Annotated in this window: 78 protein-coding genes and 19 pseudogenes (1 of these 97 only partly in view); 50 read left to right on the top strand and 47 right to left on the bottom strand. The window is 59.4% G+C overall.

The genetic code is table 11. The features are described 5' to 3' along the window. The 8 genes from RA167_RS14705 to RA167_RS14670 all read left to right on the top strand — a co-directional run. Window positions 1-995, top strand: partial view of a lysylphosphatidylglycerol synthase domain-containing protein gene (locus tag RA167_RS14705; RefSeq protein WP_076788690.1) — the 3' portion only. 31 nt of this gene lie to the left of the window's left edge; 995 of the gene's 1,026 nt are visible here — the last part of the coding sequence; its start codon lies off the left edge, out of view; it ends in the stop codon at window positions 993-995. Window positions 996-1,080: 85 nt separating this feature from the next. Next, complete coding sequence (locus tag RA167_RS14700) at window positions 1,081-1,857, top strand: NTP transferase domain-containing protein (protein WP_076788345.1); 777 nt, start codon at window positions 1,081-1,083, stop codon at window positions 1,855-1,857. Between the two features lie 20 nt (window positions 1,858-1,877). Then, window positions 1,878-3,572, top strand: a complete 1,695-nt coding sequence (aepX, locus tag RA167_RS14695) for a phosphoenolpyruvate mutase (protein WP_076788344.1) — start codon at window positions 1,878-1,880, stop codon at window positions 3,570-3,572. Further along, window positions 3,565-4,734, top strand: coding sequence for a phosphonopyruvate decarboxylase (gene aepY, locus RA167_RS14690; protein ID WP_076788342.1), 1,170 nt, complete (start codon window positions 3,565-3,567; stop codon window positions 4,732-4,734). Before aepX ends, aepY begins: the two co-directional genes overlap by 8 nt. Continuing rightward, window positions 4,734-5,813, top strand: a complete 1,080-nt coding sequence (locus RA167_RS14685; RefSeq protein WP_076788341.1) for a 2-aminoethylphosphonate aminotransferase — start codon at window positions 4,734-4,736, stop codon at window positions 5,811-5,813. The genes aepY and RA167_RS14685 overlap by 1 nt, the downstream gene beginning before the upstream one ends. 114 nt (window positions 5,814-5,927) lie before the next feature. Next, window positions 5,928-7,823, top strand: a complete 1,896-nt coding sequence (dxs, locus tag RA167_RS14680) for a 1-deoxy-D-xylulose-5-phosphate synthase (protein ID WP_076788339.1) — start codon at window positions 5,928-5,930, stop codon at window positions 7,821-7,823. Between the two features lie 411 nt (window positions 7,824-8,234). Next, window positions 8,235-9,110: a hypothetical protein gene (locus RA167_RS14675; RefSeq protein ID WP_237573938.1), complete on the top strand. Its 876-nt coding sequence runs from the start codon at window positions 8,235-8,237 to the stop codon at window positions 9,108-9,110. A gap of 185 nt (window positions 9,111-9,295) precedes the next feature. Continuing rightward, entirely contained in the window at window positions 9,296-9,751 is a 456-nt protein-coding gene (locus tag RA167_RS14670; protein WP_076788338.1) for a hypothetical protein, read from the top strand. Window positions 9,752-9,770: 19 nt separating this feature from the next. On the opposite strand, the gene RA167_RS14665 is transcribed toward RA167_RS14670, so the two are convergent. Then, window positions 9,771-12,425 carry an MMPL family transporter gene (locus tag RA167_RS14665; protein WP_076788336.1) on the bottom strand — a complete coding sequence of 885 codons (2,655 nt, stop codon included), beginning with the start codon at window positions 12,423-12,425 and terminating at the stop codon, window positions 9,771-9,773. Between the two features lie 222 nt (window positions 12,426-12,647). On the opposite strand from RA167_RS14665, the gene RA167_RS14660 reads away from it, so the two are divergent. The 5 genes from RA167_RS14660 to RA167_RS14640 all read left to right on the top strand — a co-directional run bounded on the left by RA167_RS14660 (window position 12,648) and on the right by RA167_RS14640 (window position 17,613). Then, complete coding sequence (locus tag RA167_RS14660; protein ID WP_076788687.1) at window positions 12,648-13,280, top strand: MlaC/ttg2D family ABC transporter substrate-binding protein; 633 nt, start codon at window positions 12,648-12,650, stop codon at window positions 13,278-13,280. 118 nt (window positions 13,281-13,398) lie between these two features. Next, window positions 13,399-14,322, top strand: a complete 924-nt coding sequence (gene ispH / locus RA167_RS14655) for a 4-hydroxy-3-methylbut-2-enyl diphosphate reductase (RefSeq protein ID WP_076788685.1) — start codon at window positions 13,399-13,401, stop codon at window positions 14,320-14,322. Between the two features lie 16 nt (window positions 14,323-14,338). Then, entirely contained in the window at window positions 14,339-15,460 is a 1,122-nt protein-coding gene (gene hpnH, locus RA167_RS14650; RefSeq protein ID WP_076788335.1) for an adenosyl-hopene transferase HpnH, read from the top strand. Further along, on the top strand, window positions 15,460-16,455 hold the full coding sequence (gene hpnA / locus RA167_RS14645; protein ID WP_076788333.1) for a hopanoid-associated sugar epimerase: 996 nt from the start codon (window positions 15,460-15,462) through the stop codon (window positions 16,453-16,455). Before hpnH ends, hpnA begins: the two co-directional genes overlap by 1 nt. A gap of 3 nt (window positions 16,456-16,458) precedes the next feature. Continuing rightward, window positions 16,459-17,613 (top strand): glycosyltransferase, encoded by a 1,155-nt coding sequence (locus RA167_RS14640; RefSeq protein ID WP_076788332.1) that lies wholly within the window; start codon window positions 16,459-16,461, stop codon window positions 17,611-17,613. A gap of 29 nt (window positions 17,614-17,642) precedes the next feature. Here the strand turns inward: RA167_RS14640 and RA167_RS14635 are convergent, their stop codons facing one another. The 3 genes from RA167_RS14635 to hpnD form a co-directional block, all read right to left on the bottom strand. Further along, window positions 17,643-18,437, bottom strand: coding sequence for a 5'-methylthioadenosine nucleosidase/S-adenosylhomocysteine nucleosidase (locus RA167_RS14635; protein WP_076788684.1), 795 nt, complete (start codon window positions 18,435-18,437; stop codon window positions 17,643-17,645). Continuing rightward, entirely contained in the window at window positions 18,413-20,416 is a 2,004-nt protein-coding gene (gene shc, locus RA167_RS14630) for a squalene--hopene cyclase (RefSeq protein ID WP_076788330.1), read from the bottom strand. The genes RA167_RS14635 and shc overlap by 25 nt, the downstream gene beginning before the upstream one ends. A 61-nt stretch (window positions 20,417-20,477) precedes the next feature. Beyond that, the gene (gene hpnD, locus RA167_RS14625; protein ID WP_076788682.1) at window positions 20,478-21,287 is read right to left on the bottom strand and encodes a presqualene diphosphate synthase HpnD; all 810 of its coding nucleotides are present in this window, start codon (window positions 21,285-21,287) and stop codon (window positions 20,478-20,480) included. A 373-nt stretch (window positions 21,288-21,660) separates the two neighbouring features. On the opposite strand from hpnD, the gene RA167_RS14620 reads away from it, so the two are divergent. Together RA167_RS14620 and RA167_RS14615 are read left to right on the top strand one after the other, a co-directional pair. Beyond that, on the top strand, window positions 21,661-21,993 hold the full coding sequence (locus RA167_RS14620) for a DMT family transporter (RefSeq protein ID WP_076788681.1): 333 nt from the start codon (window positions 21,661-21,663) through the stop codon (window positions 21,991-21,993). Window positions 21,994-22,707: 714 nt separating this feature from the next. Then, entirely contained in the window at window positions 22,708-23,019 is a 312-nt protein-coding gene (locus tag RA167_RS14615) for a hypothetical protein (protein ID WP_235091548.1), read from the top strand. 180 nt (window positions 23,020-23,199) lie between these two features. Here the strand turns inward: RA167_RS14615 and RA167_RS14610 are convergent. Further along, window positions 23,200-23,456: pseudogene (locus RA167_RS14610) on the bottom strand (IS3 family transposase); the annotation flags it as partial. Between the two features lie 177 nt (window positions 23,457-23,633). On the opposite strand from RA167_RS14610, the gene RA167_RS14605 reads away from it, so the two are divergent. Then, entirely contained in the window at window positions 23,634-24,992 is a 1,359-nt protein-coding gene (locus tag RA167_RS14605; protein ID WP_076788323.1) for a hypothetical protein, read from the top strand. Between the two features lie 250 nt (window positions 24,993-25,242). Here RA167_RS14605 and RA167_RS15745 read toward each other — a convergent pair. From RA167_RS15745 to RA167_RS14595, 3 genes and pseudogenes are all read right to left on the bottom strand, one after another. After that, window positions 25,243-25,366 (bottom strand): annotated as a pseudogene (locus RA167_RS15745) (IS3 family transposase); the annotation flags it as partial. A 142-nt stretch (window positions 25,367-25,508) separates the two neighbouring features. Beyond that, window positions 25,509-25,934 (bottom strand): type II toxin-antitoxin system VapC family toxin, encoded by a 426-nt coding sequence (locus tag RA167_RS14600; RefSeq protein WP_175972487.1) that lies wholly within the window; start codon window positions 25,932-25,934, stop codon window positions 25,509-25,511. Continuing rightward, the gene (locus RA167_RS14595; RefSeq protein ID WP_076788320.1) at window positions 25,931-26,185 is read right to left on the bottom strand and encodes a type II toxin-antitoxin system prevent-host-death family antitoxin; all 255 of its coding nucleotides are present in this window, start codon (window positions 26,183-26,185) and stop codon (window positions 25,931-25,933) included. Before RA167_RS14595 ends, RA167_RS14600 begins: the two co-directional genes overlap by 4 nt. A gap of 256 nt (window positions 26,186-26,441) precedes the next feature. Here RA167_RS14595 and RA167_RS14590 point away from each other — a divergent pair. From RA167_RS14590 to RA167_RS14580, 3 genes and pseudogenes are all read left to right on the top strand, one after another. After that, window positions 26,442-26,570: pseudogene (locus tag RA167_RS14590) on the top strand (IS3 family transposase); the annotation flags it as partial. A 336-nt stretch (window positions 26,571-26,906) separates the two neighbouring features. Beyond that, entirely contained in the window at window positions 26,907-27,128 is a 222-nt protein-coding gene (locus RA167_RS14585; protein ID WP_076788316.1) for an AbrB/MazE/SpoVT family DNA-binding domain-containing protein, read from the top strand. Beyond that, a complete protein-coding gene (locus RA167_RS14580; protein ID WP_235090472.1) occupies window positions 27,116-27,526 on the top strand; it encodes a PIN domain-containing protein in 411 nt (136 codons plus the stop codon). Before RA167_RS14585 ends, RA167_RS14580 begins: the two co-directional genes overlap by 13 nt. An 11-nt stretch (window positions 27,527-27,537) precedes the next feature. Here the strand turns inward: RA167_RS14580 and RA167_RS14575 are convergent, their stop codons facing one another. The 6 genes and pseudogenes from RA167_RS14575 to RA167_RS14550 all read right to left on the bottom strand — a co-directional run bounded on the left by RA167_RS14575 (window position 27,538) and on the right by RA167_RS14550 (window position 34,094). Continuing rightward, window positions 27,538-27,891 (bottom strand): hypothetical protein, encoded by a 354-nt coding sequence (locus RA167_RS14575; RefSeq protein WP_338877540.1) that lies wholly within the window; start codon window positions 27,889-27,891, stop codon window positions 27,538-27,540. 36 nt (window positions 27,892-27,927) lie between these two features. Next, complete coding sequence (locus tag RA167_RS14570; protein WP_076788313.1) at window positions 27,928-28,989, bottom strand: NAD(P)/FAD-dependent oxidoreductase; 1,062 nt, start codon at window positions 28,987-28,989, stop codon at window positions 27,928-27,930. 154 nt (window positions 28,990-29,143) lie between these two features. Next, window positions 29,144-29,911: a slipin family protein gene (locus tag RA167_RS14565; protein WP_076788312.1), complete on the bottom strand. Its 768-nt coding sequence runs from the start codon at window positions 29,909-29,911 to the stop codon at window positions 29,144-29,146. Then, a complete protein-coding gene (locus tag RA167_RS14560) occupies window positions 29,911-31,407 on the bottom strand; it encodes an NfeD family protein (RefSeq protein WP_076788311.1) in 1,497 nt (498 codons plus the stop codon). The genes RA167_RS14565 and RA167_RS14560 overlap by 1 nt, the downstream gene beginning before the upstream one ends. A 69-nt stretch (window positions 31,408-31,476) precedes the next feature. Continuing rightward, a pseudogene (locus RA167_RS14555) lies at window positions 31,477-32,229 on the bottom strand (transposase); the annotation flags it as partial. A 710-nt stretch (window positions 32,230-32,939) separates the two neighbouring features. Next, window positions 32,940-34,094 (bottom strand): IS110 family transposase, encoded by a 1,155-nt coding sequence (locus RA167_RS14550; protein ID WP_076788308.1) that lies wholly within the window; start codon window positions 34,092-34,094, stop codon window positions 32,940-32,942. A gap of 106 nt (window positions 34,095-34,200) precedes the next feature. Here RA167_RS14550 and RA167_RS14545 point away from each other — a divergent pair, with 106 nt between their 5' ends. Further along, entirely contained in the window at window positions 34,201-34,554 is a 354-nt protein-coding gene (locus RA167_RS14545; protein ID WP_139337207.1) for a hypothetical protein, read from the top strand. A 42-nt stretch (window positions 34,555-34,596) separates the two neighbouring features. Then, window positions 34,597-35,402, top strand: a protein-coding gene (locus RA167_RS14540) for an IS5 family transposase (protein ID WP_139337166.1) whose coding sequence is annotated in 2 segments (ribosomal slippage) — window positions 34,597-34,927 and window positions 34,927-35,402 — 807 coding nt in all. Because the reading frame shifts where the segments join, the coding sequence is not laid out codon by codon here. A 631-nt stretch (window positions 35,403-36,033) separates the two neighbouring features. Here RA167_RS14540 and RA167_RS14535 read toward each other — a convergent pair. The 7 genes and pseudogenes from RA167_RS14535 to RA167_RS14505 form a co-directional block, all read right to left on the bottom strand. Continuing rightward, a pseudogene (locus tag RA167_RS14535) lies at window positions 36,034-36,204 on the bottom strand (transposase); the annotation flags it as partial. Window positions 36,205-36,346: 142 nt separating this feature from the next. Beyond that, window positions 36,347-36,757: pseudogene (locus tag RA167_RS14530) on the bottom strand (transposase); the annotation flags it as partial. Between the two features lie 231 nt (window positions 36,758-36,988). Further along, window positions 36,989-38,509: a flavin-dependent monooxygenase QhpG gene (gene qhpG, locus RA167_RS14525; RefSeq protein ID WP_076788307.1), complete on the bottom strand. Its 1,521-nt coding sequence runs from the start codon at window positions 38,507-38,509 to the stop codon at window positions 36,989-36,991. Next, entirely contained in the window at window positions 38,506-39,870 is a 1,365-nt protein-coding gene (locus RA167_RS14520) for a radical SAM/SPASM domain-containing protein (RefSeq protein ID WP_076788679.1), read from the bottom strand. The genes qhpG and RA167_RS14520 overlap by 4 nt, the downstream gene beginning before the upstream one ends. 82 nt (window positions 39,871-39,952) lie before the next feature. Continuing rightward, entirely contained in the window at window positions 39,953-40,855 is a 903-nt protein-coding gene (locus tag RA167_RS14515; RefSeq protein ID WP_237574122.1) for a hypothetical protein, read from the bottom strand. Then, entirely contained in the window at window positions 40,815-42,251 is a 1,437-nt protein-coding gene (locus RA167_RS14510; protein ID WP_076788303.1) for a hypothetical protein, read from the bottom strand. Before RA167_RS14510 ends, RA167_RS14515 begins: the two co-directional genes overlap by 41 nt. Window positions 42,252-42,260: 9 nt before the next feature. Continuing rightward, on the bottom strand, window positions 42,261-43,730 hold the full coding sequence (locus tag RA167_RS14505; RefSeq protein ID WP_338877406.1) for a ferritin-like protein: 1,470 nt from the start codon (window positions 43,728-43,730) through the stop codon (window positions 42,261-42,263). Between the two features lie 346 nt (window positions 43,731-44,076). On the opposite strand from RA167_RS14505, the pseudogene RA167_RS14500 reads away from it, so the two are divergent. The 3 genes and pseudogenes from RA167_RS14500 to RA167_RS15740 all read left to right on the top strand — a co-directional run. Further along, window positions 44,077-44,322: pseudogene (locus RA167_RS14500) on the top strand (helix-turn-helix domain-containing protein); the annotation flags it as partial. A gap of 47 nt (window positions 44,323-44,369) precedes the next feature. Then, window positions 44,370-44,806: pseudogene (locus RA167_RS14495) on the top strand (transposase); the annotation flags it as partial. Window positions 44,807-44,845: 39 nt separating this feature from the next. Then, window positions 44,846-45,331, top strand: coding sequence for an IS110 family transposase (locus tag RA167_RS15740; protein WP_139337206.1), 486 nt, complete (start codon window positions 44,846-44,848; stop codon window positions 45,329-45,331). Here the strand turns inward: RA167_RS15740 and RA167_RS14490 are convergent. Beyond that, a protein-coding gene (locus tag RA167_RS14490; RefSeq protein WP_139337118.1) for an IS5 family transposase occupies window positions 45,297-46,102 on the bottom strand; the annotation gives its coding sequence in 2 pieces (ribosomal slippage) (window positions 45,297-45,772 and window positions 45,772-46,102; 807 coding nt in all). The genes RA167_RS15740 and RA167_RS14490 overlap by 35 nt on opposite strands. Window positions 46,103-46,358: 256 nt before the next feature. On the opposite strand from RA167_RS14490, the gene RA167_RS14485 reads away from it, so the two are divergent. Together RA167_RS14485 and RA167_RS14480 are read left to right on the top strand one after the other, a co-directional pair. Further along, window positions 46,359-46,730 (top strand): transposase, encoded by a 372-nt coding sequence (locus tag RA167_RS14485; protein ID WP_076785408.1) that lies wholly within the window; start codon window positions 46,359-46,361, stop codon window positions 46,728-46,730. A gap of 246 nt (window positions 46,731-46,976) precedes the next feature. Continuing rightward, window positions 46,977-47,627 (top strand): annotated as a pseudogene (locus tag RA167_RS14480) (IS3 family transposase); the annotation flags it as partial. Between the two features lie 98 nt (window positions 47,628-47,725). Here RA167_RS14480 and RA167_RS14475 read toward each other — a convergent pair. Then, window positions 47,726-48,259: a hypothetical protein gene (locus RA167_RS14475; RefSeq protein WP_237574235.1), complete on the bottom strand. Its 534-nt coding sequence runs from the start codon at window positions 48,257-48,259 to the stop codon at window positions 47,726-47,728. 717 nt (window positions 48,260-48,976) lie between these two features. Between RA167_RS14475 and RA167_RS14470 the strand changes: the two are divergent. Continuing rightward, window positions 48,977-49,128, top strand: a pseudogene (locus RA167_RS14470) (methylmalonate-semialdehyde dehydrogenase (CoA acylating)); the annotation flags it as partial. Window positions 49,129-49,164: 36 nt separating this feature from the next. Here the strand turns inward: RA167_RS14470 and RA167_RS14465 are convergent. Beyond that, window positions 49,165-50,007, bottom strand: a complete 843-nt coding sequence (locus RA167_RS14465; protein WP_076788292.1) for a siderophore-interacting protein — start codon at window positions 50,005-50,007, stop codon at window positions 49,165-49,167. After that, window positions 50,004-50,695: pseudogene (locus RA167_RS14460) on the bottom strand (PadR family transcriptional regulator). Before RA167_RS14460 ends, RA167_RS14465 begins: the two are co-directional and overlap by 4 nt. A gap of 272 nt (window positions 50,696-50,967) precedes the next feature. On the opposite strand from RA167_RS14460, the gene RA167_RS14455 reads away from it, so the two are divergent. The 6 genes and pseudogenes from RA167_RS14455 to RA167_RS14430 all read left to right on the top strand — a co-directional run bounded on the left by RA167_RS14455 (window position 50,968) and on the right by RA167_RS14430 (window position 54,126). Beyond that, the gene (locus tag RA167_RS14455; protein WP_076788289.1) at window positions 50,968-51,207 is read left to right on the top strand and encodes a hypothetical protein; all 240 of its coding nucleotides are present in this window, start codon (window positions 50,968-50,970) and stop codon (window positions 51,205-51,207) included. A gap of 70 nt (window positions 51,208-51,277) precedes the next feature. Beyond that, entirely contained in the window at window positions 51,278-52,066 is a 789-nt protein-coding gene (locus RA167_RS14450; RefSeq protein ID WP_083706135.1) for an OBAP family protein, read from the top strand. A 221-nt stretch (window positions 52,067-52,287) separates the two neighbouring features. Beyond that, window positions 52,288-52,708, top strand: a pseudogene (locus RA167_RS14445) (transketolase); the annotation flags it as partial. 28 nt (window positions 52,709-52,736) lie between these two features. Further along, window positions 52,737-53,180, top strand: a complete 444-nt coding sequence (locus RA167_RS14440) for a hypothetical protein (protein WP_175972468.1) — start codon at window positions 52,737-52,739, stop codon at window positions 53,178-53,180. A gap of 227 nt (window positions 53,181-53,407) precedes the next feature. After that, window positions 53,408-53,695, top strand: a complete 288-nt coding sequence (locus RA167_RS14435) for a type II toxin-antitoxin system HigB family toxin (protein ID WP_076788678.1) — start codon at window positions 53,408-53,410, stop codon at window positions 53,693-53,695. Between the two features lie 2 nt (window positions 53,696-53,697). Beyond that, the gene (locus tag RA167_RS14430) at window positions 53,698-54,126 is read left to right on the top strand and encodes a helix-turn-helix domain-containing protein (RefSeq protein WP_083703608.1); all 429 of its coding nucleotides are present in this window, start codon (window positions 53,698-53,700) and stop codon (window positions 54,124-54,126) included. Between the two features lie 48 nt (window positions 54,127-54,174). On the opposite strand, the pseudogene RA167_RS14425 reads toward RA167_RS14430, so the two are convergent. Continuing rightward, window positions 54,175-54,956, bottom strand: a pseudogene (locus tag RA167_RS14425) (IS3 family transposase); the annotation flags it as partial. A 238-nt stretch (window positions 54,957-55,194) separates the two neighbouring features. Between RA167_RS14425 and RA167_RS14420 the strand changes: the two are divergent. The 5 genes and pseudogenes from RA167_RS14420 to RA167_RS14400 form a co-directional block, all read left to right on the top strand. After that, window positions 55,195-56,499, top strand: coding sequence for a CitMHS family transporter (locus RA167_RS14420; protein ID WP_076788675.1), 1,305 nt, complete (start codon window positions 55,195-55,197; stop codon window positions 56,497-56,499). Window positions 56,500-56,520: 21 nt separating this feature from the next. Continuing rightward, window positions 56,521-57,879, top strand: coding sequence for an acyclic terpene utilization AtuA family protein (locus RA167_RS14415; protein ID WP_076788284.1), 1,359 nt, complete (start codon window positions 56,521-56,523; stop codon window positions 57,877-57,879). A 1-nt stretch (window position 57,880) separates the two neighbouring features. Continuing rightward, on the top strand, window positions 57,881-58,198 hold the full coding sequence (locus RA167_RS14410; protein ID WP_076788282.1) for an AtuA-related protein: 318 nt from the start codon (window positions 57,881-57,883) through the stop codon (window positions 58,196-58,198). A 321-nt stretch (window positions 58,199-58,519) separates the two neighbouring features. Beyond that, window positions 58,520-58,753, top strand: coding sequence for a FitA-like ribbon-helix-helix domain-containing protein (locus RA167_RS14405; RefSeq protein ID WP_076788281.1), 234 nt, complete (start codon window positions 58,520-58,522; stop codon window positions 58,751-58,753). Beyond that, a pseudogene (locus RA167_RS14400) lies at window positions 58,740-58,928 on the top strand (VapC toxin family PIN domain ribonuclease); the annotation flags it as partial. The gene RA167_RS14405 and the pseudogene RA167_RS14400, both read left to right, overlap by 14 nt. A 5-nt stretch (window positions 58,929-58,933) precedes the next feature. Here the strand turns inward: RA167_RS14400 and RA167_RS14395 are convergent. The 4 genes from RA167_RS14395 to RA167_RS14380 form a co-directional block, all read right to left on the bottom strand. Continuing rightward, a complete protein-coding gene (locus RA167_RS14395) occupies window positions 58,934-60,346 on the bottom strand; it encodes an MFS transporter (RefSeq protein WP_083706134.1) in 1,413 nt (470 codons plus the stop codon). A 179-nt stretch (window positions 60,347-60,525) separates the two neighbouring features. Continuing rightward, complete coding sequence (gndA, locus tag RA167_RS14390) at window positions 60,526-61,935, bottom strand: NADP-dependent phosphogluconate dehydrogenase (RefSeq protein ID WP_076788278.1); 1,410 nt, start codon at window positions 61,933-61,935, stop codon at window positions 60,526-60,528. Window positions 61,936-62,010: 75 nt separating this feature from the next. Continuing rightward, window positions 62,011-62,814: an EAL domain-containing protein gene (locus tag RA167_RS14385; RefSeq protein ID WP_076788276.1), complete on the bottom strand. Its 804-nt coding sequence runs from the start codon at window positions 62,812-62,814 to the stop codon at window positions 62,011-62,013. Window positions 62,815-63,097: 283 nt separating this feature from the next. Then, on the bottom strand, window positions 63,098-65,227 hold the full coding sequence (locus RA167_RS14380) for a 3-hydroxyacyl-CoA dehydrogenase NAD-binding domain-containing protein (protein ID WP_076788275.1): 2,130 nt from the start codon (window positions 65,225-65,227) through the stop codon (window positions 63,098-63,100). A gap of 178 nt (window positions 65,228-65,405) precedes the next feature. On the opposite strand from RA167_RS14380, the pseudogene RA167_RS14375 reads away from it, so the two are divergent. Next, window positions 65,406-65,524 (top strand): annotated as a pseudogene (locus RA167_RS14375) (LysR family transcriptional regulator); the annotation flags it as partial. 19 nt (window positions 65,525-65,543) lie between these two features. On the opposite strand, the gene RA167_RS14370 reads toward RA167_RS14375, so the two are convergent. Next, entirely contained in the window at window positions 65,544-66,644 is a 1,101-nt protein-coding gene (locus tag RA167_RS14370) for a DNA topoisomerase IB (protein WP_076788273.1), read from the bottom strand. Window positions 66,645-68,511: 1,867 nt separating this feature from the next. Here RA167_RS14370 and RA167_RS14365 point away from each other — a divergent pair. Next, window positions 68,512-88,353: a non-ribosomal peptide synthase/polyketide synthase gene (locus RA167_RS14365; protein WP_076788272.1), complete on the top strand. Its 19,842-nt coding sequence runs from the start codon at window positions 68,512-68,514 to the stop codon at window positions 88,351-88,353. A gap of 296 nt (window positions 88,354-88,649) precedes the next feature. Here RA167_RS14365 and RA167_RS14360 read toward each other — a convergent pair. Next, window positions 88,650-89,387 (bottom strand): annotated as a pseudogene (locus RA167_RS14360) (transposase); the annotation flags it as partial. A 2-nt stretch (window positions 89,388-89,389) separates the two neighbouring features. Here RA167_RS14360 and RA167_RS14355 point away from each other — a divergent pair. The 5 genes and pseudogenes from RA167_RS14355 (at window position 89,390) to RA167_RS14335 (ending at window position 92,837) form a co-directional block, all read left to right on the top strand. Continuing rightward, the gene (locus RA167_RS14355; protein ID WP_237574405.1) at window positions 89,390-89,656 is read left to right on the top strand and encodes a hypothetical protein; all 267 of its coding nucleotides are present in this window, start codon (window positions 89,390-89,392) and stop codon (window positions 89,654-89,656) included. A gap of 163 nt (window positions 89,657-89,819) precedes the next feature. Next, window positions 89,820-89,987: pseudogene (locus RA167_RS14350) on the top strand (thioesterase domain-containing protein); the annotation flags it as partial. 71 nt (window positions 89,988-90,058) lie between these two features. Beyond that, the gene (locus RA167_RS14345; RefSeq protein WP_237574403.1) at window positions 90,059-90,259 is read left to right on the top strand and encodes a hypothetical protein; all 201 of its coding nucleotides are present in this window, start codon (window positions 90,059-90,061) and stop codon (window positions 90,257-90,259) included. 349 nt (window positions 90,260-90,608) lie between these two features. After that, the gene (gene glpK, locus RA167_RS14340; RefSeq protein WP_076788673.1) at window positions 90,609-92,105 is read left to right on the top strand and encodes a glycerol kinase GlpK; all 1,497 of its coding nucleotides are present in this window, start codon (window positions 90,609-90,611) and stop codon (window positions 92,103-92,105) included. Window positions 92,106-92,126: 21 nt separating this feature from the next. Further along, a complete protein-coding gene (locus RA167_RS14335) occupies window positions 92,127-92,837 on the top strand; it encodes an MIP/aquaporin family protein (protein ID WP_076788672.1) in 711 nt (236 codons plus the stop codon). Window positions 92,838-93,052: 215 nt separating this feature from the next. Here the strand turns inward: RA167_RS14335 and RA167_RS14330 are convergent, their stop codons facing one another. The 4 genes from RA167_RS14330 to RA167_RS14315 form a co-directional block, all read right to left on the bottom strand. Continuing rightward, complete coding sequence (locus tag RA167_RS14330; protein WP_076788266.1) at window positions 93,053-93,253, bottom strand: hypothetical protein; 201 nt, start codon at window positions 93,251-93,253, stop codon at window positions 93,053-93,055. A 397-nt stretch (window positions 93,254-93,650) separates the two neighbouring features. Continuing rightward, window positions 93,651-94,061: a DUF779 domain-containing protein gene (locus tag RA167_RS14325; RefSeq protein WP_076788264.1), complete on the bottom strand. Its 411-nt coding sequence runs from the start codon at window positions 94,059-94,061 to the stop codon at window positions 93,651-93,653. Window positions 94,062-94,063: 2 nt separating this feature from the next. Beyond that, entirely contained in the window at window positions 94,064-95,584 is a 1,521-nt protein-coding gene (gene adh, locus RA167_RS14320) for an aldehyde dehydrogenase (protein ID WP_076788670.1), read from the bottom strand. Window positions 95,585-95,998: 414 nt separating this feature from the next. Further along, on the bottom strand, window positions 95,999-97,219 hold the full coding sequence (locus tag RA167_RS14315; RefSeq protein ID WP_076788262.1) for a metallophosphoesterase: 1,221 nt from the start codon (window positions 97,217-97,219) through the stop codon (window positions 95,999-96,001). 354 nt (window positions 97,220-97,573) lie between these two features. On the opposite strand from RA167_RS14315, the gene RA167_RS15735 reads away from it, so the two are divergent. The 3 genes from RA167_RS15735 (at window position 97,574) to RA167_RS14300 (ending at window position 101,315) form a co-directional block, all read left to right on the top strand. Continuing rightward, on the top strand, window positions 97,574-97,786 hold the full coding sequence (locus RA167_RS15735; RefSeq protein WP_422393164.1) for a hypothetical protein: 213 nt from the start codon (window positions 97,574-97,576) through the stop codon (window positions 97,784-97,786). A gap of 85 nt (window positions 97,787-97,871) precedes the next feature. Beyond that, window positions 97,872-98,933, top strand: coding sequence for a lipopolysaccharide heptosyltransferase I (gene waaC, locus RA167_RS14305; protein ID WP_076788261.1), 1,062 nt, complete (start codon window positions 97,872-97,874; stop codon window positions 98,931-98,933). Between the two features lie 963 nt (window positions 98,934-99,896). Next, on the top strand, window positions 99,897-101,315 hold the full coding sequence (locus RA167_RS14300; RefSeq protein WP_237574402.1) for an F-box protein: 1,419 nt from the start codon (window positions 99,897-99,899) through the stop codon (window positions 101,313-101,315). A 104-nt stretch (window positions 101,316-101,419) separates the two neighbouring features. Here RA167_RS14300 and RA167_RS14295 read toward each other — a convergent pair. Next, window positions 101,420-101,756 (bottom strand): annotated as a pseudogene (locus tag RA167_RS14295) (integrase core domain-containing protein); the annotation flags it as partial. 385 nt (window positions 101,757-102,141) lie between these two features. Next, window positions 102,142-102,378 (bottom strand): annotated as a pseudogene (locus tag RA167_RS14290) (IS21 family transposase); the annotation flags it as partial. A 501-nt stretch (window positions 102,379-102,879) separates the two neighbouring features. Between RA167_RS14290 and vapB the strand changes: the two are divergent. Beyond that, window positions 102,880-103,116, top strand: coding sequence for a type II toxin-antitoxin system VapB family antitoxin (gene vapB, locus RA167_RS14285; protein ID WP_076788259.1), 237 nt, complete (start codon window positions 102,880-102,882; stop codon window positions 103,114-103,116). Then, entirely contained in the window at window positions 103,116-103,517 is a 402-nt protein-coding gene (locus RA167_RS14280) for a type II toxin-antitoxin system VapC family toxin (protein WP_076788258.1), read from the top strand. The genes vapB and RA167_RS14280 overlap by 1 nt, the downstream gene beginning before the upstream one ends. A gap of 427 nt (window positions 103,518-103,944) precedes the next feature. Here the strand turns inward: RA167_RS14280 and RA167_RS14275 are convergent, their stop codons facing one another. The 9 genes from RA167_RS14275 to RA167_RS14235 form a co-directional block, all read right to left on the bottom strand. Next, window positions 103,945-104,526: a TMEM165/GDT1 family protein gene (locus RA167_RS14275; RefSeq protein ID WP_076788254.1), complete on the bottom strand. Its 582-nt coding sequence runs from the start codon at window positions 104,524-104,526 to the stop codon at window positions 103,945-103,947. Window positions 104,527-104,621: 95 nt separating this feature from the next. Further along, on the bottom strand, window positions 104,622-105,998 hold the full coding sequence (locus RA167_RS14270) for an alkaline phosphatase family protein (RefSeq protein WP_076788253.1): 1,377 nt from the start codon (window positions 105,996-105,998) through the stop codon (window positions 104,622-104,624). Between the two features lie 93 nt (window positions 105,999-106,091). Next, window positions 106,092-106,982: a TatD family hydrolase gene (locus RA167_RS14265; RefSeq protein WP_076788251.1), complete on the bottom strand. Its 891-nt coding sequence runs from the start codon at window positions 106,980-106,982 to the stop codon at window positions 106,092-106,094. Further along, window positions 106,969-107,691, bottom strand: a complete 723-nt coding sequence (locus tag RA167_RS14260) for an EboA domain-containing protein (protein WP_139337202.1) — start codon at window positions 107,689-107,691, stop codon at window positions 106,969-106,971. Before RA167_RS14260 ends, RA167_RS14265 begins: the two co-directional genes overlap by 14 nt. A 57-nt stretch (window positions 107,692-107,748) precedes the next feature. Then, complete coding sequence (locus RA167_RS14255; protein ID WP_175972485.1) at window positions 107,749-108,606, bottom strand: UbiA family prenyltransferase; 858 nt, start codon at window positions 108,604-108,606, stop codon at window positions 107,749-107,751. Beyond that, window positions 108,603-109,781, bottom strand: coding sequence for a metabolite traffic protein EboE (gene eboE / locus RA167_RS14250; protein ID WP_237574401.1), 1,179 nt, complete (start codon window positions 109,779-109,781; stop codon window positions 108,603-108,605). Before eboE ends, RA167_RS14255 begins: the two co-directional genes overlap by 4 nt. A 622-nt stretch (window positions 109,782-110,403) precedes the next feature. Then, entirely contained in the window at window positions 110,404-111,684 is a 1,281-nt protein-coding gene (locus tag RA167_RS14245) for a 3-dehydroquinate synthase (RefSeq protein ID WP_237574400.1), read from the bottom strand. A 199-nt stretch (window positions 111,685-111,883) separates the two neighbouring features. Next, window positions 111,884-112,942 (bottom strand): ferritin-like domain-containing protein, encoded by a 1,059-nt coding sequence (locus tag RA167_RS14240; protein WP_076788248.1) that lies wholly within the window; start codon window positions 112,940-112,942, stop codon window positions 111,884-111,886. Further along, the gene (locus RA167_RS14235; protein ID WP_139337201.1) at window positions 112,939-114,966 is read right to left on the bottom strand and encodes a hypothetical protein; all 2,028 of its coding nucleotides are present in this window, start codon (window positions 114,964-114,966) and stop codon (window positions 112,939-112,941) included. Before RA167_RS14235 ends, RA167_RS14240 begins: the two co-directional genes overlap by 4 nt. Between the last annotated feature and the right edge of the window lie 377 nt (window positions 114,967-115,343).

Raw genomic sequence — 115,343 nt, 5'->3', positions numbered from 1 at the left:
TCGGCGCGTCGCTGTTCGTCGGGCTGCTGGCATGGCAGGGTATCGCACCGTTGATGGCCGCGTTGTCGGCCGCCGGCTCAGGCTTGCTGCTCGTGGCCGCGTTCCATGGTCTGCCGATGGTGGTCGACGCGGCGGCGATCCGTGTGCTGGCGAGTGAGCGCGGCGGTGTGCTGGCGGGTGAACGCGGCGGCGTGACGATCGGTGACGCGCTGTTGACGCGCTGGGCAGGCGAATCGGTCAACAGCCTGCTGCCGGCCGGCCAGATCGGCGGGCCGTTGCTGATGGTGCGGCATCTGGCGCAGCGTCGATTGTCGCTGCCGGAATCGGCGGCGGTGATCACCGTCAGCACGACGTGGCAAACGATCGCGCAAGTCGTGTTCGCGCTGCTGGGTCTGGCGGTGTTCGCGGCTGATGCGGCGCATGGTGCGCTCGGCGGTCTGCGCACGCCGTTGCTGGCCGCGAGCGCGGGCTTTGCGCTGCTGCTGTACGGTTTTTACCTGGCGCAACGGCGGCGCTTGTTCGGGCGGCTCTCACGCGTGATGTCTAAGCTGTCGGCGGGACGCGACTGGTCGGCGCTCTTCGAGCGCGCCGATGCGGTGGATGCGCACGTGGCCACGCTGTATCGGCAGCCGCGCGCGGTGGCGGCAAGCTTCGCATTGAGCCTGTCCGGCTGGATCATTGGCACCGGGGAAGTCTGGCTGATCCTGCAGTTGATTGGACATCCGGTCGGCTGGGTCGATGCACTGTTGCTCGAGAGCATCGGGCAGGCCATCCGCGGCGCGGCGTTCATGATCCCGGGCTCGCTTGGCGTGCAGGAGGGCGGGTACCTGCTGCTTGCGCCGCTGGTCGGCTTGCCGCCGGACACGGCTCTCGCGCTGTCGCTGGCCAAGCGCGCCCGCGAGATCCTGCTTGGCGTGCCGGGCCTGGTGTACCTGCATTTTTCTGAGCGCGGCTGGCAACGCCGCCGGGCTATGCGGATGCCGGCGGCCGACTAGCGTGCCGAATAGCGCAACATGTTGATTTGAGCGCCTCGCCCGGCGCTGCGAATCACACTCATAGACGAATCACACGGGAGCATCAGTGCGCGCCATTATTCTTGCTGCGGGTCGCGGCCTGCGCTTAGTCCAGCCCGAGAACAAGCACTCACCCAAATGCTTGCTACAGTTCGACGGCATGACGCTGCTCGAGCGCCATTTGCATTGGCTCAGGGCAGCCGGTGTCGACGAAATCGTACTGGCCTTGGGCTTTCACCACGAGATGATCGAAGCCGAGCTGCTGCGCCTGTGTTGGACGCCGCCGCCGCGCTTCGTGCTTAACTCGGACTACGAGCTGGGCAGCGTGCTGACGGTGCACACGGTATCCGACGCGTTGTGCGCGGGTGGAGACGTGTTGCTGATGGATGCCGACGTGCTGTACGACGAGCGTCTCATGCTGCCACTGGTGGCTGGCGAGCATGCGAATCGGTTGCTGATCGATCGTGATTTCGAGCCGGGCGACGAACCGGTCAAGCTATGCTTGCGTGACGGTGTGCCCGTCGAGTTGCGCAAGCAGGTCGCGGCCGACCTGCGGTACGACACGATGGGCGAGTCGGTCGGGTTTTTCCGCCTGACTGAGGGGGCCGCGCGGCGTCTGGCGCAGATCGCGGCCGACTATGTCGGCAGCGGCCGCGCGAATTTGCCACACGAGGAAGCGCTGCGGGACCTGCTGCTCGAGCGCAGCCATGTCTTCGACGTGGCCGACGTGACCGGTGCACCATGGATCGAAATTGATTTTGCTGCGGACGTCGAGCGTGCGAGAACGCAAGTGCTGCCCCTGCTGCAGCCGGTGTTCGCCGCGAGTACGATCGCGTCGCGTTGAGACAGGAGCTTATTGAATTCATGAACGCCCCCGATACCTTGGTTGTGCGCGCGCAAAGCCGTGCGGCGCGGCTGCGCCGCATGCTGACTTCCGATAAGCTGGAATTCATGATGGAGGCGCACAACGGGCTGTCCGCGCGGATCGTGCGCGAAGCGGGTTTTGATGCCATCTGGGCGTCAGGCCTAGCGATCTCGGCGCAATACGGTGTGCGCGATAACAATGAGGCGAGCTGGACACAGGTGGTCGACACGCTGGAATTCATGGTTGACGCGAGCGACCTACCCATCCTGCTTGACGGCGATACCGGCTACGGCAATTTCAACAACGTCCGGCGGCTGGTCAAAAAGCTGGAGCAGCGCGGCGTGGCCGGCGTGTGCATCGAGGACAAACAATTCCCAAAGACCAACAGCTTCATCGGCGGCGAGCGGCAGCCGTTGGCGGATGTCGATGAGTTCTGCGGCAAGATCAAAGCCGGCAAGGATTCCCAGGATGATCCGGATTTTTCGATTGTCGCGCGGGTTGAGGCGTTGATTGCCGGCTGGGGCATGGACGAGGCGCTGCGCCGCGCCGAAGCGTATCACGCGGCTGGGGCCGATGCGATTCTGATCCACAGTAAGCTGGCGCGGGCCGACGAAATCGTGGCATTTGCACGTGAATGGGCTCATCGCGCACCGCTGGTGATTGTGCCGACGAAGTACTACAGCACGCCGACGCAGGTCTTCCGCAACGCGGGCATCAGTGTCGTGATCTGGGCGAATCACTTGATACGCGCGGCCACTTCGGCGATGCAGGCCGTCGCCAAAGAAATTCACGACAGCGAGACGCTGGTCGGCGTCGAGGACCGGATCGCATCGGTCAACGAGATTTTCCGTTTGCAAGGCGCGGACGAATATTCAGCCGCCGAGCGGGTCTATTTGGCCGCGCGCGCGCCGCGCGCGGCGGTCGTGCTGGCCGCGAGCCGGGGACGCGGGCTGGAGGCGGTCACCGCGCAGCGGCCCAAGGTGATGTTGCCGATTGCGGGCAAGCCGTTGTTGCGCTGGCTTGTGGACGGCTTTAAAAAGCAGGGCGTGAACGATATCACGGTCGTGGGTGGTTACCGTGCCGATGCGATCGACACGGCGGGTATCCGCGTGGTGGTCAACGAACGGCACGAGACGACCGGTGAACTGGCGTCGCTCGTGTGTGCGACGCAGGCGTTCGAGCACGATACCGTCATCTCGTATGGCGATCTATTGTTTCGCAGTTATATCCTGCACAACCTGGTCGAAAGCGACGCGCACTTTTGCGTGGTCGTCGATTCGTCGCAGACGCAGCCGACCAACCAGAGCGTGCGCGATTTCGCGTACTGTTCGAGTGGCGACGACCGGGGCCTGTTTGGGCAGAAGGTCGTGCTGCGGCGCGTGAGCAGCGAGGCAGCCGCGCCAGATGGCACGGTGCCGCACGGGCGTTGGATTGGCCTGCTGGGCGTGCGTGGCGAAGGACGCGACAAACTTCGGCGTATTTTCGCGACGCTGCGCGAGCGCGGCGACTTCGATTCGCTAGATATGCCGGCGCTGCTCAATGCGCTAGTTGACGCCGGCGAGCAGATCGAAGTGCAATATGTGCACGGACACTGGCGTGGCGTCAATGATCTGGATGATTTCCGCCGGGCGGCGGATTTCGCCCATACGCAGGTACCGATCGCAGAGGCGAGCGCCGGAGGTGGCAATGATTGACGCGGCGCAGTTTGTTGATGCGGCGCGCGAACGCGGATTCGACTGGTACGCGGGCGTGCCGTGCTCGTTTTTAACACCTTTCATCAACTACGTGTTGCAGGCGCCATCGCTGCATTATGTGAGCGCGGCAAACGAGGGAGATGCGGTCGCACTGATCGCAGGCACGACGCTGGCTGGTCGGCGCGGTGTCACGATGATGCAGAACTCCGGGCTCGGCAACGCCGTCAGTCCGCTGACCTCGCTGACCTGGACGTTCCGGCTGCCGCAGTTGTTGATCATCACCTGGCGTGGCCAGCCGGGCGTGGCCGACGAGCCGCAGCATGCGTTGATGGGGCCGATTACGCCGGCGATGCTCCAGACGATGGAGATTGCATGGGAGACCTTTCCGACCGACGCAGCGGATATCGGTCCGGCATTGGATCGGGCGATCGCGCATATGGACGCTACCGGTCGGCCCTATGCGCTGGTCATGCAGAAGGGGAGCGTCGCGCCCTATCCGCTGCGCGGCGCCACTGCCCACGCACGGCGCGCGGCGGTGCCGGTCGAATCGACGCTGCGCGGCACGTCCTGTGACGCATTGCCGTCGCGCAGCGACGTACTGCGCGGCGTGATCGACGCAACACCGGTGCAGGGCAGCGTGGTATTGGCGTCCACCGGTTTCTGTGGTCGTGAACTGTATGCGCTGCACGACCGGCCAAACCAATTGTATATGGTTGGCTCGATGGGCTGCGTGATGACGATGGCGATCGGACTCGCGCTGGCGCGGCCTGACCTGCGCGTGGTGGCGCTCGATGGCGATGGTGCCGCGTTGATGCGCATGGGCGCGTTTGCGACGCTGGGCGCCTATGGGGCGGCCAACCTCGTGCATATTGTGCTAGACAACGGCGTACACGATTCGACTGGTGGCCAGGCGACCGTATCACCTGGCATGTCGTTCGCGGGCGTGGCCGCGGCGTGTGGGTACGGGCTGGTGATTGAAGGGGACGATCTCGGTGCGCTGCGGCGGGTTTTCAACGCCGAGCCGCTCGGCGACGGGCCGCGTTTCGCGTGTATCAAAATACGGCCCGGTACGCCAGAGGGCCTGCCACGGCCATGCGTGACGCCGGAGCAAGTGAAAAGGCGCTTGATGAACCACATCGCACATGGTGCGGGAGGCCGCTGATGCTGTTACTGAACCCGGGGCCGGTCACGCTGACGGAACGCGTGCGACAGAGCTTGCTGCAGCCCGACCTGTGCCATCGCGAGCCGGAATTCTACGATTTGCAGCAAGAGGCGCGCGAACGCCTGTTGGATGTCTATGCGCTCGATCCCATCCAGTGGCAAGCAGTCCTGATCACTGCGTCGGGCACGGCCGCGGTGGAGAGCATGGTTGCCGCGCTGGTGCCGGAGCATGGCCGCCTGCTGGTGGTGGAGAACGGCGTGTATGGCGAGCGGATCACGCATATCGCACGTCACTATCGGATTAACCACGAAGTGGCGGTACATCGATGGATCGACGCGCCCGATGTCCAGGCGTTGGCGGCGTGGCTGGATGACGCGGCGCGCGCGCAACGGCCGTTTACCCACGTTGCGCTGGTGCACCATGAGACGACTACGGGCCGCTTGAACGATCTCGGGGGCGTGCTCAACGCGTGTCGCGCACGCGGCGTCGGCGTGCTGCTGGATGGCGTTAGCAGCTTCGGTGCAGAGGCGATCGACTTTGCCGATCCTGCGCTCGTCGCGGTCGCGGCGACAGCGAACAAATGCTTGCATGGGGTGCCGGGGGCCTCATTCGTCGTGGTGCGTCGCGCGGCGCTGGCCGACGCGGCAAGCCGGGCGTTTTACCTAGACCTTGGGCGGCTGGCGTGCTTGCAGGACGAGCGCAATACGCCGTTTACGCCGTCGGTGCACGCCTATTACGCGCTGGTCGAGGCACTGCGCGAGCTTGAGGACGAGGGCGGCTGGCGCGAGCGTCATGCGCGTTATCGCAAGCTGGCCGAGCAAGTGCGTGACGGTTTGGCGCGCCTGGGCGTGGATGGCGTACTGCCGCCGCAGGAATCGTCGGTCGTGCTGCGCGCGTACCGGTTACCGCCGACGATTGACTACGTCCAATTGCACGATGCATTGAAACTGCATGGATTCGTCATCTATGCGGGGCAGGGCGGCTTGGCGGCCGAGTTGTTCCGCATCTCGACGATGGGCAATCTGACGGCGCACGACATGGACCGGTTGCTGCGTGCGTTCGGACAGCTGCTGGCGTGAGGCGGCGGGCATCGCCTCGGCTCCGGTGCGGCGGCGCAGCCCGGCTCCGGTGTGGCGGCACAGCAGGATCGAACCAGTCGGCCGGCACAGACCGGCGTCATACGGATAACCACGATGACCCAACTACTTTCCACGATCGACCATCCCGCCCAGCTGCGTTCGCTGTCGCGCGCGGATTTGAAGGCGCTGGCCCATGAACTCAGGGCCTTCGTGCTCGACAGCGTGTCGCGCACCGGCGGTCACTTGTCGTCCAATCTCGGCACCGTCGAGTTGACGATCGCGTTGCACTATGTGTTCGAGACACCGAAGGACCGGATTGTTTGGGACGTCGGCCACCAGACCTATCCGCACAAGATCCTGACCGGGCGGCGGGACCAGATGAGCACGCTGCGCCAGTGGAATGGCATCTCGGGTTTCCCCCGCCGCTCGGAGTCGGAGTTCGATGCGTTTGGTACCGCCCATTCGAGCACGTCGATTTCGGCGGCGCTGGGCATGGCGGTAGCAAGCAAGCTCAAGGGTGAGCATCGTCGTGCGATCGCGGTGATTGGCGACGGCGCGATGACCGCCGGCGAGGCATTCGAGGCGCTGAACAACGCCGGCGTGTGTGAGGACATCCCGTTGTTAGTGATCCTGAACGACAATGACATGTCGATTTCGCCGCCGGTTGGCGCATTGAACCGGTATCTGGTCAAGCTGATGTCCGGACGCTTCTACGCGAGTGCGAAGGAGGGCATGCGCAAGATTTTGCCGCCGCCGATGCTGGAACTTGCGCACAAGCTTGAGGAGCATGCGAAGGGCATGGTCACGCCGGCGACGCTGTTCGAAGAGTTTGGCTTTAACTACATCGGTCCGATCGATGGGCATGACCTCGATGCGCTAATTCCGACGCTCGAGAACCTGAAGCAGATGAGTCGACCACAGTTCCTACACGTGGTGACGAAAAAAGGCCAGGGCTACAAGCTGGCCGAGGCCGATCCGGTGCTGTACCACGGTCCGGGCAAGTTTAATCCGGATGAGGGCATCAAGCCTGGCGGCACCGCTAAGAAAACCTACACCAAGGTCTTCGGCGAATGGCTGTGCGATGCGGCGGAACTGGACCCGCGGGTGGTGGGCATCACGCCGGCGATGCGCGAGGGCTCGGGGCTGGTGGAGTTCGAGCAGCGCTTCCCGCAACGCTATTTTGACGTGGGCATTGCCGAGCAGCACGCGGTGACCTTCGCCGGCGGGTTGGCGGCCGAAGGGTTGAAGCCGGTGGTGGCGATCTACTCGACGTTTCTGCAGCGCGGCTACGACCAGTTGATCCATGACGTGGCGTTGCAGAACCTGCCGGTGATGTTCGCGCTGGACCGCGCGGGGCTGGTGGGCGCGGACGGGGCCACGCATGCGGGCGCCTACGACATGGCGTACCTGCGCTGCATCCCGAACATGGTCGTAATGGCGCCGGCCGACGAGAACGAGTGCCGGCAGATGCTGCACACGGGCTTGCAGCTTGACGGGCCGAGCGCGGTGCGCTATCCGCGGGGTACGGGGCCTGGAGTGGCCCCGCAAAAGCGGCTGAGCGCAGTGCCGGTGGGCAAGGGGGAGATTCGACGGCAGTCGCATGCGCCGGCCGGCCACCGGGTGGCGATCCTGGCGTTCGGCTCGATGCTGACGCCGAGCCTGACGGCGGCGCAGGAGTTCGACGCGACGGTGGCGAACATGCGTTTTGTGAAGCCGCTGGACGAGGCGCTCGTGCGGCAGCTCGCCGACACGCATGAGCTACTCGTGACTGTCGAGGAAGGGACGTTGATGGGCGGTGCCGGCTCGGCCGTCGCGCAAGCGCTGGCGTGTCACGACAAGCTCGTGCCGCTGGTGCAACTCGGCTTGCCCGATACGTTCATTGACCATGGCGATGCGGCGCAGCAGCTTGCCTCAGTGGGGCTCGACGCGGCCGGCATTGCCGCGTCGATTCGCCGCGGCATCACCGATCGTCTGTCCCGTTCACCCGTTCGCGTGACGCAGGGCAAGTGAACGGCGTAGTTATTCTTGTGCTATCGGCCCGTTGCCGGTCAACCGGATAAGGCGTGGACATTCGCGGGCGTTGGCCGCGACCTCGCTTCCGTGTCGCGGCAACGATGACGCGGCGCTATCCTCCCGGCGTTTCAAATGTCGATGGAGGAATCGGTGTCGAGACTATCCATATGTTCGGTCCGCGTCGTGTCGCCCTCGGACGAACGAAGCGCTCCGCTGCAACGCTCGTCGGCCACCGCTTCGGCACAGCACACGCCTATCATGCTCGACGGATTGCAACGCCGCCGCTCGAGCGCGGCTGACAGCGTTGATATCACAGCAACGCGGCGCGGCTCTCTGGCGCGACAGCTGGACGCGCATTTCGATACTGATTGGCATCCGCTCTATCATGCGCCATGGACGGAAGCTGCCATGGAGTTGGACAGCGCTTGGTATCCGCTCCCGGTTTGGCAAGCCGAACCGGTGTCGCCGCTATCATCGGTTGGCGCGCAGCGGCGCGATTCGTTGTTGCGGTTGCCGTCCGCCCGATACCTGGCCGCACACGGCATGCCACTCAGTGAACTCGGGCTCGAACTGAATGCGCCGAGCCATGACGACGAGCCGCGGCTGTCAGCGGTGCTGACCGATGACGACGAGTCACAGATGTCAGACGTGCGTGCCGAGGGCGGCGAGCCACGCCCGTCGGACAGGCTGACCCATGATGACTTGCGTGCATTGGTGCGTTCGCTGACGCAGCACGTCGAGCGCCGCCGGCTGCGTGCGATGTTGCGCGCCGCCCAGCGGGCGGAACACGCGATAGCGCCGTCGGACGATTCGAACGACGGGTCGACGTATCGCAGCATGCTACGCGAAGCCATCCGGCAGTCCCTGTACCCGCGCTCCACCCGCGCACTGCGGGAGGCCGTGTGCCGGTATGTACCCGGGTTCGGCGAGCCGGCGTTGGCGGGCTCGGTGTCCGACAGCACGCTGAAGGCCATGTTGGAGGCTGCCGCCGTCGATGGCCGGCTGCCGATGAATCTGGCGGAATTGGTGTTGCTGCCGGACGGGATGACTCAGCCGCTGCGCCGGCGGGCCAAGGAAGTTGGCGGGGTGATCGCGCCAGTGCCGCGACAGGGCGACGAGGCGCAGGCCGATGACGCGGAATCGGATGACGCGCAGCAAGCGATGTCTGCGTTGGAGGCGCTACAGGCGAACGGCACGATTTCGGAAGACCAGTATATTGCCGCGGCCAATCGGTTGGCGTCACTGCTCGGCTACCGCGTGGGAAACTATCCGCGTGCAGCTTAGCAAAGGATGGTGTGACATAAAGGATGGCTTAGCATTGCCTGGAGGCGTCGGCCACCGACATGATGCTAGCTGGAGCGTTGCGCCCCACCGTGTATTCGGATCTGCGGTATGCTGCGTCGTGGATATATTCTGCACTGCAATATATCTGCGTTATGCTTGTCGCGTTGTTATTTAAGGAGTGACCCGTGCCCTCTCCCGCACAAGCCAGCCAGTCTGCCGGGTATTATCCTGGTTCCCCGACCCTGCCACCGGAGCACGAACCAGACTTAGACTTGCCGTCGTCTGTCGTGCCCCGTGCCAGCACGACCACGCGGGTTCCCGCACCGCTTGAAGGGCTCAGAACATCTTCGTCATCCGAACCGATGTCGGTCGCCGGTATGGTTCAGCGTTTCGGATCGACCACCCGCGGCGCGGCGGCGACGGCCCAGCACGACAGATCCAGTGTGCCGCCGACCGACCTGAGGCCGCTGCCGCCATTGCTGACCGAAATCGAAGAGGCATGGCCCAGCTTCAGCGACGATGATTGGGCTGACATTCTGGCATATACCGATGCCGTGCCCGCCCCTCCAGAACCGGTCATGCATGCACCGGTACGATGGGGCCAGTGTGACATCATCGGCCACGCGGCACCCGCCGCCTGAGAGCCGATGTGATCACACGCTAGCGTGATTTTGCGTTGTTGGCACGCTGCTTATCGTGGGCACGCCGCGATACAGTACTGCGCGCGGCTTGCTCGCGCGGCTTGCCCATCAGCACCGGCTGGAAGAACACCGCGCCGATCAGCGTGCACACGAGCGACAGTGCGAGCAATTCGCCCATGCTCGAGGTCCCCGGATGATGCGACAACCACAGGCTGCCGAACGCGGTTGCGGTGGTTCCGGCCGACAAAATCACCGCCTGAGTCAATCCAGACTGCAGCAGTTTCGTCGCGCCGGCGCGCCAGGCCATCACGTAGTAGATCTTGAACGCGACGCCCACGCCCAGCAGCAGCGGCAGCGCGATGATGTTCGCGAAGTTCAGCGGCAGATTCAGCAATACCGACAACTCGAGCGTCACGACCGCCGAGACCAGCAGCGGCACTAGCGTGCGCAGCACATCGCCGAAGCTACGTAGCGCCATCCACAGGAGCACCGTAATCGACACCAGCGCCAGCACGCCGGCCTGCACGAACGCGCGCACGATCGTGTCCGCTGACTGCAGGATCGAGATTGGCCCGCCGATGGCTTGCGGCTCGGCGGCCAGCACGGCTGCACTGAATGCGCGCAGTTTCGTATCTTCGTCGGGATTCATGCTGGTGGCCAGTTTGGGCGAGATCTGCACGAGGGCACGTCCGTCGGAGGTGATCCATTGCGAACGCAACTCGGCCGGCAATGTCTGCAGTGTGATCAAAGTGGGCTTGAGCAAGTTTGCCAGCGACGCAAGCGACAATTGCAGCGGCTCGGCGATCGCGCGTTCAGCACGATCGCGCGTGGCCGCGTCCGCTGCCGCCAACTTGCGCAGCGACACCGCCAAATGTTCGGCTTCTTTTGCACCAGGCCCCGGGTGATCGAGTGCCGCATTCTCCAGCATTGCTGCCGCGTTGCGCAACGCTGACACGCGTGCGCCGTCGGGTGCGGGGTCCGATGGCGTTTGTTCCAGCACGGGCAACAATTGCCGTGCCGCCTGTGCGATCGTGGCCAGCTTCTGCGGCTGGTCGTCGGGCACGAAACTGGTGGCGGTCACCACACGGCCCACTTCCGGCAGCGCGCGCAGCTTGTTGGCGGCCTGCTGCGCGTCATCCAGCGATGCAGCCAGCAATTGGACATCGTTGACGCCGGTGTCGGACGCGCTGGCCAGCGAGGCGAGCGTGCGCATCGATTCGCTGTTTGGATCTTTCAAATGCAACGGATTGAAGTCAAAGCGCAGTTGCGTGAGCAGCGGCAAGCCTGCCACGACCAGTGCGAGCGTGACAAGCAGTAGCGGGCTGCGATGGCGCTCAGTGAATTCGTCCAGCGGGGCGAACGACTTGAATCCGGGCGCTGCGCCGCGCCCGGTGGGCCGCAGTACCGAGATCAGCGCCGGCAGTAGGGTCACGCAGGACGGCAACGCGACGAACAAAATCCCCACGCCGGCAATCTGCCCCAGCTCCGATATGCCGCGGTATGCGGTTGGCAGGAACGAGAAAAAACTCGCAGCAGTGGCCGCAGCCGCGAGCGACAGCGGCATCGCGATCGAGCGCGCGGTGCCCTCCAGCGCGCGCTCCAGGTTGCCGCACAGGTGGAACTGCTCGCGATAGCGTACGGCGAACTGAATGCCAAAGTCCACGCCGATCCCGACGAACAGCACGGCGAATGCGACCGAGATCATGTTCAGCGCGCCGACCATCATCAATCCAAGCGCGGCGGTGATCGCAAGGCCGACCAGCAGCGTCAGGAACACAGCGAACACCATCCGGCGCGAGCGGACCGCGAACCACAGAATGACCAGTACTGTGAGCAATGTCCCGATGGCATTGGGCACCGCACCTTCGCGGACGGATCCGAACTCTTCGTCGGCCAGCGGCCGTGGGCCGGTCAATTGCACGCTCGCGCCATAACGCTGCGCCAGCTGCAACTCGGCCGCCACCTGCTTGATCCGCGCCGCCGCCGCGGCGCCCGCCTCCAGCGACCGATAGTCGAGCAGCGGCTGCACTTGCACGAACGCGCGCGAGGGCAGCTCTGGCGCAACCAGTGCGCTCCACGACAGGCCAGCCGGCTGTCCGGCGAGCACCGCGTCGACCGTGTCGGCGCTGCGCTCCAGCAGCTTGGCCATGCCGGGCAGCGTGACCTGGCCAGTCTGCAGTGGCGTGAGCAGCGTGACCGACAGCAGGCTGGATAGCCCGCGTAGCGACGGGTCGTGTGCGAGCCGATTCAGCAGGGGCCGCGCATCGACCAGTTTGCCGGTCAACTCTGTCAATTCGTTCTGCGACATGAATAGCAGCCCATGACGCTCGAAGAATGCGCCGCCATCCGGGCGTGTCACGGACGAGAAGTAAGCGGTTTCCGATTTGAGCCGCACGGCCAGCTCGGCCGCTGCGCGTTGCGCGAACTCGGCCGCCGGCGCCTGGATGACCGCCAACGTGACGTCGGCCCGCTGCGGGAACGCGTCGTCGATCGCCTTGCCGCGCTGTGCCCACGGCGTGTTTTGGTCGATCAACCCGGCGACGTCGGTATCGATTGCAAAATGTTTCGTGATGTACACAATGCTGGCTGCGCACAGCAAGATTGACACCGCGATGACGAAGTACGTATGCCGTGTCGAAAAACGCACGATGCGGGCGAGGAGCGAAGTCAGCATGGGGATGGCCTGAAATGCGAGATTCGGCGCCGAGTATACAGGGTGTGGTGCGAGCGCTTTGACACAACGTCGCCAGCAATCGTGATGCGTAAATCATGTCTGTACGCCGGTTCGCCACCGCGCGGCAAGCCGAGTTGCGTTAAGCTACGGCCGCGGAACGCCGGTTATTGCGGCAAAAGGTGGATGCAAGGCAGTCGATATGACTTTCGTGGAAAAATTGCGATGAAAAAATGGTTGACTTTGCTGGTGGCGCTGTCCGTATTCGGTATGGCGGGTACGGCGCTCGCCCAGAAGCCGAAAAGCGGTGCCGCGAGCCCGAACGATGCGGTGCGCAGCGCGGTGGAAAACGTGGTCAAGGCGACGCGTGCCGATGCCGCCGCGCGCAGTGGCGATGTCAACGCGACATCCAAGATCGTCGAACGTGAGTTCTTACCGTACACCGACTTTGCCAGGACGACGCGTATTGCCGTTGGCGCGGCGGCCTGGAACCAGGCGGTGCCGGAGCAGCGCAAGCAACTAGTCGAGCAGTTCCAGATGCTGCTCGTGCATACGTATGCGTTGCAGTTGACGCAGATTCGCGATCAGAATGTGCGGTTCCGCTTCGAGCCGGCGACGCTCAGCGCCAAAGGAACGGATGCAGTGGTCAAGACTCGTGTGCAAGGCAGCGGCGATGACATGGCGGTCGGCTACCGGCTCGGTAAAGGACAAGACGGCTGGAGGATTTACGACATCGACATGATGGGCGCGTGGTTGATCCAGATTTATCAGCAGCAGTTCGCGAGCCAGATCGCGCAAGGCGGGGTCGAGGGACTGATTCAGTACCTCAGTGCGCACAATGCGCGTTTCGGTCAGTAGCGCTTGTAATTCAAGCCGTTTGCAGCGTATTGTTGCGTTTTCCGCAGCAGGTGGCGCCGTTGACCCGGCATGAATCGGCCATGAGCGTTAGAATCGCTCACCGCCTATGGAGAACGTTATGCAAGTTATTCTTGCTCAACCCCGCGGGTTTTGCGCCGGCGTGGTTCGCGCGATCGAAATCGTCGAGCGCGCGTTGCAGAAATACGGCGCCCCTGTTTATGTGCGCCATGAAATTGTCCACAATCGACATGTGGTGGAGTCGCTGAAAGCTAAGGGCGCGCGTTTTATCGATGAGCTGTCTGAGGCGCCGCCGGGAGCGGTGACAATCTTCAGCGCGCATGGCGTTGCCAAAGCGGTCGAGGACGAGGCTCACGAGCGGGGCTTGCGGGTGCTCAATGCGACCTGTCCGCTGGTGACCAAGGTCCATCTGCAGGGCAAGAACTATCTGAAGAACGGCCGCCAGGTGATCCTGATTGGCCACGCCGGCCACCCGGAGATCCTTGGCACGATGGGGCAGATCGACGGGCCGGTGTCGCTGGTGGAGACTGAGGCGGACGTTGAGCGGCTCGACATCCCGGTGGATACGCCGGTCTCCTATGTGACTCAGACGACGCTGTCGGTCGATGAGACGCGCGGCATCATTGCGGCGTTGAAGCGGCGTTTTACCGATATTGTCGGTCCGGATACGAAAGACATCTGCTATGCGACGCAGAACCGGCAGACTGCGGTGCGCGAATTGTGCAAGCGCGCGGATGTGCTGCTGGTGGTCGGCGCAACCAACAGCTCGAACTCAAACCGACTGCGTGAGATCGGTGCCGAATCGGGCGTGCCGAGCTACTTGCTCGCCGACGGCAGCGAACTCAATCCACAGTGGGTCCGCGGGGCGAACACCATCGGGATCACTGCGGGCGCATCGGCGCCGGAATCGATGGTCAACGACGTGATCGACGCACTGCGTCGGCTCGGCCCGGTTGACGTATCGGTCATGGACGGCATTGAAGAAAACATCCAGTTCAGGCTGCCGGCTGAACTGACCGCGTGAAGCAAAGGAGTCGAAGTTGGCCATCCCATTTCTGCAATCCGCGTACGTCGGCGCTTACCTGGTCAAGCAGCGACTGAAGCGCAACAAGCATTATCCGCTCGTGCTGATGCTCGAGCCGCTGTTCCGCTGCAACCTGGCGTGCTCGGGTTGCGGCAAAATCGACTATCCGGATCCCATCTTGAACCAGCGTGTATCGTTGGCCGAGGCGCTCGAAGCGGTCGACGAATGCGGGGCGCCGGTGGTCTCGATCGCCGGCGGTGAGCCGTTGCTGCACAAGGAAATGCCTGAGATCGTCAAAGGCATCATTGCACGCCGCAAATTCGTCTACTTGTGCACAAACGCGTTGCTGCTCGAAAAGAAGATCGACGATTACCAGCCGAGCCCCTTCTTCGTCTGGTCGATCCACCTGGACGGCGACCGCGAGATGCATGACAAGTCGGTCTGCCAAGAGGGCGTGTACGACCGTTGCGTGTCGGCGATTAAGCTGGCCAAGTCGCGGGGCTTCCGTGTCAACATCAATTGCACGTTATTCAACGATGCGCAACCGGAGCAGGTCGCGACATTCTTCGATGAGGTCAAGCGGCTCGGCGTTGACGGGATCACCGTGTCCCCCGGCTATGCCTATGAGCGTGCGCCGGACCAGCAGCATTTCCTGAATCGCGAAAAGACTAAGAACCTGTTTCGCGACATCCTGCGGCGCGGCAAGGGCGGCAAGGCGTGGTCGTTCAGCCAGTCCAGCCTGTTCCTCGATTTCCTCGCCGGCAACCGCACGTACCATTGCACGCCGTGGGGCAATCCGACCCGCACCGTGTTCGGCTGGCAGCGGCCGTGCTACCTGCTTGGCGAAGGTTACACGAAGACCTATCGCGAGTTGATGGAGACGACCGACTGGGACCGGTACGGCACGGGCAACTATGAGAAGTGCGCGGATTGCATGGTCCACAGTGGCTACGAAGCGACCGCGGTGAACGATACGCTCTCCCATCCGTTGCGTGCGCTCGGTGTGTCGCTGCGCGGCGTGAAAACCGAGGGTCCATTCGCGCCGGACGTCTCGCTCGATCGTCAGCGTCCGGCCGAGTACGTGTTCTCGCGGCACGTCGAGATCAAGCTGGCCGAATTGCGTCAGTCCAAGGCGTAATGTCGGTCCGCGTGCTGGTGACCGGCGCGTCCGGTTTTGTTGGCTCGGCGCTGACCCGGGCCGCGCTCGCGCGCGGCTATCGTGTACGCGCGCTGGTCCGGGAGAGCAGTCCGCGCGGCAACTTGCGCGGCCTGGATATCGAGCTGGTCGAAGGCGACATGCGCGATGCAGCATCGGTTGAGCGTGCGCTCGATCAGGTCGATGTGTTGTTCCACGTGGCGGCGGACTACCGGCTGTGGGCGCCTGACAGTCATGAAATCATGCGTGCCAACGCCGACGGAACCCGCTGCGTGATGCAAGCAGCGCTGCGTCGGCGTGTCGAACGAGTCGTCTATACGAGCAGCGTCGCGACACTGCGCGTGAGCGGCGCCACCGCTCCGGTGGACGAGACCGCGCCAGCCGATGAGGCAAGCACGATCGGCGTCTACAAGCGCAGCAAGGTGGCCGCCGAGCGTATCGTTGAGCAGATGGTCGCGCAGCAAGGGCTGCCGGCGGTGATTGTAAACCCGTCTACACCGATTGGGCCGCGTGACATCAAGCCTACGCCGACCGGACGCATCATCATTGAAGCGGCGACCGGCAAGATCCCGGCCTTCGTCGATACCGGCTTGAATCTCGTGCATGTGGACGATGTCGCACAGGGCCATCTGCTGGCAATGGACCACGGGCGAGTCGGCGAGCGCTATATCCTCGGCGGCGACGACGTGCTGCTGCGCGAGATGTTGGCAGCGATCGCGCGGATGGTCGGCCGCAAGCCGCCGTCGATTGAGCTGCCGCGCTGGCCGTTGTATCCGCTTGCGCTGGCGGCGCAAGGCGTCGCGCAATTGACGGGCCGTGAGCCGTTCGTCACCGTCGATGCGTTGCGGATGTCACGTTACCACATGTTTTTTAGTTCTGCGAAGGCGCAGCGCGAGCTGGGCTATCGCGCCCGCCCCCATACCGACGGTTTGCGCGATGCGCTCGACTGGTTTCGCGCCAACGGCTACTGGAGGTGAAGCTTGCTGACAGCCATTGCCGTCCTATCGCTGGTGATTTGGATCATGTTGCTCGTGGCGCGTGGCGGATTCTGGCAGGCGCACGAACGGGATGATCAAGATCCGCCCGGCACCGACACCCCTGATGCGTGGCCGGCGGTCGTCGCGGTGATTCCGGCGCGCAACGAGGCCGCCTCGATCGCGCAGACGGTGAGCAGCCTGTTGCGCCAGGACTACCCGGGATCGGTGCGGGTCGTGGTGGTTGACGACCATAGCGAAGACGGCACCGCTGCCCTCGCGCGCGACACGGCGCACGCCATGGGCGCCGCCGGGCGGCTCACGGTGCTGCGCGGTGAGCCTCTGCCGGCCGGCTGGACCGGCAAGCTTTGGGCAGTCCGGCAAGGCATTGATGCCGCGCATGCCACCGACCCGCCGCCTGCGTGGTTGCTATTGACGGACGCCGACATCGAGCATGCGCCAGATAATCTGCGGCAACTGGTCACGCGCGCGATCGTAGACCGTCGCGTCATGGTTTCATTGATGGCGAAGCTACGCTGTGACGCGTGGTTCGAGCGCGCGCTGATCCCGGCCTTCGTGCTGTTCTTCCAGATGTTGTATCCGTTTTCATGGGTCAATCGGCGTGACCATCCGATGGCGGCCGCAGCGGGCGGATGTATGCTGGTGCAGGCGCAGGCATTGCGTGCGGCCGGCGGCATCGAGGCGATCCGCGATGAGATCATCGATGACTGTGCGCTGGGTGCCCGGATGAAGTCACAAGGCGCGATCTGGCTGGGTTTGACCAATCGGGCGCGCAGCGTGCGGTCGTATGACAATCTGGGCGAGATTCACCGCATGGTCGCGCGTACCGCGTATGCGCAGCTGCACTATTCGCCGTGGTGGCTGTGTGGCACGATCGTGTCACTGCTGGTCACCTTCGTCGCGCCGCCGCTTTTGGTCCTGTTCGGCAGCGGGTTTGCCCGCGTGGCGAGCGCGCTGGCCTGGGCGGCGATGACCTTCGCATACCTACCTATGTTGCGCTTCTACGGTCGTTCGCGCGGGTGGGGGCCATGCCTGCCGGTCATCGCCGTGTTATATACCGCGTTTACGTTGGACTCCGCGCTGCAGCACTGGCGTGGTCGTGGCGGCATGTGGAAGGGTCGCGCGCAGGCGCGGCGTTAAACGACTCATAACCTCTTGACGCTTCGCAACTAGCCGCCTACTGAGGTAACCGCAGCGCGACCGGACGCACGGGACGGAAAACCGAATGCCGCGCCGATCCTGTGCCGTGCCGCGATCAGCGCACGACGCGCATTGCGCGCATCGCGCGCCACCGCCAACAGAGCAGGCAATTGACCCGGATGGGCGAGTAGTGAGCGCAGGACGGCGCCCAGGTCCGTTGACCCGTCGTCGTTGAGCGCTGCGACCGCAGCCGGCGGCAGAGAACGCTCGGCTGGATCGACGATCGCGCGCACGCACACGAAAGGCAGGCCGCGCTCATAGGCGATGCGCGCGACGATGTGCGACTCCATGTCGGCGGCCCACGCGCCACACGCATGCTGCAGCCGCTGCTTGTCCTCCGCCTGGCTGACTGGCGTTGCGATGCCTGCCAGATCTGCGTGGACCGCGCCGTTGAGCCGCTCGAGCAGCGCGTGGGACCATCGTTCGTCGCTTGCGTAACGCTGCGTGCTGATTAGCGTCGCATCGTCCCGCGTTGCTGCGCTCGCTCGGTGCTGGCCGCGCGGGTCGGCGACCAGCACCGAACGGGCCACCAGCAACGCGCCGGGGCGTAGCGATTTCACCAGTCCGCCTGCGGTGCCGAAGCTTACCAGCGCTGAGCAGGACCGGCTCTGCGCGACGATCGCGCCGAGCGTGGTCGCTAGTCCGGCATTTTGCTGACAGATCACGCGTACGTCCGGACCCGCGGCGATCCGGGCCTCGAAGGCGAGGCCGGTGACGACCACCACCGGTGCGTCATATATCACATTCCGCAGGCTACGGTACATGCGTTGCGTACGGTGAGATTGCGGTAACGTGCGAGCGCCCACAGCGGGAAGAACTTGCGGTAGCCGTGATAGCGCAGGTAGAACACGCGTGGGAATCCGGTCGCGGTGAACAGCGCCTCATCCCATAGTCCTTCGTCGTTCTGCGTGTTCAGCAAGTACGCGATGCCGCGCGCGACGGCTTCGTCGTGTTCGCAGCCAGCCGCCATCAGTCCCAGCAGCGCCCATGCGGTCTGTGACGCGGTGCTCGGCGCCCGTTCGTAGCCACGGTAGTCGAGCTTGTAGCTGTCGCCGTCCTCGCCCCACCCACCGTCCGAATTCTGGATTGAGCGCAACCAGTGCGCCGCACGCTGCATCGGCGACGTGTCCGGCGCGACGCCGGCGGCGCGCAGGCCGCACAACGCAGACCAGGTGCCGTAGATGTAATTCATGCCCCATCGGCCATACCAACTGCCATCATCCTCTTGGTTGGCGAGGAGGTAGTGCTTCGCGCGCGAAGCCGACGCCTGCCGCTGCGGCGTGCTGGGCAGTTGTGCAAGCATCGATAGACACCGTGCCGATACGTCCACGGTCGGCGGGTCCAGCAGCGCGCCATGATCGGAGAACGGGATGTTGTTCAGGTAGAGATGCGTGTTTTCCGGCTCAAATGCGCCCCAGCCGCCGTTGTGACTTTGCATGCCGACTACCCACTCGCAGCCCCGGTCGATCGCATTGCGGTAGCGATTGCGCACCTGCAGCTTCTCAACGCGGTCCATCGCCATGGTAACCACCGCCGTGTCGTCCACGTCCGGGTAATGCGGGTTCGCGAACTGGAACGCCCAGCCGCCAGGCCGCACGTTTGCGCGACGTGAGATCCAATCGCCCCGAGTGTCCAGGATCTGTAGCGGCAGCAGCCAGTCGAGACCCTTCGCCGCACGCTCGATCGCGCGCGATTCACCGGTCTCCAGCAGCGCGTGCGCAGTCAGCGCGGTGTCCCAGACGGGCGACAGGCAAGGCTGGCAATAGGCCTCGTGGTCGTGGATCACCAGCAACTTATCGATCGACTTGCGCGCGATCGCGCGATGCGGATGGTCCGGCGGATAGCCGAGCGCGTCGTACATGAGTACCGAGTTGACCATGGCCGGGAAGATCGCACCGAGGCCGTCCTCGCCGTTTAAGCGCTCATCGACAAAGTGCACCGCGGCATCAATGGCCTTTTGGCGCGACTGTTTTGGGAAATACGGATCGAGCTTGCGCAGCAGCGCGTCGAGGGTTGAGAAGAACGAAAACCATCCCTGGCTCTGATGCGGGGCCTTCGATATCGGCCCGACGTTGCGTGGCGAACCGACGAAAATCTCATCGATGCCGATGCCGCGAGGATTACGCGCGCGCGGCCGCTTGGCCTGCAGCACAAGCAGCGGCACGATTACGGTGCGCGCCCAGTACGACACTTTCGACAGGTGAAACGGAAACCATCTCGGCAGCAGCATGATCTCCACGGGCATCATCGGCACCGCCCGCCAGTCGAGTATGCCGTACAGCGCGAGCAGGATCCGCGTGAACACGTTGCTCTTGGCTGCGCCGCCACGCGCCAGAATCGCATCGCGGGCGCGTTTCATATGCGGTGCGTCAAGCGGCTCACCGATCATCTTCAGCGCGAAATATGCCTTGACGCTGGCGCTCATGTCGAAGGCGCCGTCGTGGAACAGCGGCCAGCCGCCATGCTCGCCCTGGATGCGTCTCAGGTAGGCGCCGATTTTCGCTTCGAGCACGGGGTCCGGCGTCTCTCCCAGATAATGGACCATCAACACATACTCGGCCGGGATCGTTGCGTCGGCTTCCAACTCAAATAGCCAATGGCCATCGTCATGTTGAGCGTCCAGCAGCGCGTTGGTCGCCGAGCGGATCGCCTGCTCCAGACGCTCGGCCGGCGGCGGCGCGCTGGCGTGCGCGGTGCGCGCGTCATCGACGTTGGGATGCAACGGTTCATGCAACATGTTCATTCGTATTCCTCGCAACAATTCCGCGGTGCGGCGTGCGGCCGGCCTGCCGCCGGCCGCATGATCAGAACAGCCAGTGTCTGGCAATGGCCAGCATGAGGCGCGCACGCGACACGCGCACGCGCTCACGCGGCGCGGCGAAGCCGCGCCGGACCAACTGCGCGAATAACGCGTAATAGGCTTGCGCCATGATGCGCGGCGCAATGACCACGCGCCGCGGATACCGCGCCATGATCGCGGTGGCTTGCGCAAAGTGCTCGCGCGCGTCGGCAATCAGTGGCGCGCATGCGCGGTCGAGCGACGCGGCGCGGACCGCGTTGGGCGTGGGGTGCACGATGCCGGCCGCCGCGAGCGTGTCGCGCGGCAGGTAGACGCGGCCGATATCGGCGTCCTCGTCGATGTCCCGCAGGATGTTGGTCAACTGCAGCGCCCGTCCGAGATGGTGCGCGAGCTGCCGACCGTCGTCGTCTGGCATCCCGAAAACCTTCACCGACAAGCGGCCAACTGCACTGGCGACGCGGTCGCAATACAAGTCCAGCGTATTGCGATCCGGCGCGATGATGGTGTCAACCACGTCCATCTCCATGCCGTCGATCACCGCGATGAAATCGTCCTGCCGCAGCGAGAACTGCTGTGCGACGCGCGCGAGCGTGGTCAGCGGTGGGCTCGCCTTGCCGGCGTACAAGGCGGCGATTGCGACGCGCCATTGCTCGAGCGCGGCCAGCCGGCTCTCGCGCGACGCGCCACTGTCCGCGATATCGTCGACCTGGCGGCAAAACGAATAGATCTCGTACATGCCTTCGCGCTGCGCGCGCGGCAAGAGGCGCATCGCGGCATAGAACGAACTGCCCGACGCGACCTGCTGGCTGGTCATGGCGTGATGTGCTTCGATGGGTTCGGCGATGCCCACTGGCTCCTCGGTGTGCAATAAAACGTGAGGATCGGCTGCGCGCAGTCACCATGGCGCGCCCAGGCGTCACTATGGCGACTGCGCGCGCCAAACTATCCGCAAAGGTAGCATAGTTTGTTGCTGCCCGCCCCGTTCGCGCCGGATTTTACCCGGTTCGGCACGGATCGTGCGCCGTTCTGCCCGGTTTATTACAGAATGGGCGCATCTATTGCCATCGTCACGCTCTACCGCAGGAATGACCGAAAAAACGCCGGATTGGTCACGTCGATGGCGCCTGGGGACGCTCCTGCGCGCGCATGCGTATAATCATGGTCGTTGCTGCAGCGATGTCTTCCCCATGCTTGCCTACCTCTATCTTGCGATTGCGATCGTCGCCGAAGTGATCGGCACGTCGGCGCTCAAGGCGTCCGATGGTTTCACGCGGCTGCTGCCGTCAGTGATCACCGCGCTCGGCTACGCGGTCGCGTTCTACTGTCTGTCGCTGACGTTGCGTTCGGTGCCGGTTGGCGTTGCCTATGCAATCTGGTCGGGAGTCGGCATTGTATTGATTTCGCTGGTTGCTTTCTTCGTCTACGATCAGCGGCTCGATTGGCCTGCAGTGACCGGCATGGGGCTCATCGTCGTCGGTGTCGTGTTAATGAACGGCTTTTCGAAGACCGCTGTTCACTAGGGATGCTGACTGAGTCGGGACGTGCCGGTTGCGGTGATCAGCGCGATCAGCGCGCTGGCGTCACAGGGCGTTCCGTGTCTGGCCGATACGCGTTGTGCTAGGCGAGCGCCTGGGTCAACTCCGCGGCCATGATCGCTTGTTTTACCGATTTCTCGTGCTACAGCAGGTTGAAGCGCACTATCGCGCGGCCGAGTTCGGATTGATTCGCTTGCGTTTGTCGATCCCGTGGCGCTCCATCAGCTTACGCACTCGCAACGCCACCGACAATAAATCAAATTCAGAATCCGGCATGGGAATTGAGTTGCTCAGCGCGAGTTAAAAGCCGATGCAGTCAACGATTCTGAAAAAAATTAGCACCGGCGGGCAGAATTTGCCACTCGCCAGTGCTTTATATGCGATAATTGCGGCCCTGTGCGGGGCTCGCCTCGCATCAGTCTCAGGTTCTGGTTAAGCCCTCGGAATAAGACCAGAGCCCTTCAGCCGGCTTCGTGCCGGCTTTTTTTCGGGCTCGACGCTTCTGGTCTGCTCAAATCGCCTATAACTTCTCGGAGCCGCAGTGTCGATCGCGAAGAAGTTTCCTTTTTAAGGAAGTTACGGCTTTCGACGACTTGAATTATGCCGTAAAAAGAAAATTTTCGGAACAGCCTTATGCGAAACCCCTCTCATTGCGCATTTATCCGCCGGTGCTGTTTCACACTTGCGACAGTGCTCAGCATGGCCGGATGCTCGAGTGCGACAGACAGCGGACACGGCGGATCGCCGCTCGCGCAGGTCAAGCCGCTGATCTACGTGTCTTCGCTGCGCTCTATGCGCGATATCAGTGCCTGCTTGCGCGACCGCCTGCCGAACGTGCGCGCGTCACGCAGCGGCGAGATGACGGAGTTGGACATCGGGCGGGGTAGCTGGGTGATCCTGCTAACGCCGTCGGCGACGGGCGGCACGATTGTCAGCGTTGCGCAGCCGGCCAGAGGCGCGGCGCCGGAGGAATCCACAATGCGTTTCCATGTGGCCCGCTGCCTGACGTAGCCTGCCGTGCATGTCGTTCCCGCCCAGCATGGTCACGGTGTCACGGCATGGTAAAGGCACGGTGAATGCACCGTGCTGTCTCCAGGGGGCAGAGTAGCTTTCGACGAACCCGTTTTGCCACGCACTGCTGGGCGCGATGAAGGCCGGGCCGATTGCAGCATCTTGCAGCCAGCTGCATGGCGCTCGCCACATTCGCCGCATGCGCGATTCGCCCAGCGCTAGGCAGACCGACATCTGCCGGTAGCCCAACGCGGCACTTCCTGAGTGGCCGCAATCAGTCGCTCGCCCACGCTCCGATCCTTTTGGGGTTGCTTAAGCGTATAGGTTGCCACCCGACGACTCAGCCCCAGATAGCAACATGCCTTGCGTTGCGATAGCCCCTGCCGAGGCAGCACCTCCAGCGCTTCGCGCCGGCCCATCGGGGCCTTCATTTTTCTTTAAGAGTGTGGCTTGCCAACGGACAATGTAACAATTTCCGCATATTGGCGTTGCACTATCCGCCAAAAACATGGCGTTCACAGTCCATCGCTGTGCCCAGCCTCCCGTTTTCCGCTAGCCTGCTGCGCGGCCTCACTTCGTATTGCGACGTTTTTTATCGACTGCCGAGCTTACAGATGGACTTTGACCTGAATGCCGCTTTGAACGACTGCCAAGCCTACATGTGTGCGTTGGAGTCGTGCCCGCAGCCTGCTGCGTCGGCACCTCCGCCGACACTAAAACCGGCAAGCGGTGGGCTGGCGAACCTGCCGGCCAACCGGCCCACGACATATCATGACCTACCGCCTGAACTGATTCAGCAGATCGGTGACTACGTGCCCGTCCAAGACGTGGGAAATTTTTCAGCAGTCGATCGTCGCACGTACCATGCGATGCAAAGTCGGCATTCAGTCTACCGCTACTGGCAACGAGCCAACCAAGCCGTGAGCCTCGCGTCAGTCAACCAGCTGCTCAATGAGATGGATGGCACGCTCGCCGATCCGGCGCAGCACGTCGAGCCGCTTGACGCGTTGCGTCAGCGTCTGCAAGCGTTGCCAGAAGCCGAGCGCGGCGAAGCCTTTAAGCGCATGTACGCGGCGGCGCAGCGCATTCCGAAGGATGGCGTGCAGATACAAAAAGCGCTGTTGTTGCACTCATTGCGCGATTTTCAGTGGAACCAGCGGGTTGAATTATTCGATTTTGCTTACGCGATGGCGCAGCAGCGTGCGCCCGAGCAGGACAATGTCTGGGCGGAACTAGCTGACAGTCTGAACTTTTTTTTGCTTCGCTCACCGGAGGTTGTCGAGCGTTATCAGGCGCTCGTGGCTCGGCTTGCGTCCTTGAGGATGTCTGAGCAAGCGGAGCTGATCCCGGCATTGTGTCGGCGAATGCTCCACGTTGGTGGAAGCGGCAACGATCGCCTCCTTGGGCTGTATGCGGTGTTACGCGAACACGCGTTGCAACTGCCGCCCTCTCATCAAGGCGCATCAGTTGGCATGTTAGCCAGTGCCATATGGATTTTTCCAAGAGCAGAGCGATTCGCACAGTACACTCAGCTGCGTGATTGGACGCTGTCGCTGCCTGACGAACAGTTGGGCGTCGCACTACGCTATCTTCTAAAGGGGTTGACTACTTTACCGAGCGAGCAGCACGCTCACGAACTCCAGTTACTGGAGCCGGCGCTGCTGCGCGTGCGGCCAGCGCAGCGTGCGCAGGCCGCACTCGGCCTACTAACGTATACCTACGCACTGGACGATGCACTGGCAAAGTGGGTCTGGCAGCAGGGATTGAATTTATTGAATGGCGCGGGTGAAGCTGCCTTATTGGATGGGCTTAACAAACTTCGGCGCGAGCGTTGGCTACCTAATTTAAACGATCATCAATGGGATATAGCGATGGGTGAAATCACCCGTTTTATAGAAGCCAACTCGTTCTCCGAGCCGACCCGGGCGCGAATCCAGGACAGTGTGCCTTGGCTCAGAAGTCGGCTACATTAACCTGCAGCTGAACCAGCATGCTTTGTTTATCCGGAGAATCCTTCGCGAGTCGGACAGGGTGATGCCAGTTCACCGTCTATCTTCAAGTGGTGAAGGACGTATCCGGAATTCTGTGTGTGAGGCGGGTTGAAACTCACAGTCTGATGTTGAAGCGCTCGGGGTAAAGCAGCGCGAACTGCGTCATTGCGCTTTTCCAATCATGTCGGGAACCGGTCCATTTGGCAACGACGTTGCGCAGCGCCAGTCAGACCAGGCTTTCCTCACGCAAGCGCCCGTTGAACGACTCATTCTTCGTGTTATCGGTTGGCGTCAGCACGAGAGAAGTCGATTCTTGACGCCTTTTCATCCGCCCACTTGTCGAGCACCTCGTCGAGCGTGGCGGGCAAAGGCGTCAAACAGTCGCGGGGCAACCCGAGTCGTTTTCATCGTGGCTATGGGGTCTTGGGCGTCTGCGGCGCTGAAGCGGCTACCGGCACGGTTTTTTTAAGGTTTGCGTAAATGTACGCTCGCCTCAGGCTATGCGTCCATCCAGGGGTTAAGGAGATTGACGCCGGTCGCGGCAAAATCCGCCACGTTACGGGTGACAACCGTCATCCCGTGTACTAGTGCTGTGGCCGCAATCAATGCGTCTCGCTCTGATTGCCGGTTGGGTACATGCAATCGGGCGCAGCGTTGCACCACACGAATATCAATCGGTAAAACGCGGTCTGCAAACTCGGGCAGTACGTAATGCTCTATCCATGCTCGTAGTATCCTGCCCTGATCGGCATCGTGCCGCTCGATTTGCAAGATACCCGTTTCCAGTTCCATGATGGTGATAGCGGACACAAAAAGCCAAGCCGCATCCACGCTGGCAGTCCATGCCGTGACATTGGCATTAGCCTTGCCGGCCCGAATCTTGCGCAACTCGGACACAACATGGGTATCGAGTACGTACATCAAGTCAGATCAGCCGGCCGCGTTTGAACATGAGCACGTGGCGGATTGAACTCGATATCTTCCACGCCGGGCATGGCAAGGGTGTCCGCAATATTGCGGCGCTGTTGCGTGAGTTTTTGGTAGGCCTCAAAGCTTAAGAGTACGTGGGCAGGCTTGCCGCGATCGGTAATGAACACAGGCCCTTTGTTGGCTGCCTTCTTGGCCCTGGTCACGTCGTGATTCAGTTCCCGGCTCGATAGGGTGGTGATCGTCATGGTATTTCTCCAAGCCGTTCGTTTAATGTAGATATGTTACTACGTATCCGAGTGCTGTGCCGAGAGCCGCAGCCGCCGAGGTGAAGCTAGGCTCGCAGCGGCGCTGATAATCAGGTGCGGGCCGCGCTGATCCCGCTATGGGAGGCTGGTGACCGGATCTGCGGTAAGCGACTGAAGGCGTTCACCCCGACACTGGTCGAGGCGATGACATGGCATGGTCATCTTTCGCTATCAAAGCATGCGCCAGCGACTGACCGAGATCGGCACCAGCCTGCGCTCGCAGGGCGAGATCCTGACTTTGTCGCGACTGGTGCGGCTGTACGGCAAGCCAGCGTCCATCCGGTCTGGTAACGGCGCCGAATTTACCGCTGCCAAGGTCACGCGCTGACTGCCGACACTGCGAGATGTTGCAATCGGCCCGGCCTGCCAGCAGCACGTTGCCGCTGACCACCGGACGCCGCGCGCACGTATTCGTGGCTGCCATGGGCGCTTCGAGTTACACATTCGTATGCGCCCGGCCGAGGTGAATCCAGCCGGTACTGCCCCATGCTGATCCTGCATGGTAGGAACCGTCGTCACTTCCAATACTCGTCCACACACCGGATTGACAAAGCGATAGATAGCCTGGAATCTACTGCTGCGCCAGCTGTATGTGTGGGCTGATTGGCTTGTTCTAGACCACAAATTTCATTACAATTTGAGCTTAAGTAAGGAATGTGCAATGAATGAGTCTACTTTAACCTCCAAAGGGCAAACGACGATGCCTGCGCAGATCAGGGCCGCACTTCATGCTGAACCTGGGACACGGCTTGAGTGGCATCTCGCGCCAGACGGCAGTGTGATCGTTCGGGCCAAGACGAAGTCCATACTCGAACTGGCTGGTGCTTTGCGAATCCCGGCACCTCCCGTTCCGGTTGAAGATATGAAAGCGTGGCGCCGCTAATGGCCGCGTTGGATACTAATGCCCTGGTCCGGTATCTCGTGAAAGACGACTTGGAACAGTTCAACTGTGCATACCAACTCATCACACAGCAGGTCCAGGCAAGGCAGCGTCTTTTCGTGCCGATTACCGTGGTGCTTGAACTGGAATGGGTGCTCAGATCCAGGTACAAATTGGCGAAACAGGTCATTACGGACACCTATACAACGCTGCTGTCGACAACCGAATTGCAGTTCGAGTCTGAGTCGGCGCTCGAGCTTGCTCTTTTTTACTATAAGATGTACACGGCAGACTTTGCCGACTGCTTGCATGTCGCCTTAGCCGCAGAAGCGGGTCACGCACCACTGCATACATTTGACAAACGTGCGGCATGCGTTCCTGAGACCCAATTGATTGGATAATAGGCATTTCACTATGATGCATGACGGCCGAAGACTACATCGCCAAGACGGGGCGTGCATTTGAAGAGGCACAGGTACTGCTGAATGCGGGCAGTTTGAAGGGGCATGCAATCGGGCCTACTACACGATGTTTGATGCCGCCCTTCTACCGCATCGCTGAGCGCCTGCCGCAGTTTGCTTGTGCTCTTGCCAGTACAGGCAGTCTTCCCCCCGTTCGAGCTCCACACAACTTTGCAGTTACTTACTGCTGTGCCATTTTTTAGCAAGCCCTTTACAAAGGTCTTACTGGCCTTAAACTCAGCAATAGATTGGCGCAGTCGATCAGCATTCGTCGGGTTCCCCAGAAGATGCAGCGTTTCCTGCATACTGTTGTAATCATCTAGTGAAATCATGCAGCGGGCTCACTCCGACGCGGCCGGCGTGCCGAGGATCTTCTCCGACAAAGTGAAATCGTAGCTGGAATGGACGTGCACGCGCTTGCGATCAGGATGCGCGTAGCCATATGCTTTGCGCAACGCCAGCGCGGCTTCGTGGAAGCCGGACAGAATCAGCTTCTGCTTGTTCGGATAGATCGCGATGTCACCGACCGCGAATAGGCCCGGGCGCGAGCTTTCGTAGCTGGACGTGTCCACCGCGATGCGTCCCGCGCGAATCTCCATGCCCCACTGCGCGATGGGTCCCAAATCGGCGACCAGCCCATATAGCGCGACGATATGTTCCGCGGGCACGCTCGTTTGCGCGCCGATCTGCGCGATATCCACCGTCTGCAACGCGCCGTGCTCGGTGCGCAATGCCGCGATTGTGCCCGTCACGATATCGAGTTCGCCAGCGTCAGCGGCGCGGCGCAACTGTTCGACGGTCGAGTCCGCTGCACGGAACGCGTTGCGCCGATGTACGAGCGTCACATGCTGGGCGACGTGGCGCAGCGCGAGCGCCCAATCGAGCGCCGAGTCGCCGCCGCCCGCTACGACTACGCGTCGGCCCGCGAAGTCATCGAGGTTGCGCACCGCGTAGTGCACATGGCGGCCTTCCAGCGAGGCCGCTTCGGGCAGCGCTAGCCGTTGCGGCACGAACGCACCATTGCCTGCGCTGATCAGGATCGCCGCGGCATCGAACTCCAGTTGCTGCTCCGTGCGAGCACGCCAGCGGCCGTCTTCGCGTTGCTCCACATGGATTACGCGCTGACCCAGACGGATCGGCACGTTGAACGGGCGACATTGCTCGGCGAGCCGCTCGACCAGTTCGCGTGCGGTGCAGACTGGAATTGCCGGAATATCGAAAATGGGCTTGTCCGGATACAGTTCGGTGCATTGGCCGCCGATCTGTGCAAGCGTGTCGACGACCTCACACGTCAGTCCAATCACGCCGGCCTCGAAGGCGGCGAACAACCCGACTGGCCCGGCACCGATGATCAGTACGTCGGTGCGGATTGGCTCGTGGACGGATTCAATGGTATCAGGCATTTCGCGGTACGCTGCGAGCGCGCGCAGCGTTCATCGGTGTAGTGAAGATGAGTACACCATACCGGAGCGCGGCGCGGGCGGCAACGATAACACCACACCGCGAGGGGCTGACCGGCGCTGCCGCATGCGCTAATACTATCGCACGCCTTATCGGCTAGCTGTCGGATTGGCGCGCGGTGGCGGCCAGTGCGTCGACCAATTCTATCGGAACGGGAAACACAATCGTCGAGGCCTTGTCACCGGCGACGCTGGTCAGCGTCTGCAGGTAGCGCAATTGCATCGCCTGCGGCTGCCGGGCGAGCATCTGCGCCGCCTGCAACAGCTTTTCCGATGCTTGCAACTCGCCTTCCGCGTGAATAACCTTGGCGCGGCGCTCCCGCTCGGCCTCGGCTTGCCGCGCGATGGCGCGCACCATCGACTCGTTCAGGTCAACGTGCTTGATCTCGACGTTCGATACCTTGATACCCCATGTGTCCGTCTGCGCATCGAGCGCCTTCTGGATATCATCGTTGAGCTTCTCGCGCTCGGCCAGTAGCTCGTCAAGTTCGTGCTTGCCAAGCACCGAGCGCAGCGTGGTCTGCGCCAGCTGGCTGGTGGCCTCCAGGTAGCGCGCGACCTGAATCACCGCTTTTTCCGGATCGACGACACGGAAGTACACGACCGCGTTGACCTTGACCGATACGTTATCGTGCGTGATTAGGTCCTGCGACGGCACGTCTAGCACGACGGTGCGCAGATCGATCTTCACGAGCTGCTGAACGCCGGGGATGATCAGCACGAGGCCGGGCCCCTTGACCCGCCAGAAACGGCCCAGCATGAACACTACGCCACGTTCATATTCGCGGAATATCCGGATCGATGCGACGGCAAGAGTCACCACGAATAGCACGATGAAGCCGGCGAAGCCGAAAGTCAAACCCATTACGAATGCTCCCCTGGTTCAGGCGGCGTCGCCGCCGGTACGACGCTTAGCGTCAGGCCATGCCGCCCGGTCACGCGCACGTGCGCGCCACCGGGCAGGGCACGATCGCTTCGCACGCGCCACTGCTCGCCATGAATCTGGGCCCAGCCGATCGACTCGCCCAGGTTCGACGCGCCGTCGCCGGCGGGGCGGGGCGCTAGCTCGCCGAGCATGATGCCGGTGCTGCCGACCAGCGTCTCGGCGCCCGCGGCGATCGGACGCCGGCGCGCGCGCAGCGCAATGCTGGAGATCCCGATGAAGAATGTCGCGCTGAATAACGCGAGCGCAATGATCAACGGCGGCGGGATGCCGAAGCCAGGGACCTCGGTGTCGATCAGCATCAATGCGCCGATGCCGAACGCGACGACCCCGCCAAAGCCGAGCGAGCCGAATGTCGGCACGAATACTTCGGCGATCAGGAATGCGATGCCCAGCAGTATCAGAATCAGTCCGGCGTAGTTGACGGGCAGCATGTGCAGCGCAAACAAGCCTACCAGCAAGCTAATCGCGCCCGCTACCCCTGGCAGCACGAAACCCGGATTGGCGAACTCGAAGAACAACCCGTACATGCCAATCATCATCAGGATCAGCGCGACGTTCGGGTTGGTGATCACGGCCAGTAGACGGGTGCGCCAGTCCGGATCGATCCGCACGATCGGGGCATGGGCGGTCTGCAGCGTGTGCACGCCGTGCGCGGTATCGATCCGTCTGGCGTCGAGTTGCACGAGCAGCGCGTCCAGGTCGCTGGCCACCACGTCGATCACATGATGCGATAGCGCGTCGCTCGCTGACAGGCTGACCGCATCGCGTACCGCACGCTCGGCCCACTCGCCGTTTCGGCCATGCAGCTGAGCCAGACTGCGGATGTAGGCAGCCGCGTCTTGGATCTGCTTGCGTGTCTCGGTCGTGCGTGGGTCGCCCGGCACGTCGATGGATCGCGTGGGCGACGATGTCGGCGCGGCTGCGGCTGTCGCGGCGCCGCTGGCCGCCCCGGCGGCCCGGCTCTTGGCCGTATCTGTCGCGGTGTCGCCATCCATACCCGGTGGCGATGACTCGCCGCCGATGCCGAGTTGAATCGGCGTGGCGGCACCAAGGTTGGTGCCGGGCGCCATCGCGGCGATGTGGCTGGCGTACAGGATATAGGTTCCCGCGCTGGCAGCCCGTGCGCCAGCTGGCGCGACGAATGTCGCCACCGGGACCGGCGAGGCGAGCATGGCTTTGATGATCTGGCGCATCGACGGATCCAGCCCGCCGGGCGTGTCCAGCTCAATCACCGCCAACTGCGCATGCATGCTGGCTGCCCGCGCTAGGCTGCGCTCGATGAAATCGGCGCTCGCGGGACCGATCGCACCGCTGACGGGGATCAGCACGACTGGCGCGGGCGCTGGCACGGCACCGGCAGAAAGTGCGGCGAGAAACCACCCGAAACACAACTTGCGGAGCGTGCGCAGCAGCATGACGGAATTCCGGAAATCCCTTTTATTAAGCGTAGGTGAGTTGGCACCGTTTTTCAGCGTCACGATGACCTATTGCGTCAAACTTGGCGGTTGGGCAAAGCTTGGGGCGCCCCGCCAATCCCCATGGTGAGTTGTGCAAATGGCAGAGTACCTAGTCGGCCCTTCAAAATTGGGATGAGAAGTCCCGTGCACGGGAAATGAAACAGGATAGGTAGCGGCGCAGCGCCAAAGCGAGCGCAGCCACCCAAGCACAAAAAAAGCGGGCTGGATGCCCAATCGGGTAATGGCGCGCAGCAGCCAGCGCAGGTTATAGCCTGTCGAGCACAGCACGGCATGTACCGCATCACCGGTGACGCCTTTGAGCCAGTAGCGCCGCATTCCATGATCCTGTTTGACATGCCCGATGATCGGCTCGATGGCTTGACGCCGCTTCAAACGACGCTGTTGTGCCGGGGTTAGCCTGTTGAGTTTTCCGCGATGTATCAACTGTACGGGCGCAACCTGAGCATCCACACCACGAAAGCCCAGATCGGTCAGCACAGTCTTGACACGTGGGGCACCGGCCAGGTCTTGTATCAGGATCGAGATTTGTTCGAGCTGTTCGGCCAAAATGTGGCCGTCGTAGGGGTTGCCAGCGAACGCTCGCGTACCGACAATGAGCCCTTGTTTGTGCGTGATAGCCAGGCTCACCTTGACGCCGAACTCGTACGGTTGGCGGGCCTTACCTTTGCCGATGCATGCAACTTCCGACGCGTGTAGTGCATACAGTTTGTCTTTGTCCTTGGGACGCTGTCGGCAAATGCGCCAGGCTCGTTGCAGCCACCTGTGCAATGGCGCTTGTCGCTCCCCCGGCTACGCTCACACCGGCGCCAGCGAGCTTCGGCGCCATCCCGAACAGATCGGGCACGGTGCTGCTTAGAGCTTCGCGCGTGCGCCGCTCAAACAGCGGGGCGAGCGTCGCTTCAATCGTGCGCCATGGCATACGCGTGGCTAGCACCGCAAGCGGGTGCCGCAGATCAATCATCGCATCCAGGCGGCTACGAAAAAAATCCGGTGCCCCACAAGAACTTGTCTGGCTCGTGCTCATCGGTGGTGTTTAAAACTCCCAGAAATTGCCCCTATTGGATTATCTTTCTGGGAGTGACGCAACCCCTCGATCGACTTCTGCGCCTTACCACAACAGCATCTCAAACTTTTTGCAGGGCGTACTTCTATGAGCAGAAAGTTGTCAAGAGTTTTGTGCAAGGAAAAAGTCCATAAGCAGATACCTCGACTTTTAGCCAAGCGATATCAACGCTCGTTAGGGTGGGGTCGAGCCGATTGTGCGCACGTGAGAGATTCACCTCTCACCCACTTCTATCCGCCGGATTTGGCCGGCCTCATCCTGTATGCGCGCTACGCCGGACATTCTGGTCCGGTGGATATGCCCCATCTAATGATCGGTTACATTCAGCAACCCGTTCGCCCTACGGGCATATCCCGGTTCAGCCCCTCCAATAGACGTTGATCCGACAGCTATAAGCCATGCCCACTCATGCCCCTTTGAACTGAGCGTTTTGTGGAATCACGCCGTCTTTAAGGTAGCGCCATAATGCAATCACTAACCGCCTGGCAAGCGCGACAATCGCAATGCGTCGCGCGCGGCGATTGGCTCCGGTGCCCTGCGTGCGCTTGTTGAACCACTGCGCCAGCGCACTGCTAGGCTGATAGCGCAGCCAGCACCAGGCCATCTCGATGAGCTGGGTTCGCACTCGCCTATTTCCCTGCTTGCTGATTCCCTGATCAATCCGGCTCTGTCCGCTATCGTAGGGCTGCGGGACCAAGCCTACGCAGGCGCCCAGTTGCCGCCGGTTACCAAACTCGCGCCAGAACAACTCAAGCATCAGGCGCGATGCCCCGAGCTGGCCTACACCTTTGAGGTGCCTAAGATAAGTGATCCGTTCGCGTACAGGTGCCGGTAGGCGTTCTTGCAGTGCGCGCTCAAGTGCCGCGAGTTGTTCTTCGGCAAGTGCCAGGCGGGCCGTCTCGCGTAACAGTCGTTCATGCAACTCGCTGGGCAGCGGCGTGCCATCATGGCAAACCAGTTTGCCGCTAGCTAGTCGCTTGGCAAACGTCCTATGATCGAAACCGTCCCAGCAACCCATCGTGATCAACAACTTACGCATACGCTCGCGGTGCTGCAGCACCTCTTTGTGCAATTGCCCTCGATCACGAATCAACTGACGCGAAGCTTCATCTTGCAGCGAGGGCACTCGCACTACGCGCATGCGGTCACGTTCGCCATGCAGCCATACTCGCAGATTCGTGACCAGCTTGATCGCATCAAGCCGATCCGTCTTAGCGCGACGCCTGTGCCGCTCCACCGGAATACTAGCCGCATCGATCACATAACAATCCATGCCACGCGAGCGCAGCGCTCTATAGATCCAAAATCCATCCTGCCCAGCCTCATAACTGACCACCACACGCACATCTTGGGGCAGCGACCATTTCTGCTTGTACCGCTCAATCACCTCCAATAGGGCTTGCACTCGCAGGGCCGCTTGCGCTCCCCTTACCGTGTGTACCGCTGGACTCTGTCTGCGTCCGTCGTGCAGCGCAATTTTCCATTGGGTCCCTGCCAGTTCGAGTGACGCTGCCAGTATTACGTTCTCAGCATCGGCTCCGGCTAAGTGATCTGTACGCATGATAGCCTCCGTTGCGTTCGCCTTGATTCACTTAAGCTTTGGTTGGTCTCGCGCTACATAGGATCTAAATAATGTTTGGCTACACAAAGCTAGTAGCGCGATGCCCATGAAGGGCATCAATGAGAAGCTAAAAAATTCCTTGAATGGGGTAAAAATAACCAATAGCTTTTTTCAAAAGACTAGCGCTGTGTCAGATAAAGATCGCGACGCTTTGCAGACTAGAGTAAACAATCTGCTTGGGCAGCTCAGTCGTGCGAAAAGCGCCATTAATAGATCGCGCCTCGATATTATCGTAAACGGAAATCTAAATAGTAATGAAAATCGAGTCGAGCTGGATCATAGATTAAGAAAAGCCTTCGGTGAGGTTATTTCGGAAATTAATTTGTCAAAAGAAAGAATTCATAAAACCGCGCAAGCAAACCCTTACCAAAGAAATGGTTCTCTGCCTAAGAGTCGCTAACGCAACCTGGACGTCAGGCCGTAAGGCGCGTATCCTGGGGTCATGGCAAGGCGCAAAATCAGCAATGAATTGTGGGCGGTGCTGGAGCCGTTGATTCCAGCGTTCACGCCCTCACCCAAAGGCGGGCGTCGGCGCACTGTTGGCGACCGGGCGGCATTGAACGGCATCGTGTATGTCCTGCATACAGGCATTGCATGGGAAGACTTGCCCCAGGAGCTCGGCTTCGGCAGCGGCATGACATGTTGGCGACGATTGCGCGACTGGCAGGCCGCCGGCGTGTGGAGCAGGTTGCATCTGGCCATGCTTTGCCGCTTGCGTGAACATGACCAAATTGATTGGGAGCGAGCGAGCCTAGATGCGGCCAGCGTTGCCAGCCCCCGGGGGGCCAGGAAACCGGCCCCAACCCGACGAACCGGGGCAAACTGGGGAGCAAACGGCATCTGGTCGTAGATGCCCGGGGCGTTCCCTTGGCGATCACAGTCACAGGTGCCAACCGACATGATTCGATGGCGTTCGAGCGCACCCTCGATACTCTCCCAGCGGTGCCGGGCTTGAGCGGTTCGCCGCGCAAGCGTCCGAGCAAACTGCATGCGGACAAGGGCTACGACTTTGCCCGCTGCCGACGCTATCTGAAGCAACGCGCAATCACTGCACGCATCGCCCGTCGCGGCGTAGAAAACCGTGAGCGGCTCGGACGGCATCGCTGGGTAGTCGAGCGCACGCACGCCTGGTTTGCCGGTTTTGGTAAGCTGCGCATCCGCTTTGAGCGGCGTTTGGACATTCATATCGCCTTGCTCCGCTTGGCTGCTGCCGTTATCTGTTCGCGCTTCGTGGACGACTTGTGTTAGCGACTCTAAAACAGGGCTATCAAAAAATCAGTATGTTGATTTAATGAAGAAGCTTGACGTTGTTGAGTAGGATATTAAATTAAAGCTAAAAACAACCAAAAGGATAATCGACGATTTGTCTAAGTCATAATGCGCTTGTGCAATGCCGTGGATTATTAATAGGCGAGACGGATGGTTAGGCTGCGTCAGCCTAACCATCCGTCTCGCCAAGATTGACGTTATCTCATTGCCGACGCAGCCGTGCCTTGATCCAATCGACGATGGGCCGACGACGGCGCTCGCTATCTGCGTGGCCAGCCGTCTGGCGTTGACTCGGAACTTCCCACCATGTCACCGGTGACGGGTCAGGGTCAAGGTTAAGTAGCGGAAAGGGATTCAATTCGGCCCGTTTATCGCGGATGCGAGCCTGTATGGGTAAAAACAGCGGTTCGTGTCGGCCGCGGGACATCGACTCGGTCGAGAGGTGATGGTAGGCGGTTAGGCCCTATGCGCTCAATCGATGATAGTCGACCTCAAAATGATGAATCATCTTGTCTTGCTAATCTCGGGAAGCAGGTCAATGTCGTGAAGGAGAACAGATTACATTCGCGTTGAAGCAAGCAGAGCTGGACACACCAGTGGCTGAGGTGTGCCGCAAGATGGGCATCAGCGACACGTCCATGCCGCCGTACTTCGAGCGCCACTTGTAGAACGTCGCCGTGCTAATGCCCAGCTCTCGGCACAGATCCAGTACCGCCAGCCCTGCCTCCACGCGCTTGAGCGCCTCCATGATCTGGCTGTCCGTGAATCTCGACTTCTTCATTGCGTAGAACTCCCTTAACAAAAAAATTCTACTTCTGATTTCATCGGTTTTTTGGGAGGGGGGATTACCTCACCACTTCGACATGCTAACGCACAGGAGATCGCCCCGCGTAAGACATGTGGTTTACTGCGCGCTCACCGACCACCGGTGCGCGCTCCTGTGCGTTGGCCGGCGAAATGTGCACCGCCTGCAGTAGGCCCAGCGTGTCCACAGCCATATAAACTTTGCTGCCTCGCTTGCGCTTATGACCGGCGTAGCCCGCACGCGGACCATTCTCGCACGTAGGGTGTGTCCCTCCAGGATAACCACGCTGGGCTGACCCCTGACGCTGTTGCGCCACGCGCAGCACCGAACGCAAATCGTGGACCATCGCTTCAAAGCAACCCGCGTTCAGCTAACGCTGCGTTTGCTGGTAGACCCGTTCCTACGGCGGAAAGTTGGTCGGGAGCATACACCACGATGCACCAACCCGCGCCATCCAGTGCAGTGCGTTTAACATTTCTTGCAGTTCATTTCGATGCTGCAGTGCGTCTTCGTTCATTAAAATTAGATATTGTTGCTACCGGCCTCCAAATGACTAAAGTTGGCTGTTACTCGTTCCCGGCAGTTGATAATTCAAGCTCTATTTTGTGGCTGGGCTTTTTGCTGCAAGACGAGGGTAACGTCGCAGCATGGCCAAATGACTTTGCCCCTGACGCCAGCAAATCGAGGCAATCAGTTCGGGATGACTCGCGACTTGGCCGATCTGATTGGCGTGTCATTTTGCCGAATTCTAAGATTAACCCTATAAGGTTGGATGGGCCTTCGCGTCGAAGGCGCTTGATTCGATTATTCGCTGCCTCCACAGCCACTCCAGAAGCTGTTGTGCTTTTTCTGTTTCCATTGATTTGCCGAGAAACGCAACCAGCTCAAAAGGATGCGTCGCCCTTGTCAACATCTCAAGGAGTGGAAAAAGCGCCACGCCATTCCAAAACGCGACTGGGCGATCGAGACTCGGATGCTGCAAGGCGGGCTGAGCGGTGACACGGTCGCCTTTCGCACAGGGGATCACGACAATGTCTGTATTCCGAGTGAACTGAATCGGTCTGTGCAAGGGAAACTGAGGTACAGGCACATTCGGCTGCCGCGGAATCGACGAAAAATGCGCCAATTCGGCTTTCAGCGCACGCGTCATGATGTCCACGCGTGCTGCAGCCTCGTTACTGGACGAAGCCGTCGCAACCGTATCAGAAGTCAACGCTGGCATCGAGCGCTGGCGCCAGAAATGCGATTCACTACACCATGTTTGACGATAGTATCCAGTGCTCCATGCGAGGTGACGCGCAGCGCCTTCGACCAAACGCGATTCGTAAAAGCGCTGTGCCAATTCTCGTTCCGAGGCATTGCTCGCCCGGCACCACGTGTTCAGAGCAATCGCGGCCTGGAGGGAGAATCGCATGGCTTTTTCGACACCCGAAGACGAAATCGGGTCGAGCGCGAACGCAGCATCTCCGAGCTTGACTCGCCCAGCCTGCCAGGAGAGCACATCGACGTAGGGCGTCGATACGCACATCCGTGGCGAGGCGCACCATGGTAAGCTGGCCATGTCTTGAAACAACGCGCTCCGTGAGCAGGCGTTGCGCAAAAGAAACTCTGGTCCGCGCTCGCGTGTGTATGGATCGAACGTAAACATGACACGGTAACGGCCGCCCGGCAATGCAGCACCCCACATCCATCCGTCATCGAGCGCCTCCACGCGAGTGGCGAAATCAGCTCGCGGAGCCAGCGTTTCCAGCTCGATTTCGGCCCATACTGTGGACAGCCTAGGCGCATGCAAGCTTTGTGGTACACGCCGGTTCTGCCGGCCCTGGGCTTCGAGCAGCACGTGTGCCTCTGCGTGCCACAACCTGCCGGATGTCGCTATTTGCGCATGCCAGGCACCGGGCTCTCCGTCGATTTGCCCGAGGCTCGCCGGTCGCAAGACTTCCACACCGCGCGCCTGGGCTAAACGCAGAAGAGCTTCATCAAACGCGGCACGCTCCACGACGGCGCCGTCGTGCGCAACCGTCTCGATCGTTTTGCTCGTCCAGCGCACGTGCGTGGGCTTACCGGCGAGGATGGGGACGGTCTCGAGTGCATCGTTCGCGTCGAGGTAATCGATGATGTTCCTGACACCCGGTGTAAGTGCCTCCCCTATTTGCGGACGAGGCCATGACTGGCTTCTTTCAACGAGCAGCACACGATGTCCGAGATGGTTCAAGCGAAGCGCCGAGCACAGACCGGCAGGACCGGCGCCGATCACGAGCATGTCGAACTTGCGATTCACACCGTTCCTGTGCCGCTCGACGACGTGCCCGGCGGATTGGCAAACCAAGTAGGCGCATAGCGCGCCAGCCTGCCGTGTGCACCGATTACATAGTGCAGCCAGCCGCGGATATAATCGCAGGCGCTGCGTCCGCGCGCAAGGACTTCATGGTGACATCCGCCGCCACAGAGGTAACGCGCCCAACATGCGTTGCAAGGCCACTGCCTATGCACGTGACGCTCGGCAAGCCAAATCGTCTGACGTACATGATCGACACCCGTAGAGAGATGGCCCATGGCGCCGGCCTCATCGCCTACGAAGCGGTGGCAAGCTGCCAGCTCGCCAGCGGCGGATACGCCGAAATATCCCGCACCCGCACCGCACGGATAAGGCCGATGCGTGCCGCGCTGGATTTCGCGCAGCGCGTTCTGCATGTTCAGGAAAGGATAGCGCTCGCCGTGCATGACTTTCTGCTCGAACGCGAGTCCACACGCGATCATCTCTTGCAGCATGTTTGCCATGTCGTCGGGCTCCATTTCTGCGCGGCCGTTCGAAGCACGCAGCAGCGGCGAAAATCCAACGCTATGGAACCCCATGCCGATGAAGGTGTCGAGCGTGCTCGGCAAATCGAGATTGAAGGGCGTGACGGTCACGCGAGCCGAGACCTGCATGTGGCGCTGACGGGCAAGCAGGGGGGCCAAGCGCTCGACGATGGCGTCGAAGGAGCCCTTGCCGCCCTTGAACGGACGCAACCGATTGTGTACGGGCGCAGGGCCATCGAGGCTGACGGTAACGGCAAAACCGTGTTCCTCGAAAAAATCCGCGTCGTCTTCCTGCAGAAGCGAGCCGTTCGTGGTGACCGAGAAATAGCAGCGTACGCCGCGCGAGCTTGCGCGCTCACGCGCATAAGTGGTCGCCGCACGCAGCACCGCACGGTTGGCGAGTGGTTCCCCCCCCATGAACGCCAGATTAATCTTGCCGCCTTCGTTCACTTGTTCGACCAGTAAATCGACTGCTGCGAGCGCTGTCGCGAGCGGCATGTTCTGCGCCTTGCCGCCGAATTCTCCCTGCTGAGCGTAGCAATAGGTACAGCCGAGATTGCATTTATGCGCGACAGCAAGTGACAACGCGTGCACCGGTGCTTCGGTCAAAGGCACGTCGTCAATCGCGGGCATCATATCAAGTCCACAGTGTGCGACCAGCGCGGCGACAGCCCCTGCGTCCATCTCTTCGAGTGCCGTTCGAAACGCGTCATGCAAATCGCGCGGTACATGAAATAGGCGGCTTCCGTTGACGAGCAGCAGTTGCGCTCCCTCCGCATCTTCGACTACATGAATCTCGGGATGCCGGGGGCGCGACGCGTCGGCGATGCGTGCGGTCATCGCCGACGCCAGAGGCGCAAGCTGTAGCCCTGCGTCCTTGATCGACGTCGGCCGGGCCGCCACGAACGATTCACCAATGGCGTCAGGTTTCATTGGCATCCTTGCCGCGTATCACGAACTGAAGATCCTCCTGCCAGGATCTGAACAGATCGTCGTAGGACCACAGCCGCGAGTCGACGCGATTATCCGGCACGTACGTGCCGGTGCGACGCTTGGACAGCCACATGTCGCCGCGCGCTAGCCCGTCGTCGCCAGGCTCGACGTTGACGAAGTCGGGGCGCGACGCGGCCCAGTAGTAGCACGCGCATTCGCGATAATCGTTCTGCCAGGGCGCACAAAGGCCTTGCGTCAATTCGCCTGGTTGGAGCATCTGGGGATTGAAGCTGGCCGTCTCGCCATCGAAAAAGCGCCTCAGGATGAGCGTCTCCTTCAAGGTCTTTGTTTTATTGGGAACGTATAACACCTCGTCGATGGCGTTTGGGTAATCCGTGAATTCACATTCGACTGGCTGCCCCTGTAAGTGAACGATACGGGCGATGGAGTTGGACCATTCCATAAACGACACCGCATTGGGATTGGATGCGCTGGCAAGCGTGATGGGATCTCCGCCCGGAAGAACCGGTCCGCTCGTGGCAACCATCGTAGTAACCATCGGACCGCCATTCGGATCGCCAAAGCGCAGCAGGCGACGCGTTTTAAGATGCTCGTAGCATGAATCCGCATCGATCACGTAATTGTTGTTCTCGACCAGTGTGATGCCTTCGAATGCGCGTCGCCAGAGGTTGCGGAAATCGAACTCCAGACCGGGAAAGCAATTCGAAATCGCGCTGCGCGGCAGAACCGAAGCTGGGTTGCCCACACCGCGGTGGTGAATCTGCGCGGTCAGATTTTCGGCACGGATCTCACGGATTTGCCTGTCGTGCTGTTGCAGGCTATTCGAATCATTAGTCGACATACTTATCTTCCTTCGGATCAGGTTGTCCAAACATCGCGTCGCGTGCCGCTTTGATCACGAGGTTGATGTGGCGGCGCGTGAGCGTCAGGCTGCGGCCATCCGCGCCGCGCATCAAGGCCGGCATCTTGCGCAATCCCTCCGCTGTCAGATCACCGATCTCCTCGGGCTGGCGCAAGACCTTGGCGAACCATGGTGCGCCGCCGGCCAGCAATGTGCTGAACACGCGCTCGTGCAGCGCGCGCAGCGCGAGATTGTCGACAATTGATTCGGCAGCAATCGGCTCGTAATAGCGCTCGAAGTCGGCGGTGTTCTGCCTCACCATGGTGCTTGCGACGTTGAATTGCCCGTTGACCGGATTACCGTTCATAACGGCCGTGTTCATCAGGCGTATCATTTCCAGCGCGCGCAAGACGATCTTCGTGGCTTCATCGATCGATACTTCTTCCTCGTCAACATTGTGACCGTAAAGAATCTGCTCCATCTCGTCGGAGACCACGCGCACCGGCAGCGTATCAGGCGCATAGGCCGGCGGCCCGGCACCAATATAGCCGTGCGCATGCAACTCACAGCCGTCCTTCTTCATTAACACGACTTGAACGTAGCCATCGCATTCGTCGTCGACATAGCCCCAGCTAACCTGATCTCCATTTTTGCCGGCATATCCGGCGAAAATCTGCGCGGGGTTGGTCGGCGCAGGATGGTCCTTCGTAGGGCCGCCCGCTTCCCTGAAGCCGAGCCACTTGCCGGGCTTTTCATCGTAGAGCAGGAGATCGTCGCGATCGATGACGGGGTCGTCGCCCAGTTCTGTTTCGTTTTCGTTGTCCGAAATACGACGTTTCATGCGCGTACCGTACACGATGCCGGCTGCAGGCGTATAACGCAGGCGGATTTCAGGGAACAGTTCTGTCGGCTTGATGAATTGGATGTAGCCGAGCGGAAGGTGCCGTCCAGAGCGGAAGTTTCTGCACTGGCCTTTCATCGCGTGCCGCTTATGGTCCCTGAGGTTGGTTAGTTCGGCGTAGATCTTGTCGTTCGGGTCGTTGGTGCGTCGGTATATCTTGATATTGCCGAGACAGATATTCCAATGTAAGGCGTTGACGTCCAGTTGTTCCTTCTTAAGTAATTCGAGTGTGAGCGGCTGCAGCCTATCTGGCTCCTCCTGCGTGCGTGCAAAAACCTCGAGGAAAGGCGCAACCGGCCGCACCTTCTTATCCTCATCCTTGAAACGAATCTTGTCAGGTACGTAGGACCGCACAATTTCACCGCTCTCGTGATTCACTTCCAGCGTTGTGCATGGCACAATGCGGCGATAATCGAGCGGATTGTTGGGATTGACATCAAGCTTGAACGCTTCTAGCGGCGTCGCCGCGGCGCCTAGCCTTCCGACCGCGATGGGCGGCAGAATTCGAAGTTCCAGTATCGGCATGTTTGGCTCCTAGAGTAACGCCAGGTCGACTTCGCCAGACAGGATGCGCCTGGCGATGGCGGTTATATTCTTGTCGGCTTCGCGCAAACTGTGCAAATACGGATGGTGTACGGCATCGGTTTGGGCTAGCAAGTTCGTCACCAAGTTTTCCGATGCCGCCAGTAGATCGAGGTGCCCGCGCCACCGGTTCGCCTCACCAAACGGACTGTCGAGCGTATAGGGCACTTGGAATGGCGGCCCCGCAAGCGGTGCGCCCGACGCCGTCGACACGGGCAACTGCATTAGGATCTCAGAGAGCGCACGCAGGTTGTACATTTCCCCGAACGCGGCATTGATGATCGACCCGCGCGGCGTGAATTGTCCTGCTGCCCTGAGCCCACCGTAAAGCGTGAAACTGTGGATCAGGTATTGCAACAGCATGCGATAACGCAAGTTAAACAACGACGCCCACAACGCCGTCACCGGCTCGGTGATGGCCGTCGTCGGTGTGCCACCCTGCTCCGGCTCGAGGTCGGTATTGAGTGAGACGTAGGGGTTAACTGCGACAGACAGTGAAGGCTGCCAAGCAGCGTGCGCGCCCGACGACGCTGTTCTGGCGTCGTATAGCGTAACCGCCACTTTCGGATAGGCGCCCTTCCAGGTTTGTTCAAGAAAGTCGCCGGGACGTGCGGCATTCCAAACATCTTGGCCGTGCAGTTGGCCTTCGAGGGCGGCGTGCATTTCCACATAGATCCGCAAAAAGCGAACGAAATGTGAGGGATTCGTGCCGTGCGGAGCCTCCCCTTGCTTGGCAATCGCCTTCAGTGCGTTCACCGCGTCGTCGCGCGAAGTCGCGGGCATCACAAGCACGTCCGGCGTGCCTCCCAGCGACCGCCGGTCGCTGCTGCCGCGCTGCCCCCCGTGGTAGCCACGGCCCCACTCAGCGAAATCCGCCTGGCAGCGGTAAGTGTCGGCCTGAAAGACTTCATCGGGTAGGGAATTGACGAGCGGAATCAGCGTATTGAACAGTTCCCCGACATGATGGGGACAAGGTGCCTGCGCATCGACGCGTCTGCGGATTTCCTCCCCCAGTGCACCGCCGTCCCAGTTGACCGGTGCTTCCGCGTAGACGTATTTCGCGAGCGAATTCAGCGTCAGCGGTTCAAGCATGAAAGGAAACGGATAGAACGGCGTGTCCCAAGGATAATCGTTGCGCTCGAAATGCAAAGGCGAGCCGATCAGGCGCAGCACGTTTTGCACCGTGATCAAATGTCCCATCTCCTCCTTGGCAATGCCGAGGATGGTTTCTTGCCAATTGCGAACCGCGTCGTGAAATTTGGGCGGCACCTGCGGGCCGCCCAAGGAGTAGCCTGCATATAGATACTGCACCATCAGGCAGTGCTCGATTTCCGCGTCGATGGACAACAAATAAGTGACGTAGTCGCGCGCAGAAAATTCAAGCGCGAGTAGATGCTCGATAGAGCCGCCCTCGGTAGTCAAGCCACTTGGCGCTAGTTTTACTAATGATTGACCGCCAAGTGCTAGATGCCGCCAAAGTCTGAAAGATTGCATTGCCGCTCCTTATTGCCAACGTCGGGAAAAGAGGGTCGTGCGGAACTACAGGAAATGGTCGGTATTAGGGGAGGGGGTCTTTGTTGCATCCCCTGTTGGCTGCTTTGTAACACACGCTGTCAGAGGACGCAACTAAATTGGCTTGTTATGGTTAACTAATTTGCAGTGAACTAGACTAAACCTGACAGTGGTTGGTTTTTCATGCTGGCGCACGTTGCCACGCAGGGCGTAGCCCGTAGCGGCAACGTGCACCACGAACAGCAAGGAGTCCGCCATGACTCAGGAACAGAAGGTCATCCGTGCCAAAGTCGGCATGCTCGAACTGGCCCGGCAACTGGGCAACGTCAGCCAAGCTTGTCGCGTGATGGGTTACTCACGCGACAGTTTCTACCGATTCAAGGAACTGTACGATAAAGGCGGCGAAGCAGCGCTGCAGGAAATCTCCCACCGCCGCCCGCTGCCCAAAAACCGCGTGGATCTGCAGATTGAGGCTACCCCAAAAAACTGGGCCATTCAAAAGTAGAAAAATCCGGCATGATGCAACCTTGACAAGCAGAAGGTCATGTCGTGAAGAAGAGCCGATACACTGAAGAACAGATTACATTTGCGTTGAAACAGGCAGAGCTGGGCACGCCGGCAGCGGAGGTGTGCCGCAAGATGGGCATCAGCGATGCGACGTTTTATAACTGGCGCCAGAAGTATGGGGGCCTGGGCCCGTCGGAGCTGCGTCGCCTGAAGCAACTCGAAGAAGAAAACGCCAAGCTCAAGCGGCTGGTGGCGGACCTGTCGTTGGACAAAGCCATGTTGCAGGATGTGCTATCAAAAAAGCTTTGAAGCCTTCCCGGCTGCGTGAACTCACTACGGATCTGATGCAACGCTTCGGCGCAATCCAGCGCCAAGCCTGCAAAGTACTGAAGCTGTCGCGTTCAGTGTACAGCTATCAGTCAATCGCACGAGACTCGAGTGCGATTATGCTGCGTCGGGAAGGCTGGCGCGACAATCACATGCTGTAATTGTCTCTGTGACTTACTTTGGAGGCGGACATGGAAACGTATGTGGGTCTCGATGTGTCCCAAAAGGTTACGGCAATCTGCGTTGTTGATCGCGATGGGAAGAGCGTATGGCACGGATGCGTCATCTCGAACCCTGAGGAGATCGCCCGAGCTATTCGCCTACATGCGCCGGAGGCGGTGCGAGTCGGCATGGAGACGGGGCCACTCGCCGTATGGCTATACCATAGCTTACGAGCCGATGATATCCCGGTTGATTGCATTCATGCTCGCCATGTCCACGCGGCTCTGGCGAGCCAACTGGACAAGACGGATACTAACGACGCACGCGGCATCGCTCAGCTCACGCGCAGCGGATGGTACCGCGGTGTCGAGGTCAAGAGCATGGCTAGCCACGAAGTGCGACTTCTGCTGACCGCGCGGGGAAAACTTGTGAGCATGCGAACGGGTCTATATAACCAGGTTCGGGGCGTACTTAGAGTCGCTAACACAAGTCGTCCACGAAGCGCGAACAGATAACGGCAGCAGCCAAGCGGAGCAAGGCGATATGAATGTCCAAACGCCGCTCAAAGCGGATGCGCAGCTTACCAAAACCGGCAAACCAGGCGTGCGTGCGCTCGACTACCCAGCGATGCCGTCCGAGCCGCTCACGCTTTTCTACGCCGCGACGGGCGATGCGTGCAGTGATTGCGCGTTGCTTCAGATAGCGTCGGCAGCGGGCAAAGTCGTAGCCCTTGTCCGCATGCAGTTTGCTCGGACGCTTGCGCGGCGAACCGCTCAAGCCCGGCACGGCTGGGAGAGTATCGAGGGTGCGCTCGAACGCCATCGAATCATGTCGGTTGGCACCTGTGACTGTGATCGCCAAGGGAACGCCTCGGGCATCTACGACCAGATGCCGTTTGCTCCCGAGTTTGCCCCGGTTCGTCGGGTTGGGGCCGGTTTCCTGGCCCCCCGGGGGCTGGCAACGCTGGCCGCATCTAGGCTCGCTCGCTCCCAATCAATTTGGTCATGTTCACGCAACCGGCAAAGCATGGCCAGATGCAACCTGCTCCACACGCCGGCGGCCTGCCAGTCGCGCAATCGTCGCCAACATGTCATGCCGCTGCCGAAGCCGAGCTCCTGGGGCAAGTCTTCCCATGCAATGCCTGTATGCAGGACATACACGATGCCGTTCAATGCCGCCCGGTCGCCAACAGTGCGCCGACGCCCGCCTTTGGGTGAGGGCGCGAACGCTGGAATCAACGGCTCCAGCACCGCCCACAATTCATTGCTGATTTTGCGCCTTGCCATGACCCCAGGATACGCGCCTTACGGCCTGACGTCCAGGTTGCGTTAGCGACTCTTAAGACGTTTGGCGTCATCCTGCCTGCAGGTAAAGGTGTGACATTTGAACGGCTTGTTGAGCAAAACATGCCCCCCCTCATCTCTCGTACAAGGCGTACTTGATATCCTAATAGATAGCTTGCGCCATATTGGAACTCAAATTAATGCACTGGATCAGGCCATCCGTCGCGTGGCTCAAGCAAGTCCGCTCTGCCGACGCTTGATGACCGTGCCCGGCGTGGGCTCGCTGACTGCAGTGGCGTTTGCATCGGCCGTTGATAATCCTGAGCGCTTCTCAAGCGTGCGTGACATTGGGCCCTACCTGGGGCTGACGCCGACGAAATATCAATCCGGCAATGTCGATCGTAACGCAGGCATTTCGAAGGCAGGATGTCGGCTTACGCGCCATCTACTGTTCGAAGCGGCGTCCTCTCTCATCTCCCGATACCGGCAAAACTGCGATCTGAGACGATGGGCACTGACGCTTATTCCTCGCATTGGCGCTCGCAAGGCGATGGTCGCCACCGCGCGCAAATTAGCGACCGTACTGCTTTCTATGTGGAAGGGGCAAACAGACTTCAAGGCGATCAGATAGTGGATTCGATTTGACTATTTGCACTGCCAGAGCCGAATACTTCATTCAGGCTGATTACGTCGCCGCAGCGATTCCTTCACTCTCTTTGCGGTCCCACCGCGGCAATCACATCGGAACGCTGTAGCGACTTTCAAACGGCACGTTGTGGCGCACTGCGACCACTGCGACCACCACTGCGACCACGTAGACGACAACGAGACGGCCTCTATGAAGCATTGCAACAGAGAGTAAGCTTATTGACAGGAATTAGACGATAAAAGAGTTTACCGGCTCTATCGTGAGCAGGGGCTGTCATTACGGCATAAGAGGCCACGGCGAAACAAGGCGGCGCGGTTGCGGCAGCCCAAACAGATCGTGACCGCGATCAATGAAATCTGGAGTATGGACTTCGTCGCTGACGCACTATTTGACGGCCGGCGTTTACGCACGCTGACCATTGTCGACAACTATACGCGCGAATGCTTGGCCATCGAGGTAGGTGCCACGCTGCGTGGTGAAGACGTCGTGGCGGCGCTGGATCGCATCGCTGCTGGCCGGCCGTTACCGCGCTTTATCAAGGCAGACAATGGCAGCGAATTCATCTCTAAAGTGCTCGACAAGTGGGCGTATGAGAGGGGCGTTGAGATCGATTTCTCTCGCCCTGGCAAGCCAACCGATAACGCGAAGAACGAGTCGTTCAACGGGCGCTTGCGTGACGAATGCCTAAACGCGCATTGGTTCTTATCGCTCGAAGACGCCAAGCGCAAAATCGAGACTTGGCGCCAGTACTATAATGAGGTGCGTCCCCACTCTGCACTGCAGTGGATGACGCCTGCCGAATTCGCCCGTCAGTGCAGGACCCGGGCCGATTCGGCCTACCCCGAAGAGCCGGAAATTTCCACTTTAGAACGGCCCTGATTTGGGGGGAGCCTCAATGACGAGGCAGCGTTGTGCATAATGTTCTAGACTTGTCCTGAGCAGCGCTCAATACGCGCCATATCGGCATGAAAAGAGCATCAAACCCAATGCCCATCTCGCAGCGCAGCACGCAGTGCCCGTCGCACTGCCCACGCCAGCCGAAGAGCGGTACGGCGAGACAAACCCTGCGCGATAGCATAATCGAGCCCATCAGCCTCGACCACGATGCCCCATTTGGCTAGACGCCTGCGATCATGACGCCGCCATGGCAAGGCCTGTGGCTCACCGGAGACTGCGCGTAGCGACAGCAGGACAACACGGCGTCTGCGCGGCGGGACCAGGCAAACGCGCCTTATCCGATGCATGGCGATCAGAGCGGGCCCCGATTTTGACCCGAACCAAATCATGCCTGCCGCACTGATGCTGAACTGGCTTGTGGTCAGGGTCGGCTCAAACCGACGTAGCCACCACCAGGCGATCCACGCCTCGCCGAGCAAGACCACGATACCGACATCAAGACGCACGACGAACGCGGTGACGGTCAAGCTAGTGGCGGCGAGCCATGTCCCTATGCTTTCTCGTTTAGAAACTACGGCCGGCGGCACGACGAAGCGTACATGCGCCGGATCCATGGCAATGACGTAAAATCCTTGATCCACCACGGCATCTGTTGGCCTGCATCGCTGGAGCGACGCAGGCCCTGCATATCCTCCTTGTTTTGGGCAGAACATACCCCTCGCGCCGATAGGCACGATGCGAGGGGAAGCGGAAAAGGCGCTTAAGCCATTAAATTAATAGTCCTAACGGTTACGCGAAGCGTCCGCTTAGTTTGGAGCAACAGTGGGGATTTCACTATCTTACGGTGGCTGCGCGGCTCGGTGCGCTATGGCTAAATAGCTCGACACCCGTTTAAAGGCGACAAGTGACGCACAAAACGCGCAAAGACGAGGGAAAAGAAGCAGCAGCGTTCGACGAACACGCAGACGGCGATATTCGAACGGACCAACGCCAAGAGGTGAAATATCCATGCCTGGATCCTGTATCACGGTTTTTACCCGCGCCCTCTTGTCACGGAGGGTGGCGGACCGAACGAGGGTGACAAACCGGGATACAGGATCCGGCCCAGCCGAAGCTGGCCCCGCCCGGCCCGCCATAGACGAGACCAGACGTTGCGCACAAAAAAGCCGCGAATCGTAAGATGGCGCGGCTTCTGTGCGCCTGTATCTATCGGATTGTCACACCCGGCCGCTGCTGTTTACAGCGGCAATTCCAGTATAGGGCAGTTCATCAGAAAACGGCAACTGGAAATTCCCATTCCATTGTGAGTTGCCAACTGCTGGAGTCATTGGCCGATGGCATGGCACGGCTTTGGTGGCTGGAAGCCATGCATACGTCGGCATACGGCGAGGAAGGCGTGCGCTTCTCCACGCGGCGGAAGGCGGTGACGCAGCGCTGGCCGCCGTCCATTGGTGTCGGCGCCGACTTCGCGATGCCCGTCGCCACCGACTGGGCAGCGCACGCCGCAGATCGTCAACTGTCAACCGTCGATTGCCTCGTGTACCGCGGCGGATCCGCGCCGCCAATAGCTGGCCGCGCGGATCCGAGACTTAGGTACGCCTCGCTCCTCCACCAAGTACTGGCGCACTGCGCGCGCTATGCTGGCCTCGGCTGCCACCCAAACGTAGCCATCGCCGCCCGGCAAATCCGTATCCTGCACCGCGCGTAATAACGCGCTGCCGTCGGGCCCCGCGCAGTCGCGATAGCACCACACCGCATGCAGTTGTGCGCGGGTATTGAGGTCGATGCGCGACGCTGCGTCTGCCATCTCAATCACGGTTACCACCCGAGTATCGGCGGGTAACTCTTCAAGCCGCCGCGCAATGGCGGGCAATGCGGTATCGTCGCCGATCAGCCAATGCCAGTCGAAGCCGGTCGGGATGATGAGTGAGCCTCGTGGTCCGCCGACGCCGAGCCATTGTCCCGGTTGTGCCTGCCTTGCCCATGCGGACGCAGGGCCGGCATCGTGCAGTGTGAATTCCAGATCCAATTCGCCTGCTTGCCGATCGTAGCGCCGCGGCGTGTAGTCGCGTGCCGGGGGGCGTGGATGATGCTCCAGGAACACGACACCATCCGGTCCCACGGTCGGCAGCGGGGGTTTGTCCATGCAGGGTAATGGAAAAAACACCTTGACGTGGTCGTCGAACGAGGCGGAGACGAAATCATGCAGATCGTCGCCGGCCAGCGTCACACGCACCAGCGTCGGCGTGATCTGCCGCACGCGCTGCACGCGCAACAGACGAAACTTCAACGGATGGCGAACGCGCGTCACGGTGCGCTCCGGGCCGTCCTGCACCGTTATGTTGTCCTGATCGGATGTCATTGGCTTGCCTCCGGCTTGTGCTCAATTTCGGCGACTGCGCGCCTCAGGATGGCTGCAATGCGCCGCTGCTCGTCCGGCGGCAGGTTATCGCGACGGTACAGCGCTTGCTTCAGTGCGAGCCGGGCCTCGTTGAATTCCGGCAGCCACGCCGGGCCCCCCGACATGTCGTCACCTTCGCCACCGGCGAAGAAGCGGCGGATCATCTCCATCTTGCGGCCGATGTGCTGCAGCTTGGCGAGCAGCAGGTCTGCGCGTTCTCGGTTGACCTCGAGATAATCGCGCCCGGGATCCGCGATTATGTACCGCTTGCGGTTGCCTTCCAGATGGACTGTGACGTAGCCCAGCTCCTCGAGGTAAGTCAGAGCCGGATATACCATGCCCGGGCTCGGGCTGTAGTAGCCGCTGGAGCGAGCATCCAATGCCTTGATTAACTCATAGCCATGGCTGGGCTGTTGTGCGATTAGCGCGAGCAGCAGCAATTGCAGGTCATCAGACGAGAATTTGCGGCCGCGCGACATGCTTTCGTCGTCGCCGAAGCCGAAGCCGCCGCCCCCCAGAACGGGCTACCACCGCCGTGCCGCCGGTGGCCGTGCCGGCCCATCGCGTGGCGCAGCGCGGCAAACGGCATGCAATCGTGCCACGAGCGAGCACTGCGTGACCAATCGCGGAAAAAAGAACGATGACGCATAGGTTGCTCCAAGGGAGTCGTAAGACACATCTAAAGATATGTATCTTTAGATGTATTGTCAAGGTCGTGGGTGTAAAAGACTGAGCAGTCCAATGGCCGCAATCGCTGGAGCGTGGTGCTGTCCGCCGCTAGTTCCGATGCGTAGGAGCCGTGCCGATGAGGGTATCGCGGCGATTGGCTCGATCCGGTACCGGGCTGCCACGCAGCGGCATGTGGTTTGCTCTGAACAGGGACGCGCGCTGTTGTGGCGCGCCTGTTGAAGGAGACCCACGATGAAACATCGCGATGCCGCCGATCGTGCTGACCCCGCAATGCGCAAACCTGCGGAAGGTGAAGGCGAGGTGACCGTCGATAAGGATGGCAAAGTGCACCAAAAAGGCCATGGCAACATGGACGAAACGATGATCCCGCAAAAGCCGGAACCGGACCGGGGCCCGTACCAGCCGCCGCCGGGGCATCTTGATAATCCAAAGGACGTTGAGCCGCGCAGCGGTGGTGATTTGTCGGCGTGAAACCTTCGCAGTACACCGGTCTTTATCTTGGGGTCACCGCGGCCCTATTCACGAATAACGGGGGTGATCAATGAAGAAACCTACAATCTGCGCGTGCCGTCGGGCGTTCACGTCGTCAGCGCTCAAGGTCGCGTTGGCCTCCGCGGCGGGCTTGTCAGCGTCGTCTGCGCGTGCCGACGAGAACCACGGCATGCCCGTGCCTGGGGCGAAGCTGTCACCGCGAAGCCGCGTGCTCGACACGGGTGCGCGACTGTTGCAGAAAAAGCGGCCTGTTGACGCGATGAGCGCATTCCTGAACGGTTTCCATTTCTATGCCGATGACATGGGCCGGCAGGTCGAGGCCTTTCATTACTGCACGCACCTGACAGAAGACTTCCATCAATGCGTGATCTACGATTCGGATGCACCGGATGCAAAGCTGATTGGCATCGAATATATCGTCAGCGAGCGTGTATTCCGCACGCTGCCCGACGAGGAGCGACGGCTATGGCATAGTCACCGCTACGAAGTGCGTTCTGGAGAACTGCTGGCGCCGGGCATTCCGGAGAAAGCCGAGCACGCGCTGATGGGGCAACTTGTCAACACGTACGGCAAGACTTGGCATACGTGGCAGATCGATCGCGATCACGCGTTGCCGCTTGGCATTCCGCAACTGATGATGAGTTTTACGGATGACGGGCAACTTGACCGTGCGCGCGTGCAGGCGCGTGACGCACGGTTCGGCGTGTCTACCGACGCGCTGCGTCGGCGCCGTGCCGATCTGGCGCAGCCGCAGCCGGTGGTCGGCGCGGACGCATGGCAGGACGGCAGTACGCTGCAGCTTGCGACGGCTGAGGTAAAGGTCAAAGTGCCGCGTTGACCAACGTACATGTCAAAATGCCCGCATTGTGGCAATGATACGTATAGCCAGCGCACGCACGAGCCCGGCAACAAGCGATCGAGCTGACGGCGGTGACCGACGGATCGGACGGCGCTGTCTGTTGCATGCATGCCGTGCGCTCTTTGCCCCCATGCTGCTGGCAGTAGGATAAGAACGGGACATCGCGTGTCATTTGTTCAAGACCTGTAAAGGATAGACTGATGACAGAGCAATCTTGTGCAGCACCCGCAGCACCCAAGGGCGTGCCGCTTCCCCGCAATCCGCATCTTCGGGAAATGGCCAACTGCATTCGATTCCTCTCGATGGACGCTGTACAGAAGGCAAAAAGCAGCCATCCAGGTGCGCCGATGGGCATGGCCGACATTGCCACTGTCCTGTTCAAGGACTTCATGCGATTCGATGCTGCTGTACAGCCTCTTATATTTGACTGGCTATTCCGACATGCCGATCGAGGAGCTGAAACGCTTTCGCCAACTCGGCAGCAAGACGCCGGGTCATCCTGAATATCGGCATGCCGAGGGTATCGAACTGACGACGGGACCACTGGGAGAGGGGATTGCCGAATCGGTGGGCATGGCGTTGGGCGAGCGTGTGATGAATGCGCGCTTTGGCGACGAGCTAGGATACCTTCCGTATTCCAGGCGAGCGTGTGATTGTTCCCATGGCAGGCAGGCTTGTTCCATGCGCAATTTGCCACGAAGTAGAGGCTCGGGCAAGTGAAGAGGGAGGCATTTTCTCAAGTACGAGAGGTTTTGCTTTGCATCGTGCAAGCGCGCGGATCGGCCACGCCTTTCCGGGAAAGCAGTTCCTCGCACAGGAAACACTTGGCTTTAACGATGCTAAAATAGAAGAAGAAAAAATAAATGATATAGTTGCCGCACTTAAACTAAAGAATGATAAAATCCCAGCTGCATTTAATAAACCCATTTCAGTTAAAGGAGCTAAGCCGGACGAGTTATCTAGACTTCTCAAAGAAATCAATAAGCCAGTGTGGTCGCTTGATACGTCCAGCTTGGAGAGCGATGAAATTTCCGATGCCAAAGCATCCACTTCCTGCGCACGAGAGTGCCCAAAAACTAAACTTTTAAGGTAGCCTGGCCACGGCGTTTCCCGTCACGTGTGCCAAAAATCCCGTGCCGCTCCTGTCACGCTGTGCACGATGATTGGGTTCGCAAAACGCTTGTTGACCATATAACTCATGGTCGATTCGACAAATGCTGTAGAAATCGTTTCGTGGTGCCGATAGCGATGTTGCGTCGCGCATAGATTGAGCGTTAATATGAAAAGTTGTTGCGTGATCAGCCAGGACGATGTTTTTTTTTGATTACCGCGCGCAGCACGAGGCAAAAACATCCGGAGGCAGAACAGGTGTTACGGCAATGGCACTCAGTGGTGGAGCATGCTGAGTTTAAAGATTTCAACCATGTCCGGGCGCTTTTTAACTCAGCCGACTACGTACCGCCTTATGTCGTCTTTGATGTCGGCGGGAACAACTATCGCGTGGTAGTCATTGTTCGATACAGATTCAAAAAGGTGTTTGTTCAGAAAGTTATGACGCATCGGGAATATGACGACTGGACCAAGCTCTATCACAAAGGCAAGGTGTAATCATGCAAGGCACGCATACGCACTTCAACATTCAAGCGATCCAGGCATCGTGGCAAACTTTTGATGCGATGGCGCACCTGCACCCTATCCACGGCGATGCGGACTATGATCATATGGTCGCGTTGATGAATGCGCTGCTGGACGTTGCAGGAGATGATGAGGAGCATCCTCTATCCGGCTTACTTGACCTTGTCAGTGATCTGGTTTCGAGATATGAGCAGGTGCGCTATTCAATCGAGGCGGCCGAACCTAAAGACGCGCTAAAATTCTTGATGGGCGTGCGCCGGCTTAAACAGGAAGATCTGTCGGAGGTGGTGCCCCAAAGCAACCTTTCCGCAATTCTGGCAGGTAAGCGAAAGATCAGTGCGACGCTAGCGGGCAAGTTGGGCAAGTTTTTCGATGTAAGCCCTGCCTTGTTTATCCCACGCTAAAACGATCAATGTCGGGAGACGAACCGGTAGTACGGGGGATGAAAGCAGCCAGCTGATGATCTGCCGCAGCGCACGGATCACCCGCTGCGAGGGCAGCGAGAAGTCGATCTCGATGCCAAGCGCTTCGCGGTTGAAGTCGTCGATCACGTTAAACAGCCGGATGCTGCGTCTGTCGGTCAGTAGGTCGTGCATGAAGTCCATCGACCAGACCTGGTTGACGGCAGTGGGCACCGACAGCGGTTCCGGAACCTGCCGGACTAGCCGCTTGCGTGGCTTGATCCGCAGGTTCAACTCCAGTTCGCGATAGATCCGGTACACGCGCTTGTGATTCCAGCCCAAACCCTTCACATTGCGCAGGTACAGGAAGCACAGCCCGAAGCCCCAGTTCCGGTGGTTGTCGGTCAGACGCAGCAGCCAGTTCGCAATCTCCTCGTTCTCGGCATTGCGCAGGCCGGCGTACCGATAGCAGCTCTGGCTGATCCCAAACGCCTCACATGCCAGCCGGATCGATATGCCTCGGCTGGACACCGCGTGCATGGCCATCTCGCGCCGGCGAGATGGCCTCAGTCTTTTTTTGCGAGTGCCTCCGAAACGATTTCGGCCTTGATCTTCTCCTCGACATACATCTTGCGCAGCCGGGCATTCTCGACCTCCAGTTCCTTCATCCGCGCCATCAGCGACACGTCCATGCCGCCGTACTTCGAGCGCCACTTGTAGAACGTCGCCGTGCTAATGCCCAGCTCTCGGCACAGATCCAGTACCGCCAGCCCTGCCTCCACGCGCTTGAGCGCCTCCATGATCTGGCTGTCCGTGAATCTCGACTTCTTCATTGCGTAGAACTCTCTTAACGAGAAAATTCTACTTCTGTTCCCACCGGTTTTTTGGGGTGGATTACCCCGTGCGACCCATCCCCTAGAGAGTGTGCGTTTGTAATCAACTACTCCATGTCGCGAAGCTTCCTATCCATTGCGTTTTATGAATGCTGCAATCAAATCATTTCAATTGATCTATCGATGCAATCGATCTACCCTAGACCTGTGATCAAAAGAAAAATTGGGGATCGAATACATGCTGCCGTTACTGGGGTTCGCCACCATTGTGGTTTTGCTCGCCGCCATCCTCTCGAAGCGAATGTCGCCGTTGGTAGCGCTGATTGTGGTGCCTATTGCGGCATCACTGCTTGGCGGCTTCGGGTGGCAGACTTGCGAGTTCGTGATTGGCGGCTTAAGGAATATGGCGCCGGTGGTGGGCATGTTCGTATTTGCGATTCTCTATTTCGGGACGGTGACGGACGCTGGCATGCTCGATCCAATTATTGATCGCATTCTGAAGATGGTTGGCACGAAGCCAACACGCATTGTCATGGGAACGACACTACTGGCATTACTGATTCATCTCGATGGCTCAGGAGCCGTGTGTTTTCTCGTGACGATCCCAGCGATGCTGCCACTTTACGATCGCTTGAAGATGGATCGTCGTGTGCTGGCGGCAGCCGTATCGATGGCGGCGGGCGTGAATTTTTTGCCGTGGACCGGACCCACGATCCGCGCATCCGCTTCTTTGCATCTGCCAGTGTCGTCGCTTTTCAACCCGCTTATACCCGTGCAGGTGGTGGGGCTGGTGTTCGTATTTGGCATCGCATATCTACTAGGTCGCCGCGAGGAGAAACGGCTCGGATCCGCTTGGGTTAACAACTCAGGGCCGATGCCAGAGCGCAAGCTCACGCGGGAGGAAAGCGAAATTCGCCGCCCCAAGTATTTTTGGTTCAACGTCGTGTTGACTTTGTGCGTGCTTGGCACGTTGGTGCTAATAGGTGACAAGATCCCGCCCGCGATCGTCTTCATGGTTGGACTATGTATTGTTCTATCGGTCAACTATCCGAACATGGAGATGCAGCGTAAGCGTGTGGATGCGCATGCGCGAGCTGCATTGATGATGGCGGGTGTTTTATTGGCGGCAGGCGTTTTTACCGGCGTGTTGCAAGGTAGCGGCATGCTCAAGGCGATGGCACAGTCCACCGTCAATCTTGTGCCTCAAGAGATGTCTAGCCACATCCCGTTTACGCTGGGGCTCCTCGCGATGCCGATGAGCATGTTGTTTGACCCTGATTCGTTCTATTTTGGCGTGTTACCTGTCGTCGCAGAAGTGGCAGGGCAACTGGGTGTGCCGGCAGTGCAGGTCGGGCAGGCAGCGTTGCTCGGGCAAATGACCACAGGCTTTCCCGTTAGCCCGCTTACGCCAGCGACATTCCTTGTGATCGGACTGTGCGGTATCGATCTCGCCGATCATCAAAAGTTTACCTTCCCTTTGCTATTCGGCACATCGATTGTCATGACTGTCGCCGCTGTTGTATTGGGTGTTTTCCCCTTGTAAGCCTTCACTGAGAATCATGCCATGGCTGTAATTCATCAACGGCGCTGTGTGCGAATCGGGGCGGGTGCCGGATATTCGGGCGATCGAATAGAACCCGCTGTCGAACTGGCGGCGCATGGTGCGCTGGACTATCTCGTATTTGAATGCCTCGCCGAGCGAACTATCGCGATTGCGCAGCAGATGCGGCGTGACAACCCTGAACGGGGCTACGACCCGTTGCTCGATGCTCGCATGACGGCGGTTCTGCCTGTCGCTGTGCGCAATGGCGTGCAAATCATCTCCAATATGGGCGCAGCCAATCCGGTTGCCGCTGCACGCAGGACCGCTCAGATTGCGCGCTCACTAGGTTTGCACGGTTTAAGGATTGCCGCAGTCACCGGAGACGACGTGCTTGCCCTCGTGCGGCAGGGCGATTTTTATTTCGAGGAGTCGGGCGATAGTGTGACATCGTATGCCGAGCGGCTCGTTTCAGCGAATGCTTATCTGGGAGCGGCACCCATCGTCGATGCATTGACGGCCGGCGCCGATATCGTGCTGACGGGCCGCGTCGCCGATCCTGCGCTTTTCACCGCGCCGTTGATCTACGAGTTCGGCTGGGACATGAATGATTGGGACAGGCTCGGACGAGGCACCGTCGTCGGGCATTTGCTCGAGTGCGCGGGTCATGTTACGGGCGGCTACTTTGCCGACCCCGGTTTCAAGGACGTGCCCGATCTCGCCCGCCTGGGGTTCCCCATCGCGGAGGTCGAGCCCGACGGAACGGCCGTCATGACGAAGGTTGCTGATGCCGGCGGTTGCGTAACCGAGGCGACGTGCAAGGAACAATTGCTTTATGAGATACACGACCCGAGTCGCTACCTGCAGCCTGACGTCGTGGCAGATTTTACCGGGGTCCGCGTATTCGAAGAAGCTCCCGACCGCGTCCGCATAGCAGGAGGCCGTGGTACTGCGCGTACCGATACACTGAAGGTCTCGGTAGCCTATGCGGATGGCTTTATCGGAGAAGGGCAGATGTCATACGGCGGCCCGGGTGCACTCGGGCGGGCGCGTGTCGCACTGGATATCGTTCGAGAACGTCTGCAACTCAGGGGCGTCCAGACTCGCGAGCTGCGCTTTGACCTGATTGGTGTTGACGCACTGCATGGTCCGAGCGCCGGCGCACGCGGCGGCGAACCATACGAGGTCCGTGTACGCGTCGCGGGACGGACCGCTTCGTTAGCGGACGCAGCATGCATCGGCAACGAGGTTGAGACGCTTTATACCAATGGTCCTGCAGGCGGTGGGGGTGCGACCAAGGCAACGCGGGAAGTGCTCGCTGTGCAATCGATCTTGTTACCAAGAGCGCACGTGCGACCGACATTCGAATTTGTGGAGGCGTAAAATGAAGTTGCGCAACCTCGCCCACTCGCGCACGGGTGACAAGGGAGATACGTTAAACATATCGGTCATATGCTATGACAGTCGCCACTATGAGTATCTGCGTCAGACGCTGACGGCCGAACGGGTGAAAACGCACCTACAGGATGTAGTACTTGGCGACGTCGTCCGATACGATTTGCCCAATATCGCAGCGTTCAATTTTGTTGCCCAACACGCACTGGGTGGCGGGGTGACCCGATCGCTTGCGCTGGACGCCCATGGCAAGTCGCTGAGCAGCGCGTTGCTCGACTTGGATCTCGAAGACCCAAAGGATGTTTAATTAGCCTCGTTTTGCGTTTCCATCGCTTCGGTGCAGGCGAGCAGCGCACCGAGGCTTCCTTCGTGACGCTGGATCGCATCGTGTATGACCGGATCGATCGGTGAACTGCATCGACGCCATCGCAGCGGCGAATTGCCGTAGTTTCTGCGCACGTCTGGAGTAAGTCGGTGGACGGCATTCCACCAGCCTCAAACGGTTTTACGCGCGTCTCAAAAGGGCTCCTAACATGATGCAAAAAATTGATTACCCTGGCGCTAGCCGTGCTTGCAACTCTCGCGGCGAACGCTATCGTTGATAGCAATGGAAAGCGGGAGGTGAAACATGGCAAATTTACTGGTGCGCAACGTAGACGACGCGCTGGTCCAAAGTCTGCGCGAGCGGGCCGCAGCACACGGCCGCAGCGCCGAGGCGGAGCATCGCGAGATCCTGGCGCAGGCGTTGCGCAGGCCGCAGCGCAGGACCTTTGCGCAAGCCCTCATGAGTATTCCGAGCGTGGGAAAGGACGCGGACTTTGCCCGGTGCGACGATGGCAAGGCAGCGCATGTATTGGGTTGACACCAACGTCATCAGCGAGGTACGCAAGCGGGAACAAGCAGATCCGGGCGTCATGGCGTTTTTCTGGCAGGCGGCCCTGGAAGATACCGGTCTATATTTGTCCGTGGTGACGGTGGCCGAACTGCGGCGCGGCGTAGAGTTGATCCGCCACCGCGGTGACAAACCGCAGGCAACCCGATCTCACGGCGTCCCGGACCGCGTTGCCCGTCCGCCGGTGATCGACCGGCGTGCCGCATAGGCAAGCAGGGCAGCCGTTGCGGCATTGAACACGAACAGGCCGCTCGGTCCAAGCACGGTCATCGCCACAGACGCAATTGTCGGCCCTGACAGTCCGCCGATCGAAAACAGGATCAACAGCGTCGCACTGATCGCAATGCGTCGGTTTGCGTCGATATGATCATTCACGTAGGAGACGATGAGACCGTAAAGGGTGAACGCCGCAGCGACATACACGAGCGTCGCGATGCCGACAAACCAATGCACGCGCACGATGATCAACGATGCACTAAGGGTTGCGGCCAGCACCGCGAGGTGAAACACCAGCACGCGACGTTCGATGCGGTCCGATAGCTTGCCGATCGGCCATTGCGACAGCAATGCGCCGATCAGCACAATGCCCATGAAGTGCGACAGTTCGCTAACTGAAAAGCCGATGCCGGTCAGGAACACTGGGGTCATCGAATAAAACGCGCCGGACAGCAACCCGGCGCAGATGCAACCGGGAATCGCTAATGGCGTGTCGCGCCACAGGTCGATCGCATGGCCGATCCATGAGCGGGGGCGGCGCACGCCGGCCCGATCCTCGAACACGTGCACTGGCCAGCCTTCCAGCAGCGTGACGGGCAGGATGGCGCCGACAAACAGCGCACCGACGATCAGCAGGTTGCGCCCGCCGGATGCACCGGCTATGTCCAGCAGGAACTGCCCCGCACCGACGCCTAGGTACGTGATCGCCAGGTACGTCGAGAATACCCGGCCGCGCATTGCGTTCGGAACCGCGCCGTTGAGCCAGCTCTCGACGCACGCGTAGACGCCCATGAACGCAACACCGCTGCAAAAGCGCAGTGCGCCGCTGATCCACGGTGAGTCGAACGTGCCGAATGCGAGCGCAGTCAGCGCCGCGCCAGCCGAAAAGGCAACGAACGCCCGATGCTGGCCGATGCGCTCAATCAGCCGGCTGTTGGTCACGGCCCCTGCGACAAATCCTACGTAGTAGCACGACTGCACGAGCCCGACCGCGACCGTAGACAGTCCCGCATGCAGCATCCGGATCGGGATCAGCGTTGTGAATAGTCCGTTGCCGATCATCAGCACCGCGTACGCGGCAAGCAGGCCGGATAGTGAACGCAGCAATGCACCGGTCGGATCCGGTTGAACGGCGGGGCGCGGCAGGTCGTGCCATTGACGCGCGGCTGCCTCGGAGGGCGGCGGCGCGGGCGGGGGTTCCAGCGGGACATCCTGCGCCGGATCGGCTGGCGGATCCGGCGGTGCGTTCGACATAGGCTTTGCCGATAGCTCGGACGCAACCGTGTCAGAGGCTGTCGTTCTGGGCATTGCCGTCGCCACGTTGAGGTCGAGTCGTGGATCGTTCATCCCCGGCCTCCGATGTAGCACGAGCCTCCGATGTAGCACGAGCCGGGTAGGCAAAATGACGGCTGGGGCGAAACAGCGTTACGCAGCATGAATATAGAACAATCGATCAACAGGAACGGCTGCGTGTACGCTGCGGTAGGGCGGCATGGCACACGCGGCGCTGTGACAAAGCGGTGCTGCTATATCCAACGGGCGTGGAAACTGCCGGGTTTGTCGATGCGCTCGAACGTATGGGCGCCGAAGCAGTCGCGCTGCGCCTGGATTAGGTTCGCCGGCAATGTTTCGGCGCGGTACGCGTCGAAATACGCAATCGCCGACGCGAACGCCGGCACCGGCACACCGGCTTGCACCGCCGCAATCACAACTTCGCGCAGCGCCGCCTGGTATTGTGCGGCGACATCGCGGAAATAGGGTGCGAGCAACAGGTTGGCTAGCGCCGGATCCTGCGCATATGTGTCGGTGATCTTTTGCAGGAAGCGCGCGCGGATGATGCAGCCGGCGCGGAAAATGCGTGCGATCGTGCCATATGGCAAATCCCATCCATATTCATCGGATGCGGCACGCAATTGCGCAAACCCTTGTGCGTACGAAATCACCTTGCTCAGATACAGCGCGCGCCGGACGGCCTCGACGAACGGCTCGCGCGCGCCCGCCAGCGCGCGCGGCGACGGGCCGCTCAGTTGGCGGCTGGCCGTCACCCGCTCGGATTTGAGCGAGGACAGCATACGGGCGAACACCGACTCGGTGATCAATTGCAATGGCACGCTCAGATCCAGTGCGTTCTGGCTAGTCCATTTGCCAGTACCTTTCTGCGCGGCGCGGTCAAGCACGACATCGACCAGATCTTGGCCGGTCTCGTCATCCTTGCGCGCGAAGATTTTGGACGTGATATCGATCAGGTAGCTGTCAAGCTCGCCTTCGTTCCACTGCGCGTACACGTCGCGCAATTGCGCGTTGGATAAGCCCGCGACATGCTTGAGTACGGCATAGCTTTCGGCGATCAACTGCATGTCACCGTACTCGATGCCGTTATGGACCATTTTCACATAATGGCCGGCGCCGTCCGGCCCCATGTACGCGACACATGGCTCACCATCACCGGCACGCGCGGCAATGCGCGTGAGGATCGGTTTGACACGCTCGTATGCGTCACGCGGCCCGCCCGGCATGATCGACGGGCCGTGCAGCGCGCCTTGTTCGCCACCCGACACGCCAGCGCCGATGAAATGCAAGCCAGCGTCGGCCAGTTCGCGATGGCGGCGCATCGTGTCGGTGAAATGGGTATTGCCGCCGTCGATCAGCACGTCCCCCCGACCCAGCAGCGGCTTGAGCGCAGCAATGGTGTCGTCGGTCGGCGCGCCGGCCTTGACCATTAGTAGAATACGTCGCGGCGTTTCGAGCGATTCGACAAACGCTTGCAACGTATAAGTCGGGACCAGCTTGCGATCTGGGAATGCCGTGATCAACGCGTCAGTGCGCTCACGCGTGCGGTTGTAGACCGATACCGCGTAGCCGCGGCTTTCGATATTCAATGCCAGATTGCGACCCATGACCGCGAGTCCGATCACGCCAATGGCCTGCTTGCCCATGTTGCAGCTCCGAAACGCGTTGCAAGTTTCCGATTGTCGCATCTTCGCACAACTTGCGCGGATCGGTTGAACATCTCAGAGCAATGGCGGTTTCGATTCGCGGTTGAGCAGTTGCGACATCATGGCGCTGTCGATCGGACGATAATAGAAATTGCCGACCATCTCAAAGCATTCGAGATGCCGAAAAAACTCAAATTGTTCGAAACTGTTAACGCCATAGACGGCGATCTTTAGGCCGGTGGAGTGCGCATGTGCCACTAGCAGCCTGGCGAGTGTCTCGCCGGTGCGCGCCTTGGCCGATGGCGACACTAACGCGCCATCGAGCTTGATCCGGTCCAATGGTAGCGTGGCTAGGTGCTCGTCACCCTGCGCGCGAAAACCCACGTCCGTGACGGTGCTCTGGACCTGCAGCGCATGCAGCGCGGACAGCGCCGCATCAGCATGGGTCAAATCCTCGAGCAATGCCGTTTCCGCGATGTCCAGTTCCAGGTAGCGTCCATGCAACTGCGCCTGCTGCAAGATCGCTCCCACGCGTTGCGCAACGTCCTGCACGCGGAATAGCGCAGCGGGGATCGGCACTGCGACACGAATCGGCGGCAGACCAGCCTGCTGCCACTCGTAGTTTTGCTGGCAGGCCTGGCGTAGCATCCACTCGCCTAGCTCGATCGCGATCTCGCTGTCGTGCGCGGCGCTTAGCAGGGCCGAGTGGGCGATCGGCTCGCCGTCCGGGGCCGGCCAATACAGCGATACGACGGCCCCTTCTATCCAGCCGCTGGTCAGATCGACCTGGGGTTGATAGCGTAGCCGGAACGTGTTGTCGCGTATTGCCTGTTCCAGACTCTCCTTGAGTGTCATTGATGCGTTAAGACTGGCGTTCATACCATCGATCGTGCTTTCCTCGGCACTGACAACATCCTTGTCGGATTTTCGTCATCGTGTAAAAACTACCCAGTTGATGCGAATCTGAACTTGACTCGTGTTGATTGTTCGTGTGCAGCGTTAGGGTCGCGCCGACCGGACGGCGCTCAATATAGCGACTTTCCAGACGGGCGAATGTCAAGGATGCCAGAGCACAAGCGTCGCGCGACGTCCGGACAACCGGCCAGACGCCGCTCACGCAAAGTATATGCCAGCGGCCCGCCAGGGCGACGGGCTGTTGCGCCTACGCGTTGGCGTGACGGTTCAGGCTCGCGAAGGTGGCGCCTTTGTCCACGAGTTCGACGAGCAACGGTGACGGTTGCCAAAACAGCGGATCTTGACGCGCGAATTCCCGGATATCGGCGAGCACGTTCGCCAGACCCCGGGTATCGGCGTAGTGCATCGGGCCGCCGTGATAGCGCGGAAATCCGTAGCCGTGTACGAGCACAACATCCACATCGAGTGGCCGCAAGGCAATGCGCTCATGCACGACGTTGGCACCCTCGTTGATCATGGCGGCCAAATAGCGGCGCACGATTTCCTCGTCAGTGAATTCGCGCGGTGTTATCCCGGCCCGCTGCCGCTCGGACGCGATGATGACCTCGACCTCGGGATTGGGCGTGCCGGTGCGTTGGCCCGACTCATACAAGTAGTAGCCCCGACCGGTTTTTTGGCCGAACCAGCCACGTTCGCACAGGCGATCCGGAATCTGTACGTAGCGGGCGCGCGGATCGCGCGTGGCCGCGCGGCGCTTGCGGGCGGCCCAGCCGATATCGCCGCCGGCCAAGTCGATGACCTGGTATGGCCCCATTGGAAAGCCGAAATCGCGGATCGCGCGATCGATCTGGTACGGTGAGGCGCCGTCCTCCATCATCGCATCGGCGGCAGCGCGATACACGGCCAATAGCCGGTTGCCAATGAACCCGTCGCACACCCCGGCTCGCACAGGCGTTTTGCGTAGGCGCTTGGCGAACTCGAACGCCGTAGCCACGACGTCAGCATCCACCTTGGCTGGCACGACGATCTCGAGCAGCTTCATCACGTTGGCTGGCGAAAAGAAGTGCAGCCCGATCACGTCGCTCGCGCGCCCGGTGCTGGCGGCAATCTCGTCGATATCCAGATATGACGTGTTGGTCGCCAACACGGCGCCGCGCTGGCAGACGCGGTCCAGTTCCGCGAAAACGGCTTTCTTCACGGTGAGATCCTCGAATACCGCTTCGATGACCAGATCCACGTTGGCCAACGCATCATACGATGTGCTGCCGCTGAGCCGGGACAGTGTGGCGGCACTGGCCGACGCGCTCAGCTTGCCCTTGGCGATCAGTGCGTCGTAGACCCGTTGCACGTGGGCCCGCCCGCGTGCCAGCATCTCATCGTCGCGTTCGATCATGGTTACCGGAAAGCCCGCATCGAGCGCGGCCACCACGATGCCGGCGCCCATTGTGCCGCCGCCGATCACACCGACCGTGTCGATCGTGCGCGGCGATGCATGTTGGCTTTCCGGTGTCTTGGCGGCTTCACGCTCGGCGAAGAATGCGTGCACAAGCCCCGCGCGCTGCGGGCTATCAAGGCATTGCAGGAACGCCTGGCGTTCAAGCTTCATCCCTTCATCGAACGGCAAATCGATCGCTGCTTCGATCGCCTCGACAATCTTCAGCGGCGCGAACAGTCCACGCGAGCGGCGCGCGACGTCGGCGCGGGCGGCTTGCACGGCCGCATGGCTTGCTTCGCGATCGGCGAGCGCTTTGGCGGAACGGGTCGGACGTGCTCCGGCGTGCGAGGCCAGTAGCGCTTGCACATAGGCCAGGCCTTCCGCTCGCGTGTCGTCGCTCTGGCTGACGCGGTCCAGTAGTCCGAGCTGGAGCGCTTCGTCGACGCCGACATGGCGTGCGCTCAATGCCAGATCGAGCGCGGCACGCGCGCCGATCAGTCGCGGTGTGCGTTGCGTGCCACCGGCCCCCGGCATCAGACCGAGCTGCACTTCCGGCAAGCCGAGTTTCGCGCCGGGGATGGCGATCCGGTAGTGCGCGGACAGCGCGATTTCCAAGCCGCCGCCCAGCGCCGCGCCGTGAATCGCGGCGACCACGGGCTTGCAGCACGATTCGATGCGCTGGCACACCTGTGGCAGCGACGGCGGCAATGGCGGCTTGCCGAACTCACGGATGTCGGCGCCAGCGATGAAGTGGCGGCCCGCGCCGAGCAGCAACACCGCTGCGACCTCGCCGCAAGCTTCAGCGGCGTCGATCGCGTCGATCAGCCCGCGGCGCACCGCGACGCCAAGCGCGTTAACCGGCGGATGGTCAATCGTGACAACCAGAACCTTACCGTGTCGTTCATGGCTCACGGGTTGGGTCGGGGAGGGAACGAGGGTCATTGGGCGTATCTCCGCAATAGGTGGGGGCGCGCGGCGCGCTTCGCCGGCCGATTGTCCAATCGCTGACTTGTATGACACTTACAACAGTGATTGACAGGCTGTCAAAAAATTTTGAACCATCGCGTGATGGCGCCATGCACCATGTGTCATACCTCATGCGCTGCGAGCGTGTGCCACCATGGACTTGACCGCTCTTACGTTGCTGGTCGAAACCTCGAAGCCGGCAATCTCAGCGAGGCCGTACGCCGGCTGAAGATGTCGCGTGCGAGCGTAAGTTACCACTTGAACGACGCTGATTTCCAAAAATCATCAGGAGTCATCGGGTACGGCGCGACACTGCGCGGGCTGTGCGCGCGTGATGGTGAAGCAGGGACGCGAACAGCGCTTCGTCGGCCTTCAGGCGTCGGTGCTGGCGCAGCGGCTTAAGTGTGGCAAGCGCACCTGTTTCGAAAGCTTCGATTACTACGGGATGGATATAACATTTACGGCATACGGCAGGTGTGTTGCGCAGTAGATCGGCGACCTGCCGGACCGTGTCAACTACATGCTGGCGCGCACGCGTGAGGCTGCACGGCGGAATCTGACGCAACGTGCCAAGTGCAAGGACGCTACCCGCCCACGTTCTGTAGTCCTTTGCAGTGAATCCAGTTCCGCTTATCTCGCGCAGGTACGCATTGATGTCGGTCGAACCGATGGCGTGCCGCTCGCCATGCTCGTCGACATACTGGAATAGCTCATGACCAGGCAACTCCAGGCAGCGCCGTACGATGCGCACGATACGTGGGTCGTCGATGTCGACGTCGTGCTCGACGCCGCTCTTGCCACGGAACCGTAGCCGCATGCGGTCGGCGTCGAGCGCCAGGTGTTGTTTGCGCAGGGTCGTCAAACCGTAGGACCGGTTGTCGCGCGCGTATTCGGGGCTGCCGATCCGCACCAGCGTACGGTCGAGCAGCCGTACCAGCGCCGCGGCCACTTTTTTGCGCGGCATCCCCGGACGCTGCAGGTCCCGCGTCACGCGCGCGCGGATCCTCGGCAACGCGTGTGCAAAGTCGGCCATCCGTGCGTATTTGTGTGTGTCGCGCATCATACGCCATGCGGCGTGATAGCGGTATTGCTTACGCCCACGCGCGTCGCGGCCGGTGGCTTGCAAGTGACCGTATGGGTCGGGGCAGATCCACACGTCGGTATACGCGGGCGGTATCGCCAACGCATTGATGCGCTCGATGCGCTCGCGATCGCGAATGCGCGTGCCGCGTGTGTCGAAGTACGAGAATCGACCGTTAACCGCACGGCGCGTATAGCCGGGCTGCGTGTCGCTTACGTAGCGCAACTGCGCGCACGCATTGGCATTGAGCGCGGGGCGTCTTCGGCGGCGCGGATTGGCTTGTGTTGCAGTCGGGGCCGGTGTGTCAGGCATGGTGTTTCATGGCAGGGCAGCGGCGAAAGGCACGCGGCGAAGCGCAACCTACGTGCCCGTCACGCGCCGGGTCGGGAATGAAGTCTGCTGAAGCATTGGTAAGGCGCGCCACGTGAGTCCGTCCATATACTTATGGGGGGACCAATGAGACGCGCAAGCAAGACGCTGTATCGATGGGTCTCTGACAATGGGCTAGTCACGGCTGCTTTAGGTGTACTTGGGCAGACGATGAGTCACTTGTCGCCGATACCTCGCCACTGTGAATTGGACCGCTACGACGATGAAAAGGTGTCGTAGGGCAACGCGCCCGTCACGTGCGCTGGCGGCGGCGCGAGTCGGCACCAGCGTGAGCGGTGACTACAGGACAGTAGTGGCGTTGGTGTGCCATCTTCGAGCGGCGCGGTGGCACCGGCATCGGGGACGCAGTGGCACCGGCATCGGGTGGTGCGGCGCAAGTCGGTGGCGGCGCTGGTGGTGCGGTCTGCGGCGTAGCGAGCGGCCTGGCTGCGGGTGCGGGACGGAAGCTGGCTCGCACTGGAATCGACCGACATGTTTTTTAGACTGAGGAGCACGACTTATGGAACGAAAGTCAAATGAAGCACCGGCGAAGCCAGGTGATGCGCGATCCCCGCAACGGGGAGGCGCGCCACGGCAGCGCCTCGATGTGCCGACCGCAGCGGATCGCCGGCTCACCGAAGCGCAGAAGGCGACGATAACAGGGCATCCGCCCGCACCGACCAAAGCAGGTCATGAGCCACTGCCCGCCCCACAGGACGTAGGGGAAGATGGGTGAGCGGCGTGGTCAGTAATGCGTCAACCGATTGCCGTCGATTTTGACAAGATCGCTGGTAGTCCACGCAATGCGATATCGGCTTGACTGTCGTCGTCTCTCTCAAATTCACACAATTTCTTTACCCCCACCGCGCCAACAGCGTTCTTTGCGGTTTGCTTGCCGTTGTCGGCAGCACGATGAGCTTACCCTGTTTTGCATAAATCTCTGGACGGAGGGACCCTTTCTCTTCGCCGACGGCGGATCATCCATGGTGGCCCAGTATTCAAAGAACACTGCTCGACGCGCACCGTTTTGGTCCAAGCTTTTCAGCATGTTTCGCTTGTCAAAGGTCACGACGTTTAAACGGAAGTTCACCTATGTTAGTCGTATCTACTCATCTTTTGCTCCTCAGCGTCTTCGTACTGGCAGATTCCGTCTTGCCTCACAGGTTGGCGTACCGGTTATCCGGTGGCTATGTTATCCCCCAGAGCTTCGCACCGAGCCGTTACCCGCTCCGCATGTCCCGGTAGAGGATGGTTGATAGAACAACCGGTTTTGTCAGGTTATCCCTTATCCTGTGAAACTGAAATTCAGGCGGCTTGCAGCAGGCCGCACAAACACGGCCTTTGCGATATCCACACCAATTACTGGAGTGCAATTCATTTGTGGGTCTTCCCGGCTGCTGAGAAATGCGTGCATTTTCCACTTCGGCACTTCGGTGCCGCGGGCCCGTGAGATCCACCTTACTCCTCTTTCTGCCTTCACGGGTGGGACGCATTCATTTCAATTTTCCTAGGTAATTCCCACTGCGTCGCGTGATTACCTACTTGCCGCGAAGCAATCAGAGACAAGAATCCGTCATCCATGTTCTGTAAAATTTACCGATATTAGTTAAATATCTTAATAATAAGCGCGGAATTACCGAATGGCTTTCAATTTGTTGACAAGAACTGGTCACTCAAATAATGTCCGATTCCGCCGGAAAAGCCAGGTGAGAACGATGAAAACGGGGTACGGACTTGATCCGGATCAGCTTGGCGAAGACACCCCGCGGTAAACCAAAGCGATTGCCCGGAGACGAGGCGGTTGTATGTAATGCGTGAGGGGATAGGTGGACTCACGCTCTTGAAATCGAATAAATCATTGATCAAATTTGGAGTCCATGTGATGTCTGCTGGCGCGGTTTCTCTAACCACTTACCCCCTTTCTTCGGCGCAAACGGAGATCTGGCTTGCCCAGCAGCTTCATTCCGACAGCCCGGTCTACAACATCGCCCAGTACACGGTCATTGAAGGTGCGATCGATCCCACGGTGTTTGAGGCGGCATTGCGGCAGGTGATCGATGAAGCCGACAGCTTGCGCTTGCAATTTGTTGAAAGTGAAGCGGGTCTGCGGCAGAGGATCGGCTCACTGGCATGGTCGATGCCGGTGCTGGATCTGACGGCAAAAGCGGATCCACAGGCGGCGGCCCAGGCGTGGATGCGGGCCGATTATCAGCAGCCGGTGAATGTGTTGCAGGGACCGCTTTTTTGCTATGCGTTGCTGAAAGTGGGGCCCGCGCAGTGGATTTGGTATCAGCGCACTCATCATATCATCATGGATGGGTATGCGTTTTCCCTGATCGCGCAACGTGTTGCACACGTGTACAGCGCGCTGCGCGTGGGAGAGGCGCCCGCGCCCTGTACGTTGGGCTCGGTGCTGAAGCTGCTAGAAAGCGATGCGCAGTATCAGACCTCGGCCCAACGGGCGCAAGACGAAGCGTATTGGCTCAAGCACTGTGCCCATTGGCCTGAGCCTGCGACGCTGGCAAATCGTGCCGCCCCGGCTTTACAGCACCGGTTGCGTCAGACAGCTTACCTGGCGACCCAGGTGCTGGGCGACGCTGCGTCAGATGTGGGTCGGCTAGCCCAGTTTCTAACGGCCGCGTTGGCTGCGTATTTGCATCGGATGACCGGAGCCCAAGATGTGGCGCTAGGCTTGCCGGTGACCGCTCGCCTAGGCGCGAATCGACATATTCCTGGTGTGGTTTCTAATACAGTTCCACTGCGGTTCACGTTCGAAACGAAGATGGCCTTAGCATCGTTGCTGCAGCAGGCTGCGCAGATCCAACGTGGCTTCCGGTATCAACGTTATCCGAGCGAGGCGCTGCGGCGCAAGCTTGAGCTCATGCCTGGACAAGCACTATTTGGCGCCGCAGTCAACGTGATGCCGTTTGACTACGATCTATTGTTCGATGGTTATCCGTCGTCGAATCATAATCTGCTCAATGGTCCGGTCGAGGATTTGATGCTTGCGGTCTATTGGACGCCAGATAACCCTCAATTACGGATTGATTTTGACGTGAATCCTGCATGCTACACGGCGGAAGAGCTTGAGGCGCATCGGTGTCGGTTTGTCCGGTTTATGCAAGCGCTGGCCGCTGACGTTACGCAACCAATTGGTGAAATAAATCTGCTCGATATTGAGGAGCGGCATCGACTGCTGATCGAATGGAACGCGACGCAACGCGATTACCCCTCACATCGGTGCATTCATCAACTGTTTGAAGCGCAGGTGGAGCGCACGCCTGAAGCCACAGCACTGGTGTATGAAGACCAGACGCTCAGTTACGCCGAGCTCAATGCCCGGGCGAATCGTCTCGCGCATCAGTTGATCGAACTGGGTGTTGTGCCGGATGCGCGCGTGGCGATCTGCATGCAGCGCAGCCCGGCGACGGTGGTGGGGCTGCTGGCGATTTTGAAAGCGGGTGGGGCGTATGTGCCGATCGATCCAAATTATCCGGGCGAGCGGCTCGCGCATATTCTCGCGGATGCGGCGCCGGACATTGTGCTGGTCGATGCAGCGGGCCGGGCGGCGTTGGGCGAAGCGGCCTTGGCTCATCGCACGGTGCTCGATCCGAATAGGCTGCCGGCGCGAGCAGAGACGAATCCGTCGGTGCCGGCACTCACGTCCCGCCATCTGGCATATGTGATCTATACGTCCGGTTCGACCGGTGTGCCCAAGGGCGTGATGGTCGAGCATCGCTCCATTGCCCGACTGGTCATCAATAATGGTTATCTCGATGTTGGGGCTGCTGATCGTGTGGCGCTTGCAGCCAACCCAGCATTTGACGCGAGTACCTTTGAAGTCTGGGCTCCGCTACTCAACGGTGCCACGGCTGTCGTTATCAGTCGCGACACGGTGCTCAATCCCGCTGCTTTTGCTCAAACCTTGCGGGAACAGCGCATTAGCATTTTGTGGCTCACCGTTGGGCTATTTAATCAGTTGTTTATAGAACTAGGGCCGGTTTTTCCGCAACTCAAAGCATTGATTGTAGGAGGAGATGCACTGGATGCCAGCGTGGTGGCGCAAGTGTTAAAGGGTACGCCACCTCAGCAACTGATTAACGGGTATGGCCCAACCGAAAGTACGACGTTTACAACGACGTATAGAATTAACGCTATTCGGGAAGACATCGTCAGCATTCCAATTGGCCGGCCGATCGCGAACACGCGCATTTACCTGCTCGATCGCTACGGTCAGCCGGTGCCGCTGGGCACGGTAGGGGAGCTGTATATCGGTGGCGCCGGGGTGGCACGCGGCTATTTAAATCGCCCCGAATTGACGGCCGAGCGTTTTGTGCGCGATCCGTTCGCCTCTGAGCCCGATGCGCGGATGTACAAGACAGGGGATTTGGCGCGGTATTTACCGGACGGTAATTTGGAATTCCTGGGCCGCAACGATCATCAAGTCAAGATCCGGGGTTTTCGCATTGAGCTCGGTGAGATCGAGGCGTGCTTGACTCAGCATGCGCAGGTGCGCGACGCGGTTGTGCTGGCAACAGGCGAAGGCCAAGATAAACGGCTAGTCGCGTATGTGGTGGCCGATCCTGATGACGCGTTAGCGGGCACGTTGCGCACGCATGTGGCGGCCGCATTGCCCGAGTACATGGTGCCCAGTGCATTTGTGCAGCTTGACGCATTCCCCTTGACACCGAACGGCAAGCTGGACCGGAGAGCGTTGCCGGCACCCAGCGCTGACGCGTTTGCGCACCAGGCGTATGAGGCACCACAAGGCGAGCTCGAGACCACGCTGGCTCAGATTTGGTCCGAATTGCTCGGTGTGGAGCCGGTCGGTCGGCACGACAATTTCTTCGCGTTGGGTGGTCATTCGCTGCTCGCGGTGCGTTTGATGAATCGGGTAGCTGCGCTGGGCATCGCATTGCCGCTGGCGACGTTGTTTGCTGCCCCCACATTGGCCGGCTTGGCTGCGGTACTCGAGGCGCAACGCGCGTCAGACGGTGCGGCGCTACCCGCGATCACGCCGGTGTCGCGTGACGGCGCACTGCCGCTGTCGTTCGCGCAGCAACGGCTGTGGTTCCTCGCGCAGCTCGATGGGGGGAGCGATACGTATCATATGTCGATGGCATTGCGCCTGCGCGGTACATTGAACCCCATCGTGTGGCAACAAGCACTGGATGCGCTATGGGCGCGTCACGAAGCGCTGCGCTCGGTGTTCGTCAGCGTTGACGGTCAGCCGCAGGTGCAGCTGTTGCCCGCCGAAGCAGGGATGCCGATGACCTGGCATGATCTGCGCGGCGTGCGCGACGCGCAGGCGCAGTTGGTGCAACTGCGCGCCGAGGCCGCCCAAGCACCGTTCGACCTGGCCTGCGGCCCGTTGATGCGCGCGTGCGGCATTCAAGTGGCCGATGACGAGTACGTGATGCTGCTCGTGCAGCACCATATCGTGTCGGATGGCTGGTCAATCGGCGTGCTGGTGCGCGAATTGAATACGTTGTATCGCGCGGCCTGTGACGGACAGACAGATCCGCTGCCGTCGCTGACGATCCAATATCCGGATTATGCGGCGTGGCAGCGTCAGTGGCTCTCGGGCGAGCGGCTCAAGGCGCAAAGTGAGTACTGGCGCACGCAGCTGGCCGATGCCCCGGTGCTGCTGACGTTGCCGACCGACCGACCGCGCCCGGCGCAGCAATCGTTCGAAGGGGCCTACGTGCCGATTCAGATCGATGCGCAAACCACGCAAGCGCTCAAGCGTTGGAGCCAAGCGCAAGGCGCGACGCTATTCATGACGGTGCTCGCGGCGTGGAGCGCGGTGCTCGCGCGGCTGTCGGGGCAGGGGGATCTGGTCATTGGCACGGCAAGCGCCAATCGTCACCATCCTCAGATTGAGCCATTGATTGGCTTTTTTGTGAACACGCTGGCGTTGCGCATGGATGTGTCGGGCGAGCCGAGCGCCACACAGCTGCTTGAGCGGGTGCGGCGCACGGCACTGGAGGCGCAAGCGCATCAGGATGTGCCGTTCGAGCAAGTGGTGGAGATTGTGCAGCCGCCGAGGCGGCTTGATCATACGCCGCTGTTTCAAGTGATGTTCGTGTGGCAGAGCAACGAGCGTGCCGTGTGGGATTTGCCGGAGGTAGAGGTCACACCAGCGGATTGGGCTTACGATGTGGTCAAGTTCGATCTGGACCTGCACTTGTATGAGTCTGGCGAGGAGATGGTCGGCGCGCTAGGCTATGCGACGGCGCTGTTCGATCGCGAGACGATCGAGCGACACGTCGGGTATTTGCAGACGATGTTGCAGGCGATGGCTGCTGACGCAGCGTATCCGGTGACGCGCGTCGAATTGCTGTCGCCGGCCGAGCGCACGTTGTTGCTGCAGACGTGGAACGCGACGCAGCGGGACTATCCGGCGCACCAATGTATTCACCAGCTGTTTGAAGCGCAGGTGGAGCGCACGCCTGAAGCCACAGCACTGGTGTATGAAGACCAGACGCTGAGTTACGCCGAGCTCAATGCCCGGGCGAATCGTCTCGCGCATCAGTTGATCGAACTGGGTGTTGTGCCGGATGCCCGGGTGGCGATCTGCGTGCAGCGCAGCCCGGCGATGGTGGTGGGGCTGCTGGCGATCCTGAAGGCGGGTGGCGCGTATGTGCCGCTCGATCCCGCCTATCCGAGTGAGCGCTTGGCGCATATCCTCGTCGATGCGGCACCGAGCATTGTGCTTGCCGATGCGGCCGGGCGCGCTGCGTTGGGTGAGGCGGCGCTGGCCGAGTGCACGGTGCTCGATCCGGCTACCGTGCCGGCGTTGCCGGACATGAATCCGTCGGTAGCGGGCCTGACGGCCCGGCATCTGGCGTATGTGATCTATACGTCTGGCTCGACCGGCACGCCCAAAGGAGTGATGGTCGAGCATCGGGGCGTGGTGAACCTTGCTCTGGCGCAGATAGCCTGTTTTGGGGGGCAGCCAGCCAGCCGTGTTTTGCAGTTTGCGTCGTTCAGCTTTGATGCGAGTGCATTTGAAATCTTGATGGCCTTTGGCAGCGGTGCAGCGTTGTATCTGCCACCCGAGACGGCCCGGCAGGATCGGCATGCTCTGTGGGACTATTTGGCAAGCCATGCGATTACGCACGCGACTTTACCGCCTGCACTGCTTCAACATGGTGCAGATTTGCCCAGCCTTGGGCCGTCCTTGACGCTGATTTTGGCAGGTGAAGCGCCCAGTGCAACGTTGGTTCGAGACTTGGCCGATCAAGGCACGGTCTTGAATGCCTATGGTCCCACGGAGGCAACCGTTTGTGCCACAGTATGGCGTGGTGCACGTGACTTCAGCGGTGAGGTCTCGATTGGCCGGCCGATTGCGAACACAAGGATTTATCTGCTTGATGCGCACGGCCAGCCGGTGCCATTGGGAACAGTCGGCGAGCTGTATATCGGTGGCGCCGGGGTGGCACGTGGCTATTTAAATCGCCCCAAATTGACGGCCGAGCGTTTTGTGCGCGATCCGTTCGCCTCTGAGCCCGATGCGCGGATGTACAAGACAGGGGACCTGGCGCGGTATTTACCAGACGGTAATTTGGAATTCCTGGGCCGCAACGATCATCAAGTCAAGATCCGGGGTTTTCGCATTGAGCTCGGTGAGATCGAGACATGCTTGGCTCAGCATACGCAGGTGCACGACGCGGTTGTGCTGGCCAGGGGCGAAGGCCAAGATAAACGGCTAGTTGCGTATGTGGTGGCCGATCCTGATGATGCGTTAGCGGGCACGTTGCGCACGCATGTGGCGGCCGCGTTGCCCGAGTACATGGTGCCCGGTGCGTTTGTGCGACTCGATGCATTGCCGCTGACGCCAAACGGCAAGCTGGACCGGCGAGCGTTGCCGGCGCCCAGCGCTGACGCGTTTGCGCATCAAGCGTATGAGGCACCGCAGGGCGAGCTCGAGATCACGCTGGCTCAGATTTGGTCCGAATTGCTCGGTGTGGAGCCGGTCGGTCGGCACGACAATTTCTTCGCGCTCGGTGGCCATTCGTTGCTCGCGGTGCGCTTAATGAACCGGGTAGCTGCGCTGGGCATCGCATTGCCGCTGACGACCCTGTTTGCTGCCCCGACGCTGGCCGGCCTGGCCGCTGCGCTGAACAGGCAGCGTACGTCAGACGGTGCGGCGCCACCCGCGATCACACCGGTGTCGCGTGATGGTGCGTTGCCGCTGTCGTTCGCGCAGCAACGGCTGTGGTTCTTTGCGCAGCTTGATAGTGTGAGCGATACGTATCATATGCCGATGGCATTGCGCCTGCGCGGTACATTGAACCCCATCGCGTGGCAACAAGCACTGGATGCGCTATGGGCGCGTCACGAAGCGCTGCGCTCGGTGTTCGTCAGCGTTGACGGTCAGCCGCAGGTGCAGCTGTTGCCCGCCGAGGCAGGGATGCCGATGACCTGGCATGATCTGCGCGGCGTGTCTGACGCGGCTACTCAGCTCGCCCAACTCAGCGCCGAGGCCGCCCAAGCACCGTTCAATCTGGCCTGTGACCCGCTGATGCGCGCGTGCGGCATTCAAGTGGCCGATGACGAGTACGTGATGCTGCTCGTGCAGCACCATATCGTGTCGGATGGCTGGTCAATCGGGGTGCTGGTGCGCGAATTGAATACGTTGTATCGCGCGGCCTGTGACGGACAGACGGATCCGCTGCCGGCGCTGACGATCCAATATCCGGATTATGCGGCGTGGCAGCGTCAGTGGCTCTCGGGCGAGCGGCTCAAGGCGCAAAGTGAATACTGGCGCACGCAGCTGGCCGATGCCCCGGTGCTGCTGACGTTGCCGACCGACCGACCGCGTCCGGCGCAGCAATCGTTTGCCGGCGCGCATGTGCCGATTCGGATCGATGCGCAAACCACGCAAGCGCTCAAGCGTTGGAGCCAAGCGCAAGGCGCGACGCTATTCATGACGGTGTTGGCCGCGTGGAGCGCGGTGCTCGCGCGGCTGTCGGGGCAGGAGGATCTGGTCATTGGCACGGCAAGTGCCAATCGTCACCATCCTCAGATTGAGCCGTTGATTGGCTTTTTTGTGAACACGCTGGCGTTGCGCATGGATGTGTCGGGCGAGCCGAGCGCGGCACAGTTGCTTGAGCGGGTGCGGCGCACGGCACTGGAGGCGCAAGCGCATCAGGATGTGCCGTTCGAGCAAGTGGTGGAGATTGTGCAGCCGCCGAGGCGGCTTGATCATACGCCGCTGTTTCAAGTGATGTTCGTGTGGCAGAGCAACGAGCGCGGCACGTGGGCCTTGCCGGGGCTGGAGGTCACGTCCGCTGGCCGGGATCACGAGGTGGCCAAGTTCGATTTGAACCTGCACATGCATGAAGCCGGTGGAGAGATGATCGGCGTTCTGCACTATGCGACGGCGTTGTTCGATCACGCGACGATCGAGCGGCACGTCGGCTATCTGAAAACGATGTTGCAGGCGATGGCCGCTGACACATCGCACCCGGTGACGCGCGTCGAATTGCTGTCGCCGGCCGAGCGCACGTTGTTGCTGCAGACGTGGAACGCGACGCAACAGAATTATCCATCGCATCGGTGTATTCACCAATTGTTCGAAGCACAGGTGGAGCGCACGCCGGATGCAACGGCATTGGTCTATGAGGATCAGACGCTGAGCTATGCGCAATTAAACGATAGGGCAAATCAACTGGCGCATTACCTTAGTACCTTAGATGTGGGTCCGGAAGTCGTGGTGGGGTTATGCGCCGAGCGCTCGCTTGAGGCAATCATTGGCCTATTAGGCATTCTGAAGGCGGGCGGCGCGTATTTGCCGCTGGACCCCAGCCATCCGGCCGAGCGCTTAGCGTCTATGTTGCGCCAGGCGAGCGTCGCGGTGTTGGTGACGCAATCCCACCTTGAAGCGAGGCTGCCTGAAATCCAGGCACGACGTATTTACTTGGATACGGACTGGGCCAAGATTGCCGCGTGTCCCAAGACACGACTGGACAGTGGAGTCACCGCCGAGCATCTTGCTTACATTATTTATACCTCGGGTTCGACAGGGCAGCCTAAAGGCGTGATGCATTCGCATCGTGGCGTTGTCAATTATTTAAGTTTTCTGACTCGCCATTACGCCATCACGTGTGCGGATACTATTTTAAATATTACGGGTCTTGCCTTTGACCCCTGTGTGCGCGACTTGTTTGGTCCGTTGGCAGCAGGCGCGCGCGTGATCATCGTGCCCAATGAGCAGGCGAAAGAGCCAGGCCGCTATCTATCAGCGATTCGCGAAAGGTCGGTGACGAAACTGCTGAGTATCACACCAAGCTTTTTGCGTAGTCTTTGTGAAACCGTACCGAAGGGCCCCATTGCATCGTCGTTGAATACTATCCTGACCTCTGGTGAGCCGCTGGAGGCAAGTGTATGTGAACAGGTACACAAGGCGTTTGGCCGTCAAGTAACGGTGGTCAATCAATACGGTCCCAGCGAATGCACGATGGCGTCAACGTGGTTCAAGGCCGACGCCCAGCAGGAAGGAAGGGTGCCGATCGGTCGGCCGGTGCCCAATGTGCGAGTCTATGTGCTGGGGCAGCATTTGGAGCTTATGCCGCCAGGAGTGACGGGCGAGTTGTATATTGCGGGTGCGGGGGTGGCGCGTGGCTATATCAATCAACCTGAGCTGAGTGCCGAACGCTTTATACCGAGCCCATTTGAACCCGGCGAACGGCTATACCGAACAGGAGACCTGGCAAGATGGCGCTCGGATGGGCAGTTGGAATATATCGGCCGCGTGGATCAGCAGATCAAGATTCGGGGCTTTCGCATCGAACCTGGGGAAATCGAAGCGGCATTGGCCAAGCATCCGAGCATCGCGCAGTCAGTGGTGGTGTCGCGCGAGGATTGTCCGGGTGACAGACGTTTGGTGGCCTATTGGGTCGCGGCTGACGGTGGGTCGCTAACCCCGGTTGAGCTCAAAGCCTATCTTAGCCAAACGCTGCCGGATTACATGGTGCCGGTCGCGTTCGTGCAGCTTGACACGCTGCCTTTGACGCTGAGTGGCAAGCTGAACCAGCGTGCGCTGCCGGCGCCAGATGGCGCGGCTTTTGCGTTGCAAGTGTATGAAGCGCCGCAGAGCGAGCTCGAGACCACGCTAGCGGCGATCTGGAGCGAGTTGCTGGGTGTCGAACGAGTCGGTCGGCACGACAATTTCTTCGCGTTGGGTGGTCATTCGCTGCTCGCGGTGCGTTTGATGAATCGGGTAGCTGCGCTGGGCATCACATTGCCGCTGGCGACGTTGTTTGCTGCCCCCACATTGGCCGGCTTGGCTGCGGTACTCGAGGCGCAATGCGCGTCAGACGGTGCGGCGCTACCCGCGATCACGCCGGTCTCGCGTGACGGTGCACTGCCGCTGTCGTTCGCGCAGCAACGGCTGTGGTTTTTTGCGCAGCTCGATAGTGCGAGCGATACGTATCATATGCCGATGGCATTGCGCCTGCGCGGTACATTGAACCCCATCGTGTGGCAACAAGCACTGGATGCGCTATGGGCGCGTCACGAAGCGCTGCGCTCGGTGTTCGTCAGCGTTGACGGTCAGCCGCAGGTGCAGCTGTTGCCCGCCGAGGCAGGGATGCCGATGACCTGGCATGACCTGCGCGGCGTGTCTGACGCGGCTACTCAGCTCGCCCAACTCAGCGCCAAGGCGGGCCAAGCGCCGTTCGATCTGGCCCGTGGCCCGTTGATGCGCGCGTGCGGCATTCAAGTGGCCGATGACGAGTACGTGATGCTGCTCGTGCAGCACCATATCGTGTCGGATGGCTGGTCAATCGGCGTGCTGGTGCGCGAATTGAATACGTTGTATCGCGCGGCCTGTGACGGACAGACAGATCCGCTGCCGTCGCTGACGATCCAATATCCGGATTATGCGGCGTGGCAGCGTCAGTGGCTCTCGGGCGAGCGGCTCAAGGCGCAAAGTGAGTACTGGCGCACGCAGCTGGCCGATGCCCCGGTGCTGCTGACGTTGCCGACCGACCGACCGCGCCCGGCGCAGCAATCGTTCGAAGGGGCCTACGTGCCGATTCAGATCGATGCGCAAACCACGCAAGCGCTCAAGCGTTGGAGCCAAGCGCAAGGCGCGACGCTATTCATGACGGTGCTCGCGGCGTGGAGCGCGGTGCTCGCGCGGCTGTCGGGGCAGGGGGATCTGGTCATTGGCACGGCAAGCGCCAATCGTCACCATCCTCAGATTGAGCCATTGATTGGCTTTTTTGTGAACACGCTGGCGTTGCGCATGGATGTGTCGGGCGAGCCGAGCGCCACACAGCTGCTTGAGCGGGTGCGGCGCACGACGCTGGAAGCGCAAGCGCATCAGGATGTGCCGTTCGAGCAAGTGGTGGAGATTGTGCAGCCGCCGAGGCGGCTTGATCATACGCCGCTGTTTCAAGTGATGTTCGTGTGGCAGAGCAACGAGCGTGCCGTGTGGGATTTGCCGGAGGTAGAGGTCACACCAGCGGATTGGGCTTACGATGTGGTCAAGTTCGATCTGGACCTGCACTTGTATGAGTCTGGCGAGGAGATGGTCGGCGCGCTAGGCTATGCGACGGCGCTGTTCGATCGCGAGACGATCGAGCGACACGTCGGGTATTTGCAGACGATGTTGCAGGCGATGGCTGCTGACGCAGCGTATCCGGTGACGCGCGTCGAATTGCTGTCGCCGGCCGAGCGCACGTTGTTGCTGCAGACGTGGAACGCGACGCAGCGGGACTATCCGGCGCACCAATGTATTCACCAGCTGTTTGAAGCGCAGGTGGAGCGCACGCCTGAAGCCACAGCACTGGTGTATGAAGACCAGACGCTGAGTTACGCCGAGCTCAATGCCCGGGCGAATCGTCTCGCGCATCAGTTGATCGAACTGGGTGTTGTGCCGGATGCCCGGGTGGCGATCTGCGTGCAGCGCAGCCCGGCGATGGTGGTGGGGCTGCTGGCGATCCTGAAGGCGGGTGGCGCGTATGTGCCGCTCGATCCCGCCTATCCGAGTGAGCGCTTGGCGCATATCCTCGTCGATGCGGCACCGAGCATTGTGCTTGCCGATGCGGCCGGGCGCGCTGCGTTGGGTGAGGCGGCGCTGGCCGAGTGCACGGTGCTCGATCCGGCTACCGTGCCGGCGTTGCCGGACATGAATCCGTCGGTAGCGGGCCTGACGGCCCGGCATCTGGCGTATGTGATCTATACGTCGGGTTCGACCGGTGTGCCCAAAGGGGTGATGGTTCATCATCAAGGCGTGGTTCGGTTGGTGCGAAATACAGATTACATAAAGGTTGAGCCGGGAGCCGTCTTCGCACTCGCATCGAACATGGCATTCGACGCGACGACTTTCGAGATCTGGGCACCGCTGTTGAATGGGGCACGCATCGAGGTTATCGAGCGGGAGACTTTGCTTTCTCCTGCCATGTTGGCCCGTAAGCTCAAGCAAAGTGGTGTGACAGTATTATTTTTGACGACGGCGCTCTTTAACCAGATGGTTAAAGAGAAGGTTGAGGCATTTAGTGATCTGCATTACTTGTTGTTTGGAGGAGAAAATGCGGATCCGCGATGCGTGTTCCGCGTCCTACAGCAAGCGAAGCCGCGGCATCTGCTACATGTGTATGGCCCAACGGAAACAGTCACCTATGCGAGCTGGTATGAGGTGTGCAATGTCACACAGGATACAAGCATTCCAATTGGCCGGCCGATCGCGAACACGCGCATTTACCTGCTCGATCGCTATGGCCAGCCGGTGCCGCTGGGCGCGGTGGGGGAGCTGTATATCGGTGGCGCCGGGGTGGCACGTGGCTATTTAAATCGCCCGGAATTGACGGCCGAGCGTTTTGTGCGCGATCCGTTCGCCTCTGAGCCCGATGCGCGGATGTACAAGACGGGGGATTTGGCGCGCTACTTGCCCGATGGAAACTTGGAATTTTTGGGCCGCAACGATCATCAAGTCAAGATCCGGGGCTTTCGCATTGAGCTCGGTGAGATCGAGGCGTGCCTGGCTCAGCATGCGCAGGTGCGCGACGCGGTCGTGCTGGCAACAGGCGAAGGCCAAGATAAACGGCTCGTCGCGTATGTGGTGGCCGAGCCCGATGACGCGTTAGCAGGCACGTTGCGCACGCATGTGGCGGCCGCGTTGCCCGAGTACATGGTGCCCAGTGCGTTCGTGCAGCTTGGCGCATTCCCCTTGACACCGAACGGCAAGCTGGATCGCCGCGCGCTGCCAGCACCCAGCGCTGACGCGTTTGCGCACCAGGCGTATGAGGTACCGCAGGGCGAGCTCGAGATCACGCTGGCTCAGATTTGGTCCGAATTGCTCGGTGTGGAGCCGGTCGGTCGGCACGACAATTTCTTCGCGCTCGGTGGGCATTCACTACTGGCGGTGCGTTTGATGAATCGGGTAGCTGCGCTGGGCATCGTATTGCCGCTGGCGACGTTGTTTGCTGCCCCCACATTGGCCGGCTTGGCTGCGGTACTCGAGGCGCAACGCGCGTCAGACGGTGCGGCGCTACCCGCGATCACGCCGGTTTCGCGTGACGGCGCACTGCCGCTGTCGTTCGCGCAGCAACGGCTGTGGTTCTTTGCGCAGCTCGACAGTGCGAGCGATACGTATCATATGCCGATGGCATTGCGCCTGCGCGGTACATTGAACCCCATCGCGTGGCAACAAGCACTGGATGCGCTATGGGCGCGTCACGAAGCGCTGCGCTCGGTGTTCGTCAGCGTTGACGGTCAGCCGCAAGTGCAGCTGTTGCCCGCCGAGGCAGGGATGCCGATGACCTGGCATGACCTGCGCGGCGTGTCTGACGCGGCTACTCAGCTCGCCCAACTCAGTGCCGAGGCCGCCCAAGCACCGTTCAATCTGGCCTGTGGCCCGTTGATGCGCGCGTGTGGCATTCAAGTGGCCGATGACGAGTACGTGATGCTGCTCGTGCAGCACCATATCGTGTCGGATGGCTGGTCGGTCGGCGTGCTGGTGCGCGAATTGAATACGTTGTATCGCGCGGCCTGTGACGGACAGACGGATCCGCTGCCGTCGCTGACGATCCAATATCCGGATTATGCGGCGTGGCAGCGTCAGTGGCTCTCGGGTGAGCGGCTCAAGGCGCAAGGTGAGTACTGGCGCACGCAGCTGGCCGATGCCCCGGTGCTGCTGACGTTGCCGACCGACCGACCGCGCCCAGCGCAGCAATCGTTTGCCGGCGCGCATGTGCCGATTCGGATCGATGCACTCACCACGCAAGCGCTTAAGCGTTGGAGCCAAGCGCAAGGCGCGACGCTATTCATGACGGTGCTGGCTGCGTGGAGCGCGGTGCTCGCGCGGCTGTCGGGGCAAGACGATCTGGTCATTGGTACGGCCAGTGCCAATCGTCACCATCCTCAGATTGAGCCGTTGATTGGCTTTTTTGTGAACACGCTGGCGTTGCGCCTGGATGTGTCGGGCGAGCCGAGCGCCACACAGTTGCTTGAGCGGGTGCGGCGCACGGCACTGGAGGCGCAAGCGCATCAGGATGTGCCGTTCGAGCAAGTGGTGGAGATTGTGCAGCCGCCGAGGCGGCTCGATCATACGCCGCTGTTCCAAGTGATGTTCGTGTGGCAGAGCAACGAGCGTGCCGTGTGGGATTTGCCGGCGTTAGAGGTCACGCCAGCAAAGTGGGCTTACGACGTGGTCAAGTTTGATCTGGACCTGCACTTGTATGAGTCTGGCGAGGAGATGGTCGGTGCGCTAGGCTATGCGACGGCGCTGTTCGATCGCGCGACGATCGAGCGGCACGTCGGCTATCTGCAGACGATGTTGCAGGCGATGGCCGCTGATGCAGCGTATCCGGTGACGCGCGTCGAATTGCTGTCGCCGGCCGAGCGCACGTTGCTGCTGCAGACGTGGAACGCGACGCAGCGGGACTATCCGGCGCACCAATGTATTCACCAGCTGTTTGAAGCGCAGGTGGAGCGCACGCCTGAAGCCACAGCACTGGTGTATGAAGACCAGACGCTCAGTTACGCCGAGCTCAATGCCCGGGCGAATCGTCTCGCGCATCAGTTGATCGAACTGGGTGTGCAGCCCGATGCGCGCGTGGCGATCTGCGTGCAGCGCAGTCCAGCGCTGGTTGTCGGGCTGTTGGCGATTTTGAAAGCGGGCGGCGCGTATGTGCCGCTCGACCCGAGTTATCCGAGTGAGCGCTTGGCGCATATCCTCGTCGATGCGGCACCGAGCATTGTGCTTGCCGATGCGGCCGGGCGCGCTGCGTTGGGTGAGGCGGCGCTGGCCGAGTGCACGGTGCTCGATCCGGACACCCTGTCGGCGTTGCCGGACATGAATCCGTCGGTAGCGGGCCTGACGGCCCAGCATCTGGCGTATGTGATCTATACATCGGGTTCCACGGGTCGTCCCAAAGGAGTCTTAATTCAGCACAGCGGTGTTGTCAATCAGATTACGGCACTACCTCTGCGACTTGGTTTGGGCATACGAGACAGGAGATTGCAATTTGCTTCGCCTGCCTTTGATACTTCAGTAGAAGAAATTTTTTCTACTTTGACCTGTGGTGCGGCATTGGTTTTACGCACTGATGCGTGGTTAGCTGAAGCTCGGAAGTTTTGGGCTTTGTGTAAATTCAATCGCGTCAGCATAGTGGGGCTGCCTGTTCAATTTTGGGCACAATTAGCTCAGGAAGACGTTCCCATTGCAGACAATGTGCGCGTAGTCATGATCAGTGGAGATACATTAAGCGTATCGGCATGGAATGCATGGTTTGCAAACCGTGGCCATCGGCCGCGTTTGTTCAATAGTTATGGTCCAACTGAAGCGACAGTTAGTGCCACGATACATGAGATTACTCACGTCAATGACGATTGGCGCACGATTGGACGCCCAATTGACAATACTCGGCTCTATATCCTGGATACACACCAGCAGCCGGTACCATTAGGTGCAGTTGGCGAGCTGTATATTGGTGGTGCGGGGGTCGCACGCGGCTATCTGAACCGCCCAGAGTTGACCGCTGAGCGCTTTGTGCCGGATCCGTTCTCGATTGAGCCCGATGCGCGGCTGTATAAGACTGGTGATCTGGCGCGTTACCGACTGGACGGTAACTTGGAATTTCTGGGCCGCAACGATCATCAAGTCAAGATCCGGGGCTTTCGCATTGAGCTCGGTGAGATCGAGACATGCTTGGCTCAGCATGCGCAGGTGCGCGACGCGGTCGTGCTGGCAACAGGCGAAGGCCAAGATAAACGGCTCGTCGCGTATGTGGTGGCCGAGCCCGATGACGCGTTAGCAGGCACGTTGCGCACGCATGTGGCGGCCGCGTTGCCCGAGTACATGGTGCCCAGTGCGTTCGTGCAGCTTGGCGCATTCCCCTTGACACCGAACGGCAAGCTGGATCGGAGAGCGTTGCCGGCACCCAGCGCTGACGCGTTTGCGCATCAAGCGTATGAGGCACCGCAGGGCGAGCTCGAGATCACGCTGGCTCAGATCTGGACCGAATTGCTCGGTGTGGAGCCGGTCGGTCGGCACGACAATTTCTTCGCGCTTGGTGGGCATTCACTACTGGCGGTGCGTTTGATGAATCGGGTAGCTGCGCTGGGCATCGTATTGCCGCTGGCGACGTTGTTTGCTGCACCTACATTGGCCGGCTTGGCTGCGGTACTCGAGGCGCAACGCGCGTCAGACGGTGCGGTGCTACCCGCGATCACGCCGGTGTCGCGTGACGGCGCACTGCCGCTGTCGTTCGCGCAGCAACGGCTGTGGTTCTTTGCGCAGCTCGACAGTGCGAGCGATACGTATCATATGCCGATGGCATTGCGCCTGCGCGGTACATTGAACCCCATCGCGTGGCAACAAGCACTGGATGCGCTATGGGCGCGTCACGAAGCGCTGCGCTCGGTGTTCGTCAGCGTTGACGGTCAGCCGCAAGTGCAGCTGTTGCCCGCCGAGGCAAGGATGCCGATGACCTGGCATGACCTGCGCGGCGTGTCTGACGCGGCTACTCAGCTCGCCCAACTCAGCGCCGAGGCCGCCCAAGCACCGTTCAATCTGGCCTGTGGCCCGTTGATGCGCGCGTGCGGCATTCAAGTGGCCGATGACGAGTACGTGATGCTGCTCGTGCAGCACCATATCGTGTCGGATGGCTGGTCAATCGGGGTGCTGGTGCGCGAATTGAATACGTTGTATCGCGCGGCCTGTGACGGACAGACGGATCCGCTGCCGTCGCTGACGATCCAATATCCGGATTATGCGGCGTGGCAGCGTCAGTGGCTCTCGGGTGAGCGGCTCAAGGCGCAAGGTGAGTACTGGCGCACGCAACTGGCCGATGCCCCCGTGCTGCTGACGTTGCCGACCGACCGACCGCGCCCAGCGCAGCAATCGTTTGCCGGCGCGCATGTGCCGATTCGGATCGATGCACTCACCACGCAAGCGCTTAAGCGTTGGAGCCAAGCGCAAGGCGCGACGCTATTCATGACGGTGCTGGCTGCGTGGAGCGCGGTGCTCGCGCGGCTGTCGGGGCAAGACGATCTGGTCATTGGTACGGCCAGTGCCAATCGTCACCATCCTCAGATTGAGCCGTTGATTGGCTTTTTTGTGAACACGCTGGCGTTGCGCCTGGATGTGTCGGGCGAGCCGAGCGCCACACAGTTGCTTGAGCGGGTGCGGCGCACGGCACTGGAGGCGCAAGCGCATCAGGATGTGCCGTTCGAGCAAGTGGTGGAGATTGTGCAGCCGCCGAGGCGGCTCGATCATACGCCGCTGTTCCAAGTGATGTTCGTGTGGCAGAGCAACGAGCGTGCCGTGTGGGATTTGCCGGCGTTAGAGGTCACGCCAGCAAAGTGGGCTTACGACGTGGTCAAGTTTGATCTGGACCTGCACTTGTATGAGTCTGGCGAGGAGATGGTCGGTGCGCTAGGCTATGCGACGGCGCTGTTCGATCGCGCGACGATCGAGCGGCACGTCGGCTATCTGCAGACGATGTTGCAGGCGATGGCCGCTGATGCAGCGTATCCGGTGACGCGCGTCGAATTGCTGTCGCCGGCCGAGCGCACGTTGCTGCTGCAGACGTGGAACGCGACGCAGCGGGACTATCCGGCGCACCAATGTATTCACCAGCTGTTTGAGGCACAAGTGGAGCGCACGCCCGAGGCGACAGCGCTGGTGTTTGAAGCGCAAGTGGAGCGCATGCCTGAAGCCACAGCACTGGTGTATGAAAACCAGACGCTCAGTTACGCCGAGCTCAATGCCCGGGCGAATCGTCTCGCGCATCAGTTGATCGAACTGGGTGTGCAGCCCGATGCGCGCGTGGCGATCTGCGTGCAGCGTAGCCCGGCGATGGTGGTGGGGCTGCTGGCGATTCTGAAGGCGGGTGGCGCGTATGTGCCGCTTGACCCAAGTTATCCGGGCGAGCGGCTCGCGCATATTCTCACGGATGCGGCGCCGGACATTGTGCTGGCCGATGCAGCGGGCCGGGTGGCGCTGGGTGACGCGGCTTTGGCTCATCGCATGGTGCTGGACCCGAATCGGCTGCCGGCGCAAGCGGAGACGAACCCGGTGGTGCCAGATCTGACATCCCGCCATCTGGCATATGTGATCTATACGTCGGGTTCGACCGGTGTGCCCAAAGGGGTGATGGTTCATCATCAAGGCGTGGTTCGGTTGGTGCGAAATACAGATTACATAAAAGTTGAGCCGGGAGCCGTCTTCGCACTCGCATCGAACATGGCATTCGACGCGACGACTTTCGAGATCTGGGCACCGCTGTTGAATGGGGCACGCATCGAGGTTATCGAGCGGGAGACTTTGCTTTCTCCTGCCACGTTGGCCCGTAAGCTCAAGCAAAGTGGTGTGACAGTACTATTTTTGACGACGGCGCTCTTTAACCAGATGGTTAAAGAGAAGGTTGAGGCTTTTAGTGATTTGCATTACTTGTTGTTTGGAGGAGAAAATGCGGATCCGCGATGCGTGTTCCGCGTCCTACAGCAAGCGAAGCCGCGGCATCTGCTACATGTGTATGGCCCAACGGAAACAGTCACCTATGCGAGCTGGTATGAGGTTTGCAATGTCACACAGGATACAAGCATTCCAATTGGCCGGCCGATCGCGAACACGCGCATTTACCTGCTCGATCGCTATGGCCAGCCGGTGCCGCTGGGCACGGTGGGGGAGCTGTATATCGGTGGCGCCGGGGTCGCACGTGGCTATTTAAATCGCCCGGAATTGACGGCCGAGCGTTTTGTGCACGATCCGTTCGCCTCTGAGCCCGATGCGCGGATGTACAAGACGGGGGATTTGGCGCGGTATTTACCGGACGGTAACTTGGAATTCCTGGGCCGCAACGATCATCAAGTCAAGATCCGGGGTTTTCGCATTGAGCTCGGTGAGATCGAGACATGCTTGGCTCAGCATACGCTGGTGCGCGACGCGGTGGTATTGGCAATAGGCGAGGGCCAAGATAAACGGCTCGTCGCGTATGTGGTGGCCGATCCTGATGACGCGTTAGCGGGCACGTTGCGCACGCATGTGGCGGCTGCGTTGCCCGAGTACATGGTGCCCAGTGCGTTTGTGCGGCTCGATGCGTTGCCGCTGACACCGAACGGCAAGCTGGATCGCCGCGCGCTGCCAGCACCCAGCGCTGACGCGTTTGCGCATCAAGCGTATGAGGCACCGCAGGGCGAGCTCGAGATCACGCTGGCCAAGATCTGGGCCGAATTGCTCGGTGTGGAGCAAGTGAGCCGACACGATAATTTCTTCGCGTTGGGTGGCCATTCGCTGCTCGCGGTGCAGATGATTAGCCGGAGTCGCGCCGCTTTGGGTATCTCCATTCCGATGCCTGTCCTGTTTGAAGCACCGACTCTTGCCGCGCTAGCGCAACGTGTATCGTCACAAGACAACGTGCAGGATGAGTCCTTTGCTGTACTACTGCCGATTCAGCCTCATGGCGCCCGACCTGCGCTTTTCTGTGTCCATCCTGTTACTGGGCTAAGTTGGCACTATCGAGGCCTGGTAAGCCATTTGGAGGCAGATCAACCAGTCTATGGTTTACAAGCGCGCGGACTCGACGGTGTCTCGTCGCCCGCTCTCACGATCGAGGCGATGGCTCTGGACTATATTCAGCAAATCCGCTGTATTCAGCCGCAGGGGCCTTACTATCTGCTAGGTTGGTCATTTGGCGGCAAAGTTGTCCATAGCATGGCAACGCAGCTTGAACAACAGGGCGAGCGGGTCGCGTTATTAGCGGTGCTTGATGCTACGCCGGGTCATGTGCAGCTGGATAACAAACCGGAAATCGCCGAAGACGATTTTTACCATCTGTTTGTACGTCACGCTGTAGGCAGTCTGTCGGAAGCCGGCCATTATTTGTGGGAAAAAACCCGTGCAGTGTTTCAAAATAATGTTCAGCTTGTTCAACGTTTTTCGCCACGTATTTATGGTGGTGACATGTTGTTTTTTAGGGCAGCAGTGGCCCAAAATGCCTGGACTCAACCTATTTCGCCGGAGGTATGGCAGCCTTACGTGTTAGGCAATATCGAAGTTCACGATATCGCTTGCCAACATTACGACATGGAGTTGCCTGTGCCTACTGCACATATTGGTCGCATTTTGCGCCAGAAGCTGAATATGCTACAGGGAGAACAAAAAAACGACAATAAAGAGGAAGCGCTAATATGATTAATCAGCTACCCTTAAGCAATTTGCCAAGGCTGATGCAGTAAGGCGCGGAAGCTGAAACGGTGTGGCGGGACAGATGTGTATCTTGGTGAAGCCGAACGTCAGGCGTATTTGGCCAAGAGTAAAGCACGAATCTATGCGTCGAGTTAACGTATTGATTCAGTCAACTTGTCTCGTGGACGCATGGCCGTGTCAGCTCCGCCTCGCGCGTCAAGGGTGTCTAAACGAGAACCAATTAGCGCTCGTTTGTGGCAAGCGTTTGGAGAATACCGGCTTGCGGGCGTAATGCCGTTCAGTTAAGGTCCTCGAGTCAGGTATCGAACGGTGTAGTGGAAAGGTCTGGACTTGACGGCCCGAGCGCAACTGCGCCCGGGCCGTTTTTCGTTGGGAAGCTGCTTGAACCGTTTGCGCAGGCGAGCGAGCAGCGCTGGGAGTTTGCTGTACGAGCGGCGTCACCGCCGCCCATGTCATTTCGTATTGGACCGTATGCAATGCGCGCACGAAGCTCAGTTCCTCGGGAGCATGCCGGGCCTGGAGCGCAGCCTTGGCCATCTCGAGACGAATCAGGTTGTAGGCAATCAGAGCGCCCCAGAACTCCTGGTAGACGCCCTCGACGGTCTGACTGCGAAGGGTCAACTCCCTACCCAGCATCGACTGTTTCCATTCACGGTAGCTGGTCTCAATCTGCCAGCGACGTTCGTAGCAGCAGACGATGGTCTGCTGTTTTGAAACGCTGTCGATCACTCAGGGAGGTGAGTCATACCCGCCGTCGACCACGCGCATGCGCACTATTTGATCGCCGGGCTCGCCGCTGAGCACCTCCCAACGCGTATTGGACTTGCCGGCATGATGAAATGCCGGTTCTTTGCGCCCGAGACCAGGTTGCACAGCAGCTGGGTTGCCAGAAATCCTTTGTCTAACATGGTAATGGAGTGGTCCGGCACACGCGGGATAAGTTGGCGCGCCGAGGATGAGCCGAAATGCTCGCGGTTGACCGCACTGTCGGTCGTGCGCAGCGTGGTGCCTGCGCGCGCATGTGGCAGGCGCGTTGCTGGACTATATGGTACCAAGCGCATTTTTGAGGCTCGACGCGTTTGCCTTTACGCCGAACGGCAAAATCGACCGGCGGGCGTTGCTGGCGCCCGACAGCGACGCTTTCGTGCTGCAGAACTATGAGGCGCCTCAGGGCGATTTCGAAGCTGCGCTCGCCGCCCTATGGGCTGAATTGCTCAGCGTGCGGCGTATCGGGGTCACGATGATTTCTTCGCACTCGGTGGGCATTTGTTGCTGGCCCTATAAATGACGCAACGTTGTCGTGCTGCGTTGGGCGTGACCATCCCGGTGCATGAGCTATTCAGCCGGCCGAGCATCGCGGCACTGAGCAAGGCCGTGCTTGCGCCCTCGGCCGCGCCGTATGAGTTCTTCCCGGTGCGGGTGCCGATTCGGGTGCCGGCTAAGCGTGCCCCATTTTTTGCATCCATCCTGTCAGCGGGCTCAGTTGGCACTACCGGAGCCTGGCTTCACACCTGCCGCCCGAGCAGCCGGTCTATGGCATTCAGGCCCGGGGCTTCGACGATCCTTCGTTGTTGGCCACGAGCATCGACGCGATGGCGTTCGACTACATCCAGCAGATGCGGCGCATCCAGCCAGACGGGCCATACTACTTGCTGGGGTGGTCACTGGGCGGGGCAATATCGCGCACAGCATGGCGACGCAGCTCGAGCAGCAGGGGGAGCGCATCGCGCTTGACGCCTGGCGCCCCTATGTGCTGGGGAAGATGGAGACCTATGACATCGCGTGCACACACGACGATATGGACCGGCCGGGCCCGGCGGAATCGGCCGCGTGCTGCGGGAAAAGCTTGTTCAACTGCACGGCGTGTCGTTGCACGAGCGCAGCCGGATGATAGCGGCCTGAACGTTGGCACCGCATCCCGATATCGGACGCGGTGCGATGGGATGTGCGCCAGTGAGGCGTGTCACGCCGCGTGCGCGGTATGCACGTGTGTTTCCAGATAGAATTGACACTTTAATCTAAATTAGGCGTTGTCAACCAAGGGTTTTCCCGAATATGTTCGAAAACGGACTTTACATTTGCGAATTAGAACATTAAATTTCGCGCAGCGATGTAGTGGGCGTAATGACGGGATTGAATGTTCAAAAAAGAACATGATGGCCGGACTGCCTCGCCTCGCGCGGCACTGCACTGTACAGACGGTGCAGCGTTCAACAACGGCCAAACCGACGGAGACAGTCATGGAAGGCAAGTACGTCCTGGCGCTGGACCAGGGCACCACCAGCTCGCGCGCGATCGTGTTCGACCGCGGGGGCAATATCGTATCGACTGCTCAAAAGGAATTCCGCCAGATCTATCCTCAACCCGGCTGGGTTGAGCACAATCCGCAGGAAATCTGGTCGACCCAGGCAGGTGTCGCCGCCGAAGCCGTCGTGCGCGCGGGGCTGAACGGTGGGTCGATCCACGCATTGGGCATCACAAATCAACGCGAGACGACAATTGTATGGGACCGCGATACCGGGCTGCCGGTTTATAACGCTATCGTCTGGCAGGACCGGCGCACCGCCGATTTTTGTGCCGAGCTTAAGGCACGCGGACTTGAGGGCACGGTTCGCGCGAAGACCGGCTTGCCGATCGATGCTTATTTCTCCGCGACGAAGATCCGCTGGATCCTGGACAACGTCGCTGGTGCGCGCGAGCGTGCTAAGCAGGGCAAACTCGCGTTTGGCACGGTTGATAGCTGGCTGATTTGGAATTTCACGCGTCACAATACGCACGCGACGGACGTGACCAATGCGTCCCGCACGATGCTGTTCAATATCCATACGCTGGACTGGGACGACGAACTGCTAGCTGAACTGGACATCCCGCGCAGCATGATGCCGCAGGTCAAGCCGTCCTCGGGGCTGTACGACGCTACGAAGACCACTGTGTTTGCGTCGCGGATCCCGATCGCTGGCGTGGCGGGCGATCAGCATGCCGCGCTGTTCGGGCAAATGTGCACCACGCCCGGCATGGTCAAGAATACGTACGGCACGGGCTGCTTCCTGGTGATGAACACCGGCGACAAGCCGATTGAGTCGCGCAACAACCTCGTGACGACGATTGCCTGGCAAATCGACGGCAAGACCACCTACGCGCTGGAGGGCAGTATCTTCATCGGCGGCGCCGTGGTGCAATGGCTGCGCGACGGGTTGGGGATCATTAAGCAGGCAGCCGATATTGAGGCGCTGGCCGCCTCCGTGCCGCACAGCGATGGCGTGTTCCTGGTGCCAGCCTTCGCGGGCCTGGGCGCGCCGCATTGGAATCCGCACGCACGCGGCACATTGTTCGGTGCCACGCGGGGTACTACGGCCGCGCACATTGCCCGCGCCGCGCTGGACAGCATTGCTCATCAATCGTTTGACGTGCTCAAGGCAATGGAGGCCGATGCAGGCCAGCCGATCACCGAGCTGCGCGTCGATGGGGGTGCGGTCGAGAACAATTTGTTGATTCAATTCCAGGCGGACCTCCTCGGCGTGGACGTGGTGCGCCCGCGCGTGACGGAGACCACCGCGCTCGGCGCTGCCTACCTGGCGGGGTTGGCGACCGGATACTGGGACGGCCTCGATGAGGTCCGCGACCAGTGGCAGCTGGACCGGCGCTTCACGCCGGCGCTGGATTCGGAGGAGATGGCGCGGCACAGGGCCGGCTGGCAGCGCGCGGTGTCCGCCGCGATGCTGTGGGCGGCGGCCTGATTGACGACAACGGAGATGATCATGACCAATGCGTTGATCGCGGAATTCATCGGGACCGCCCTGTTGGTATTGCTCGGCGACGGCGTCGTCGCCAATGTGATTCTGGGGCGCACGAAGGGTCACAATAGCGGGCTGATCGTGATCACGATAGGCTGGGCAATGGCTGTATTCGTGGGTGTCCTCTGCTCGGCTGCCTATAGCGGCGCGCACTTGAACCCGGCCGTGTCTGTGGCGCTCGCCGTCGCTGGCAAGTTCGTGTGGGCCAAGGTGCCGGCCTATGCAGCTGCGCAGATGCTCGGCGGCATGTTCGGTGCGTTCGTAGTCTGGCTCGTCTATCGTAAGCACTTCGAGTCGACGGATGGCCCGGACACAAAGCTCGCGGTGTTCTGCACGGGCCCGGCGATTCGCAATACGCTGGGCAACCTCACCTCAGAGATCGTCGCCACCTTCGTGCTCGTGTACGCGGTGCTGCACATGGCCGCGCCGTCTGTGGGCCTGGGCGCGATCAATGCGCTGCCGGTCGCATTGGTGGTGCTGGGCATCGGTGTGTCGCTTGGCGGCACAACCGGCTATGCGATGAACCCGGCGCGGGACCTGAGTCCGCGGATTATGCATGCACTGCTGCCCATACCGGGCAAACGCGATAGCGACTGGGGCTACGCGTGGGTGCCGGTCGCTGGCTCGTTGATCGGCGGGGTACTGGCGGCAGTGGTTTCTGTGCAACAGGGATAGAGGGGAGCCGCCTTTCGCGCGGCTGAGCACGCTGGAGTGCCAGCGCGCTATCAATATAAAGATAAAGGGAACCCTGCGCCGGTGCCCGCCGGCGCCGCCGTGCTTGATGACCCGACGCACACGTGTTGCGCGGTAGGCCAGGCCGCCCGCCCCGAGACATCTGTGCGTGCCGGTCTCCATGTTCCGTGCCCGCGCTCGGGCTGTCGCGCGCCGTGTCACCCGGTTTGGCGTGTCCCCCGTTGGGGCGTCGCCGCGCATTTTCCGTGCCGCTCATGATCCGCTTCAGTGCGCACCGCTTCCGCGAAGCGTTGTAGGGCGGTGACCGAGCCGTGCACGCTTTGATATTGCTCACGCCCAATCTTACCGTCTAGCGTCACGAAAAAGCCGGATTGCTTTGCCAGTTCGAGGATGTCCATCCTGCTACAAGCCTCCATCTAAATACTGCCGTTTTCGGTCGCTGTCACGCATGCGACCCGCGTGTGTCCACGCCACCCCATACTTCCATGCTACACGCTTACTGGCGCAGCGATGGAACGATCGGTGCGTTGCCTTGCCAGCAACGATCTGAATGTGCCGCGTGCCCGAGTGCGTCGAATGGCCTGCGGCAAAAATGGTTGTTGCGGGAATCGTGCCTGCTCGCCTAATAAATGCGACCGCGGTGACGGCAGGCGTGCTGCGGCGCGCGTGACCCGGGTCGGGTACCCGGCCGGGCGCAGCAGAGGACGGATCATCCGTCAGTCGTTTCGAGGGCGGCCCTGCGGGGCCGTTTTTCCATCTCGGGATGACGGCACGTCGGACCGCGGTTTGCCGCCGCTACCAGGTACATGGCGCGCGCTGGACCGGATGCCGTTCCAACCACGCGTTCTCCTCGTTAGTATAGAGCCTGGAGCGCGTCAGAAAGCGCAGGCCGGTCGGTCTTTCGACGGAGAACATGCCGCCGTTGCCCGGCACTACGTCGATCGTGAGCTGCGTATGCTGCCAATACTCGAACTGTGCGGCGCTCATGTAGAACGGCGCGCCGCCGATCTCGCCGAGCCGCACGTCCGAGTCGCCGATCAGGAACTCGCCGGCAGGAAAGCACATGGGCGCGCTGCCGTCGCAGCAGCCCCCGGACTGATGGAAGATCAGCGCGCCGTGCTCCTGGCGCAGCGACTCAATCACTGCGAGTGCCGCCGGCGTCGCGACGACGCGCGGCACTGGCTCGCAGCGAGAATCGGATGTCATCGTCAGAACAAGCCCAGCGGCTTGTCGCTATAGCTGACGAGCAGGTTTTTTGTCTGCTGATAGTGATCAAGCATCATCTTATGCGTTTCGCGGCCGATGCCTGATTGCTTGTACCCGCCGAACGCCGCGTGTGCGGGGTACGCATGATAGCAATTGGTCCAGACGCGTCCGGCCTGGATCTGGCGGCCGAAGCGGTACGCGCGTGTGCCATCGCGAGTCCAAACGCCGGCGCCCAGTCCGTACAAAGTATCGTTGGCGATGTCCAGTGCCTCGTCTTCGGTCTTGAACGTCGTGACGGAGACGACCGGCCCGAAGATCTCCTCCTGGAAGATGCGCATCTTATTGTGGCCGCGGAACACGGTCGGCTTCACGTAGTAGCCGTTGGCAAGTTCGCCGGTTTGGGCATTGCGCTCGCCGCCAATCAGACATTGCGCGCCTTCCTGCTTGCCCAGGTCGATGTAGGATAGGATTTTCTCGAGTTGCTCGCGCGAGGCCTGCGCACCGACCATCGTTTTCGGATCCAGCGGATGCCCCTGCGTGATCGCAGCGACGCGCTTGAGCGCGCGTTCAATAAACCGGTCATAAATCTTCTCGTCGATTAGCACGCGCGACGGGCAAGTGCAGACCTCGCCCTGGTTGAGCGCAAACATGGTGAAGCCTTCGAGCGCCTTGTCGAAGTAGCTGTCGTCGTGATCCATCACGTCGGCAAAGAAGATGTTCGGACTTTTGCCGCCCAGTTCCAGCGTCACCGGGATGATGTTCTGGCTCGCATACTGCATGATTAGCCGGCCGGTGGTGGTCTCGCCGGTGAATGCGATCTTGGCGATTCGTTTATTCGACGCCAGGGGCTTGCCTGCTTCGAGACCGAAACCGTTGACAATGTTCAGCACGCCCGGCGGCAGCAGGTCTCGGATCAGCTCCATCACGACCAGGATGGACGCGGGTGTTTGCTCCGCCGGCTTGAGCACGACACAATTGCCGGCGGCCAGTGCCGGCGCGACCTTCCACACGGCCATCAGGATCGGGAAATTCCATGGAATGATCTGGCCGACCACGCCCAGGGGCTCATGAAAATGATACGCGACGGTATCGTGGTCAATTTCGCACACCGAGCCTTCCTGTGCGCGCAGACAGCCGGCGAAGTAGCGAAAGTGATCGATCGCCAGCGGGATGTCGGCAGCCATCGTTTCACGCAGCGGCTTGCCGTTGTCGATCGTCTCAGCGACGGCTATGCGCGTCAGGTTGGCTTCCAGGCGATCAGCGATGCGGTTCAGGATGTTCGCTCGCTCGGTCGGCGAAGTGTTGCCCCATGCGGTCTTGGCACGATGCGCGGCGTCCAGCGCGAGTTCGATATCGGCCTCGCGCGAGCGGGGCACCGCGGTGAACGGCTCGCCGGTCACCGGCGAAATGTTGTCGAAGTACTCGCCGCCGACTGGCGCCACCCATTCACCGCCGATGAAGTTGGCGTATTGCTTCTTGTACGGGAATTCCGTGGTTAGGAACTGCATTTCAGCGTGATTCATCTCGGGTGCGCTCCTCACATATCCATAGACTGGCTTTGGCTCGGTGCCGTGCTTCGACGCGCGCGGCACCGAGCCAAAGCCAGAAGCGTGCCAACGGTGCGCGTTGGCGGGAGGAGGTAGCGGTGGTTGACCCGGATCGCCGATGAGAGGAATGTCTCGCCATCGCGCTGATGCGCTAATTGCCCTGTTTTGCAACAATTGTCCCGAATTGGAGCAGTGCGCCGCATCGATTGCTGTCCGCTGACTGGCCCCCCAGGCATCATCGTTGCGACAGATCGCCGTGAACTGCTCGAGGCGACTGATCCACTGCCGAGGCGACTGATCCACTGCCGCTGAGCGTGTCGCCGCTTCGCCGTGGCACACGCGGTGATGCCGGCCAGCCAGCAAGTTGACGCGCAAATCCCCGCGGTGGTGTCAGCAGCGTAGTGCGCACTGGCGAGCGACGCTCGAGCCGGGTGGGGCGGGAACGCGTAAGCCGGCGCGTGCCGGGACTAGCCGCACCAGCGTAATCTCTGACGGTGCGCCAATGCGCTTCGGTGGCCCCCAATACCCGGTGCCGCGACTCGTGTAGACCCATAGCTGCGACAGCCGGTGCAGGCCGGCGGTGAACGGCTGTTGCAGCCGCACAAAAAAATTCCATGGGAAGAACTGGCCGCCATGGGTGTGTCCGGACAACTGCAGCGTGTAGCCGGCTGGCATGGCTGCCGATGCGGTACGCGGCTGGTGGGCCAGCAGGATCCTCACGGCGGCGTGCGGCGGCGCACCGCGCAGTGCGCCGGCCGGATCGCTGGCATGCGTGGCGTCGAAGTGACCCGCCGAATAATCCGTGACGCCGGCCACCACGACGCACGCCGTACCGTGGTCAATCACCACGTGCCGGTTCATCAGCACGGTTAGGCCCAGCCGCTCGAACTCGTCGATCCACGCATGCACACCGGAGTAGTATTCGTGATTACCGGTGACCAGGAATACGCCGTGCCGCGCCTGTAGCCGCTCCAGCGGCCGGGTGTGGGGCGCCAGTTGCTCGACGCGGCCATCAACGATATCCCCGGTGATCGCGATCAAGTCCGGCCTCAGTGCATTGACCGCCTCGACGATCGTCTCGACATAGCCGCGCTTGATTGTCGGCCCGACATGAATGTCGCTGAGCTGCGCGATTGTGAAGCCGTCTAATGCGTCCGGCAGCCCGTCGATTGGGACTTCGACAGTGACTACGCCTGCGCGCCGGCGCGCATTGACGAAGCCCGCGAACGAGGCCAGCAGCGCAAGTGCGGGCACGGCGGGTGCTGAATCGCGCTGCCATTGCTCAAGCGGCCAGTGCGCCGCGAGCGCGGCATCGAGCCCATGCACGAAGAGCAGTGCCACGTCGCGCGCGAACGTGAGCACAAGCAATGACGAGAAGAATCCCATCGCCAGCATGCCTGCCCACGCAAGCCAGTCGGAAAGCGGTTGCCGTTCGATTGCCTGCGCCAGCATTCCGAACGGGATTAATATGACGGATAGGCCCAGGCATGCGACTGCCGCGTCGCGCACGGCGGGGCCGCCTGGCAGTGCCGGCACCAAGCGCACGCCGACGTAAAGATGCATCAAAATACCGATCGTGATGATCCGAATTAGAAAATTATAGCGTCGCATGACATCCTTTCGCGGTAGGCCGCCTGCGCGGTGGCTGGGCGGGGGCAGGGCCATTTTAGCGGTAGACTCACATACGGCGCTCGACCGCGGCTCAAGAGAATCGCAACGGAACCCTGAATTCAGCCCGTGACGTTAAATGGACAGGCAATCGTGCCCGAGTTGTTCAGCCTCGACCATGTCGACGCATTGGAGGAGACCATCACCGACCGCCGGCTATGGGTGTTGTGGGCGTCGAGACGCTGCACTGTCGCTTGAAATCGGTGCAACGTGGTATGCGCCGTGGTATCAGCGTACCGCGGTGAATACGCAGGCGAAGCTGCTGTTGCTCGCCCATGCGCTCGAGCGGTTGATGCGATGGCGGTCGAATTCCGCACCCGTTATATGAACACCGCGGTGCGGTCGGCGATCCTACAATTGGGTGTAAAGCAGGACGGCAGCTTGTGCAATCGCCTAGTCGCGGCTGACGGCAGCTATCGTGACACGGCGGTGCTCTCGATTTTGGAGTCCGAATGGCCGGTGGTGTGCAACAATTTGTGTTTTTGGCTGCAGCGCGATCCGGCATGGTGAGCCCGCGACGGGTCTGTCGCCGCTGTTTCCAGTCACGCAGTAAAATGCTTTGCAGCAACAACAAGGGCCTCGCTCGCAATAACCCATGAAACGTATTCTCGTGGTCAAAGTCACGTCGCTTGGCGACATTGTGCAGGCGCAGCCCGTTGTGTGGGACCTGCGGCGCGCTTTTCCTGACGCCCGGATCGATTGGGCGGCGGACGAGGCGTTTGCCGAGGTGGTTCAATGGAATCCGGGCGTCGACCGCGTGTTGTGCGCGCCGCTGCGACGCTTTAAGAAAGCGTGCAACCTGGACGACCTGCGCGCCATCATCGCGTCGATTCGCACATTGCGCAGCGAGCGCTATGATCTGGTGCTCGATATTCACGGCGTCTACAAAAGCGCAATCATTGCCTTCATCGCTCGGTCGCGACGACGTTATGGCTACTGCCGCGAGAACCTCGGCGAGGCAGGTGCGGCATTCGCGTATACCGACCGGTTTGATCGGCAGGGGTTGTCGAACGCGTGGTATGCCATGCGTCGCAGTGTCGGCGATGCGCTCGGCTATTCGGTCGAGGGACGCCCGCATTTCGGCCTGAAGCTGCCGCCAGCGTTGCCGCTGTCGGCGATCGGCGGTTCGGGGCGGCGTGCCATGCTGTTCCACGCGACATCGACCGATGTAAAGAAGTGGCCGGCTGGGCATTGGATCGATGTGGCTCGGGCCTTGACTGCGCGAGGCCTGCAGGTCCTATTACCCTGGGGCTCGAAACGGGAGCACGACGAAGCATGCCGGATCGCCGCGAGTGTGCCACAGGCTCAGGTATTGCCCAAGCTCACGGTGACAGAGTGTGCGCAGTTCATCGACGCATCGGAACTCGTGGTCGGCGTGGACACCGGATTCGTGCATCTTGCCTATGCACTTGGCAAGCCGACCGTGATGATCTTTACCGCGACTTCGCGTTTGCATTTCGGTATCGACATACCGGGTCGCGCCACCTCAGTGGGGGACGAAGGGCGCCCGCCCGCCGCGCGCGATGTGCTGGCTGCAATTGACTCGGTGTACCCGTGTGGGGTTGCAAGCCCCGTTTCCGTTGGGCTCCGTGTCGAACCGGTCGGGGCCATGAAGTCGCGTCCGACGATAATCCCGTTCCGGCATGAGGCAGCTTGACCGTGCTGATGCCGTACGATGGGAGCCCGTGCCGACGCGCGGCCTCGCCGATACGTCGGGCAACGGAATTGTCACGGGTGAATTGATTTAGAAACGCGGCATCACGACGTGGTCCGCGCGTTGAGTGCGCAGGCGCGTCATGCGTGGACGTAGTCCGTGGTGGCTGGGCTCGCACTGGCATAGCCTGCGATGACGTGGCAGGCGATGGTAATTGCCACAGCGGATACGGCAGCGTGCGCCCGGGACCGGTCATCGTCTGATTGATGACGTTTTCCACGTTGGCTGTCTCGCGTAGCGCCGATAGAAAGCGTGTACGCTCGAAGTCCGGTGCGACGCAGTCTTGAACGTAGATGAAGCGCCGTTGTAACACCAGCCACAATGCCGTGTGCGTTGGTCAAGCGGTGAATGGCGCGGTGCTGGCTAAGCGCCGCTGCACGCTGAATGCGATTTCGGCGTCGTAGGTATAGCTGTTGGGCAACCGGCAGCGTTCTTCGGTCCAGCAGGTATTGCCTCTCTCATGCGAGAGTGCGTGTCTTCCAACCATTCCTGCTTCATCTGCATCGGTCTGGACAGTACCGAGCAATCCGCGACGGCGGGGCGCACCTGGAAGACAGGGTCATTGTCGCGCAATGCTACCCCGATGGCACCGCATATACGCCATGCAACGGGCATGGGGAAAAGGAGCCAAGCGGGTGCGTCATCAATGCGGGTGAATCAAACGCACGATTGCGCCTCGCGTGGCTGATGCGCCCCCAGTGAAAGAATATGAACTGGCGCAGCTGCTCAATAAACCGACGACTGTACGCCGTTATGGTTTGACCCGAGGCCCTAGCCGATAACGCGTTATCCGCCAAAAATCCAGCGATTGCGGCGCATGATTATGTTTATCCGCCCGTTTTCATCTACCTTACGGCGCAGCATCGCTTTGCGCTGTGTGTATCTGACTTTTTGCTGAGCTTGCGAATGGACTTTGATCTCAATACCACTTTAAACAACTATCCGGCCTATATCTGCACGGTTGAGGCATGCTCGCAACCTGCCGCGTTAGCGCCACCGCCATTGAAGCCGCCAAGCAGTGCTTTGGCTAACACGTTGGCCAGCCGGCCCACGACATACCAGGATCTGCCAGTCGAAATTCTCCAACAAGTGGCCGATTGTATGCCGCCCGACGATATCGGTAATCTGTCAACGGTGAACAGCCAGACCTATCATGCGCTGCAAGAAAGGCGACTGAGCTGGCTTTGTCGCCAACGCATTTCCCATGCCGGTGCGCTGGATCGCACGTCGGTACAACAGTTGTTGACCGAAATTGAGCGTATTGGCACTGGCTCCCTGCGCGCTGAATTGCTTCAGGCGCTGTGGCAACGAGCAAGAAGGCAGTACATAGTGAAACCCGAGGTATTCATAGCGATCTTCCAAGCGGCGGGCCGTGTACCAAAGCATGGCTTGCAGGTACAAAAAGACATGATTGGGACCATACAGGGGATTCCGTTCCAGCACCAACGCAATCTGTATAGGTTCGTATATGCAGACGCCGAACGACGCTCCCCTGAGCAGGGCAGTACCTGGGGCGCTGTTGCATCGATGCTACCAATCTACGGTTATGCACTACCGGTGTGGCTTGATGCACCGCAGATCGAAAGCGAATATCGAGCTCTTTTAAGCCGGCTACCTGCGTTAGACACGTTTGGACAGGCGGAACTGATAACGGCATTAGCCGAAGTGCTAGGCGCATTCTCATTATCGTCCCCGTCCTCCAAATATTATGCTTATCGTTATGATGTTGCGAGCGCGACGATCATTGAATTGTACGAAACACTGTTTCAATGGATGCAACGCCTACCAGCGTCGCATCAGGGCGCGCCGATCGGCGCACTAGCCGATCGAGTATCGATGCTGCCAGAGGCACAAAGGCCAATGTACCTCGCTCATCTGCGGCATTTGACGCTGTCACTGCCGGATCATCAATTAGGCAGCGCGTTACGCTACTTGCCGAGCGCGTTAATGGTGCAGCTACCTCCAGATCAACATGCGCATGAGCTTGCGCTGCTCGAACCCGCCCTTGAGCGCGTGCTACCCGCACAGCGCGGACTAGCAGCGCTTGGGCTGCTCGATGAAACATCGCGGTTGAACGATGCACTGTTAAAGCAGGTATGGCAGCGTGCGATGCATTTGCTCGACGGCAGCAATGGACCCAGCATAGCGGAAGTGTTCTACGATATCCACTTACGGATTGGACTGAAACTCAATAACCAGCAATGGGAGGACGCAAGAACTGAAATTACGGCCTTCTTCGGGCGCAACCAGTTCGATCAAGCCACCCGCAATGAAATGATGAACCCCCTAAATTATTGTTGGTTCCGCATGTATCAAACACCGTAAACTAGCTCACGGCCGCATGCTTGGTAGCGGTTAAAGGCGCGCGATTTCGACCTGGCGTCGCTCGTGGCACAACACTCAAACATCGTCGCGCCGGCGTGCCGCGTCTACCACGGTGGCGTGGCGGAGTGCTCGCGACCGGCAATCGTCGCTCGGATCGACTCGGTCACGGTGCACGATGCCGGTGATGGTGCCCAGTGGGGACACACCTCATTATAGTACTCGCGCCAGGCCTCGATTTTGTGCTTGGCGTCCTCGAACGACAAGAACCCATGCGCGTTGAGGCATTCCTCACGCAAGCGCCCGTTGGACGACTCGTTCTTCGCGTTATCAGTTGGTTTGCCGGGACGTGAGAAATCGATCTCTACGCCTCTCTCATACGCCCACTTGTCGAGCACCTTAGAGATGTTCGCTGCCATTGTCCGCCTTGATAAAGCGCGGTAACGGTCGGCCAGCAGTGATGCGAGCGGGCATAGCCTTGCCAGAGGCAACGACAATCGCTTACCTGGCTTTAATGGCGAGCGTCTCGATCTGATCAGCGGCACGTATCACCTAGGCAATGACTACCGAGCGTATAACCCGGTACTGATGCGTTTTAACTGTCCCGAGCGGCCATCTGAGTTGGCAAGCAGGGCTGGGTATCGGGTTAGGCACCCTCGGTATTGCGGCGGCTGTGTTGTCAAGCGCATCTGAAATTTGGCTCTTCCCCACTTTGTGTGAAGTTTCACGTTATAAGTCAGCACCGATTCAACACGCGAGTACGAAGCAGTTGGAAGCCGGCGAGGCCATACATTGGGCGCTTGACCATGTCAGTGAACTCGAGCGACAGCCGCCGATTGCGAAGCCGCGCGAGGATCCAGCGCTCGACGATCTGTACGTTGACCTCGACCTTCGCCTTGTCCTGCGGTTTGCACGGCCGCGCCGGCAACATGGCGCTCGCGTAGTGGTTCACGAAGTCCTGCGTAGTGTTGCCCAGCATCGGTTCGTAGCGATCGGCTTTGGCGATCAGCGCCTTGGGGTTGTCGGGCACCAGCAGTTCGGGAACGCCGCCGTAGAACTCCATCGCGAACCGTTCGCCGTAGCGGGTCTGTGGCAGCGCTACGAGACGTCCGACGGGTGCGTGATCGGCGTCACGATGCTGACCGTCAACGCCGACGGCCACGCTGTCATGGGCCGGATGCATCGGCCAGGTGACGAGAAGCGCGGTCGTGATTCTGTGGCCCGCCGACTACGACGAGTAGCTGCATACGACGAACCTCGAGGCCGCGCGCGTGATGCTGCGGCTGTATCCGGCCGACGCGATGGTGGCCGTGACGCACGCCCGCTGAGGGCCGCGGCGCCGGCGTTTCCGAGGAAAGCCGACAATTCCGAGCTTGCGGGACGGCTTTTGCGCTCGTGGAGGCAAACATCCTCGTAACAGTAGCCCAAGGCGCGCTCGTTACGAGGCATGACCACGCACGATCCGCTTAAGGCATGGAGTGCAGTCGCCGCCCATGTACATACGCGTATTTACATAGAGCGGTGGATAGTCTATAGTACATCCACAGTACACACATCAGGAACCACTATGCATACCACCCGCGTTTTCAAGAATGGCAACTCGCAAGCCGTTCGCATTCCCGCCGACCTTGCTTACGACCGGAGCGATATCGAAATCGAAATTGAGCGCGTAGGCGACGAGATCCGTATCCGTCCGATGCGTCGTCCGCTGACTGGCGTGCTCAAGAAGTTTGCGAAATTCGGGCCGGATTTCATGGCTGAAGGCCGCGGCGAGCAGGAGCAGGCGGAGCGCGAGGGATTGTAATGCCGCGCTTTATGCTCGATACGAACATGTGCATCTACCTGATGAAGAATCAGCCTGAAGAAGTCGCGAAGCGATTTGCGCAGTGCTACGTCGGGGATGTGGTGATGTCCGCAGTCACCTACGCTGAACTTGAATACGGCGTCGTAGTGTCTGCGAACCGAACTCGCGAGCGCCGCAATCTCGCTGCCCTAATCGAAGATATTCCTGTGGCCCCGTTCGACGCTGCCGCAGCAACGGCCTACGGGCCTGTGCGCAAAGCGACGAGCGAGCGCAAGAAGGATGCTCTTGACAAGCTGATCGCCGCACACGCGATTGCCCTGGACGTTATTCTCGTTACCAACAACGAGGGCGATTTTGCCAGCTATCCCGGTATCAGGCTCGAAAACTGGCTCAACAAGTAGAAAACTCAAACATGTTTATTAATCTCGAAATTTGGAACGAAGAGCCTTGCCACGATAAGGGGGATGAACAAGGTACGCGTAAATTCCTATCATAAGTTTTGAAGTTATGAAATTCGCTTAACTTATGGTCGAATTGCCATAAACGTGCAAAATTCGGGCTGGCCATAGATACAACTTAGCCGTTACATATTGAAGGCGTTCGCTGACATGACCGCTTTGCAACGGGCCGAAGCGGCACCTAACGAAAGACGCGGCTTCATCGTCAATGCGCAAACGCGCTCCCTCATAGCGGGCCGTGGCGTCGGCATGCAAACGGACAATGCGCAGACAATCACTGCCAGCCTCCGCATGCTTGCCACTCAATGGTTAAAGTCGCGGGAAGGAATAGAGGAACAACGTCACATCGGGCTTTTTGGGCCGTTCCGCATCATCCACCCCTGGTACCGATGTCACAGGCCACAATTCCCCCTAACACAATGAACATGATTGCGGCGGTCGTACGTACAGCGGTCGTCGGTAGCCGATGTGCAAAACATTTACCGAGAAAAATAACTGGCATGTTCGCGAACATCATGCCTAGCGTGGTGCCGATAATGACGCTAGGGAGATCGTGGTACCGGGCGGCCAATACGACGGTTGCGATTTGGGTCTTATCGCCCATTTCCGCAAAAAAAAATGTCAGCAATGTAGTGCCGAAGATTCCAAGCTTCGTATGCGTAGGCTGCACCTGTTCCGTACGCAGCTTGCCAGGAACCAGTACCCATACGCCCATCGCGATGAACGACAGCGCGAGTGCCCAGCGCATTGCCGATGGAGCGAGCACTGATAGCAGCCATTGGCCAAGTGCGCTCGCTCCAGTATGGTTCACCAGGGTGGCGGCCAGCATGCCAAACAAGATCGGCCAAGGTTGGCGATAGCGTGCGGCGAGCGCGAAACACAGCAGTTGCGTTTTATCACCGATTTCGGCAAGTGCAACGCTGCTAATAGAAACAAGCAAAGTTTCGATCATTTATGGTGTATCCTAGGCTGTCAATGCGCAAGCAGTGATCCATGCGTTTCCCTATGCTAGCCAATTGATTATTGTAACGGAACCGATGCGTTTGCTTACTTATTCTCAAAGATGTGATTCAAAAGAATATCGCGTACTGATTCAGCCTTCACTGGCGCGGCGGGTAGCTTATCGGCATGTGAACTGATCAAGACCGGGCCTTGTTCAATATCGTCGGTTGGGCGTCCGTGGGAGCCTTTTACCAGTAGCGGGTTCAATGGAATTACATCAAGCAGGCTACGCATGCCCAGTTGCCGTTTAAAAAGTTTCCAACCAATTTGTAGGCGGGGAAAGACCCGCTCGGGGTCGATGAATAACTCTACTGGGTCATAGCCCGGTTTGCGATGAATGTCCACTGTGCGTGCAAAATCAGGCGCACGCGCGTCATCGAGCCAATAATAGTAGCTGAACCAACGATCAGCCTGGCTGATGGCCACCAGTTCACCGGCACGTAGATGATCCAGTCCTATACTATGCTGGCCTGCCCTGTCCAATACGGTGTCGACGCCGTCCAAGCGCTGCAACAGCGCCTTGACTTCATCGATTAGCGCGTTATGCTGGATATAGACATGGGCGACTTGATGATCAGCCAGCGCAAACGCCTCGGATGCCCCACAATCGAGCTTCTCTTCCCCCTGTTCATCACGTACTGCGAGCCAGCCGGCTTGACGCAACGCGCGATTGATTGGAATATCGCTCGATACCGGCGTGATTCCGTATTCCGACAAAACGATGACGTGCATGCCGTAGCTGTCCGCGTGCTCGATGAGCTCACCGCATAGTGCATCCACCGCAGCGACTTCTCGAGCAATAGCCGGATGACTTGGCCCAAGCTTTTGCAAGCAGTAGTCTAAATGGGGAAGGTACACCAGCGTCAATGTGGGCTGTCGGGTGCCACACAAGTGCAGCGCGCAGTCCGTGATCCACCGGCTTGACGCAAGGCCAGCCGCCGGCCCCCAAAATTGGAATAGCGGGAATTCGCCCAATTGCCATAGCAATTCCGAATGCAATGCGGCCGGTTGCGTATAGAAGTCAGGGATCTTGCGGCCATCCGCCTTATAAATCGGCCGCGGCGTGACGCTCCAGTCCACATCCGCATACATATTGAACCACCAAAATAGCTGCGCACAACTGAAGTCTGGATTGCGCGCTTTGGCTTCGTGCCAGAGTTTGTCCCCTTCGACTAATCCATTGTTTTGCTTCCAAAACAGCGGTTCTGCCAATTCACGCGAATACCAGCCGTTGGCGACGCAGCCATGCTGTTGCGGCAAGCGGCCCGTCAATAGCGTAGCTTGAACCGGGCAAGTCAAAGCTGGTGTCACGGTGACTAAAGGACGCATTGCGCCGCGCTTGGCCAAAGCGGATAAGTGAGGCGCATGCTTCAGTAGCTGGCCGCTTAACCCCACTACATTCAGGACGATCACGCGTTGCATAGCAGCACCTTGCTTAAGTTAGCGTATTCATGGTTGGGCGGCTCGCGGACGGCGATCACGAGATCGCCCGACTACGCCGATTCTTGGCATCGGTTACTCAGTGGTGGTTACCTGCGGAGTTTGTCCGCGTAGCACTGAATTGCCCTCCCAGTTATGACGCTGATCAATCAGCAGCGGCGTTTCAGCCTCGGCGATATCAAGCCGTGCGCTTTGGGCGAAAAAAGCAAGCGGATTGTGCCAAACGATCGTTTCGATTTCATGCTCGGCGATGCCCGCATCACGCATAGCCGCTGCAGTTTTAGGCACTTTCAACGGATCGCTGACGCCCCAGTCCGCTGCGCTATTCATGATGATGCGCTCGCTGCCATACTGCTTAACCAGCGCGACCATACGCGCCTCATCCATCTTGGTGTGTGGGTAAATCGAATGTCCAGCCCAGCAACCTGAGTCAAGCACCAGCGGGAGTGTCTCTTCCGTATTGTGGTCAATCAATACCCGTTTTTGGTCAATGCCGCTTTCGCGAATGAGCGCGAGAGTGCGAATGGTGCCAGCTTTTTTATTTCGATGAGGCGTATGCACCAGCACAGGCAGGTCATGTTCGATTGCCAGTTCAATTTGACGGGCAAAATAATGGGCTTCGGCCGGTGTTTCATCGTCGAATCCGACTTCGCCCACTGCCACCACGCCATCTTTATCAAGATAGCGCTCAAGCAACGCGATGACGCCATCAGCAATATCCGAATTATTAGTTTCTTTAGGGTTCAAGCCCAGCGTGCAAAAGTGGCGGATGCCAAACTGGCCGGCCCGGAAACGTTCCCAGCCCAATAAAGATAAGAAATAGTCTTCGAACGTGCCGACATGCGTGCGCGGCTGTCCCATCCAGAAAGCCGGCTCTACCACGACCGTAATGCCCGCGTTGCTCATCGCCTGGTAATCATCGGTGGTGCGTGAGGTCATATGGATATGGGGGTCAAACATTTTCATGTTCAATACCTCGCAGAATGAAGTTAAGATCGTCAGATATCTGACGTTTTGCAGCGCACCGTTCACTGGCGTAATCGGCAACCATGCGTTTTAATGTGGGAGTGAGTCGTTTATTGAGTCCAGCAATGCGGCGGATTGACGTGCCGGTAAAAAGAGCCTTCAAGACAAGTTGATTAAAATTCAACTCGCAGAGGAAACGTTCGGGATACGCATTGTCACAAGCGATCGCTTCAAAGACAATCGCCACATTGCTACGGCAACCCTCCGCGGCAATCGATACCCATCGCTGCGGTTCGGGCAATAAGATTAAACTGCGCAATATTGCTTGCTGCTCAGTACTATCGCCACGTCGATAGAGACGCGTGACAACGCTAAGATATTCAGCACTGGGCTGCAACGACAAGGTATGTAAGAGGATCAGCACTCTACCAAAATCACCTATACTCCATTGCTGTGGCGCAATGACGCCGGCTCCGCGCAATGTATCAAGCGTCTTAGCGGGTAACGACGGCAGACCCGCGAGTCGGCGCTGTGCTATTGCAAAATGATGCTCGATACTGTGCTCGAGATCATCACTGCATGAGGCAGGCCTTGTGATGATCTGTTGGTAGCGAGCCAGCCAATTTTTTGCCCGATCTGCCTTATCCTCTGCAGAGCAGGCTTCGGCGGCTTGGAGTAAACCCGCATAAAGCGTATTCGCGATTGTCATAACCAAATTTAATATTAGGTTGGCGATAAGGCTAACTGAGCATAGGTTGACTGGAATTTAGTTTCCTGCAATACGCCGCTGCCATAAAATTGTCAGAAAAAAAGCAACCACGCTTGCCACTGTCCAGCTTGGCGCGCCGTGAATCGAAATCAGTAATGCGTCAATCAATGCCATGCCAGCGATCAGTTCGCCTGTGGCGCTGCGCAAATCGCACGTCTTAGCGCGAAAGGCCGCACGCTGAAGATGCCATATTGTCCAACACGCAAACGCCCCTAGATAGCCCCATGCCCATCGATGGATCGGCAAACTCATTAGCGCATACACCAGCGGCGCCGCGAGTCCAAGCACGGGCACAAAACGAATCATTGAGCCGGTGAACTGCTGCTTAGCAGCGTAGGTTAGGCCCACTGTGTAAGCGAATAAAATAACCGAGCCTTGCGATGCGGGTTGGGATAAGGTGCCGTTTGTGAAAGCTAATGCACTGATAATATAAACCAGCATCCGGCACAGGCCCATGATCAACGGACCCAATGGGTTATCTTTATGATACAAGTTATAAAGTACAACCAAATGCGCTAAAATAACACCGCTGGCAAAAGTACCACTTCCTTGTGAGGCGAGCAATAGTACGCCCGCACCGAGCATCGCCAAGCCACTGACCGATACCGTCGAAACACTGATTTGACCCGCAGGAATCGGTCGTTCTGGCCGCTCAATCACGTCGATCGCTCGATCGCATACGTCATTGAGAAACATACCAGCGGTGTAGATCAGCGACATCGCTAATAACAAGCATAGCAAAGTGAGAGGGTGGATGGACTGGCCAGTAAGTACCGCACCAGCAATGACATTGCTCCATACAGTGGGCAGGTTGGAAACGCGCCCCAGACGTAAAGCGACATGCCAGTTGATCATTTCAGCTGCTCCTGGACCCATTGCAACTCATGCGAGATCGCTTCGACAAGGCTGCCATTCGACTGAGTACGTTCGGTATGATGTGGCTGATAGACAGCCGGTAACGCATGCCACGTATAAGTTTCCACTTCCAGATGAGTCGAAATTGGCGTATCACGTTGCATTGCCAACATGGTCTTTAAGAACGTTTGCGTGCTCTCGAATGGTCCCACGGTGTTGGCCCATACAGGCACATGAAAATGAATACGCCATTCGCATTCGATATCGGTGTTCTCATAAACCGATGGAACAGTATTGAGGGCACTAAGTGCATCAGGCAAATCAATCATGCGCTGTAGCTCAGTGTTGGTTTCAGCTGTACGGCGCTCAATCACTTGATGTAAATACACCTGTTCGGCGAATGGCTGCAGCGCGCGTGCATGCGATGCACACGGGCGAGGAACGCGCAGCCCAGCACTGAGTTGCAACTTGGCAATGCGGATCCTCGCTTGCCTAAAGCGGCTTATCATATCGTTCGGATCTTCGAACTCGACAGCGGCGTGGCACGTGTCAATGCACACGCCTAAATGACGTCGGATCAACGCGAGCGCCGCAGCGTCGTCTAGTGCGCATGCGGCTGCAATGTGCTCAGTCGCGGTGGCGTTGAGCAGATATTCCTCAAAAAACGTAATGGTTTCGGTTGTGGTTTCCAACAGGCAACACGGCTCTGGCTCTAGCGCCAGCGTGATACATCGCCCTGTTTCCTGATGTAGCCGATGCAGCATCACTGCATGCTCAAGCAGTTGCTTAGCCATCACGGACCGGCACTGAGGATCGTCAGCGAGATGCGGTTTGAATCCCCCGGCAACGGTGCTGATACTGCCTTCGATATCTTGATCGGCGGGTAAGAGTTGAGCCAGCAGGCGGGCTAGCCGATTGCTGTATTCAAGCCGCCGCGGGTCGCGCCAATCAGGTAGATAAACCGCATCTTTAATAGATTGCTGATGAAAATGACCAAAGGGGAATCCGTTGAGCGTGAACACATATAAATCATGCGTTTGCAAGAAAGCCTTGAATTGCGCGAGCGCGATAGGATCGTCTAGTTCGCGAGCCGCCAGCTCGGATAGCCATAATCCAACACCAAACGGTGCATGGGGCGAGACACGCGCCTTGATTTGAGGCAGATAGTGGCCCAATGTGGCACGCACTTCAGGCCAGCTTTGTGCAGGATGAACATTGGTGCAATAAGTCAAATGGGCTCGTTGGGAGGGTGGCATGGCATCTCAACACAGCGCATAAGGTTTTTCGATATCGGTCCGATACATAGGGCTCATCCGATTGCGCGGTCTCGTGATTAGCGAGGCCGCACCATGATTGGTTGGCTCAGCCTTTCAACGTGCCTTCGCTGACTTAGCCGGCATTTGCAGTTCGCTTTTCTTGCCTTCATCGCAGTCGGTTTTAAAAAGGCAGTACCATGGCGGAAATTTTTCGTGGTTGTTGAAGACCTGATACATAGTGCGAGCGCTAGTCCAATGCTCAGGGAATCCCGGATCGGGTTGAGGCCGCTCATTTTGATGACTCTAGTCACATAGCGCATAGGAAGCATAACATTTTTCGTTATGTACCCTGTTTGTGGGATAAATATGCCGTTCGTAAATGTCATTATCTTCCCGGTATTCGCAAACATCCTCTTTCGGTACGGTCCTTTGATAAGATAGACCTGAACCCAACGCTGAGGCCATGCATGCTAAGACCAGCATCAATGCTAAAGCCCATTGAGGCCATAAACTGCGTAATTTTGTGATGTAAATTTTAATTTTATACCGTTTCATGATAAAATTCCTTTTTTGCAATGTGCAAGCGATGTCTATCTTGCTCTTGTAACCAGTTGATGGCCACATTGACTTCGCATTCGTCAATGGTGTGAACTTCCACGCTTTGCCCGATTTGTTTAATTAATGTGACGGTCAACTCGCCGCCCAAATGTTCACGGAACTCGGTGAGCCCTTCCAGCACCTGTCGCCGACCAGATTGATCGCGTGCATCGAGCGCGTCGTGCCACAAACGGAACCCCAGATGGCTCAGCAACGTGTACATTGCAGCCAATACAGGCTTTTCCAACAAACCTATGGCCACTGCATAACGGGTATCTAGTGCGAGGCCAATCGCGACGGCTTCACCATGCATGAGCGTATGGGCGCTTAGGGTCTCCAATTTGTGCGCTGCCCAGTGCCCGAAATCAAGCGGGCGTGCACTGCCTGATTCAAATGGGTCACCGCCTTGGCTGATATGCTGCAAGTGTAGCTCGGCGCAACGGCGAATCATCCATTGCATCGCGTTCGGCTCGAAATTCGCAAGCGCACTGGCATGAGCCGTCAGCCAATCGAAGAAGGCCCGATCACGGATCGCAGCGACTTTAACCGCTTCGGCCATGCCCGCGATGCAATGCCGTGCAGGCAGCGTCGCGATAAAGTCAAAGTCATTGATTACCGCAAACGGTGGGGTAAAGGTGCCCAAGAAGTTTTTTACCCCAAAAGCGTTAATAGCCGTTTTAACGCCGATACCCGCGTCATTCTGAGCTAAAACTGTCGTGGGCAACCGGATCAGCCGCACGCCGCGATGCGTCGTGGCCGCCGCGTATCCAACCGCGTCTAGCATCGCGCCACCACCGACCGCCACCACACAAGCATGACGATCGATATGCCGATCGTGCAACCATTGTTGTAATGCAAAGACCGCGCCGGGATCGTGTTTGAGTTGCTCCCCGCCAGCCACCACACGCGGTGCATCAACCAATTCAAGCGTATCTGCATGACGTAACGCATATGCCTGTAAAGCCTGAACGATAGCGGGATTAGCCTTGGCAAAGTCGGCATCGATCACGGCAACGAAGCGGTGGCGTCGGTGCGGTTCCAGCCGGCGGATTGCCCGTTGCAACGTCAAATTGTGTGGGTCACTAAATACACCACGGGTGAAATACACGGGATATTCGAACGGTACATTGAAACGTTGCATCACGCTATCGGTATCGACGGCATGGGCAGACGAATTCTCGTCGATCGGCCCGTCTTCTTTCATGGATTCCGACAGACATTGCATAGCGATTCCTCTTTGACAAGGGACAAAACGCTAAAAGCCGAAGCAGTTTTTTCTCAACTCAGCGGGCTGCAGTGAAAAATTACGTTTGCCACTATAAACTTGAAATATTGACTGCCGTTTCAAGCCATTTAAGCTTTTAGCCCGCTTGCCGAGCATGCAATCACCCCAGTTTTATGAAATATCAGCTGCATTTAAACCTTTAACGCTCTTTGAGCGGAATGTACTCAAAGCTAAGACCAGCATTTTTTCCATCTCCCAAAGGAATTTGCATTAGTCCCACCGCAGCAACTCTGAGGTCGTACATAAAACCCATTGCTTTGTCCATTAGTGTGGGATCTCCGTTGAAAGCTTGATGTAGTGTATCTAGCAAGTTGCTGTAATAGCTGGCAAACTGTTTAATACGAGACTGAATTGCCGGTTTATCATTAAAATCGTCTATTTTGGGGTTGGGCTTCATAGGATAAACACCTTCTACATTAAATGGAATTGCTTCTCCAAAATATCCGTACTGACCGTTAGAGCACTTAATAAGCCTGCGCCCTTGGGTAATTGCCTTAAACCTATAATAGTGGGCTGGAAGATTGTGGGCTTGCATAGGATCGGTTGAGGTTCCCTCGCCCTCCACAACAATAATATCGATTGCCCTTTCGCAAGAAGACATGTCATTTATCTCAAATAACTTATCTTCTGTAAACCACTGCTTTTTCGTTGTTTTAGAAGTAACCTGCCTGGCGAAATTGGAAAATGAAGGTTGCAGCTCCTTAATCTTATTTTTAAGTTCTTTATAAAATGCACCAATGGTGGATGGCGGATTGGCGCTATATAAAGCTATAGGGTTTTCAGGAAGCTCAATTCGCATAAAAATTTTCTTAACCAAATCCATCGAAAAAGCTTCTATCCCCACCTTAAAATCTTCTCCCCCGATCCCCATAGGCAAAGGCCCGGGATATTTGGGAATAAAATTGGGCGTATTAATTTCAGGTTCGCCGCCAATCGCGATCAGAATGTTGGCCGCAATGGTCATATGCAGCATCTCTTGAACGACAATGCCGCGAATAAACTCAATAATCATGTCATTAACGCCCGGCTTGAGCGAAAACATCGCGGTCAAATAAGGTGGGATAGTGCTATGCTCCAACGCGATCGCATTTTGTAGTGGCCCATATAAATCAGTAACATTCTGGGCTTCAATAATTTCATCTATGAACGTTTGTTTTAGTGTAAGCGGCGTCCCAAAGTTTGCAAAAGTCTCTATCATGATTCTTCTCCTTGCTTTACGTTTAACAGCCGGGTCTGGTATTGCGCTACAAAAGCAGCTTTACTGTCAGGCTGTGGTGTGCCGGATGGCTTTGGGCCTTTCTGCTTAGGTTTTTCTGGTATTAGTTTTTCTGGATTAAGGGGTGTTTGTTGCCAGACAACTTGGTTATTTTTAGGAAAGTCAGCCGGATCCCCCTTTATGGGAGAATTCAGCCAATTTAAAATGTTTTTTCGCTTATTTCTCGATAGATCTCGCTGGATAGGCATATAGTTCGGATCTTTTTCCGGGAGGGAGAAAACAAGTTTAAGAATCTCCCTTTTATTTACTACGGCGTCATAATCGCCTAGGTCAACGACGTAACGACTCATAATAGGATAAAGATTGCTGTATTGTTGAAGGATGGGTTGGATATCAGAAAACCAATTAGGGTTTGCTTTGACTTCTTCAAAATCAAAAGCTAGTACACCAATAAACTCTAAAAAATTGCGGATGTACCCTGGTGGCTCGTCTCGCAACTTATAGCCAATACCATAAAGTTGTCCGTCAACATAGCCACGCGGACTCCCCGGCCCTTTTTCTGAAGCAAGGATATGCAATTGAGCATATCCTTGTGTATTAGTTTTGAATTGAAACTCTCCTATACGTCGATCTCCAAGAATTGCAGTGGGGCTTGAGTAGCTAAGGACACCTTCAGGAACACCAATTTTGGGAATAGGGACTGGCGGGTCTAATGGATAATCAGCGCCGCCTGTCCCCCCCATCGGATTAGCTGCACCGGATAGCGTGAAGATAGAAATAGCGGCGTCGGAAAGGGGGGCTCCATACCGTGACGCATAAAAATCTACAGTTTCTGTATCTCCTGGATTGATGCGGAAAATGCTTCGCTCGGCACGAACATATAAGCCTGCTAAAGATTCGTTAACCAATTCCAGTGGGGCTGCATCACCAGTACGCCCTTGTAACACAAGCGGTTCGACTTCTATTTTTTTGACTGACTTCGAATCTATTAAAAAATCTATTATTCCACCAGTTTTTTCATACCAATCCGGTTTTTTAAATTCCTCAGATTTAATTTCTCCTATTATTATTTCGTTGGATTTGGTGGCAATTTCTAAAGAATCATAGCTCACATCAATCTCGAAATCACCTCCGGATTTTTTTATTGGTAAGCAGTGGCTAAAATCGGCGGTAAGTATATTTTTTTCTTTATCTACTTTGCATTGGTATCCAAATATTCCGCCAGCTGGACTCAATGGGTCGCCTGTTTTTTGATCTGGGGCCGCTATCATCTGCCGTCCCATTACAAAGTGCTTCGGCTCATTTTCGCAATAGGGGCCAATCGTTCCAATAATAGAACCAATAACACGACTAGGGTCCTGAACAGATGCTGAGCTTAATTCATTGTATCCATAAAGACTAAAATGAATGGAAAGTTTGTCTGGTTCGTTAATAGATAATTGATCTAAGACCTTAGAGTTACAACTAAATTTAAGCCATTCTTTAACTTCAATAACTGACTGATAGTCAGCGGAAAACGCCGTACTTCCCTTTTGTTCTTTCCATCTTTTCCAAATATTCGTAAAAGCTACTGGTATCATATCGCCAGTAAAAATGGTCTGATTAGTACTATCGGTTAACCTTACTTGCAGCCCCCATATCTCTGAAGAAAGCTGATGTTGAGGGTCCAAGTCTACTAGCTTGGCTGGCGGTTGCTGATTGGCATCGTTTAGCGACATTCCGATAATCGGATCTGGGTCTTGATCATTAATAGTAATAGGCTTGGGTTTGCGGTTCTCTTCATCCCACAAACAAGCGCTGTTGATTTTGCAGTCCAAAAGTCTAAAAATACCCGTTCCTTCTGGGTTCCAGTTGGTAGGGGTTAATTTGACGTCTTCATCACTAGTGCTTTGATACCTTTTTTTAAAGGTTGCATTGTCATAGTAGCGCACGTCGTTATTCACAGTTGACACATTGGCTTGAAACTTCCCTGAAAAATTAATGCGCGGAAAATCAAGGTAACTCATTTGGAAGCCTCCATCAATAGTCTATCTATCAAAACTTTATTGCACTTTCATTTGCATGAATCATTTGTGTCAGCCTTCCTTGGTGAAAATAAGCGAAGGGCAGTCGTTTGGCGTTGCGATAATATTGTCTTATTGCTATATTGGTTTGTTTGTATTCGATATTGTATAAGGCATACCATGCCTGAATATTAGTTGCTGAAGAAAAGACCATTTTTTAAAGCTGCCACGTTGGTGCGCTAAGAATTTCTTATACCTAGTGAGGCGGGTTCAAAGCAGAATGAGCAGGGAAAAAATGAGCAGGGAAAAATAGGCACATTGCATGAAAACAATGTGATCCAGTTTAAGATAAGGTACTTTGCCATTGTGTTCGCTCCAAA

Source organism: Mycetohabitans endofungorum, assembly GCF_037477895.1.
Classification (GTDB): Bacteria; Pseudomonadota; Gammaproteobacteria; order Burkholderiales; family Burkholderiaceae; genus Mycetohabitans.
Note: the sequence above shows the minus strand (reverse complement) of the source record. Positions and strands in the feature narration are given on the sequence as shown.

What these genes read in the sequence shown, in the direction of transcription:
- aepX (WP_076788344.1), top strand. Translation starts at nt 1,878, where the DNA reads ATGAACGCCCCCGATACCTTGGTTGTGCGCGCGCAAAGCCGTGCGGCG.
- aepY (WP_076788342.1), top strand. Translation starts at nt 3,565, where the DNA reads ATGATTGACGCGGCGCAGTTTGTTGATGCGGCGCGCGAACGCGGATTC.
- RA167_RS14685 (WP_076788341.1), top strand. Translation starts at nt 4,734, where the DNA reads ATGCTGTTACTGAACCCGGGGCCGGTCACGCTGACGGAACGCGTGCGA.
- dxs (WP_076788339.1), top strand. Translation starts at nt 5,928, where the DNA reads ATGACCCAACTACTTTCCACGATCGACCATCCCGCCCAGCTGCGTTCG.
- RA167_RS14675 (WP_237573938.1), top strand. Translation starts at nt 8,235, where the DNA reads ATGGAGTTGGACAGCGCTTGGTATCCGCTCCCGGTTTGGCAAGCCGAA.
- RA167_RS14665 (WP_076788336.1), bottom strand. Translation starts at nt 12,425, where the DNA reads ATGCTGACTTCGCTCCTCGCCCGCATCGTGCGTTTTTCGACACGGCAT.
- RA167_RS14660 (WP_076788687.1), top strand. Translation starts at nt 12,648, where the DNA reads ATGAAAAAATGGTTGACTTTGCTGGTGGCGCTGTCCGTATTCGGTATG.
- ispH (WP_076788685.1), top strand. Translation starts at nt 13,399, where the DNA reads ATGCAAGTTATTCTTGCTCAACCCCGCGGGTTTTGCGCCGGCGTGGTT.
- hpnA (WP_076788333.1), top strand. Translation starts at nt 15,460, where the DNA reads ATGTCGGTCCGCGTGCTGGTGACCGGCGCGTCCGGTTTTGTTGGCTCG.
- RA167_RS14635 (WP_076788684.1), bottom strand. Translation starts at nt 18,437, where the DNA reads ATGTACCGTAGCCTGCGGAATGTGATATATGACGCACCGGTGGTGGTC.
- shc (WP_076788330.1), bottom strand. Translation starts at nt 20,416, where the DNA reads ATGAACATGTTGCATGAACCGTTGCATCCCAACGTCGATGACGCGCGC.
- hpnD (WP_076788682.1), bottom strand. Translation starts at nt 21,287, where the DNA reads ATGACCAGCCAGCAGGTCGCGTCGGGCAGTTCGTTCTATGCCGCGATG.
- RA167_RS14620 (WP_076788681.1), top strand. Translation starts at nt 21,661, where the DNA reads ATGCTTGCCTACCTCTATCTTGCGATTGCGATCGTCGCCGAAGTGATC.
- RA167_RS14615 (WP_235091548.1), top strand. Translation starts at nt 22,708, where the DNA reads ATGGCCGGATGCTCGAGTGCGACAGACAGCGGACACGGCGGATCGCCG.
- RA167_RS14605 (WP_076788323.1), top strand. Translation starts at nt 23,634, where the DNA reads ATGGACTTTGACCTGAATGCCGCTTTGAACGACTGCCAAGCCTACATG.
- RA167_RS14595 (WP_076788320.1), bottom strand. Translation starts at nt 26,185, where the DNA reads ATGACGATCACCACCCTATCGAGCCGGGAACTGAATCACGACGTGACC.
- RA167_RS14585 (WP_076788316.1), top strand. Translation starts at nt 26,907, where the DNA reads ATGAATGAGTCTACTTTAACCTCCAAAGGGCAAACGACGATGCCTGCG.
- RA167_RS14575 (WP_338877540.1), bottom strand. Translation starts at nt 27,891, where the DNA reads ATGCAGGAAACGCTGCATCTTCTGGGGAACCCGACGAATGCTGATCGA.
- RA167_RS14570 (WP_076788313.1), bottom strand. Translation starts at nt 28,989, where the DNA reads ATGCCTGATACCATTGAATCCGTCCACGAGCCAATCCGCACCGACGTA.
- RA167_RS14565 (WP_076788312.1), bottom strand. Translation starts at nt 29,911, where the DNA reads ATGGGTTTGACTTTCGGCTTCGCCGGCTTCATCGTGCTATTCGTGGTG.
- RA167_RS14560 (WP_076788311.1), bottom strand. Translation starts at nt 31,407, where the DNA reads ATGCTGCTGCGCACGCTCCGCAAGTTGTGTTTCGGGTGGTTTCTCGCC.
- RA167_RS14550 (WP_076788308.1), bottom strand. Translation starts at nt 34,094, where the DNA reads ATGCGTACAGATCACTTAGCCGGAGCCGATGCTGAGAACGTAATACTG.
- RA167_RS14545 (WP_139337207.1), top strand. Translation starts at nt 34,201, where the DNA reads ATGAAGGGCATCAATGAGAAGCTAAAAAATTCCTTGAATGGGGTAAAA.
- RA167_RS14520 (WP_076788679.1), bottom strand. Translation starts at nt 39,870, where the DNA reads ATGACCGCACGCATCGCCGACGCGTCGCGCCCCCGGCATCCCGAGATT.
- RA167_RS14510 (WP_076788303.1), bottom strand. Translation starts at nt 42,251, where the DNA reads ATGCCGATACTGGAACTTCGAATTCTGCCGCCCATCGCGGTCGGAAGG.
- RA167_RS15740 (WP_139337206.1), top strand. Translation starts at nt 44,846, where the DNA reads ATGGAAACGTATGTGGGTCTCGATGTGTCCCAAAAGGTTACGGCAATC.
- RA167_RS14485 (WP_076785408.1), top strand. Translation starts at nt 46,359, where the DNA reads ATGACCGTGCCCGGCGTGGGCTCGCTGACTGCAGTGGCGTTTGCATCG.
- RA167_RS14475 (WP_237574235.1), bottom strand. Translation starts at nt 48,259, where the DNA reads ATGGATCCGGCGCATGTACGCTTCGTCGTGCCGCCGGCCGTAGTTTCT.
- RA167_RS14465 (WP_076788292.1), bottom strand. Translation starts at nt 50,007, where the DNA reads ATGACATCCGATCAGGACAACATAACGGTGCAGGACGGCCCGGAGCGC.
- RA167_RS14455 (WP_076788289.1), top strand. Translation starts at nt 50,968, where the DNA reads ATGAAACATCGCGATGCCGCCGATCGTGCTGACCCCGCAATGCGCAAA.
- RA167_RS14450 (WP_083706135.1), top strand. Translation starts at nt 51,278, where the DNA reads ATGAAGAAACCTACAATCTGCGCGTGCCGTCGGGCGTTCACGTCGTCA.
- RA167_RS14430 (WP_083703608.1), top strand. Translation starts at nt 53,698, where the DNA reads ATGCAAGGCACGCATACGCACTTCAACATTCAAGCGATCCAGGCATCG.
- RA167_RS14420 (WP_076788675.1), top strand. Translation starts at nt 55,195, where the DNA reads ATGCTGCCGTTACTGGGGTTCGCCACCATTGTGGTTTTGCTCGCCGCC.
- RA167_RS14415 (WP_076788284.1), top strand. Translation starts at nt 56,521, where the DNA reads ATGGCTGTAATTCATCAACGGCGCTGTGTGCGAATCGGGGCGGGTGCC.
- RA167_RS14410 (WP_076788282.1), top strand. Translation starts at nt 57,881, where the DNA reads ATGAAGTTGCGCAACCTCGCCCACTCGCGCACGGGTGACAAGGGAGAT.
- RA167_RS14405 (WP_076788281.1), top strand. Translation starts at nt 58,520, where the DNA reads ATGGCAAATTTACTGGTGCGCAACGTAGACGACGCGCTGGTCCAAAGT.
- RA167_RS14395 (WP_083706134.1), bottom strand. Translation starts at nt 60,346, where the DNA reads ATGAACGATCCACGACTCGACCTCAACGTGGCGACGGCAATGCCCAGA.
- gndA (WP_076788278.1), bottom strand. Translation starts at nt 61,935, where the DNA reads ATGGGCAAGCAGGCCATTGGCGTGATCGGACTCGCGGTCATGGGTCGC.
- RA167_RS14385 (WP_076788276.1), bottom strand. Translation starts at nt 62,814, where the DNA reads ATGAACGCCAGTCTTAACGCATCAATGACACTCAAGGAGAGTCTGGAA.
- RA167_RS14380 (WP_076788275.1), bottom strand. Translation starts at nt 65,227, where the DNA reads ATGACCCTCGTTCCCTCCCCGACCCAACCCGTGAGCCATGAACGACAC.
- RA167_RS14370 (WP_076788273.1), bottom strand. Translation starts at nt 66,644, where the DNA reads ATGCCTGACACACCGGCCCCGACTGCAACACAAGCCAATCCGCGCCGC.
- RA167_RS14365 (WP_076788272.1), top strand. Translation starts at nt 68,512, where the DNA reads ATGCGTGAGGGGATAGGTGGACTCACGCTCTTGAAATCGAATAAATCA.
- RA167_RS14345 (WP_237574403.1), top strand. Translation starts at nt 90,059, where the DNA reads ATGGCGACGCAGCTCGAGCAGCAGGGGGAGCGCATCGCGCTTGACGCC.
- glpK (WP_076788673.1), top strand. Translation starts at nt 90,609, where the DNA reads ATGGAAGGCAAGTACGTCCTGGCGCTGGACCAGGGCACCACCAGCTCG.
- RA167_RS14335 (WP_076788672.1), top strand. Translation starts at nt 92,127, where the DNA reads ATGACCAATGCGTTGATCGCGGAATTCATCGGGACCGCCCTGTTGGTA.
- RA167_RS14330 (WP_076788266.1), bottom strand. Translation starts at nt 93,253, where the DNA reads ATGGACATCCTCGAACTGGCAAAGCAATCCGGCTTTTTCGTGACGCTA.
- RA167_RS14325 (WP_076788264.1), bottom strand. Translation starts at nt 94,061, where the DNA reads ATGACATCCGATTCTCGCTGCGAGCCAGTGCCGCGCGTCGTCGCGACG.
- adh (WP_076788670.1), bottom strand. Translation starts at nt 95,584, where the DNA reads ATGAATCACGCTGAAATGCAGTTCCTAACCACGGAATTCCCGTACAAG.
- RA167_RS14315 (WP_076788262.1), bottom strand. Translation starts at nt 97,219, where the DNA reads ATGCGACGCTATAATTTTCTAATTCGGATCATCACGATCGGTATTTTG.
- RA167_RS15735 (WP_422393164.1), top strand. Translation starts at nt 97,574, where the DNA reads ATGGCGGTCGAATTCCGCACCCGTTATATGAACACCGCGGTGCGGTCG.
- waaC (WP_076788261.1), top strand. Translation starts at nt 97,872, where the DNA reads ATGAAACGTATTCTCGTGGTCAAAGTCACGTCGCTTGGCGACATTGTG.
- RA167_RS14300 (WP_237574402.1), top strand. Translation starts at nt 99,897, where the DNA reads ATGGACTTTGATCTCAATACCACTTTAAACAACTATCCGGCCTATATC.
- vapB (WP_076788259.1), top strand. Translation starts at nt 102,880, where the DNA reads ATGCATACCACCCGCGTTTTCAAGAATGGCAACTCGCAAGCCGTTCGC.
- RA167_RS14280 (WP_076788258.1), top strand. Translation starts at nt 103,116, where the DNA reads ATGCCGCGCTTTATGCTCGATACGAACATGTGCATCTACCTGATGAAG.
- RA167_RS14275 (WP_076788254.1), bottom strand. Translation starts at nt 104,526, where the DNA reads ATGATCGAAACTTTGCTTGTTTCTATTAGCAGCGTTGCACTTGCCGAA.
- RA167_RS14270 (WP_076788253.1), bottom strand. Translation starts at nt 105,998, where the DNA reads ATGCAACGCGTGATCGTCCTGAATGTAGTGGGGTTAAGCGGCCAGCTA.
- RA167_RS14265 (WP_076788251.1), bottom strand. Translation starts at nt 106,982, where the DNA reads ATGAAAATGTTTGACCCCCATATCCATATGACCTCACGCACCACCGAT.
- RA167_RS14260 (WP_139337202.1), bottom strand. Translation starts at nt 107,691, where the DNA reads ATGACAATCGCGAATACGCTTTATGCGGGTTTACTCCAAGCCGCCGAA.
- RA167_RS14255 (WP_175972485.1), bottom strand. Translation starts at nt 108,606, where the DNA reads ATGATCAACTGGCATGTCGCTTTACGTCTGGGGCGCGTTTCCAACCTG.
- RA167_RS14245 (WP_237574400.1), bottom strand. Translation starts at nt 111,684, where the DNA reads ATGCAATGTCTGTCGGAATCCATGAAAGAAGACGGGCCGATCGACGAG.
- RA167_RS14240 (WP_076788248.1), bottom strand. Translation starts at nt 112,942, where the DNA reads ATGATAGAGACTTTTGCAAACTTTGGGACGCCGCTTACACTAAAACAA.
- RA167_RS14235 (WP_139337201.1), bottom strand. Translation starts at nt 114,966, where the DNA reads ATGAGTTACCTTGATTTTCCGCGCATTAATTTTTCAGGGAAGTTTCAA.